Annotated in this window: 93 protein-coding genes, 1 tRNA gene and 1 pseudogene; 42 read left to right on the top strand and 53 right to left on the bottom strand. The window is 61.5% G+C overall.

Annotated elements, in window-relative coordinates:
• The 3 genes from Q363_RS12530 to Q363_RS12520 all read right to left on the bottom strand — a co-directional run.
• Nucleotides 1-217: hypothetical protein (locus Q363_RS12530; RefSeq protein WP_035350522.1), on the bottom strand; the 217-nt coding region annotated here is incomplete at its 3' end.
• A gap of 735 nt (nucleotides 218-952) precedes the next feature.
• Entirely contained in the window at nucleotides 953-1,369 is a 417-nt protein-coding gene (locus Q363_RS12525) for a hypothetical protein (protein WP_035350521.1), read from the bottom strand.
• A 214-nt stretch (nucleotides 1,370-1,583) separates the two neighbouring features.
• Entirely contained in the window at nucleotides 1,584-2,717 is a 1,134-nt protein-coding gene (locus tag Q363_RS12520) for a hypothetical protein (protein WP_157466782.1), read from the bottom strand.
• 142 nt (nucleotides 2,718-2,859) lie between these two features.
• Between Q363_RS12520 and gpmI the strand changes: the two genes are divergently transcribed.
• Nucleotides 2,860-4,473 (top strand): 2,3-bisphosphoglycerate-independent phosphoglycerate mutase, encoded by a 1,614-nt coding sequence (gene gpmI, locus Q363_RS12515; protein WP_035350515.1) that lies wholly within the window; start codon nucleotides 2,860-2,862, stop codon nucleotides 4,471-4,473.
• 315 nt (nucleotides 4,474-4,788) lie between these two features.
• On the opposite strand, the gene Q363_RS12510 is transcribed toward gpmI, so the two are convergent.
• Genes Q363_RS12510 through Q363_RS12490 form a run of 5 tightly spaced genes read right to left on the bottom strand, consistent with a single transcriptional unit; the run spans nucleotide 4,789 to nucleotide 9,205 of the window.
• Nucleotides 4,789-5,796: a metallophosphoesterase gene (locus Q363_RS12510; protein WP_035350514.1), complete on the bottom strand. Its 1,008-nt coding sequence runs from the start codon at nucleotides 5,794-5,796 to the stop codon at nucleotides 4,789-4,791.
• Between the two features lie 44 nt (nucleotides 5,797-5,840).
• Nucleotides 5,841-6,440: a recombination mediator RecR gene (gene recR / locus Q363_RS12505; protein WP_035350513.1), complete on the bottom strand. Its 600-nt coding sequence runs from the start codon at nucleotides 6,438-6,440 to the stop codon at nucleotides 5,841-5,843.
• Nucleotides 6,440-6,763, bottom strand: a complete 324-nt coding sequence (locus Q363_RS12500; protein ID WP_035350512.1) for a YbaB/EbfC family nucleoid-associated protein — start codon at nucleotides 6,761-6,763, stop codon at nucleotides 6,440-6,442. The genes recR and Q363_RS12500 overlap by 1 nt, the downstream gene beginning before the upstream one ends.
• 17 nt (nucleotides 6,764-6,780) lie before the next feature.
• Nucleotides 6,781-8,745 carry a DNA polymerase III subunit gamma/tau gene (dnaX, locus tag Q363_RS12495; protein WP_035350510.1) on the bottom strand — a complete coding sequence of 655 codons (1,965 nt, stop codon included), beginning with the start codon at nucleotides 8,743-8,745 and terminating at the stop codon, nucleotides 6,781-6,783.
• 55 nt (nucleotides 8,746-8,800) lie between these two features.
• On the bottom strand, nucleotides 8,801-9,205 hold the full coding sequence (locus tag Q363_RS12490; RefSeq protein ID WP_245632184.1) for an SET domain-containing protein: 405 nt from the start codon (nucleotides 9,203-9,205) through the stop codon (nucleotides 8,801-8,803).
• A 234-nt stretch (nucleotides 9,206-9,439) separates the two neighbouring features.
• Between Q363_RS12490 and Q363_RS12485 the strand changes: the two genes are divergently transcribed.
• Nucleotides 9,440-10,312 carry a tetratricopeptide repeat protein gene (locus Q363_RS12485; RefSeq protein ID WP_035350506.1) on the top strand — a complete coding sequence of 291 codons (873 nt, stop codon included), beginning with the start codon at nucleotides 9,440-9,442 and terminating at the stop codon, nucleotides 10,310-10,312.
• 27 nt (nucleotides 10,313-10,339) lie between these two features.
• Here the strand turns inward: Q363_RS12485 and flgL are convergent, their stop codons facing one another.
• The 3 genes from flgL to Q363_RS46175 are packed head-to-tail and all read right to left on the bottom strand — an operon-like array spanning nucleotide 10,340 to nucleotide 11,798.
• Nucleotides 10,340-11,242 carry a flagellar hook-associated protein FlgL gene (gene flgL / locus Q363_RS12480; RefSeq protein WP_035350505.1) on the bottom strand — a complete coding sequence of 301 codons (903 nt, stop codon included), beginning with the start codon at nucleotides 11,240-11,242 and terminating at the stop codon, nucleotides 10,340-10,342.
• 32 nt (nucleotides 11,243-11,274) lie between these two features.
• Nucleotides 11,275-11,655, bottom strand: a complete 381-nt coding sequence (locus Q363_RS12475; RefSeq protein WP_035350503.1) for a flagellar basal body rod C-terminal domain-containing protein — start codon at nucleotides 11,653-11,655, stop codon at nucleotides 11,275-11,277.
• 20 nt (nucleotides 11,656-11,675) lie between these two features.
• Nucleotides 11,676-11,798: a hypothetical protein gene (locus tag Q363_RS46175; protein ID WP_425387663.1), complete on the bottom strand. Its 123-nt coding sequence runs from the start codon at nucleotides 11,796-11,798 to the stop codon at nucleotides 11,676-11,678.
• Between the two features lie 162 nt (nucleotides 11,799-11,960).
• Between Q363_RS46175 and Q363_RS12470 the strand changes: the two genes are divergently transcribed.
• Nucleotides 11,961-12,356, top strand: a complete 396-nt coding sequence (locus Q363_RS12470) for a response regulator (protein WP_035350501.1) — start codon at nucleotides 11,961-11,963, stop codon at nucleotides 12,354-12,356.
• Nucleotides 12,357-12,426: 70 nt separating this feature from the next.
• Entirely contained in the window at nucleotides 12,427-12,831 is a 405-nt protein-coding gene (locus Q363_RS12465; RefSeq protein WP_035350500.1) for a chemotaxis protein CheX, read from the top strand.
• A gap of 42 nt (nucleotides 12,832-12,873) precedes the next feature.
• Here Q363_RS12465 and Q363_RS12460 read toward each other — a convergent pair whose 3' ends face one another.
• The 4 genes from Q363_RS12460 to Q363_RS12445 all read right to left on the bottom strand — a co-directional run bounded on the left by Q363_RS12460 (nucleotide 12,874) and on the right by Q363_RS12445 (nucleotide 16,505).
• Entirely contained in the window at nucleotides 12,874-13,821 is a 948-nt protein-coding gene (locus tag Q363_RS12460; RefSeq protein WP_035350498.1) for a hypothetical protein, read from the bottom strand.
• Between the two features lie 148 nt (nucleotides 13,822-13,969).
• Complete coding sequence (gene ftcD, locus Q363_RS12455; protein ID WP_035350497.1) at nucleotides 13,970-14,890, bottom strand: glutamate formimidoyltransferase; 921 nt, start codon at nucleotides 14,888-14,890, stop codon at nucleotides 13,970-13,972.
• A gap of 51 nt (nucleotides 14,891-14,941) precedes the next feature.
• A complete protein-coding gene (locus Q363_RS12450) occupies nucleotides 14,942-15,667 on the bottom strand; it encodes an acyloxyacyl hydrolase (RefSeq protein ID WP_245632183.1) in 726 nt (241 codons plus the stop codon).
• 97 nt (nucleotides 15,668-15,764) lie between these two features.
• The gene (locus Q363_RS12445) at nucleotides 15,765-16,505 is read right to left on the bottom strand and encodes a YebC/PmpR family DNA-binding transcriptional regulator (protein WP_035350496.1); all 741 of its coding nucleotides are present in this window, start codon (nucleotides 16,503-16,505) and stop codon (nucleotides 15,765-15,767) included.
• Between the two features lie 332 nt (nucleotides 16,506-16,837).
• On the opposite strand from Q363_RS12445, the gene Q363_RS12440 reads away from it, so the two are divergent.
• On the top strand, nucleotides 16,838-17,788 hold the full coding sequence (locus Q363_RS12440; protein WP_051978697.1) for a gluzincin family metallopeptidase: 951 nt from the start codon (nucleotides 16,838-16,840) through the stop codon (nucleotides 17,786-17,788).
• A 160-nt stretch (nucleotides 17,789-17,948) separates the two neighbouring features.
• Here the strand turns inward: Q363_RS12440 and Q363_RS38045 are convergent, their stop codons facing one another.
• From Q363_RS38045 to Q363_RS12420, 4 genes are all read right to left on the bottom strand, one after another.
• The gene (locus tag Q363_RS38045; protein ID WP_169746968.1) at nucleotides 17,949-18,845 is read right to left on the bottom strand and encodes a sigma-70 family RNA polymerase sigma factor; all 897 of its coding nucleotides are present in this window, start codon (nucleotides 18,843-18,845) and stop codon (nucleotides 17,949-17,951) included.
• Nucleotides 18,846-19,048: 203 nt separating this feature from the next.
• Nucleotides 19,049-20,359 carry a diaminopimelate decarboxylase gene (lysA, locus tag Q363_RS12430; protein ID WP_035350494.1) on the bottom strand — a complete coding sequence of 437 codons (1,311 nt, stop codon included), beginning with the start codon at nucleotides 20,357-20,359 and terminating at the stop codon, nucleotides 19,049-19,051.
• Nucleotides 20,360-20,511: 152 nt separating this feature from the next.
• Nucleotides 20,512-20,820: a PspC domain-containing protein gene (locus Q363_RS38040; RefSeq protein ID WP_084080284.1), complete on the bottom strand. Its 309-nt coding sequence runs from the start codon at nucleotides 20,818-20,820 to the stop codon at nucleotides 20,512-20,514.
• Nucleotides 20,821-20,930: 110 nt separating this feature from the next.
• A complete protein-coding gene (locus Q363_RS12420) occupies nucleotides 20,931-22,172 on the bottom strand; it encodes a tetratricopeptide repeat protein (RefSeq protein ID WP_245632182.1) in 1,242 nt (413 codons plus the stop codon).
• A 124-nt stretch (nucleotides 22,173-22,296) separates the two neighbouring features.
• Between Q363_RS12420 and Q363_RS12415 the strand changes: the two genes are divergently transcribed.
• Nucleotides 22,297-22,728 carry a hypothetical protein gene (locus Q363_RS12415; protein ID WP_035350493.1) on the top strand — a complete coding sequence of 144 codons (432 nt, stop codon included), beginning with the start codon at nucleotides 22,297-22,299 and terminating at the stop codon, nucleotides 22,726-22,728.
• On the opposite strand, the gene Q363_RS12410 is transcribed toward Q363_RS12415, so the two are convergent.
• Nucleotides 22,725-23,252 carry a DinB family protein gene (locus Q363_RS12410; RefSeq protein WP_035350489.1) on the bottom strand — a complete coding sequence of 176 codons (528 nt, stop codon included), beginning with the start codon at nucleotides 23,250-23,252 and terminating at the stop codon, nucleotides 22,725-22,727. The two genes, Q363_RS12415 and Q363_RS12410, sit on opposite strands and share 4 nt — an antisense overlap.
• Between Q363_RS12410 and Q363_RS12405 the strand changes: the two genes are divergently transcribed.
• The 4 genes from Q363_RS12405 to Q363_RS12390 all read left to right on the top strand — a co-directional run bounded on the left by Q363_RS12405 (nucleotide 23,232) and on the right by Q363_RS12390 (nucleotide 27,350).
• Nucleotides 23,232-23,531 carry a hypothetical protein gene (locus tag Q363_RS12405; protein WP_245632181.1) on the top strand — a complete coding sequence of 100 codons (300 nt, stop codon included), beginning with the start codon at nucleotides 23,232-23,234 and terminating at the stop codon, nucleotides 23,529-23,531. The genes Q363_RS12410 and Q363_RS12405 overlap by 21 nt on opposite strands.
• A 191-nt stretch (nucleotides 23,532-23,722) precedes the next feature.
• Nucleotides 23,723-23,989, top strand: coding sequence for a 30S ribosomal protein S15 (gene rpsO, locus Q363_RS12400; RefSeq protein ID WP_026393045.1), 267 nt, complete (start codon nucleotides 23,723-23,725; stop codon nucleotides 23,987-23,989).
• Nucleotides 23,990-24,327: 338 nt separating this feature from the next.
• The gene (gene pnp, locus Q363_RS12395; protein ID WP_035350487.1) at nucleotides 24,328-26,754 is read left to right on the top strand and encodes a polyribonucleotide nucleotidyltransferase; all 2,427 of its coding nucleotides are present in this window, start codon (nucleotides 24,328-24,330) and stop codon (nucleotides 26,752-26,754) included.
• Between the two features lie 185 nt (nucleotides 26,755-26,939).
• Complete coding sequence (locus Q363_RS12390; RefSeq protein WP_035350486.1) at nucleotides 26,940-27,350, top strand: hypothetical protein; 411 nt, start codon at nucleotides 26,940-26,942, stop codon at nucleotides 27,348-27,350.
• On the opposite strand, the gene Q363_RS12385 is transcribed toward Q363_RS12390, so the two are convergent.
• From Q363_RS12385 to Q363_RS12375, 3 genes are all read right to left on the bottom strand, one after another.
• Complete coding sequence (locus tag Q363_RS12385; RefSeq protein WP_035350485.1) at nucleotides 27,347-28,306, bottom strand: carbohydrate kinase family protein; 960 nt, start codon at nucleotides 28,304-28,306, stop codon at nucleotides 27,347-27,349. The genes Q363_RS12390 and Q363_RS12385 overlap by 4 nt on opposite strands.
• A gap of 83 nt (nucleotides 28,307-28,389) precedes the next feature.
• Nucleotides 28,390-29,154 carry a dienelactone hydrolase family protein gene (locus Q363_RS12380; protein WP_035350484.1) on the bottom strand — a complete coding sequence of 255 codons (765 nt, stop codon included), beginning with the start codon at nucleotides 29,152-29,154 and terminating at the stop codon, nucleotides 28,390-28,392.
• 175 nt (nucleotides 29,155-29,329) lie between these two features.
• Nucleotides 29,330-29,968, bottom strand: a complete 639-nt coding sequence (locus tag Q363_RS12375; RefSeq protein ID WP_035350483.1) for a YdcF family protein — start codon at nucleotides 29,966-29,968, stop codon at nucleotides 29,330-29,332.
• A gap of 85 nt (nucleotides 29,969-30,053) precedes the next feature.
• Here Q363_RS12375 and Q363_RS12370 point away from each other — a divergent pair, with 85 nt between their 5' ends.
• A complete protein-coding gene (locus Q363_RS12370; protein ID WP_035350481.1) occupies nucleotides 30,054-30,641 on the top strand; it encodes a hypothetical protein in 588 nt (195 codons plus the stop codon).
• A 7-nt stretch (nucleotides 30,642-30,648) separates the two neighbouring features.
• Here Q363_RS12370 and Q363_RS12365 read toward each other — a convergent pair whose 3' ends face one another.
• Genes Q363_RS12365 through uvrB form a run of 3 tightly spaced genes read right to left on the bottom strand, consistent with a single transcriptional unit; the run spans nucleotide 30,649 to nucleotide 33,841 of the window.
• Nucleotides 30,649-31,038 (bottom strand): DUF302 domain-containing protein, encoded by a 390-nt coding sequence (locus Q363_RS12365; protein ID WP_035350479.1) that lies wholly within the window; start codon nucleotides 31,036-31,038, stop codon nucleotides 30,649-30,651.
• 14 nt (nucleotides 31,039-31,052) lie between these two features.
• A complete protein-coding gene (locus Q363_RS12360; protein ID WP_035350477.1) occupies nucleotides 31,053-31,850 on the bottom strand; it encodes an ABC transporter substrate-binding protein in 798 nt (265 codons plus the stop codon).
• A gap of 2 nt (nucleotides 31,851-31,852) precedes the next feature.
• Nucleotides 31,853-33,841, bottom strand: a complete 1,989-nt coding sequence (uvrB, locus tag Q363_RS12355) for an excinuclease ABC subunit UvrB (RefSeq protein WP_035350476.1) — start codon at nucleotides 33,839-33,841, stop codon at nucleotides 31,853-31,855.
• A 39-nt stretch (nucleotides 33,842-33,880) separates the two neighbouring features.
• Here uvrB and Q363_RS12350 point away from each other — a divergent pair, with 39 nt between their 5' ends.
• A complete protein-coding gene (locus tag Q363_RS12350) occupies nucleotides 33,881-34,471 on the top strand; it encodes a histidine phosphatase family protein (RefSeq protein WP_035350474.1) in 591 nt (196 codons plus the stop codon).
• Between the two features lie 35 nt (nucleotides 34,472-34,506).
• Complete coding sequence (gene crcB, locus Q363_RS12345; protein ID WP_035350471.1) at nucleotides 34,507-34,932, top strand: fluoride efflux transporter CrcB; 426 nt, start codon at nucleotides 34,507-34,509, stop codon at nucleotides 34,930-34,932.
• Here crcB and Q363_RS12340 read toward each other — a convergent pair.
• On the bottom strand, nucleotides 34,929-36,194 hold the full coding sequence (locus tag Q363_RS12340) for an FAD-dependent oxidoreductase (protein ID WP_245632180.1): 1,266 nt from the start codon (nucleotides 36,192-36,194) through the stop codon (nucleotides 34,929-34,931). The two genes, crcB and Q363_RS12340, sit on opposite strands and share 4 nt — an antisense overlap.
• A 63-nt stretch (nucleotides 36,195-36,257) precedes the next feature.
• Here Q363_RS12340 and Q363_RS12335 point away from each other — a divergent pair, with 63 nt between their 5' ends.
• Together Q363_RS12335 and Q363_RS12330 are read left to right on the top strand one after the other, a co-directional pair.
• Entirely contained in the window at nucleotides 36,258-37,904 is a 1,647-nt protein-coding gene (locus Q363_RS12335) for a M20/M25/M40 family metallo-hydrolase (RefSeq protein WP_035350469.1), read from the top strand.
• Between the two features lie 106 nt (nucleotides 37,905-38,010).
• Nucleotides 38,011-38,739, top strand: coding sequence for an HAD hydrolase-like protein (locus Q363_RS12330; RefSeq protein WP_035350467.1), 729 nt, complete (start codon nucleotides 38,011-38,013; stop codon nucleotides 38,737-38,739).
• Nucleotides 38,740-39,097: 358 nt separating this feature from the next.
• Here the strand turns inward: Q363_RS12330 and Q363_RS12325 are convergent, their stop codons facing one another.
• The 5 genes from Q363_RS12325 to Q363_RS12305 all read right to left on the bottom strand — a co-directional run bounded on the left by Q363_RS12325 (nucleotide 39,098) and on the right by Q363_RS12305 (nucleotide 44,579).
• Nucleotides 39,098-39,958: a DUF4097 family beta strand repeat-containing protein gene (locus Q363_RS12325; RefSeq protein ID WP_035350466.1), complete on the bottom strand. Its 861-nt coding sequence runs from the start codon at nucleotides 39,956-39,958 to the stop codon at nucleotides 39,098-39,100.
• Between the two features lie 229 nt (nucleotides 39,959-40,187).
• Nucleotides 40,188-41,402 (bottom strand): efflux RND transporter periplasmic adaptor subunit, encoded by a 1,215-nt coding sequence (locus Q363_RS12320; RefSeq protein WP_051978696.1) that lies wholly within the window; start codon nucleotides 41,400-41,402, stop codon nucleotides 40,188-40,190.
• 301 nt (nucleotides 41,403-41,703) lie between these two features.
• On the bottom strand, nucleotides 41,704-42,309 hold the full coding sequence (gene lexA, locus Q363_RS12315; protein ID WP_035350464.1) for a transcriptional repressor LexA: 606 nt from the start codon (nucleotides 42,307-42,309) through the stop codon (nucleotides 41,704-41,706).
• 137 nt (nucleotides 42,310-42,446) lie between these two features.
• Nucleotides 42,447-44,117: a chaperonin GroEL gene (gene groL / locus Q363_RS12310; protein WP_035350463.1), complete on the bottom strand. Its 1,671-nt coding sequence runs from the start codon at nucleotides 44,115-44,117 to the stop codon at nucleotides 42,447-42,449.
• A 168-nt stretch (nucleotides 44,118-44,285) separates the two neighbouring features.
• The gene (locus tag Q363_RS12305; RefSeq protein ID WP_035350462.1) at nucleotides 44,286-44,579 is read right to left on the bottom strand and encodes a co-chaperone GroES; all 294 of its coding nucleotides are present in this window, start codon (nucleotides 44,577-44,579) and stop codon (nucleotides 44,286-44,288) included.
• A gap of 339 nt (nucleotides 44,580-44,918) precedes the next feature.
• Between Q363_RS12305 and Q363_RS12300 the strand changes: the two genes are divergently transcribed.
• Together Q363_RS12300 and Q363_RS12295 are read left to right on the top strand one after the other, a co-directional pair.
• Nucleotides 44,919-45,473 carry an Ig-like domain-containing protein gene (locus tag Q363_RS12300; RefSeq protein ID WP_035350461.1) on the top strand — a complete coding sequence of 185 codons (555 nt, stop codon included), beginning with the start codon at nucleotides 44,919-44,921 and terminating at the stop codon, nucleotides 45,471-45,473.
• A gap of 7 nt (nucleotides 45,474-45,480) precedes the next feature.
• Nucleotides 45,481-46,224: an SDR family NAD(P)-dependent oxidoreductase gene (locus Q363_RS12295; RefSeq protein ID WP_035350460.1), complete on the top strand. Its 744-nt coding sequence runs from the start codon at nucleotides 45,481-45,483 to the stop codon at nucleotides 46,222-46,224.
• 1 nt (nucleotide 46,225) lies between these two features.
• Here the strand turns inward: Q363_RS12295 and Q363_RS12290 are convergent, their stop codons facing one another.
• On the bottom strand, nucleotides 46,226-46,666 hold the full coding sequence (locus Q363_RS12290) for a DUF6249 domain-containing protein (RefSeq protein WP_035350458.1): 441 nt from the start codon (nucleotides 46,664-46,666) through the stop codon (nucleotides 46,226-46,228).
• A 103-nt stretch (nucleotides 46,667-46,769) separates the two neighbouring features.
• On the opposite strand from Q363_RS12290, the gene Q363_RS12285 reads away from it, so the two are divergent.
• Nucleotides 46,770-47,321 (top strand): RNA polymerase sigma factor, encoded by a 552-nt coding sequence (locus Q363_RS12285; protein ID WP_035350542.1) that lies wholly within the window; start codon nucleotides 46,770-46,772, stop codon nucleotides 47,319-47,321.
• Nucleotides 47,303-47,668: a hypothetical protein gene (locus Q363_RS12280; RefSeq protein WP_035350457.1), complete on the top strand. Its 366-nt coding sequence runs from the start codon at nucleotides 47,303-47,305 to the stop codon at nucleotides 47,666-47,668. Before Q363_RS12285 ends, Q363_RS12280 begins: the two co-directional genes overlap by 19 nt.
• Here the strand turns inward: Q363_RS12280 and pdxT are convergent.
• Together pdxT and Q363_RS12270 are read right to left on the bottom strand one after the other, a co-directional pair.
• Nucleotides 47,665-48,279, bottom strand: coding sequence for a pyridoxal 5'-phosphate synthase glutaminase subunit PdxT (gene pdxT / locus Q363_RS12275; protein ID WP_035350456.1), 615 nt, complete (start codon nucleotides 48,277-48,279; stop codon nucleotides 47,665-47,667). The genes Q363_RS12280 and pdxT overlap by 4 nt on opposite strands.
• Before the next feature lie 380 nt (nucleotides 48,280-48,659).
• Nucleotides 48,660-49,391 carry an SDR family NAD(P)-dependent oxidoreductase gene (locus tag Q363_RS12270; RefSeq protein ID WP_035350455.1) on the bottom strand — a complete coding sequence of 244 codons (732 nt, stop codon included), beginning with the start codon at nucleotides 49,389-49,391 and terminating at the stop codon, nucleotides 48,660-48,662.
• A 206-nt stretch (nucleotides 49,392-49,597) separates the two neighbouring features.
• Here Q363_RS12270 and Q363_RS12265 point away from each other — a divergent pair, with 206 nt between their 5' ends.
• From Q363_RS12265 to Q363_RS12255, 4 genes are all read left to right on the top strand, one after another.
• Nucleotides 49,598-50,677, top strand: a complete 1,080-nt coding sequence (locus Q363_RS12265; protein WP_035350454.1) for a twin-arginine translocation signal domain-containing protein — start codon at nucleotides 49,598-49,600, stop codon at nucleotides 50,675-50,677.
• Nucleotides 50,678-50,915: 238 nt separating this feature from the next.
• Nucleotides 50,916-51,263 carry a transposase gene (locus tag Q363_RS12260; RefSeq protein WP_051978695.1) on the top strand — a complete coding sequence of 116 codons (348 nt, stop codon included), beginning with the start codon at nucleotides 50,916-50,918 and terminating at the stop codon, nucleotides 51,261-51,263.
• A complete protein-coding gene (locus Q363_RS44015; RefSeq protein ID WP_245632185.1) occupies nucleotides 51,212-51,385 on the top strand; it encodes a hypothetical protein in 174 nt (57 codons plus the stop codon). Before Q363_RS12260 ends, Q363_RS44015 begins: the two co-directional genes overlap by 52 nt.
• A gap of 308 nt (nucleotides 51,386-51,693) precedes the next feature.
• The gene (locus tag Q363_RS12255) at nucleotides 51,694-53,277 is read left to right on the top strand and encodes a sensor histidine kinase (protein ID WP_051978694.1); all 1,584 of its coding nucleotides are present in this window, start codon (nucleotides 51,694-51,696) and stop codon (nucleotides 53,275-53,277) included.
• 17 nt (nucleotides 53,278-53,294) lie between these two features.
• On the opposite strand, the gene pdxS is transcribed toward Q363_RS12255, so the two are convergent.
• Entirely contained in the window at nucleotides 53,295-54,248 is a 954-nt protein-coding gene (pdxS, locus tag Q363_RS12250) for a pyridoxal 5'-phosphate synthase lyase subunit PdxS (RefSeq protein ID WP_035350453.1), read from the bottom strand.
• Nucleotides 54,249-54,479: 231 nt separating this feature from the next.
• On the opposite strand from pdxS, the gene Q363_RS12245 reads away from it, so the two are divergent.
• Entirely contained in the window at nucleotides 54,480-55,202 is a 723-nt protein-coding gene (locus Q363_RS12245; protein WP_084080282.1) for a glycosyltransferase, read from the top strand.
• On the opposite strand, the gene Q363_RS12240 is transcribed toward Q363_RS12245, so the two are convergent.
• Nucleotides 55,199-55,705, bottom strand: coding sequence for a PaaI family thioesterase (locus Q363_RS12240; RefSeq protein WP_035350452.1), 507 nt, complete (start codon nucleotides 55,703-55,705; stop codon nucleotides 55,199-55,201). The two genes, Q363_RS12245 and Q363_RS12240, sit on opposite strands and share 4 nt — an antisense overlap.
• A 55-nt stretch (nucleotides 55,706-55,760) precedes the next feature.
• Nucleotides 55,761-58,238 carry a RecQ family ATP-dependent DNA helicase gene (locus Q363_RS12235; protein WP_035350450.1) on the bottom strand — a complete coding sequence of 826 codons (2,478 nt, stop codon included), beginning with the start codon at nucleotides 58,236-58,238 and terminating at the stop codon, nucleotides 55,761-55,763.
• Between the two features lie 222 nt (nucleotides 58,239-58,460).
• Between Q363_RS12235 and Q363_RS12230 the strand changes: the two genes are divergently transcribed.
• Nucleotides 58,461-58,910 carry a rhodanese-like domain-containing protein gene (locus Q363_RS12230; RefSeq protein WP_035350449.1) on the top strand — a complete coding sequence of 150 codons (450 nt, stop codon included), beginning with the start codon at nucleotides 58,461-58,463 and terminating at the stop codon, nucleotides 58,908-58,910.
• A 138-nt stretch (nucleotides 58,911-59,048) separates the two neighbouring features.
• Here the strand turns inward: Q363_RS12230 and Q363_RS12225 are convergent, their stop codons facing one another.
• From Q363_RS12225 to Q363_RS12215, 3 genes are read right to left on the bottom strand one after another with little or no spacing between them, the layout of a single operon-like run.
• On the bottom strand, nucleotides 59,049-61,277 hold the full coding sequence (locus Q363_RS12225) for a xanthine dehydrogenase family protein molybdopterin-binding subunit (RefSeq protein ID WP_035350448.1): 2,229 nt from the start codon (nucleotides 61,275-61,277) through the stop codon (nucleotides 59,049-59,051).
• Nucleotides 61,274-62,290, bottom strand: a complete 1,017-nt coding sequence (locus tag Q363_RS12220; protein WP_035350446.1) for an FAD binding domain-containing protein — start codon at nucleotides 62,288-62,290, stop codon at nucleotides 61,274-61,276. Before Q363_RS12220 ends, Q363_RS12225 begins: the two co-directional genes overlap by 4 nt.
• A complete protein-coding gene (locus tag Q363_RS12215; protein WP_084080280.1) occupies nucleotides 62,287-63,051 on the bottom strand; it encodes a 2Fe-2S iron-sulfur cluster-binding protein in 765 nt (254 codons plus the stop codon). Before Q363_RS12215 ends, Q363_RS12220 begins: the two co-directional genes overlap by 4 nt.
• Before the next feature lie 243 nt (nucleotides 63,052-63,294).
• On the opposite strand from Q363_RS12215, the gene Q363_RS12210 reads away from it, so the two are divergent.
• From Q363_RS12210 to ribB, 3 genes are all read left to right on the top strand, one after another.
• The gene (locus tag Q363_RS12210) at nucleotides 63,295-64,854 is read left to right on the top strand and encodes a S10 family peptidase (protein ID WP_245632179.1); all 1,560 of its coding nucleotides are present in this window, start codon (nucleotides 63,295-63,297) and stop codon (nucleotides 64,852-64,854) included.
• Between the two features lie 177 nt (nucleotides 64,855-65,031).
• On the top strand, nucleotides 65,032-65,259 hold the full coding sequence (locus Q363_RS12205) for a hypothetical protein (protein WP_020713518.1): 228 nt from the start codon (nucleotides 65,032-65,034) through the stop codon (nucleotides 65,257-65,259).
• A 123-nt stretch (nucleotides 65,260-65,382) separates the two neighbouring features.
• Nucleotides 65,383-66,528 carry a 3,4-dihydroxy-2-butanone-4-phosphate synthase gene (gene ribB, locus Q363_RS12200; protein ID WP_035350443.1) on the top strand — a complete coding sequence of 382 codons (1,146 nt, stop codon included), beginning with the start codon at nucleotides 65,383-65,385 and terminating at the stop codon, nucleotides 66,526-66,528.
• Between the two features lie 6 nt (nucleotides 66,529-66,534).
• Here ribB and Q363_RS12195 read toward each other — a convergent pair whose 3' ends face one another.
• Nucleotides 66,535-66,846, bottom strand: coding sequence for a hypothetical protein (locus tag Q363_RS12195; protein ID WP_035350442.1), 312 nt, complete (start codon nucleotides 66,844-66,846; stop codon nucleotides 66,535-66,537).
• A 2-nt stretch (nucleotides 66,847-66,848) separates the two neighbouring features.
• On the opposite strand from Q363_RS12195, the gene Q363_RS45430 reads away from it, so the two are divergent.
• Nucleotides 66,849-66,977: a hypothetical protein gene (locus Q363_RS45430; RefSeq protein ID WP_281175987.1), complete on the top strand. Its 129-nt coding sequence runs from the start codon at nucleotides 66,849-66,851 to the stop codon at nucleotides 66,975-66,977.
• A gap of 3 nt (nucleotides 66,978-66,980) precedes the next feature.
• Entirely contained in the window at nucleotides 66,981-67,253 is a 273-nt protein-coding gene (locus Q363_RS44010; RefSeq protein ID WP_035350441.1) for a hypothetical protein, read from the top strand.
• Here Q363_RS44010 and Q363_RS44005 read toward each other — a convergent pair.
• Nucleotides 67,151-68,398, bottom strand: a pseudogene (locus tag Q363_RS44005) (choice-of-anchor D domain-containing protein); the annotation flags it as partial. The gene Q363_RS44010 and the pseudogene Q363_RS44005 overlap by 103 nt on opposite strands.
• A gap of 45 nt (nucleotides 68,399-68,443) precedes the next feature.
• Between Q363_RS44005 and Q363_RS45425 the strand changes: the two are divergent.
• Nucleotides 68,444-68,575, top strand: a complete 132-nt coding sequence (locus tag Q363_RS45425; RefSeq protein WP_281175986.1) for a hypothetical protein — start codon at nucleotides 68,444-68,446, stop codon at nucleotides 68,573-68,575.
• A 115-nt stretch (nucleotides 68,576-68,690) separates the two neighbouring features.
• Here the strand turns inward: Q363_RS45425 and Q363_RS40425 are convergent, their stop codons facing one another.
• Together Q363_RS40425 and Q363_RS12165 are read right to left on the bottom strand one after the other, a co-directional pair.
• Nucleotides 68,691-69,185 carry a hypothetical protein gene (locus Q363_RS40425; RefSeq protein ID WP_157466778.1) on the bottom strand — a complete coding sequence of 165 codons (495 nt, stop codon included), beginning with the start codon at nucleotides 69,183-69,185 and terminating at the stop codon, nucleotides 68,691-68,693.
• A gap of 126 nt (nucleotides 69,186-69,311) precedes the next feature.
• Nucleotides 69,312-69,956, bottom strand: coding sequence for an HAD family hydrolase (locus Q363_RS12165; RefSeq protein WP_035350436.1), 645 nt, complete (start codon nucleotides 69,954-69,956; stop codon nucleotides 69,312-69,314).
• Between the two features lie 53 nt (nucleotides 69,957-70,009).
• On the opposite strand from Q363_RS12165, the gene Q363_RS12160 reads away from it, so the two are divergent.
• Nucleotides 70,010-71,149, top strand: a complete 1,140-nt coding sequence (locus tag Q363_RS12160; protein WP_035350435.1) for a pyridoxal phosphate-dependent aminotransferase — start codon at nucleotides 70,010-70,012, stop codon at nucleotides 71,147-71,149.
• Nucleotides 71,150-71,220: 71 nt separating this feature from the next.
• On the opposite strand, the gene Q363_RS12155 is transcribed toward Q363_RS12160, so the two are convergent.
• The 3 genes from Q363_RS12155 to Q363_RS12145 all read right to left on the bottom strand — a co-directional run bounded on the left by Q363_RS12155 (nucleotide 71,221) and on the right by Q363_RS12145 (nucleotide 72,386).
• Nucleotides 71,221-71,844 (bottom strand): MBL fold metallo-hydrolase, encoded by a 624-nt coding sequence (locus Q363_RS12155; RefSeq protein ID WP_035350434.1) that lies wholly within the window; start codon nucleotides 71,842-71,844, stop codon nucleotides 71,221-71,223.
• A gap of 118 nt (nucleotides 71,845-71,962) precedes the next feature.
• Nucleotides 71,963-72,265 carry a preprotein translocase subunit SecG gene (gene secG / locus Q363_RS12150; RefSeq protein WP_035350433.1) on the bottom strand — a complete coding sequence of 101 codons (303 nt, stop codon included), beginning with the start codon at nucleotides 72,263-72,265 and terminating at the stop codon, nucleotides 71,963-71,965.
• A gap of 36 nt (nucleotides 72,266-72,301) precedes the next feature.
• A tRNA-Leu gene (locus Q363_RS12145) sits at nucleotides 72,302-72,386 on the bottom strand.
• 171 nt (nucleotides 72,387-72,557) lie between these two features.
• Between Q363_RS12145 and Q363_RS12140 the strand changes: the two genes are divergently transcribed.
• Nucleotides 72,558-73,661, top strand: a complete 1,104-nt coding sequence (locus tag Q363_RS12140; RefSeq protein WP_211256171.1) for an isoaspartyl peptidase/L-asparaginase family protein — start codon at nucleotides 72,558-72,560, stop codon at nucleotides 73,659-73,661.
• 54 nt (nucleotides 73,662-73,715) lie between these two features.
• Nucleotides 73,716-75,479 (top strand): L,D-transpeptidase family protein, encoded by a 1,764-nt coding sequence (locus Q363_RS12135; RefSeq protein ID WP_084080278.1) that lies wholly within the window; start codon nucleotides 73,716-73,718, stop codon nucleotides 75,477-75,479.
• Nucleotides 75,480-75,496: 17 nt separating this feature from the next.
• Here the strand turns inward: Q363_RS12135 and Q363_RS12130 are convergent, their stop codons facing one another.
• A complete protein-coding gene (locus Q363_RS12130) occupies nucleotides 75,497-76,219 on the bottom strand; it encodes an HAD family hydrolase (protein WP_051978699.1) in 723 nt (240 codons plus the stop codon).
• A gap of 141 nt (nucleotides 76,220-76,360) precedes the next feature.
• On the opposite strand from Q363_RS12130, the gene Q363_RS36035 reads away from it, so the two are divergent.
• The 5 genes from Q363_RS36035 to Q363_RS36030 all read left to right on the top strand — a co-directional run bounded on the left by Q363_RS36035 (nucleotide 76,361) and on the right by Q363_RS36030 (nucleotide 85,137).
• The gene (locus Q363_RS36035; RefSeq protein WP_051978692.1) at nucleotides 76,361-79,510 is read left to right on the top strand and encodes a serine/threonine-protein kinase; all 3,150 of its coding nucleotides are present in this window, start codon (nucleotides 76,361-76,363) and stop codon (nucleotides 79,508-79,510) included.
• Between the two features lie 131 nt (nucleotides 79,511-79,641).
• Nucleotides 79,642-80,076 (top strand): hypothetical protein, encoded by a 435-nt coding sequence (locus Q363_RS40420; RefSeq protein WP_157466776.1) that lies wholly within the window; start codon nucleotides 79,642-79,644, stop codon nucleotides 80,074-80,076.
• Complete coding sequence (locus Q363_RS12115; protein ID WP_051978691.1) at nucleotides 80,073-81,662, top strand: ATP-binding protein; 1,590 nt, start codon at nucleotides 80,073-80,075, stop codon at nucleotides 81,660-81,662. The genes Q363_RS40420 and Q363_RS12115 overlap by 4 nt, the downstream gene beginning before the upstream one ends.
• Nucleotides 81,663-81,670: 8 nt before the next feature.
• Entirely contained in the window at nucleotides 81,671-83,062 is a 1,392-nt protein-coding gene (locus Q363_RS12110; protein ID WP_051978690.1) for an extracellular solute-binding protein, read from the top strand.
• A 110-nt stretch (nucleotides 83,063-83,172) separates the two neighbouring features.
• Nucleotides 83,173-85,137 carry a sensor histidine kinase gene (locus Q363_RS36030; RefSeq protein WP_051978689.1) on the top strand — a complete coding sequence of 655 codons (1,965 nt, stop codon included), beginning with the start codon at nucleotides 83,173-83,175 and terminating at the stop codon, nucleotides 85,135-85,137.
• Between the two features lie 60 nt (nucleotides 85,138-85,197).
• Here Q363_RS36030 and Q363_RS40415 read toward each other — a convergent pair whose 3' ends face one another.
• The 3 genes from Q363_RS40415 to Q363_RS12090 all read right to left on the bottom strand — a co-directional run bounded on the left by Q363_RS40415 (nucleotide 85,198) and on the right by Q363_RS12090 (nucleotide 87,093).
• A complete protein-coding gene (locus Q363_RS40415) occupies nucleotides 85,198-85,365 on the bottom strand; it encodes a hypothetical protein (RefSeq protein ID WP_157466774.1) in 168 nt (55 codons plus the stop codon).
• Nucleotides 85,362-86,756, bottom strand: a complete 1,395-nt coding sequence (locus Q363_RS12100; protein ID WP_169746967.1) for an FAD-binding oxidoreductase — start codon at nucleotides 86,754-86,756, stop codon at nucleotides 85,362-85,364. The genes Q363_RS40415 and Q363_RS12100 overlap by 4 nt, the downstream gene beginning before the upstream one ends.
• A gap of 169 nt (nucleotides 86,757-86,925) precedes the next feature.
• Nucleotides 86,926-87,093 carry a hypothetical protein gene (locus tag Q363_RS12090; protein ID WP_211256170.1) on the bottom strand — a complete coding sequence of 56 codons (168 nt, stop codon included), beginning with the start codon at nucleotides 87,091-87,093 and terminating at the stop codon, nucleotides 86,926-86,928.
• Nucleotides 87,094-87,472: 379 nt separating this feature from the next.
• Here Q363_RS12090 and Q363_RS12085 point away from each other — a divergent pair, with 379 nt between their 5' ends.
• Complete coding sequence (locus tag Q363_RS12085) at nucleotides 87,473-87,835, top strand: hypothetical protein (protein WP_035350424.1); 363 nt, start codon at nucleotides 87,473-87,475, stop codon at nucleotides 87,833-87,835.
• An 88-nt stretch (nucleotides 87,836-87,923) separates the two neighbouring features.
• Here the strand turns inward: Q363_RS12085 and Q363_RS12080 are convergent, their stop codons facing one another.
• Complete coding sequence (locus tag Q363_RS12080) at nucleotides 87,924-88,142, bottom strand: SOS response-associated peptidase family protein (protein ID WP_035350422.1); 219 nt, start codon at nucleotides 88,140-88,142, stop codon at nucleotides 87,924-87,926.
• 71 nt (nucleotides 88,143-88,213) lie between these two features.
• Here Q363_RS12080 and Q363_RS12075 point away from each other — a divergent pair, with 71 nt between their 5' ends.
• Together Q363_RS12075 and Q363_RS40410 are read left to right on the top strand one after the other, a co-directional pair.
• On the top strand, nucleotides 88,214-88,444 hold the full coding sequence (locus Q363_RS12075; RefSeq protein WP_035350420.1) for a hypothetical protein: 231 nt from the start codon (nucleotides 88,214-88,216) through the stop codon (nucleotides 88,442-88,444).
• 95 nt (nucleotides 88,445-88,539) lie between these two features.
• On the top strand, nucleotides 88,540-89,463 hold a 924-nt coding region (locus tag Q363_RS40410), incomplete at its 3' end, for an HNH endonuclease signature motif containing protein (protein ID WP_157466770.1).

The raw sequence follows: 89,463 nt of genomic DNA, 5'->3' as shown, positions 1-89,463 counted from the left end.
CCGGGAGCTTGAGCGTGATCGGCACCGTAGCCTCGGAAACTTCGACCGGCCGGTTCAGCTGTGTCGCTTCCTCCAGGTACCGGTAGGCTTGACGCTCTGACAGGTCGAACTCTCGCGATAAGCGCTGCATTGCCTCGGGCAACGGAACATGGGCCAGCAGCATGGCGTAAGCGGCGTTCAGCTGCCGAGCCTTGTCCGCTTTGGTCGATCGGGCCATTTGTCATAAACGTATTACCTATTACGACGCAGGTCAATTACTGGATGAATACCCCGCCAGCCCGTCACGACCCTCTCGAATTCGAAATTACCTTTTGTGTAAGGGGAGTGGCCATTCCAAACCTTGCGAACGACGGTAGTCCCCTCATATTCGATCCAGGTAGTTGAGCCAGTAAGTGGATGTACCAGACGCCTCAGATGAGTCTTCCAAGTACCAATCTCGAAGTCGAAATCGTGTTGCCCATCCCGTTCGGTGTGTTGAAGGCTGTTTGTCGATGCGTCCGAATTCTGCTGTGCGGGTCCATGAAGGGGCTGCAAGATGACACCCAAGCCACACACCAGGAAATAAGTTCGAATGTGTTTGATCTTCATCGTTACCTCTCTCCATTCATCTCTCGATCTTGTTGAGGCGGACGCCTTCTCCGCTCCGGACTACGCCCAGTCGGTGCGATCTCGCATCATGCAAGAAACCTAACCCAACGAGTGGTTTGTAACGATAGCAACTTTGGACACGCAATTCCTATTTCGCCGGAACATACGGATCCGGGCTGCCAGCTTTGATTGGTGGAGGACTCTTTCAGGTTTTGCTCATCGTCACCAAGTCCAATCTCTGCCTTCCGAACCTCATCTTCGGAGGGTAGTTTGGACATTTCAACTTTGCGCAAACCGGACACTTCAACTTTGCGCTTACAATTTCACTGTACATAAGGCACACGCACAGATTATAAGTGGTTGATTATCTATTACTTATGTCGGTTGTCATAAATGTTCGGGCAGCGGCAGCACGTTGTCTGGTCTCGGCGAGATCGCTGCGTATCTCGCCCCTGTCCAGAGAATCAATCGCGAACGTTATCGTCTCGCCGGAGCAGGTGACATACAAGCCGATGGAGGTAGGAGGTCTCAGCGAGCCCCGGGTCAGCAGGTCGGCCAGGCCGCCCACAAGCGAGCAGGCTGACTCCTGCTTCATGAGCCCACGAAGCTTGTAGGAATGACGCAGCTCACGCAGCTTTACCAGAAAGGCTGAAGAGTAGGCCCCGGTGCGTTCCCGGTGCTTGATGCCATTCGCATCGCAAAAGCTGCGCAGGGCAGACCGGTAATACTCCTGGTAGAGATCGTGGACACGATCGTACGGGAATGTGTAGGCAGTAAGCACTCAAACATACATGGCAGGCGCCAAAATAAGAACGCATAAATTCTGCTGCAGATAAGCTTAGGAGATTGCGATATTTGTGAAACTCTTTGGTAACTAGGTCGAGGGAGGACAAGGGTCCATGGCAGGACTCCTTCCCGGGCCACCACAAGCCATAAATCTTCGCTGTTCGGTATCCGTCAGGACTCCTGCCCGGGCCACACGGGCGTCGTTCCCTTCATGCCACTGTTAGCCGATCCGCGCTTAGCATTCTCTGCTGGGCGGCTGGCAACTGGGCCACAATATGCTGCCCCAGAGCGGCAGGTTGCAGATGCCGATTGAAGTAGTCAGCCGTGTTGCGGCCGATTCGTTCCGGCTGATCGGGATCGGAGAGCCATCTCAGAACGTTGTCAGAGATAGTGCCGCGTTTACGACCTCCGGTCTGCATATGAAGATTCAGATAGTGCTCGTCTTCAATCAGTGGAATCGGCCACCGGGTCTGAGGACCATAATCAATGACCGGGCAGCCGCCCATCGCGAAAATGTCGATCATCCGCCACGGCAAGCATTCGTGCATGCCCAGCCGAACGATGTTCAATCGTGAGGCAGCAGCTCTACGCCACAGCTCGTGCTTCGCCATGGGCTCTGTCGTCCAGTGTATGCCCTGTTCGTCGAGGCGTTTGCCCAGCGCGGCAACGTCACCCGCAACCAGATAGGCGCAAAGAAACTTGCTGCAGGGAACCCGGGAGAGACTTTCGATCAGTGAAAGGTTGTGTTCCAAGCCATCGACTTCATTGCTCCCTCCCCAGATGCGAAAGAAGGCGAACAGGTCCGTGGTCTTAGGCGTCCGCTGTAGCTCCTTGAAGAACGAAAGCTCCCGACTCACCAGGGGGTTCATGTTCGGCAGCGGCAGCACGTTGTCTGGATACCAGAGACTCGGCCAATAGTTCGACTTGAAATAGAGATCGCAGGTCTCGGCGAGATCGCCGCATATCTCGCCCCTGTCCAGAGAATCAATCGCGAACGTTATCGTCTCGCCTGAGGAGGTGACAAACTCATACAAGCCGATGGAGGTAGGAGGTCTCACCGAGCCCCGGGTCAGCAGGCCGGCCAGGCCATCCAGAAGCGAGCAGGCTGACTCGTGCTTCATGAGCCCACGAAGCTTGTAGGAATGACGCAGCTCACGCAGCTTTACCAGAAGGGCCGAAGCGTAGGCCCCGGTGCGTTCCCGGTACTTGATGCCATTCGCATCGCAAAAGCTGCGCAGGGCAGACCGATAATACTCCTGGTAGAGATCGTGGACACGATCGTACGGGAATGTGTAGGCAGTAAGCATCAAACGTGCATGGCAGCAGACAAAATAAGAACGCATAAATTCTGCTACAGATAAGCTTAGGGAGGTCCGGATATTTGTGAAACTCTTTGGTAACCAGGTCGATCCGTCAGGTTCCAGTACACGAGGAAGCCGCTCGTGAAGACCCGTCAACAAACTCTTGTTATCCTTGCTCTCAGTAATGGCAAACAATCCGATTGTTCTGACTATCCTCGACGGCTGGGGCTACCGCCCCGAGACTCACGGCAACGCCATCGCGCTGGCACGCAAGCCCAACTACGACAAGCTTCTCGCCGGCTATCCGAATACGCTCATTCGCGCAAGCGACCACTTCGTGGGGCTGCCTGACGGTCAGATGGGCAACTCTGAGGTTGGACACCTCAACCTCGGCGCCGGGCGCATCGTTCGCATGGACATCACGCGCATCGACGAGGCCATTGACGACGCCTCCTTCTACTCCGACCCCGTCCTGACTCGGGCCGTCGAGCTCGCCGCACAGGAGAACCGTGCTCTTCATCTCTTTGGCCTGGTCTCGGACGGCGGCGTGCACTCGCATCAGCGACACCTCTACGCTCTGCTCAGGCTTGCCGCGCAGCACCGGCTCACGCGCGTCTTAATCCACGCCTTTATGGACGGGCGCGACACGATGCCGACAAGCGGTCTCGGGTATCTGGAGGCGCTGGAGCAGAAGATACGCGAGTACGGCGTCGGACAGATCGCCTCCATCTCCGGCCGCTACTACGCGATGGATCGCGATCTGCGCTGGGAGAAGGAGCGCCAGGCCTTCGACGCCATGGTCACGGGCCACCCGCAGGGAGGAACGGCAGAGGACCCGCTCGCCCGCATGCGCGAACACTACAACAACGGCATCACCGACGAGTTCATTCCCCCGTTCAGCGTTGTGGATCAGCACGGCGCGTCCATCGGACTAATCCGAGACAACGACGTCTGCATCTGCTTCAACTTCCGCGCCGACCGCGTCCGCCAGATCACGCGCGTACTGGCGCGCAACTTCGATCTTCCCGGCGGCCTCACTGCGGAAAACGCCCTCGATCTGCCCAAGGCAGCTGAGCTTGAGCAGGAGATCCCGCGCTCATGGGCACCGCAGAACATCCACTACGTCTGCATGACGCAGTATGACAAAAACTTCCGTTTGCCTGTCGTCATTCCGCCGGAGTCGATGGACAACCTACTGGCCAACGTGATGGCCGACGCCAATCTCCGCAACCTCCGCGTGGCAGAGACGGAGAAGTATGCGCACGTCACTTACTTCTTCAACGGAGGCGTAGAGAAGCCGTTTCCCGGCGAAGATCGCGTGCTGATTCCGTCGCAGAAGGTCGCGACCTACGATCTCGCGCCTGAGATGTCCGCCGCTGGAATCGCAGATGCGGTCGTCAAGGCAGTGAACGACACGGCCTTCGACGTCATCATCGTCAACTTCGCGAACGCCGACATGGTGGGACACTCGGGCAAACTGGAGCCGACGATAAGCGCGGTCGAAACGGTGGATCGAGAACTCGGCCGCATCTACCAGGCCGTCAAGCAGCGCAGCGGAGCTCTCCTCGTCACCGCGGACCACGGCAACGCTGAGCTGCTGATCGACCCCGTAACGGGAGGCCCGCACACGGCTCACACGACGAATCCCGTTCCGTTCATCCTGGTTACGAACGAGAAAGACACCAGCCACCACGCCATCCTGAAGCAGGGAGGAAGCCTTCGCGACATCTCCCCGACAATCCTCAAGCTGCTTGGTCTGAAGAAGCCAGTCGAGATGACAGGCGAAAACCTCGTCTAAAGCCCGGTCCAGCCTCTGTCAAGCCCCGTCTACCTCCCACGATTCAGCTAAATAACACAAGCGAAGCCTTTTACAGAGCAAAAATTGACTCCGTAAATGCGCCGATTGATTTCACCCAACTCGTTACAATAGATACAGAGATAGAAAAAGCCCCAGGCCAGCCGCCCGGGGCTTTTTACATTCCCACTAAACCTTTTATTTTCAATAATTCTATGGTTAAGCCATCTGTTTTCAATATCTTGCGCGGGCGAAATTTGCATAAGCTATTGAAAGTAAATAATTTATGGCAAATACCCCCGGGGGGAGGGGTGGTTGCTAGCTCAGCATCTGGACCTCACCCGACGGTGTCTTGGTGAATCCATGGATTACGTGGCCGGACGTATCGAGATGAAGGAGCGTCAGCTTGTCGGGCGCGATCTGCAGGTGGCTGAAGCCATACACCTTCGCCGCGTACGGTCCGCGCTGCGCCTCTTCAATCTTGAGCGTGTAGAGGTCCGCTCCGCCACCGCCTGAGAGCACGAACGACGTCGGATGGCCGTCGAACTCAAGGTGCTGCATGTCGTGATCGTGACCGGCGAGATACAGATGAGCCTTGTGCTCGCGCAGCAGCGGCTCCCACTCTGCGATCAGGGTTGCGTGATCGCCGTGCGGACCGTTCGAGTAGATGGGGTGATGCGCCATCACGATCAAGTACGGCGTCTGCCGGAGCTTCTCAAGCTCGGCCTTCAGCCAGCGCAGCTGCTCTGCCTGCTCCTCCGGCGTCAGGGTAAAGTTCTCGCGCTTTGCCCTGTCGCTCATCGGGTGGAACACGTTGCTGTCGAGCGCGAGCACCGTTACCAACGGCGTCGCGGCCGGGAACTCGAAGCGGTACCAGCGCGAGGGGAGAGTCCACCGCGTGCCGCCCTTCTTCGCGTAGGCGAGCTCGGCGTCCACCTTGCTCTCCGGCATTCGCTGATAATCATGATTGCCCAGAACGGCATAAGCGGGGCAGTCGAATACGCCGACGGGATACATCTCCTCAAACTGCTTCGTCCAGCGCGGGGACGCGACGCCGCCGGGCAGCGGGCCGTACCAGTTGTCGCCGAGCATCAGCAGCGCGTCAGTCTTCAGACTGTGTTCGTGGACGTATCGCTGCATCGCTGCTGCAACTGCCTTCTGGGCCGTGAAGTTCTCATATCCCCAGTCGCCGACCATCAGCCAGTGTGAGGCACCGGGATGCGGTGAGGGCAGCTTTGCCAGAGACGGCAGGGAACCAAGCGCTGTGAGCGCGCTGAAGGCAAAGCTTTGACGAAGAAATCTGCGGCGACTAAGAAACTCATTCATAAAGGCTCTTATAACATCATGAGATTAATCGAGTCTGAACGCTGCTAGAGTTCTCGTCTGCCTTCGAGTGCGCGCGACATCGTGACTTCATCCGCGTACTCGATGTCGCTTCCGGCAGGAACGCCAGTCGCGATGCGCGTTACTCTAACGCGCGCGTCGGCGCGGCGAATCTCTTCGGCGAGATAGCGGGCCGTGGCCTCGCCCTCTGTCGTCGGCGAGGTTGCGAGAATTACCTCATCGATCTCGGAAAGCCGCGTCATGAGGTTTGCGATGCGAAGCTGCTCTGGGCCGACTCCGCCGATGGGCGAGAGCGTGCCGTGTAACACGTGATAGACGCCGGCAAAGCTTCGCGTCTTCTCAATCGTCGCGATGTTCGTCGGCTCCTCAATGACGCAGACCAGTCGCTGATCCCGCACCGCGTTGGTGCAGTAGCTGCATGGATCGACATCGGTGATGTTGTTGCACACCGAACAGAGGCGCAGCCGCTCCTTCAACTCACGAATCGCCCCTGCGAGGTTCTCTGCATCTTCCGGTGACGAGCGCAGGACGTGAAACGCCAGTCGCTGCGCGCTCTTCGTCCCGATGCCCGGTAGCTTGCGGAGCTCGTCGATCAACCGGGTCATCGGCTCGGCAAACCGTGCCACTAGCTCATCCCCGGCAGCTTCAGGCCGCCCATCATGTCGGAGACACTGGCCTTCATCGCCTCGTCGGCGCGGCGGCCGGCTTCGTTGATGGCCGCTGTAATCAGATCTTCCAGGAGCTCCAGGTCGCTGCCCGCGCTTCCGATCGCCGTCGGCTCGATCTTCAGCCGCAGGACCTCCTTCTTACCGTTCATCCGCACGGAAACGACGCCGCCGCCGCTTGAAGCTTCGACGACCGTCTCCGCAAGCTTGCGCTCCATCTGCTCCTGCATCTGGCGCGCCTGCCCCATCATCTCTTTCATCTTTGCCAGGTCAGAGAAATCCATAACCTAAATCCTCGCCGCTAGTCGTTATCGCGCAGGTCGATCACGTTGCGAATCTCAGCATTGAAGAGCCGCTGCGCCTGCTGTACAACCGGATGCTCCATCGCCCTGGCCTGAGCGCTTCCGCTCCGCGCAGGCTTTGGCTTCTTCGCCGCTGAGGAGTTTGCAGTCCCCGGCAGCAGCACAAGCTTGAGCGAACCTGCGCCGGAGTTTCGCAGGGCCGCGCGGACGATCTTGTCCGCCTCCGGGTTGACGACTACGGAGAGCATCGTCTTCGACAGCTCGGTTTGGACACGGATCTCGCCGCCCTCGATCGTCCACTCGGCATCGGCCAACGCGTCGGCCGCAGAACTCTGGCTCTTCGCATTCATCAGAGCGTCGGTCGCCGCCCGCTGCAAGTCCTCGGCAGACGGAGCTGAGGTCATCACGGCCGCTGGGGCCGGCGCGGCCTCGGGTTCGACTGCTGCAACCGGTACAGCTCCCAGGCCCAGTAGATCAGCGGCTACTTCGACAGGAGTGATCTCCGCCACGGGCTCGTCCTCAATCACCGATACCGCAGAGGCGATCTGGTGCCGCGGCTCTGAAGCGGCCTTTAGCGGAGCCGCAGTCGGCGCGACGTTGGGCGTGGGTTCGGTCAGGTTCTTACGGCTACGGTCCGTCTGAAAGGGAGAGAAGACTGGCTTCTCCGGAGCGGCGGGAGCTGGCGATGCAGTCCGCATGGGAGACAATGCCGGGGATGCGCTTACGCTCGCCGCAGCACGCGGCCGGGGCTCAGTTATGCCAGAGCCTGCGGGTACCGGGAACCTGCTCAGCACCTCTTCGACCGGCAGCAGACGCCGCAGATGCACGAGCTTCAACAGGCCGAGCTCGAAGTGGAAACGCTGTTCCTGTCGATAGCCAAGCTCGTCGAAGGTGCGCAGCATGACCTGCAGGAAGCGCGCCAGCTCTTCTTCTGAGAACAGCGCCGCCGACCGAGCCGCACGCCGCTGCTCGTCCGCAGAGATCTGCAGTAGCTCCGAGGCCGCACCATCCAGGCCCGAGCCGTCGGCTCCAACGCCCGAGATCTTCGCCATCAGGCAGTTGCGCAGGTAGCGCACGCACTGCCGTGCGAGCTGCGCGGGACTGTTGCCCGCGTCCAGCAGTTCGTTGGCGACCGTGATCACGTCGGCGCTGCGGTTGGCGTCCACGGCCTCGAGGATTCGCTCGAAGACCGCGTTCGGAACCGTGCCCATCAACTCGCGGATCTGCGCGGCGTCGAGCCGTGGCCGCCCGTCTTCAAGCGGAGCACTGGCGATGGCCTGATCCATGATCGAGAGCGCATCGCGCATCGATCCGTCGCCCGCTTCAGCGAGCAGGGCTAGTGCCGGTTCGTCGGCTTCGACGTTTTCCGCCGCGGCGATTCCACGAATCTGTCCCAGGATGTCAACGAGCTTGACGGCATGAAAACTGTAGTGCTGGCAGCGCGAGCGCACGGTCTGGGGGATGTCTTCGGGCTGCGTCGTCGCCATCATGAAGACAATGTGGTCCGGCGGCTCCTCAAGCGTCTTCAGCAGGGCATTGAAGGCGGCATCGGTGATCTGGTGGGCCTCGTCGAGGATGTAGATCTTGTACCTGTCGCGCGCAGGACGGTAACGGGCTGCGTCCCGCAGCTCGCGAATCTCGTCGATACCGCGGTTGGTAGCCGCGTCGATCTCGATGACGTCGACGGAGTTGCCCGCGCGAATCTCGGTGCAGGACTCGCATGCCTCGCAGGGCTCAGCGGTGGGGCGCGCCGCTGAGCCGATCGCGTTGCGGCAGTTGAGCGCCATCGCCAAGATGCGCGCGATGGTCGTCTTGCCGATGCCCCTGTGTCCGCTGAAGATGTACCCGTGCGCAATGCGCCCCTGAGTGAGGGCGTTCATCAGCGTTACGGTCACGTGGTCCTGTCCCACAACGTCTGCGAAACGCTGAGGGCGGTACTTTCTCGCTAAAACCTGATATGCCATAAGCCCGAGGCGGCAGGAGGCCGCATCCCGCTATTGTAGCGTCTCGTGGAGAGTCTCAGGACTTCGCTCCGCGAGCCTTGCTGCGTGCCCTTCTGGCGCGACGCTTTACTTCGTCCTCACTGAACATGGTTCCGCGGCACTTGACGGCGCCGCAATGGCAGTCGGCGGTGTCGTCATCGGAGTCGTGGAGGTTGTACTCATAGGTCAGCTCTTCTCCTGGAGCGATGTCACGCGTCGCCACGACCCATATGCGGCGGTCGAGGTTCTCGGTCTCACAGTTCGGGTCGCAGCAGTGGTTGATGAACATCGCCGTCCCGAAGCCGTCGATCACCTCGCCACGGTTTCCGGTGCTGAAGAGATAAGTGATGAAACGGTCCTTATAGCGCTCGTCGGCCTCATCTTTTGAAAAACGCGGCCCGTCGTACTCGACGATTGGGGTACCTTTTCGGATCCGCCTCATGGTGTAACAGCCGGCGGCGTGTATGGACGACGAACGAATTACGAGCCCAGGAAGCATCGGGGAAGATCATCCAGAATGAGTGGATTTGCGTTCCGGATGGGCAAGAAGAAAGGGAAGCGTCCCACTATTCCAGCGCCAACGGTCGCAAGCTGACTATAACAAACGGCGGCTCGATGGAGTCAAATTACCGTGCTCCGGGCAATCGACGACGGACCCGAGTAGTCTAAACAAAGCATGGTGAGCCGTTTCTCCAGCCTCGCTCTTCTCGCGGTCACGGTTCTGGCAGCGTCCGGAGGCATGACGGCTATGGCGCAAAAGCCGGCCTCGCCTCCGTGCCCTGCGACGGCGCCGACGCAGGGAGATACCGGGACTCCGAAGAGTCAACCCCGCGGAGCATCTTCTGCGAGCCCCTGTACCCCAGCGACGCCAAAGGAGCCCGCCGCGGCCGATCGATTTCCATTTCCCGGTGAGTCGGCGGCACCTGCGCCGACGAATGCGCCATCGGCGGTCCCCGACGCTCCGGCAGCTGGCAAGCGTCCCTCCACGGCCGACCAGTTCCCGTTTCCCGGCTCAGGTCCGCCAGCAACTCCTGACGCTCCGGCTGCAGGCAAGCGTCCCTCCACAGCCGACAAGTTTCCGTTTCCTGGCGCAGGTCCGCCTATGCCCGGTGCAGAGTCGAGCAGTAGCAGCAGTTCGGACCCAAGCAACTCCAGTAGCGGTTCGAGCAGCGACGATCCGAACGACACTGCACCGCCCGCGTCGGGCTCGCCAGACGACAAGGGAGATGACCCGAAAGCCGCCGCTCGCAGGAAGCTTCCCAAGGTCGAAAAGCTCCAGAGTGATGAAGATCGCGCGGCGGAAGATCTCGATATAGCGAAGTTCTACGAACAGGCGGGTGACCTGAACGCAGCCTACCTGCGGGCTCGCGACGCGGTGAAGGTTCAGCCGTCTGACCCGGAAGCGCACTTCGTTCTGGGCCATCTCGCACAGAAGCTCAACAAACGGGACGAGGCCATCGCGGAGTACAACAGCTACCTCCAGTTGGAGCCGGACGGTGAGAAGATCAAGCAGGCGCGCAAGGCACTCGCCCAGCTTCAGGGCCCGTAATCTCCGTCAGCGTAGATCGTCGAAGATCTACTTCAGATAGTCGAAGAGATTTACCTTCTGGAGCGCCGTGACCACACTGAGCAGCGCCTGGTACTGGACCTGCGTGGACTTCAGCTGTGTCGCGACGGTCGCGGGGTCAGCGGCAACCAGCGTGCTCTGCTGCGCCTTCAGCTGAGCCTCCTGTGTCTGCGCGTAGTTGCTCGTGGATTGGATCGTGCTTAGCGAGCTGTTCAAGACGCTTCGCTGCGTCGAGACCTGTCCCAGAGCGCTGGTCAGAGCGGCGTTGTCAGCGGCGAGGTTCGCCGCTGGAACACCGCTGGTGAAGTCCGCGATCAGCTGGTTGAGCGCTCCGAGAGCACCAGAGGTGCCGGAACCAAAGATCGAAGAGCCCGGCAGGTTGACCTGGATCTGCTGGCCGCCCGGAGTCTCGATGGACTGCACGACTGCGTCGCCGGAGTAGGTTACGGTCGCGGGTGTTGTCGTCGTATCGAGTGAGAAGGGCTTGATGATGGAGCCTTGGCTACCGGCGAAGAGATACCGCCCCTGATAGCTTGTGTTAGCCAGCGCCAATACCTGGTCGCGAACTCCCGTGAGCTGCTGTGTGATCGCCTGAAGGTTCGAGGCGTTTTGAGTTCCGTTGGCGCCTTGAACCGCAAGTGAGATCGCAGAGGTAAGCTGCGAGACCACCTCTCCCAGCGTTGAGCCGGTAACCTGCAGCATTGACGACTGGCTTGCAGCCGTCTGGATGTAGGTGTCGACGCGGGCGATCTGGCTTCTGAGCTGTACGCTCTGCGCCGCGGCTCCGGGATCGTCCGAGAGCGCTCCGACGCGGAGGCCGCTCGAGAGTTGCGATGCAAGGTCGTTCGTGGCCTGCGTCGCGCTGTTTAACGCCTGCGAGAGGCTGCTGACGTAATGCGGATCTGCCCTCAAGTGCTTGCTCCTTTGGCTGGCTATCGCGTCGGTTAGGAGACCGACGTGGTGACGCCCAGGTTGAGCGCGCTGGCCATCATCTGGTCGACGATCGAAAAGATCTTCGCTGCAGCCTCGTATGCGCGTTGATAGTTCGTAAGGTTTGCCGCCTCCTCATCGAGAGAGACTGCGGAGAGCGCGTTGCGCTGCGTCGTTAGCTGCGAGAGCATCGCCTGCTGCGCCGTGTTGTCGATCGTCGCCGCAGACGTTGCGCTTCCGATCTGGCCCAGCAGCGTGGCAAAGGAGCCAGATGCGGTCTGCCCCGCGACGATCGTTCCCGTTGCAAGCTGAGCGAGCAGCAGGGCATTGCCAGTGCCCGTTGCACCCTCGCCAGTTGCGGCTGCGGCGATCGCCTGCGGGTCGGTAGTGGCCATCTGGATCAGGCCGGCAGCACCTACGGTAGTCGTGGGAAGCTGAAACAGAGGTGCCCGGGATTTCCGTTCCCGTCCACTCCCTGCGAGTTGACCTGATTAACCTGAGTTCCGATAGCGTAAGCGAGACCGTCGAGCGAGCTCAGGAAGGCAGGGATCTGCTGGTCCCGCGCCTCGAGAGTCCCTCCTCAGGGGCCAGAATGGTGACATCGTCGGTTAGAAGAAGCTAAGGGAAGATTTCAAGCCTCAAGAGTGGAGCGTTTGCGCCGATAGAGCCCTCAAGAACAGCAGTGAACTGTGGAGGGTAGGTGCGAGCGCTAATTCTAATTATTGACGATTCAGCGGTGATGCGGAAGGTAATCGAGAGGGCGCTGCGTCAGTCCGGTCTTGAGCTCTCCGAGGTGGTCCAGGCTTCGAATGGAGAAGAAGCGCTTGAAGTCCTTCGCGCTGACGCAGGGAGCGCCTCAAAGATCGGCCTGATCATCAGCGACATCAACATGCCTGTGATGGATGGGCTGCAGTTCCTGGAGGCACGCCGCGATCAGAAGCTGGCCGTGGGAGTTCCAGTGGTGATGATCACGACGGAGGGCAGCGAGCCGTTTGTGCTTCGTGCGATCGCGGCAGGGGCGCAGGGATACATCTGCAAGCCGTTCACGGCAGACCAAGTGAAGGCGCGGGTGGTTCCCCTGCTCGAGGCGGCGTAGCGATGGCCGAAGAGGTTGCGAGCGAGGAGTTGGTCGACTGCTCGACTCGGCGGTATCGGAGGTCTTCGAGATGATGCTGGTTCGAAGCTGCGAGCCGATGGAGGAGGCCGGCGCGATTGCAGAGCCGATTACCGCTACCATACGGTTCTCAGGAGCGGTCGAGGGGGAATGTCTGTTGTATGCCAGCCGTCCGGTCGCCCAGATTACGGCCGAGGCGCTGTTAGGAACCGTCTCGGAGCCTGACGATCTAATGGTGGAGGATGCGATCGGCGAGCTATGCAACATGGTCGCCGGGGGATGGAAGAGCAAGCTCGGAAGCGAGCAGGCCTCCTGTCTCGGCGTCACGACCGGCAGACTCGAGGAGGATTTCGGAAGAAGCTTTCGCCGATTCTATTGCTTTCAAGGGAATGTGTTTGGAGTTCGGTTGTCTTTTTGGAGCGGGCTTGGCCCAGACGGGCAAAGAGGGTGTCCATAACGGACACCCTCTTTGTGAATCAAGTCCTCTGGAGTTCTTGGCCTATCGGACAACCGACTGGAAGAGAGGGGAAGTGAGCAGGCTGGCAAACTGGCTGTCCGACGAGGAGTAGGAGACCGTCAGCGTGCCGGAGTTGGAGTCGATCGTCGTTTGGTCGAGCGCCGTCTTCTCGAGCGGATTGCCCTGCGTTTTCTTCATCAGTGTGACTCCCTTGAGCAGGGTGGCGCAGGTGGCAGCCGTCATGGTGTCGCCCATCACGACGGCCATGTCGAACTTGACTCCGTTCTGGAAGTCCATGGTGTAGCGAGAGCTCTTCATGCGGTTGCGAACGGTGTCGTAGTCTGCCAGTTGTGCCGCATCGCCGAGCACCGAACGCATCATGGTCTGGGTGCCCTTCTGGTCGAGAAGGCTCCACACTGCGCGCTGTTCCACAGCGAGCATCTCGTTGGTCATGTCTCCATTGGAGAGGAAGTTGGGAGCAAGGCCGTCACGGGCATCGAGAGCAACTTTCACCGCCTCACGGTCGCCGAAGACCATCGTGGTCTGGTTGAGGAAGGCCACGCTCATGCCGTTCTGCCCCATGGGGTAGATGCTGTTGTTGCGCAGCGTGACGGGCTTGGTCTTGGTCTTGACGAAATTGGCCATGATCTCGCGGGTGTGGAACTGGCCCTGTGCGATGCCGACGATGCGGTTGCCGGGACCGTTGCCATCACGAAAGGCGGCGAAGGTAAGAACGTCGGCGTCCTGGTCGACCTTGAGGCCGGAGGTCTTGAGCGCGGTCTCGAGTCGCTTGAGCTCCGGAGGAAGAACGCGGTCCTTTAATTCCATTGCAGCGCTGGAGTTCTGCATGGCGCGGTAGTCGACGACAATGATCTGTTGAACGTCACGCGGGATGGCCGCTTTCGCGTCGCTCGACAACTGGGCCGCGGAACAGAGAGCGGTGGAAAGCGCGAGGGTGGCGATGGGAAGGAACGGCTTGAGAATCTGCACTGGCTAACTCCTTGAGAACTCGGACGGATTGGAGCTGGGGTCTGGACCGTCAGGCGGGGCCGGACCGCTCCTATTCTTTCTTGATTGACGTATGCGAGGCAAGTCTCGCATCTGCCACTTTGGACGTAGAAAACACCGGAACGTTGGGTCAGGCGGCGAGCCAGTCGAGCGGTCTCTCCAGGCGGCGCTCGATCACCTTGAGCTCGGGGTCGAAGTTGGGGATGCGGGCGATCCATTCCGCGCCGGGCTCGTAGGCGGCCTGGGGGATGAGGCCGATGAGTTCGCTGTCGTCGAGCTCGGCGCCGTGGCGGCGGGCGAGGTCGACGAGGCGGGCGTAGACCTTCGGCATCGGGGTGGTCAGGTGGTCGGTGATGTTCATGCTCACCTGGGCTCGTCCGTTGGCGAGAACACCGAGCGCCTTGACTCCGTGCAGACCGCCGCTCGATGCGCGGATGTCGCGGGCGATGGCGCGGGCGGCGGTGACGTCGGGCTGACGCAGGTGAACGTTATAGGCGATGAGGAAGCTGCGCGCGCCGACGGCAGAGGCTCCGGCGGTCTCGTGCAGCTCCGGGCCGCCGATATCGGGGCGGCGAGCGGTGTCCCTGCGGACGGCATCGCGGAGGCCTTCGAACTGGCCTTTGCGGACGTCCTCGAGCTGGACACGGTCGGGGCGGGCGGCCGCGGCTCCGTAGAAGTAGACCGGGATTCCGTAGCGGCGCCAGACGGCGAGACCAGCCTGGCGGGCGAGAAGGGCGCAGTCAGCGAGCGACGCTCCGCTGACGGGGATGAAGGGAATGACGTCGGCGGCGCCGATGCGCGGGTGAACGCCGTTCTGTTTGGTCAGGTCGATGAGCTCAGCTGCCTTGCCTGCGCCGCGGATGGCGGATTCGACGACGGCCTCCGCAGGCCCGGCGATGGTGACGACGGAGCGGTTGTGCGCGGTGTCGAGCGACCAGTCGAGCAGGCTGACGCCGGGGACCTGCATCGCCTGAACGATGCGGCTGACCTTGGAGGGGTCTGTGCCTTCAGAGAAGTTGGGGACGCACTCGATGATCGTTTCGGGGTTCATGATTCTTGACCTAAGGCTACGATGCCAGGGTTGCAGGACTGCGAACGTAAGTTACTTCCACCAGGTGTAGCCGACCGAGAATTGTACGCTTGCGTTGACACCGGGGTTTTTGTCGCCGAGCGAGGCCGAGGAGACGTGGATAGCGCTGGCCCCGAAGTCGAGCGAGCGGCGCGGGCTGAGGAAGTAGTGCATCCCGACGCCGAACTGTGGGGTGAAGTTCCAGACGCTGGTCTCGGAGTTGGGACCGTCGTTGAAGACGTTGTAGGGCGAGCCCCCGAAGGGAGGGTATTTGTGGTTGGTCCAGATGAGGCCGCCGCCGCCCTGAGCCCAGGGGACGATCTTGCTGTGGCGGGTGCCGGTGAAGTTCCAGCGGAGCAGGATGGGCGTGATGGAGACGCCGGTGAAGGTTCCGCCGACGGTGTAGGGATCGGAGCAGATTCCGGGAGCGGTGCACTTGCGGCGCTCGAACTTCGGCGTGTAGGACTGCCAGAAGGGGAAGAGCTCGATGGCGTATTCGAAGTTGCCGTGAAGGATTCCTGGGCCGACGTTGGGGGTGAGGACCTTGCCAGCGCGTCCGCCGAGCATGAAGAACTTGTAGTCGCTGCGGTCGTCGGTAACACCGAAACCGCCTTGGGCGAGGACGCCGAGCTCGAGCGGGCGGCTGGCGTCGTTCAAGGGCGTCGGTGCTGCGGGTTTGGCCTGCGCGTGAGCGGAGGCGACGGAGACGAGCAGGGTGAGAGCCAGGGTTTGGGCGAATCGCCGGATTGTCTTGTGCACTCTTTCGGGCTTTCTTTGTTGCAGGTTGTTACAGGTTTGCAGTAGAAAGGCCGCCGAACGAATCGGCGGCCCCTTGGAAGATGGTTGACCGCTCGGATTAGCTGGCCACGGGAGCCTCGTCCATATCGAAGTTCGAGTAGACGTTTTGGGTGTCGTCGAGGTCTTCGAGGGTCTCGAGGAGGCGAATCATGGCGCTGGCCTGCGAGCCTTCGAGCTTGGTGTAGGTCGAGGCGATCTTGGTGACCTCGGCCGTCTCGGTGGCGATGTTGGCGGTCTTGAGGGCGTTGGTGACGGCCTCGAAGTCCTTGGGGTCGGTGAGGATCTCCCAGGACTCGCCCTGGTCGGAGAGGTCTTCGGCTCCGGCGTCGAGGACGATCTCGGTGAGCTTGTCTTCGGAGGCTGCGGATTTGGCTACGGTGATGACGCCCTTGGTGGTGAACATCCAGGCGACGGCGCCTTCGGCGCCGAGGTTGCCGCCGTTCTTCGAGAAGGCGTGTCGGATCTCGCTTACGGCGCGATTCTTGTTGTCGGTGAGGACGTCGACGATGATGGCGACGCCGCCGGGGCCGTAGCCCTCGTAGGTGATCTCTTCGTAGCTGACGCCCTCGAGTTCGCCGGTTCCGCGCTGGATGGCGCGCTTGATGTTCTCGGACGGCATGTTCTCGGCCTTGGCGGCGGCGATGGCTCCGCGGAGACGGGGGTTGCCGTCGGGGTCGCCTCCACCGAGCTTGGCGGCGATAGTGATTTCCTTGATCAGGCGGGTGAAGATCTTGCCGCGCTTGGCGTCGAGGGCGCCCTTCTTGTGCTTAATTGTCGCCCATTTTGAGTGGCCGGACATTTACAACCTCTACGGGTGATTTCTTGAACTGCAACCTTGTGATTTTAGCACGTCCGGAGGGTACCCCCTGCCCCCGTACCTTTTTGTGCAAAGTCTTCGAAGGAAATAAGTTAGGCTGGTACTTCGACGTCAGGCCGTACCGGCAGCTACTCCTTTTCCCCCTATTTCCATTATAGCGGGCGGGAGTAATTAATCGGCAACGTAGAAGCCTTTGTTTATCAATAAGATATGCGAAAGTAGGGCTTGACAGCATTTTCAGTGGGCAGCCGGAGCGAGGTTTCCTGTATCGGTTGGCTACGTGTACGAGTCGAACTTATGAGGCGGACCTGCGAATGGCAGACAAGCGGCTTTGGGTGGTGGTGGGGAGTGCGGTGGTCTTGTTGGTCGTGGTGGCTCACGCGTTGCAGTTCCGGAGGGACGTGAAGGTTGAGTCGACACGGAACGTTTCGGTGGGTGGAGCAACGATCCAGGTGGACTTTGCGGAGGGGCCGCTCGATCTGGGGACGGAGGCGGTGGCTGGGAGAGTGAAGGATGCGGCCAGCGCGGTGGCTGTGTACTACGGCAGGTTTCCGGTTTCGAGGGCGCGGATGCTGATTCTTCCGGTTAGGGATCGGCATGGGTTGTTTCGTGGGACGACCTGGGGAGGGGTTGGAGGTTTTCCGGGGTTTACGCGGATCAGCGTTGGGCAGCAAACGACGGCGAAGGAGCTGGCCGAGGACTGGATGATGACGCATGAGCTGACGCACATGGCGTTTCCAAATCTTCCCGACGAAAACCACTGGATGGAGGAAGGGCTGGCGACGTACGTGGAGCCGATTGCGCGGGTCGAGGCGGGGCAGCTTGATGCGAAGACGATCTGGCGGGAGATGATGGACGGGATGCCTAAGGGCGAGCCGGAGGCAGGGGACCAGGGGCTCGACCGAACGCATACGTGGGGGCGGACGTACTGGGGTGGAGCGCTGTTCTGCCTAGTGGCGGATGTGGAGATTCGGAAGGAGACGAAGAACCGGAAGGGACTGCAGGATGCTCTGCGGGCGATTGCGGCGGCGGGAGGGACGATCGATCAGGACTGGCCGATTGAGCGGGCGCTGGAGGTGGGGGATCGTGCGACGGGGACGCATGTGCTGCGGGAGATGTATGCGAGGTGGAGTGTTGAGCCGGTGAATGTGGATCTGGCGGCTTTGTGGAGAGAGCTTGGGGTGCGGCGGGTGGGGGATTTAGTGGAGTTTGAGGGGAAGGCTCCGCTGGCGGGGGTGCGGGAGGGGATTACGGCGCGGCGATAGTGGAGGACTTCTATTGGCATCCTGCGAATCCACATCTCAGAAGCGAGATGTGGGGCACCCGACACCCGGCGTGATGGGTAGAGAAGCGGGTTTCTCCAATGCTCAGCGGACGGGTCGTCCGCTGCTTCGGTCGAAATGACACTTTGTGCTTCTCACCTTTTTAACGAGCATCAAGCAGCGTACGGAGCTTGGCGCGTGCTCTTCCCAAACGTGACATAACGGTTCCAACAGGACAGTCCAAAACACCCGCAATCTCGTGATAAGAGAGACCTTCATATTCTCGCAGCAGGATGATCTCGCGAAGCTGTACTGGTAGCTCTTGAATCGCCGCTCGCACCCGCTCGCTCTCCAACTTGTTCACATAAAGATCATGTGAATTTTTGGATGGCTCTACGATGCTGTCGGCAACACCATCCGCAAACAATTGAGGACCATTTCGCAGCTTTCTCAATTGATTGAGCCGGATATTTCTCAAGATGGTGAAGAGCCAGTTCTTTATATTGCTGTCTTGTCGCAACTTCCCCATAGCCGGCATGGCGCGAACGTAGGTTTCCTGCACTAAGTCCTCTGCATCAGCAGGATTGCGGGTCAAGACCAGAGCGTAACTGTATAAACCGTTGAGAAATTCGAGGCCGGGCGCGTCTGGTCGGCCAACTCGGCCGTGATTCAAGGACATTTGTTCACCCACTGTTGAAGCCTTGGCTTTGATAAATCGTTGGTAGAACGCATCGCGGCTGTTCAACATCAACGCCACTTGGCCAGAGTATGAAAGTGAACCGATGGGAGGGATCGTTCCGAGCGGGCCGTTTTGCGTGCCGGTGATGGTGTAGGCGAAGACGATGGTGTCCTCGTCCTGAACGATGGTCTCGGGGGTGACGGCCATGTCGGGGAAGGGGGTGCGCATTCCTGAGAAGAACATGCGATAGCCGGCGGAGCCGGGGACCTGTCCGTCGGCGGGGTCGTGGTCGACGCTGTTGGGCGCGACGGCCTGATCGAGGTCGAAGTTGACGGCTTCGGCGAACTTGCCGAGCGTGGCCTGTGCGGATTCTTTGCGCATGTGCGGCCTTCTCGAGTGCTTGAGAGTCGAGAGTCGCATGCGGCGCTTTGAGCAACAACCTTCGTTCAAGGTAATTAGGGCTACCTCGAAGGAGGGAGTTTTGGTCGCCAGACGGGCAGAGATACAGGGGTCTCTCCACTACGCAATGGACGGACAAGCCGTCCATTGCTTCGGTCGAGATGACGTTCTATGTATGAGAGGCCTTAGTTAAGGCGCTCGGGGGCGAGGAGGTCGCGCATCGTCTCGCGGCGGCGGGCGAGGGTGACTTTTTCGCCTTCGACGAGGACCTCGGCGGGGCGGGGGCGGGAGTTGTAGTTGGAGGAGAGGCTGAGGCCATAGGCTCCGGCGTCGAGGAGGGCTACGAGGTCGCCGGGCTTTACGCTGGCGATGGCGCGGTCGCGGGCGAAGAAGTCCCCGGACTCGCAGACGGGGCCGACGATGTCGGCGGTGATGGTGGATTTGGAGGATGGCTGGCGGACGGGGACGATCTCGTGGTGCGCGTGGTAGAGCGCGGGGCGGATGAGATCGTTCATGGCGGCATCGGTGATGATGAACGTTTTGGTGCCGTTCTTTTTGACGACGAGGACGCGGGTGAGGAGGGCGCCGGCCTGGGCGACGAGGAAGCGGCCGGGCTCGAGGAGAAGGTGGGCGGTCTCGTTGGCGAGGCCCTTGGCGAGGGCGGCGGCGTAGCGGTCGACCTGGTGAGGGGCATCGAAGGGAGCGTCGGAGTAGTCGATGCCGAGGCCGCCGCCGGCGTCGATGGTGCGGATGTCGCGGCCGTCGCGGCGGAGTTCAGCGACGAGGGAGGTGACGCGCTCGAGGGCGGCGGCGAAGGGATCGACCTTGCGGATCTGGGAGCCGATGTGGACGGAGACGCCGTAGGGCTCGAGCCACCTGGAGCGGGCGGCGCGGCGATAGATGGCGCGAGCCTGGGTGATGGCGATGCCGAACTTGTGCTCGGAGAGGCCGGTGGAGATGTAGGGGTGGGTCTCGGCGAAGACGTCGGGGTTGACGCGGAGGGCGAAGCGGGCGCGGGTTTTGAGGGCCTGGGCGCGGGCGGCGAGTAGGTCGAGCTCCTGCTCGGACTCGACGTTGAACTGGAGGATGTTGGATTTCAGAGCGGTGTCGATCTCCCATGCCTGCTTGCCTACGCCGGAGAAGACGACCTTTTTGAGGGCGGGTTTGTGGGCGCGGCGGACGCGCTCGAGCTCTCCGCCGGAGACGATGTCGAAGCCTGCTCCCTGGCGGCCGAGGAGGCGGAGGATGGCGAGGGACGAGTTGGCTTTGACGGCGTAGCAGACGGAGTGCGGGCGCGCGTCGAACGCTTGCTGGAAGAGCTGGAAGCGCTGGGAGATTTGCGAGGCAGAGTAGATGTAGAGCGGTGTGCCGTACTGGTCGGCGAGAGTGGTGAGCGGGACTTGGTCGCAGTGGAGGGTGCGGTTCTTGTAGGTGAAGGGGCGGGCTGCGGGAGTATTCCTTGCTGCGGTCTTCTTTGCGACTGTCTTCGTCTTCAAAATGCGGTGCTCACTTTGGAGTTGATGGCGCTGCGAACGAAAATGCAGGTCCCTTCGGCTACGCTCAGGGCAGGCTCTTCGACTCCGCTGCGCTTCGCTCAGGATGACATAGTTTTGGGTGGAGCGAGATTTGCGCCGGTACTATGGCTTGGCTAGACGGGATTTGTGGGCAGGGCGTAGGGCTCTTCGGGGATGATGATCCAGGCGATGAGGTAGGCGAGGGCTCCTGCTCCGCTGAGGCAGACGATGGCGGTGATGATGCGGACGACGGTGACGTCCCATCCGTATTGCTGCGCGAACGCGGCACAGACGCCGGCGATCATGCGGTTGTTGCGCGGGCGCATGAGGCGCGAGGTGGCGAAGGGCGGCTGAGGTGGCTGGGCGGTGGCGACCGGTGTGCCGCAGGCAGGGCAGAAGCGGGAGGTGGGTTCGAGCTGCTTTCCACAACGAGTACAGAACATGGGAGGTTCTCCGGGTGACTCAATGGGGAACGGTTCTATTTTGTCACAGCTTTGGTGCAGCTCCCCCGTGGAGGATACGGAGGGACGAGAGGGAAAGTTCGGACGCAATGTCAGGCGCCGGTGTAGGGAGTCTTGATGTATTTGCGGGCGAGGTCGGCCTGGGACTGGTCGCCTCCGGGGGCGGCGGCGCGCTGGTATTGCTCGACGGCCTTGTCGCGCTGGTGGAGCAGGTCGAACATCTGTCCGGCGGCGAGTTGGGCGCGGCGGCGGACCCAGTCGCTGCACTTGGGCTGGGAGGCGGCGTTGAGGTAGTTCTGAGCGGCATCGGCGATCATGTTCTGTCCGCGCTGGGTCTCGGCGAGGCCGAAGTAGGCCATCTGCAGGCGGGGATCGACGAAGTAGCCGGGTTTGGCGGCATCGGCGAGGACGTGCTTGTAGATGGCGATGGCGGTGGGACCGTCGCCCTTGTCTTTGGAGAGGTTGGCCTCCTCGAGACGGAAGAGGTAGTCGTGGGGATACTCCTGGGCGAGGCCGTGCATGACGGAGAGGGCCTCGTCGTAACGGGCGTCGTGGCGGAGGAAGAGGGAGAGCGAGGTGCGGCACTCGACGGGGTTGACGGTGCCCTCGGCGGCACACTGGCGGAGCAGGTCGAGTCCTTTTTCCTTATTACCGGTGACGCCGGTGATGCCGATCATGATGCGAAGGAAGCGCGGCAGGGAGGCGACGGCGAACTGCTGGATGCCGATGGCCATCTTGGCGTCGGCGTAGTTAGGATCGAGGCGAAGGGCTTCTTCGCTGTCCTGCCGGGAGGAGAGTCCCTGACGTGCTGCAGAGTAATAGCTGTGGAAGGCGAGAGTGATAAAGGCGGCGTGCATGCCGCGGGCATAGCCGCGTGCGAAGTAGGTGTTCGGATTGTGGGGGTTGGATTTGATCTGCTGGTCGCACATGGCGATGATCGAGTCGGTGAGCTTGTCGATGCGGTCGCGGGTGGCTTCGGAGACGGTGATGTCACGCTTGGCAAAGATGAAGGAGTCGTGCGCGTAGTAGGTGGTGTCGAGCAGGTCCTGATGGTAGAGCTCGCGAAAGATGAGCGTCATCAGGACATAGTTGGCCGCCATGGGGTTCTGCGGATTGGCACGCTGGATGGCCTCGAAGCGGGAGAGAGCGCCGTCATAGTCGAGGTTGTAGAAGAGGGTATGGGCCTCGCGGACCTCGGGGGTGAGGTTGATGGGATCGGTGTGCAGGTTGGGGGTGTTGGCGAGGGCCGGAGTTGCGAAGGCGGTAAAGACGAGAAGCAGAACAATGAGAGGGGTGTATGCCGGGCGGCGATTTGCGGTGGGGCTTGTATGCATTATGAATGTCTTCGTCTTCCGTCCTGACTGCTCACCATGTTAGACGCTGGTCATGGGAGAACAAAATATTGGGGTGGAATGTAATGCGGCTGAGGTATCTTGTGCTTGGAAATTGAAGGGTTCCATGACACGTTTTGAGTTGCTTCAACTGCTGGTGGGCCAGGCGCGGGCCAATGGGTTTCCGTTCCGGAAGTGGTATATGGCGCGGATCGGCTTGCCGTGGACGGGTGCGAAGGCGGCGCTTGAGACTCTGGCGAGCGAGCGGCGGTACTATGCGCTGCTGTTCTCGCATGAGTTCGCGTCGAGCTTCTGGAAGCCGGGCGAGACGATGACCTTCCAGATTCAGAAGCAGACGTTTACGCGGCGGATGGCGGACGGGAGCATCGGTACGGTGACGCGGAAGGGTTACACGCGGCGCAGCGCTCGCGAGGATGCATGGCGGTATCATCTGCGCGAGCTTGCAGTGGCGGAGGAGCCGCTGCGATACATGCGGCGGTACCTGCGTGTAGAGGAAGACCTGAACGAGGAAGAGAGAGAGTTGCCGGCCGACGACTAGAGGCCGTGGGTGCGGCGGATGGCTGCGATCTGGCGGACGTGGTGGTTTCCGTGGGAGAGGTGGAAGCGGCGCCACTGTGAGGCGGAGAGCGGTCCGAGGATGAAGTGAGAGAGGCAGCGCGTGGAGCCGAAGGCCTGCTCGGCCTGATCGAAGATATGGTCGAGGCGGGTGAGGGCGGCGTGCGTGATGGCGATGAGTTCGCTACCTGAGAGTGGAACTGCGGAGGCGGCGGGGGCGACCTCGGGTGGGGATTTGCGGCGGCCGGGCATGAGTCCCAGGGTGACGACGATGAATTGCGCGGTGCGCTGCGCGGAAGTGGGACGCGAGAGAGTCGGCGTGCCTTTGGCGAGCCGGGTCTCGAAGGAGGCTCCGGTGGAGGCGTAGGTCAGGAGGAGGTGCTCGATGATCTGCTGGATGGTCCAGCAGGAGGGATCGGGGGTGAGGCGGAGTTGGGTTTGTGAGGCGTCGAGGCCATGGAGTGCGGAGGAGAGTCTTGTTGCGAGATGGTGGAGGGTTGGGTCCATGGCCGGGGGCGCGCTGTGCGCTGCGTTCAAAAGGGTACACTGAAGGAGATGGTGGAAGGGATACGGTTTCTGTGGGGCGCGACGAAGGGGTACCGGCTGCGGCCGTGGCTGAGTCCTTATCTTCGGTGGCGGCTGGAGACGTACTCGGGGAAGAAGGCGGAGACTGTGGGGCCGAAGGACTTCTGGTCGCTGGTTTGGGGCGAGCGGCAGCAGGCGGTGCGGTTTCTGCGATGGGTGGGGGAGATACGCGGGTATGCGGGCAGGCGGGGCGAGGGCTGAGGGCAGTCCTGAGAAATTCGTGGGGGCACGGGCGAAATGCGGGGGTTCTTCCCCTTCGACTCGCTTCGCTCGCTCAGGGTCAGAATGACGATTCATTTGCGCTGGCCCAGATTGCCGGTAATTGGCTGCGATGCTATTCTTTTATGGACACTAACGAGAGTGGACTAGAGAATCAGGAGTAAACCAAAGCTGTGCTAGCACCTGCTAAGAAGACAGACATCATTGCGAAGTTTCGCACACACGACTCAGATACCGGGAGCCCCGAGGTACAGATCGCGATTTTGAGCGAGCGTATCGGCGAGCTGACGGAGCACTTCAAGACCCACAAGAAGGACCACGGATCGCGTCGCGGGCTGCTGATGCTCGTGAGCAAGCGCCGCCGTCTTCTGGACTACCTGAAGAAGTGCGATGCCGACCGTTACCGCGATGTGATTGGCAAGCTGGGTATCCGCAAGTAACCGCAATCCCGGAGACATCATTCAGACCATGGAAGCACGCTCGGGGGCGTCCGTCCGGCTGCAGATTCCGTGCAGGAGCCGAAGGGCTTCTGCCGCAGGAGCAGGTGACGATGGCACTCGTGGCAGACGTTTCGGTTGCCATGAACGCTGGACGATTCTAGCCGGCCGAGCAGAACCATCCGATGAACGAATTCACGCAGCGCAGCCAGCCGGCGGTCTGTCTTTAGGACAGATTGCGGTGGGCTGCGCTTTTTCGCGCCCGCGAGTGCACCAGGGGCGGATGACGCGAGAGACCAGATTCCAACGATAGATAACGACGAGAGAAGAGAGAGACTGATATGAAGCAGGAAGTGAGAGTAGAGCTTGCCGGCGGCAAGTACATCAGCTTTGAGACGGGGCGCATGGCCAAGCAGGCCTCAGGCGCGGCGCTGACCACGAGCGGCGATAACGTTGTTCTGGCGACGGCTGTGGCGGCGCCGGATCCGAAGGAAGGGATCGACTTCTTCCCGCTGACGGTGGAGTATCGCGAGTTTACTTATGCCGGTGGACGCATCCCGGGCGGCTTCATCAAGCGCGAGGGACGGCCGAGCGAGAAGGAGGTTCTGACGAGCCGCCAGATCGACCGTCCAATCCGTCCGCTGTTCCCGGAGGCCTTCCGCAACGAGACTCAGGTGGTTGCGTTCGTGTACTCGGCCGACAAGGAGAACGATCCGGACGTTCTGGGCATCAACGGCGCGAGCTGCGCGCTGGCGCTGAGTGACATTCCGTTCCACGGCCCGGTGGGCGCGGTACGCATCGGCATCGTCGATGACCAGTTCATCGTGAACCCGACGTACGAGGAGCGCGAGAAGAGCACGCTGAACATCATGGTCGTCGGAATGAAGGACGGCATCGTGATGATCGAGTCCGGCGCGAAGGAGATTGCGGAAGAACGCGTGGTGGATGCGATCGAGTTCGCGCACGGCGAGATCAAGAAAATCTGCACGGCGATCGAGGACCTGGTGCGGCGCGCGGGCAAGCCGAAGCGGCTGGTATCGGCGGTCGAGATGGACAAGGAGTATCTGGCTGCGCTGAAGGCGAAGATCGGCGCGAAGCTGGCCGATGCGCTGGACACGAAGAAGCATCCGAAGTTCGAGAGCTATGCGCTGGTCAAGGCGATCAAGGACGAACTGAAAGCGGAGCTTCCGGCGGATGATTCCGAGGCGGCGAAGAAGCTGAGCAAGTACTACGAGATTCTGCGCGAGAACATCTTTCGTGAGCAGGTTCTGAACGACCGGATTCGTCCGGATCACCGCGCGTTCGACGAGATTCGCGGGATCTCGATTGAGGTGGGCGTGCTTCCGCGCGTGCACGGTTCGGCGCTGTTTACCCGTGGCGAGACGCAGGCGCTGGTCTCGGCGACGCTGGGCACGACGGACGACTCGCAGCGGATCGAGACGTACGAGGGCGAGCAGAAGCGCCGGTTCATGCTGCACTACAACTTCCCGCCGTTCTCGGTGGGCGAGGTGGGCAGGATGTCGGGCGTTGGACGGCGCGAGATCGGTCACGGCGCGCTGGCGTCGCGTGCGATCGAGGCAGTGCTGCCGGGCGAGGATGAGTCGCCGTACACGCTGCGCGTGGTGTCGGACATCCTGGAGTCGAACGGATCGTCGTCAATGGCGACGGTGTGCGGAGCTTCGCTTTCGCTGATGCAGGCGGGCATCTCGCTGAAGGGCTCGGTTGCCGGCGTGGCGATGGGCCTGGTGAAGGAGGGCGACAAGTACGCCATCCTGACTGACATCGCGGGCGCCGAGGACCATTACGGTGATATGGACTTCAAGGTGGCCGGAACACGCAAGGGAATCACGGCGCTGCAGATGGACATCAAGATCATGGGCATCACGGCGCAGATCATGCGCGAGGCGCTGGAGCAGGCGCGCCGTGGACGTCTGTTCCTGCTGGACAAGATGGATGCTGTGGTCGGGGCGCCGAGCGAGGAGAAGTCGAAGTTCGCCCCGCGCATTCACACGCTGCAGATTCCGACGGACAAGATTCGCGACCTGATCGGACCGGGAGGCAAGGTGATTCGCGGAATCATCGACGCGACCGGCGTGAAGATCGACGTGGACGATACGGGCCGCGTGAATGTGGCTTCGAGCGATGCGGATGGACTGCAGCGCGCGATCCAGATGATCAGCGACCTGACGGCTGTGCCTGAGGTGGGCAAGACGTACCTGGGCAAGGTTGTGCGGCTGGCGGAGTTCGGCGCATTCGTCGAGATCTTCCCCGGCACCGATGGCTTGCTGCACGTCTCGGAGATCGCGGAGCATCGCGTGAAGGAAGTGAAGGACGAGCTGCGTGAGGGCGATCAGATCCTGGTGAAGGTGCTGGCGATCGAGGGCAACCGCATCAAGCTGTCGCGCAAGGCTGTGCTGCGCGAGCAGCGCGCGAAGCTTGGCCTGCCGGAGGTCGCTCCTCCGCAGGACAGTGACGGACGCGGACGCGTTGCTCCTGCTCCCGTTGCTGAGGCTGAGGGCTTGGAGGACGAGGAGGACTTCGAGGACGGCGACGAGGAGGGAGTCGAGGAGGGAGTCGAAGAGGGAGCCGAGGAGCCGAACTTCAACCGCGCAGATGCAGTGCCGCAGGTCGCTCCTCGTCAGGGCGGCGGGCAGGGTGCTCCGGGCGGACAGCGCAGGCCGGGTGGACGCCGTCGTCGCGGCGGACGTCGCGGTGGTCCAGGCGGCGGGTCGGGCGGCGGATCGCATCAGGGCGGCGGAAATCGCTAGTCTCTCAACAGAACAAATCAGGGAGCCACGCTTTGCGCGTGGCTCTTCTGTTTGGCGGAGCGGAGCGATGAGTGGGCGGGCAGGATGGCGGGGATACTGGCGGCGGAGCAAGAGGTGGACGACGAGGTTCTGACGCTGAGCTAAGGGCTGTTTCTCACAGGGTGGCGGGCGGTACACTGCAGGGGATGGCTGCGTCGATGTACATCGTCGTTGAGGGTGAGGACCCGGGCTTCGACACGTTCGTGAACGGGCGCGCACTGGCGCGGAACGAGGACGCGTTGGAGCGGCTGGCGCTGCGACTTGGGGTACGGCCGCTGATCGAGTTCTTCTCGGCGGACGAGAACTCGATGTCGCTGCTGATCGAAGAGGGCGCGGGGAATCGCGAGCTGATGAACCGGCTTCCTCCGCCGCAGTGGTATGCGGCTGCGGATGGGCTGGCGACGGTGGAGGCCCTGGTGGCTGCGTTGGAGCATGAGCCGCAGCAGCTTGGCTCAGAGGGCGAACAGGTGCTGGCCGAGCTGTTGGAGTATCGCAGGGTGCTGCGCAAGACCGGAGACCGGGGAATGCGGTGGCATCTGGCGGTGAGCTGGCGTTAGCTGCGCACGGGAACCGGCACAGAGACGAAGTGCTCGGCCTGATAGCGTGAGCCGGTCTTCATGAGATCTTCGATAGCGCCAGTACTCTGGATTCCTCCGCGGGCGCCTACGGCGGTGCAGTTGAGCGCGGCGGCGGCGCAGGCGAAGTCGAGCTGGCGTTCGAGCGGCCAGCCCTGGAGGAGACCGTAGATGAAGCCGGCGTGGAAGATGTCGCCGGCGCCTGTGGTGTCGGCGACACGAACGCGATAGGCGGAGGCGTAGTGGAAGCGCTCGCCGTCCCAGGCGAGGACGCCGTCGTGGCCGAGTGTGGCGGCGGTGAGGACGTTGTTGTAACCGCTGTGCATGCGGCGGAGTGCGGTCTCGAGGTCGGGCTCGCCGGTGAGGCGCGTGGGGAAGTCCCGGCTGACGATGAGATAGTCGATCTTTTCGAGAAGCTGTTCGACCTGGGGGTAGAGCTCGTCGAGATCGGCGATTACGGGGATTCCGGCCTCGCGGGCCCAGGTGGCGGCGCGGATGGCCGCGGCAGTGTCCCATCCGTCGACGTGAAGGGCGCGGGCGTTGACGATCCACTCGTGAGCGAGCTCTTCGGGATGAAGCGAGAGGGCGTCGTCGTGACGGTGGAGCACGGTGCGTTCGCCCTCGTTGTCGACGAGGATGAAGGACTGCTGGCTGGCGCAGTGCGGGACCGTGAGCAGATGCGCTTCGACGCCGAGGCGGGCGAACTCGTTGCGGTGGAGGTTGGCGGCGCTGTCGTCGCCGATTTTTCCGACGTAGCGGGTGTTGAGGCCCCACTGCTGGCAGGCCACGACGGTGCTTGCGACCTGTCCGCCGGGGAGAATCTTCGCGACGCCGAACTCGACTTTGGAGCCGGCGGAGGGAAAGTGGGGGAGGGGGATTACCGTGTCTGTGGCATTCAACCCGACGCCGACCAGGTCAACCTTCGACGTTTTCGTCATCTTTTCACTGTAAATGAAAATGACGGTGTCTGCCTCGGTTGCGGGGCGGGAGAGTGCTTGCTCGCGCTGCTTTCAGCCGGTTCTTACGATGCCGAGGGGAGGTCGCCCTCGCCCAGCTTGCGATGGAAGAGATCAAGAACGACGCGGTAGAGCAGAAGTGCGAGTTCGGGGTCGTAGCGCGGACCTTCGTCGCGCATGAAGGCGTGAGCTCCGTTGACCTCGTGCCAGCTGAGGCGCGTGCCGAGTTCGTTGAGGCGGGCGAGAACCTTCAGGCGGCCTTCGAGCGGGATATGCGGATCCTGCCGGCCCCAAATCATGACGAGTTCGCCGCAGATGTCGGCGGCGCGTTCGAGAGAGTCGTCTGCCATGCCCTTGCCGAGGCTGTGCTTGTGCAGGTCGGTGGCGTAGAAGCAGGCGGTGGCGAGGACCTCGGGGCTCATGGCGGCACGGAAGGCGAGGTGGCCGCCGATGCAGATTCCCATGGCGCCGATACGGCCTGTGCAGTCAGAGCGCGAACGGAGATGATCAATGATGGCGCGGGTGTCGGCGTCGAAGGACTCGACGGACTTGGTGGTCTTGAGGGCGTTGCCGCGGTCGGATCCGGCCTGATCGTAAGAGAGTACGGTGCCGGCGGGCTCGAACTCGTGGTAGATCTCCGGGGCGGCAACGACGTAGCCGTGTCCGGCGAGCATTGCCATCATGCGCCGGATGGGACCGGTGATCTGAAAGATCTCCGAGTAGAAGAGGATGGCGGGATAGCGGCCGGGCGCGGCGGGTCGCGCGATGTGCGTGCGCATGGGACCGCTGGGAGTGTCGAGCGTGACGTATTCGTCGGCGAAGATGATCAAGAGAGCTTCTCCTGGGATGACGCTGGAGGAAGGGTACCATTCGTGGCATGGCTCGGCGGGTGAGCCTTTCGCTGATTCTGCTGTGCTCGACTGGATCGCGGTGGCGAGCTATCGCTTGATGAGCAGCCGTTCCTGCGACTGAAGCGCAGGTTTGAGGTGCGCTACGCAGAGGCGGTCAGCTAGTTGCGGGAAGAAAGCGCGACGACGGGAAGCCCTGCACGCGGAGCTGAAGGCAGCGCCAGGCTTCGACGGAGTACAGGACGACCTTGTGATAGATGGTGTACTCCGGCGGCCAGAGCGAGGGGTGGGTATGCCAGTCGATGGAGAGCGCAGGCTGGTGCAGGTCGTGAGTGTTGAGGATGAGCGAGGTGCGGCCGAGGTGGTAGGGCGAGCTGACGACCTCGGCCGAGGACCAGCCGTGCTGATGCATGATCTGCGAAGAGTAATAGATGTTCTGGATGGTGTTCTGCGCCTGGCCCTCTTCGAAGATGTCTGCCGGGGGGACTCCTTGCGAGGCGGCGAGCTGCCCCATCGTGTGGGCCTCGACGAAGTGATTGTGTGCGGGGCCGCCGGTCATGATGATGTGTGGGGCGACGCCGGCCTTGTACTCGCGCACGCCTTCGAGGGCTCGTTCGCGCTGCTCGGGCGAGGGGGTGCCATCGAGCCGCGATGGCGTGCCGAGGACAATGATGGTGTCGAAGTGCGTGGCTGCAGTGTTGTGGGTGGGAAGAGTGATGTAGTTGCCGTAGACGATGAGGGCAAGGGTGAAGGCGATGAGGACCAGGGCAAAAAGCGTTCGTTGAAGGAGCTTCACGCAGATGAGGGTATCAGGCGGCTGAAAATTATTGTTCCGTTGCAGCGGTTCGAGCCTGAGACTATGCGGGAGAGGGAAAGTCCGAATGACGAAGAAGTTGCCGGCGGTAGCAATGTTCGTGTTTGCGACGATGGTGGAGGCAAAGTCGCCGAAGCTGAATCTGCATCTGGTTCACAATAACCCGCTGGAGATGCGGAAAGAGATGCAGATTGAGCGGCTGGCGGAGAAGTACGACCTGACGAAGTACACGCTGACAACGGAGATCGCGATTGAACAGGGCGGCATGGCGCATTCAAAGCCGGTGCTGACGCTGAATGGGCGGTTTATGGATGACGATGACCTGGCCCTGTCGCAGTATGTGCATGAGCAGGGACATTGGGTGCTGGGAAAGCATCAGCAACAGGTGCGAGCGTTGTTTGACGATCTGAAGAGGGCGTTTCCGGGGCTTCCGACGACCTATCCGCAGGGAGGGTTTGGAGAACAAGACACATACCTGCATCTGCCGGACTTGATGTTGGAGTGGCAGGCGATGGAGGACCTGGTCGGGGAAAAGCGGGCGCTGGCAGTGATGAAGTTCAAAGAAGGAGACCACTACACGGAGTTGTACAAGACGGTGATAGAGAATCGGGAGGAGATGGAGCAGATCCTGAAGCGGTATGGGATCGGGTGGTGATGCGACCTCACGCGATGGCTTGTTGCAGGAGCGCGGAGATGCTGGCGATGGGCGTGAGGGTTTCGGCAGACAGATTGAAGCGGTTTTGAAGATATTCGGGGGAGTTGTAACTTAGCCAGACCTTGCCTTCGTTGTCCTGCCATGCGAGAGCCTTGAGTGGAAGTTCGATCGCGGAGAGCGGGTTGGCAAGCATGATTGGGGTTCCACCCTTCGGATTGCCGAAGATGAGAAGTTGTGTGGGTGGCATGTGCAGGCCGGCCTTCTCGGCTTCGCCGCTGTGGTCGACCCGCGCGAAGACAGCAACGTTCTTCGAACGGAGAATGGCTTCGAGGCGGTCGAGGGTCTCGGAGACGGTGTAAGGGCTGGGGTGGGTGATGATGCCATTGGCGGTTGGCATTTTGGCTCCTGTGGTCACACTGTAGTACCGAGGGTGACGAGGCGGGATGGTTCGGGGAAGTGCTGAGGGTGAATGGCGCTCGCGAGGTGCGCGAGGCCCTGTGTCAGCGATGGAATGGCAGGCGTGTTCAGGTACTCGTCAGGAATGCAGTAGACGCGGCGGTTGCGAACGGCGGTGAGATGTTGCCAGCCGCGCTGCACAACGACACGGTCGAGCGGAACACGGTCTCCAGCCCCGCACCACGCGAAGAGAAGAATATCAGGGTCGAATGCAGCGATGGTCTCTGGAGTCGTTTGGATGCCGGGTGTTCCGACGAAGGTGCCGCCGCAGGCGCCTATCAGTTCCGCGATCCACGGTTGAGAGTGGATGAGAGGCTTGCCCCACTCCTCGCAGTAGACGGTTTGCCTGGGAAGATTGTTGGTGGCGGATTCGAAGTCTGCAACGGCGTGCTCAAAGGCTTCGATCATTCCCTGCGCCTCGGCAGAGCGATCCACCTGGCGGGCGATGAGGCGGGTGTCCTGAAGGACATCGGAGAGGGTGTGCGGTGCGAGAGCGAGGACGGGGAATCCAGTCTTGAGGATGGCGGCAAGAGATTCGAGCCGGTAGGGGACTGAGGCGATGACGAGATCAGGTGCGACGGCGGTGATTTCGTCGGTGGTCGTTGTCCAAGAGTCCGCGATGATCGGCAGCTTGCGTGCCGCCAACTCGGGCAATGCTTCGACGCAATACTTTGTGTGGGCGCAGAGCGTGTCGAGGCGACCGAGCGCATTGAGCGTCAGCGTGACTGAGGGTTGAAGGCTGGCGATTCGCATCACTAACTGAAGAGAAACTCCTTGGTGCGGAGTTCCTTGACGGTGTCGCGCAGCTTGGCGGCCCTTTCAAACTCGAATTTCTTTGCGGCCTCGCGCATGTCGGACTCGAGTCTCGAGATGTAGGCGTCGAGCTCCTCCTGGTTGGCGAAGTCGGGCATGTCGCCGGTCTCCTCGGTGAGGTCGGCGTAGTCGGCTTTGAGGATTCCGGCGAGGGCCATCTCGGTGGGTCGGATGATGGACTGCGGCGTGATGCCGTTCTCTTCGTTGAAGACCTCCTGAATCTCGCGGCGGCGGTTGGTCTCGTCGATGGCGCGCTGCATGGACTCGGTCATCTTGTCGGCGTAGAGGATGGCGCGGCCTTCGAGGTGACGGGCGGCGCGCCCGATAGTCTGGATCAAAGATCCCTGCGAGCGCAGGAAGCCTTCCTTGTCGGCGTCGAGGATTGCGACGAGCGAGACCTCGGGGAGGTCGAGGCCCTCGCGCAGGAGGTTGATGCCGATGAGGACGTCGTACTCGCCCTTGCGCAGGTCGCGGAGGAGCTTGATGCGTTCGAGGGTCTCGATCTCGGAGTGCATGTAGCGGCAGCGCACGCCGACCTCGGTGTAGTAGCCGGCGAGGTCCTCGGCCATGCGCTTGGTGAGCGTGGTGACGAGGACGCGCTGGTTCTTCTGGGCGCGCTCGCGAATCTCGGCGAGCAGATCGTCGATCTGGCCTTTGACGGGGCGAATCTCGACGTTGGGGTCGGTGAGGCCGGTGGGACGGATGATCTGTTCTACAACCACACCTGCGGATTTAGTGAGCTCGTAGGGGCCGGGTGTTGCGGAGACGTAGATGATCTGGCCGGTGCGCGACTCGAATTCCTCGAAGCGGAGCGGGCGGTTGTCGAGCGCGGAGGGCAGGCGGAAGCCGTAGTCGATGAGGTTCTGCTTGCGCGAACGGTCGCCGTGCCACATGCCGTGGAGCTGTGGGACGGTTACGTGCGACTCGTCGATGAAGATGAGGTAGTCGCGCGGGAAGTAGTCGAGCAGAGTGGGCGGCGGCTCACCGGGCAGGCGGCCGGAGAAGTGGCGGGAGTAGTTCTCGATGCCGTGGCAGTAGCCGACGGACTTGATCATCTCGAGGTCGAAGCGCGTGCGCTGGTGGATGCGCTGCGACTCGACGAGGCGGCCTTCTTTTTCGAGCTGTGCCTCCCAGTCGGTGAGCTCGGAGACGATGGAGTCGATGGCGGCAGACTTGCGCTCGGGCTGCACGACGTAGTGGGACTTGGGGTAGATGGGAAGGCGGGAGTACTTCTGCCTGACGGAGCCGAAGAGGGGATCGATCTGGGAGAGGGAGTCGATCTCATCGCCGAAGAGCTCGATGCGGTAGGCGTTCTCATCGTAGGTGGGATAAACCTCGATGACGTCGCCGCGCACGCGGAAGGTTCCGCGGCGGAAGTCGACGTCGTTGCGGTCGTAGAGGATCTCGACAAGACGGCGGGTGATGTCTTCGCGCTTGATGCGCTGGCCCTTTTCGAGCATCAGCAGCATGCCGTAGTAGGCCTCGGGCGAACCGAGGCCGTAGATGCAGGAGACGGAGGAGACGATGATGGCGTCGCGGCGCTCAAAGAGCGAGCGGGTGGCGGAGAGGCGCAGCTTGTCGAGCTCCTCGTTGATGGTGGCCTCTTTTTCGATGTAGAGGTCGCCGGAGGGAATGTAGGCCTCGGGCTGGTAGTAGTCGTAGTAGGAGACGAAGTACTCGACGGCGTTGTGGGGGAAGAACTGCTTGAACTCGTGGTAGAGCTGGGCGGCGAGGGTCTTGTTGTGCGCGAGGATGAGCGCGGGCCGGTTGACCTCGGAGATGATCTTCGCCATGGTGAAGGTCTTGCCGGAGCCGGTGACGCCGAGCAGGACCTGGTCCTTCTCGCCGGCGTTGAGGCCGGAGGCGAGCTCGCCGATGGCGCGGGGCTGGTCTCCCTGCGGTTTGTAGGTGGAGGTGAGTTGGAAGTCCATCACCCCATAAGATAGTGGAAGAGGCACGGAGGATGCTGAATGAGTGAAGGAACGCAGTTGTGGCTGATTCGCCACGGAGAGACGGAGTGGAGTCTGAGCGGGCAGCATACGAGCAGGACGGATATCCCGCTGACCGAGCATGGACGGAGACGGGCTGAGGAGCTGCGGGATTATTTGAAGGGAACGAAGTTTGAAGCGGTGTTTGTGAGCCCGATGCAGCGGGCTCGGGAGACCTGCGCGATTGCAGGCTTCGGGGATCATGCGGTGGTGGACGACAACCTGAAGGAGTGGGACTACGGCGTGTATGAGGGCAAGACCACGGCGCAGATACGCGCGGAGGTCCCGGGCTGGAGTGTGTGGAAGGATCCGATCATTGATGGCGAGACCGCAGAGCATGTTGGGGAACGCGCGGACGCGGTGATTGCGCGGGCTTTGAAGGCGGCGCCTTCGGGCGGTAAAGTGGCTCTCTTTGCGCACGCGCATATTCTGCGGATTCTGGGAGCGCGGTGGGTTGAGCTTGAGGCGCGGAAGGGAAGCATCTTCGCGTTGGGAACGGGGAGCGTGAGCGTTGTTGGGTGGGAGCGCGAGACGAGGGTGATTCTGGGCTGGAATCGTGGTTTTGAGGACTAGGCAGAGCGGGTCCGGTAGAGGGAACGGGAGGTGAGATGGGAGTCTATCTGTGGATAGCCCTTGGGAGCGCAATCGGAGGGGTGGCGCGTTACGCATTGACGAAGTATCTGCTGCCCACGAGCATGCATTTTCCGGCGAGCACCGTGCTGATCAATGTGCTGGGTTCGTTCGTGATCGGCTTCTTCGGAACACTGACGGTTGCAGGAGGCCGGTTTGCCGTTCCCGAGAACATTCGCATGTTTGTAATGGTGGGGATCTGCGGTGGATTTACGACGTTCTCGTCGTTCAGCCTGCAGAACTTCGACATGATGCGCTCGGGGATGTGGGGCAAGGCGCTTCTGAATATCGGCCTTTCGGTCGTGCTCTGTCTGTTGGCCGTGGGTATGGGGCATGCGATTGCGGACCGCGCCGTCCACACGCCGGTGATCGCGCAGACGGAGGAAGAGGAGTATACGGGTTAGGCTGGTCGGGTTTTGATGTGCTCCGGCTGCAGGCCCATGCCGATAAAGCGCGCGGTGAGGTACTTGAAGCCGGGGATGCTGGTGAGGATTCGCAGCGACAAGGGAAGCTTGACCGGGGCCGGGTTATTGAGGACACGGTTGAGAACTCCATGCGCGAAGACCTGGAAGCGTTGCGTATTGTGTACGGCTCGTTCGCGATACTGCTGCACATGTTGGAGATGATGAGGCGTAAGGGAGTTTGACTGCAGGGCTTCGGTGAGAAGGTTCGCGGTCGCGACGGCATCCTGCAGCGCGATGTTGATGCCGATGCCTCCTACGGGTGACATGGCGTGGGCGGCGTCGCCGATGCAGAGCAGGCCCGGAGAGGACCACTGGCTGAGCCGATTGACCTGCACGGTGAGCAGCTTGACCTTGTCCCAGGAGTCGATCTCGGCGACGCGATTGGCGAGGAAGGGTACGACCTGCGCGATGCTCTGCTGGAAGGATTCGAGTCCCTGCTGCTGCATCTTCTCGAAACCGTTCTTCGGAATAAGAAAGGCGATCTGAAAGTAGTCCAGCCGGTTGATCAGCACAAGGAAGTGGCCGTAGTTGACGTAGCCTAGACCGTTTTCGGGATCATCGGGACTTCGGCTGAGACGAAACCATAGCACGTCGATCGGCACTCCTTCTTCGATGAGGGGGAGGTGAGCGGCCTCGCGGGAGGTGGGATGGCGTCCGTCGCAGCCAACGGTGAGGGTCGCGGGGATCTCCACGGCGCCGTTGGGTGTGTTGGCAATCACTCCGGTGGTGGCTCCGTTATGGTGCATCAGTCCGGTTGCCTCCCAGCCCATGCGGAGCTTGAAGGAGGGGAATTGGTATGCCTCCGAGGCGAGGAAGTTGAGGAAGTCCCACTGCGGCATCAGGGCGACGAACTTTGCATGGGTGGGAAGGTGAGACAGGTCTGCCATGGTTACGATCTGATCGCCTACGCAGATGGAGGCTCGCCGGAGCTCGGAGTGACGTATGGCGAGCAACTTGTCGAGGAGGCCGAGTTCGTACATGAGCTCGAGCGTCGAGGGGTGGATGGTGTCGCCGCGAAAGTCGCGGAAGAAGTCGTTGTGCTTCTCAAGGACGGCTACTTCGATGCCGGAGCGGGCGAGGAGGAAGCCGAGCATGATGCCAGCTGGGCCTCCGCCGATGATGCAGCAGGTGGTCTTTGCGATGGTGGCGTTGGGCGGCATCATGAGTGCGATGAGGGTAGCAAGGTGCTTTTGCAGGGTCAAAGGCTGAAAACGCTGGCGGGCGTGCTAGATTCTAGCCATCCCATTCTGATTCAGGAGATGCGTATGCGGTGGTTTCGCTCGATGTGCGTTGTTGCGGTAAGTGTGACGAGTTGCGTGTCGCTGGCCGCGGGCTCGAGCGACGAGGAGCGGGGGAAGGCGTGGTGGGCACATGTGCAGTACCTGGCGGACGACTCGATGCGTGGTCGTCTTACGGGGAGCGAGGAGTATCTGAAGGCTGCGGCGTATGTGGTCGATAAGTTCAAGTCGTATGGGATGGAGCCGGCTGGGTTGAACGGCGGGTTTTATCAGGCGGTGAAGTTCGATGTGCAGCGCGTGCTGGCGGATAAGTCGTCGATGAGTCTGGTGGCCGACGGCAAGGTAGAGCCGCTGGCGCTCGGCACGGATGCGATACTTGGCACGCGGGCAGCGCAGGCTGGTAAGGTCGATGCGCCGCTGGTGTTTATTGGGTATGGTTTGCATCTGCCAGAGGCGAAGTATGACGACTTCGACTCGGCGGAGGTGCCGTGGGCCTCGCTAAAGGGCAAGGTTGTGGTGTACATCAACGGCGGTCCGACGGATCTGCCGGGGCCGCTGAAGTCGTATGCGCGGACGGCGCCATTTGTGAAGGCGCTGCGCGATGCTGGAGCGGCGGGCGCGATCTCGATTCCTACGCCGAAGTCGATGGACTTCGGCTGGGCGCGCGTCGCGAGCGGGGCTTCGCAGCCGGGGATGCGGCTGGCGGCAACGCCTGACGCTGCGTCGGTGGCGGCGAAGCATCCGGCGCTGGCGGACGAGCGCGGTGCGATGTTTTCGGCGACCTTCAATCCGGCGGAGGCGGAGAAGCTGTTTGCCGGGACGGGCCACACGTTCGCCGAGATGCTGGCGCTGGCGGATGCGCACAAGCCGCTGCCGCGGTTTGCGCTGAACAAGGGTGTGCGGGCGACTGTTGTGGGCGAGCACTCGACGGTCGAGTCGCCGAATATCGTGGCGAAGCTGGAGGGCTCGGACCCGAAGCTGAAGAACGAGTACGTGGTGGTCTCGGCGCATCTGGATCACCTTGGGGTCGGCGTTCCGATTCACGGCAAGACGATCTATAACGGCGCGATGGACGATGCTTCGGGCGTTGCGAGCGTGCTCGAGACGGCGAAGGCGTTCAGCGAGTCGAAGGTGCGGCCGAAGCGGTCGATTCTGTTTGTGATCTTCACGGCCGAGGAGAAGGGCTTGCTCGGGTCGCGTTATTTTGCGGGGCATCCGACGGTGCCGGAGGGCTCGATTAAGGCGGTGCTGAATCTAGATATGTTCATGCCGATCTTTCCGCTGAAGAAGCTGCATGTGCAGGGTCTGGAGCAGTCGACGCTTAAGATCGATGCGAAGAAGGTGGGCGAGGAGCACCACATCGTCGTCGCGGGTGATCCGGAGCCGGATCGTAATTCGTTCATCAGGACAGATCAGTACAGCTTTGTGCAGGCCGGGGTTCCGGCGCTGGCGTTCAAGTTCGGCTGGGAGGCCGGGTCGCCGGAGCACAAGGCGTGGCGCGGGTGGCTGGCGGAGCGGTATCACTCGACGGCGGACGACCTGTCGCAGCCGGTAAATCTGGTGGCGGCGGCGCAGTTCAACAGCTATTACTACGACTTGGCGCGGACGGTGGCGGATGACCCGGCGACGCAGCACTATCTCGATACGAGCTTCTTCAAGCGCTTCGAGAAGTGATTCCCACGCGGGCTGCGGTGGTTGAGAAGCAGGTTTCTCCGCTGCGGCCCTGCGGGGCCTTCGGTCGGAATGACACTCCATCGAGGGGAGCGGGTAAGCTGGAGGTATGTCTTTTGCTCCCCGTCTGATTGTCTTCGACCTTGATGGAACGCTGATCGATTCTCGGATCGATCTTTGCAACTCGGTTAATGCGATGCTTGCGCACTTCGGGAAGCCGCAGCTTCCGGAGGCGGTGATTGCTGGTTACATCGGCGATGGGGCGTCGATGCTGGTGCGGCGGGCGCTGGGCGATCCGGAGGGCGACTTCCACGATGAGGAGTTTGTCGCGGAGGCGCTGGGGTTCTTTCTGGAGTACTACAAGGTTCATAAGCTGGACTACACGTATGTGTATCCGGGGGTGATGGAGGCGCTGGCGGCGATTCGCGCGGCGCGGCCGGAGGTGCTGATGGCGGTGCTGACAAACAAGCCGGTGAATCCTTCGCGGGCGATCTGCGATCACTTCGGGCTGTCGCCGTACTTCTTTCAGAACTACGGCGGGAACAGCTTCCATACGAAGAAGCCGGACCCTCATGGGCTGCTGGCGCTGATCGCGGAGGCTTCGGCGATCACGGAGACGGCGGTGGCTCCTGGGGAGACCCTGATGGTGGGGGACTCGGGTAACGATGTGCTGACGGCGCGGGCTGCGGGAGCGCGGTCGCTGGGGTGCATGTTCGGACTGGCTCCGCATTCGCTGGAGGCGGTGCAGCCGGACTTTCTGGTGGACTCTGCCAGCGAGTGGGTCGGGATTGCGGGAGTGGACTCCCCCCGTACCTTATTGCGCAAAGTCTTCGATTGATTGGGGTTAGGTTGGTACTTCGGGTTTTTCGATTACTTAAAAAGCGAAGGCCTCGGTTCTTTGCCGGGGCTTTTTGTTTCTAGTTCTATTTTAGCGAACGGCGGGTAATTAATCGGCAACGTGTATTTCGTTTAGTTTGATGGGGTTAGGGGATATCGGGGCTTGACATTTTTTTTGGGTCGCCGGAGTTATGGCGCTACAGGAAAATTCAGGTCCTTCGACTCCGCGCTTCGCGCTGCGCTCAGGATGGCACATATCTGTGGAGGAGCTTTTATGTCCGGGCTAAAGCCCGGACCTACCTCAGGGACACAAGACCGGACCCCAGGTACAGCGATCCGGTCTTTGTGCGATCGTCCTATTAGCGGATAGAGATGTCGCCTGAGCCGGTGTTGGCGCGGATGGTGGGGCCGCCTCCGTTGACGGTTCCGGAGATGTGGTGCCGATTGAGGGAGCCCTGCATGGAGATGGGCTGGGAGACGTTGACCGAGCCGGAGCCGGTGTCGGCGATGAGGTTGAACTTGGCTCCGCTGCCGAGGTCCATGTGGATGGAGCCGGAGCCCGTGGAGAGCTTCCAGTCCGTGGAGGGGTTGCCTTGGACCTCGATGTCGCCGGAGCCGGTGGAGGCTTTGAGGGCGCCGTTGACGCCGTGGAGGCGAACGGAGCCGGAGCCGGTCTCGGCACGGACGTCGCCTGGGCCGGACTCGTGGAGTTCGACGTCGCCGGAGCCGGAGCCGAGAGTGGCTGCGCCCTGGATGCCGGTGGCACGGACGGAGCCGGAGCCGGTCTGGGCCTTGAGGGTGGCGCCGACGCCGTCGATGGTCATATCGCCGGAGCCGGTGGCGGCGGCGATGATGGAGGCGCGGGGAAGGGTGACGTCGTAGTCGATGGAGATGTTGCGGTAGAGGTCGTTGTCGCCGTGTGTTTTGCCGATGGTGATGTCGTTGCCGCTTTGCACGATGGGCGGGTTGTTGGCGATCTGCTGGACGCGGGAGTCGACGTCACTGCCGCCGCTCATCCAGCTACTGTTGGCGTGGATGTGGCCAGTGATGTGGACCTGGTTGTCGGAGCCGGGCTTGAGGCGGATGTAGCCGGAGCCGGTGGCGACTGAGACGTTGGGCGAGCCGGAGACGTTGAGGGTGCGGTCGAAGGTCTTGTCGGCGGCAAAGGCCGTGGTGGTGATGGCGAGACTGGCTGTGGCCAGAAGGATTCTTGCGTTCATGAAAGTGGCCTCCGTTTACGTTGGGGATTACGTCGGGATGGCGGAGTTTGTTCCCGATTTTGTGACGAACCTTGACGGGACGCGGTCGTGGTAGAGAAGCAGGTCCCTCCACTCCGCGCTGCGCGCTCCGGTCGGGATGACAAACTTTTAATGGGGGCCTGAATGTCCGGGCTAAAGCCCGGACCTACCCGTCCGTGACAGATCTGACTGGCTGCTGATGCGATTCAGCCTACTGCTGGAGGATGACGGTGTCGCCGGCGTTGAGTCCGGAGAGGACTTCGGTGCGGGTTCCGTTGGAGATTCCGGCCTTGATGGAGACCTTGCGGCGACCCTTCTTCTGGCTGGAGTCGGGGACCTCGACGGAGGCGTTGCGGTCCTTGTCGTAGATGACGGATTGCTCGGGTACGGTGAAGACGCCTTTGTGCTCCTCGAGGAGGATCTCGGCGTTGGCGGTCATGTTGGCCTTGAGCTCGCCGCCGGGGTTGTCGATGGAGACGCGAACCTCAAAGGTGGTGACGTTGTCCTTCTCGACGCCAAGGGGGGCGATCTTAGTGACCTTGCCGAGGAAGGTCTTGTCCTTGAAGGATTCGACCTTGATACGGGCTGGCTGGCCCATGTAGACCTTGCCGATATCGGACTCGTCGACCTTGCCCTGGACGTACACCTGTGTGGTGTCGCCGATGGTCATGACGAGGGTGGCGGTGGAGCCCATGACGAGGATGGAGGAGACGGCGTCGCCTAGCTCGACGTCGCGGGAGAGGATGACGCCGTCCATGGGGGAAGTGATGGTGGTGTAGGAGAGCTGCTCCTCAAGCTGCTTGAGGGAGGCCTCGGACTGCTGGACCTGGGCCTGCGCCTGGTGGAGCTTGGAGGTGTCGACGGCGATCTGGGCGACGGCCTTGTCGCGGGTGTTGGCGGCGGCGAGGTACTTCTGCTGGGCGTCGTCGAGGGCCTGCTGGGAGACGACTCCGTCTTTGGACATGGAGAGGGCGCGCTCGTAGGTGTTCTTGAACATGGGCAGGTCGGGCGCCTCGGCGTTGACCTTGTCGTACTGGATGGCGGCCTGGGCGGCGCGGGCGTTGGACTCGGCGGCGGCGAGCTGAGCCTTCTGCGCGTTGACCTGGGCGAGAATCTCGATCTGGTCGAGCTGGGCGAGGACCTGACCCTGCTTCACCTGCTGGTTGATGTCGACGTAGAGCTTGGTGACGATACCGGAGGCCTTGGATTTGGCCTCGACCTTGGTGATGGGCTGAACCTTGCCGGTGGCGACGACGGAGCGGGCGATGTCGCCCTTTTCGACCTTGGCAAGCTGGGAGGGCTCAAGCTTGGCGCTGTTGCCGCGGGCGGCGGCCGCGATGCCGAGGATGGCGGCGATGACGAGGGCGATGACGGTGCCCCAGATCCAGAGTCTGCGCTTCTTGTTTCGCTGTGTGGCCAAGGTCATAGCTCCTGCAGAGTGCTGCTGCGGTTCGGAAAGAAATAGGTCCATGTCCCGGATGTGGTTACGCAGCGAGAGGCGCAACGGTTCCCTGGACCGGCGAAAAGTTTCAGAGTGAATCGTACTTTAGACGAGGAGTGAGGGGTATGGGAGAGAAGGGACAGCAGGACAGCCAATGATCGCAAAGGAACTGGGCTTTAGCCTCTGGTTCGAAAGATAAAGATATTGTAGCTGGCAACCGCCGCGGCAGATGATGGCGGAAAAGTGTCATGAGAGTGTTTTCGCTGGTTCGGTGTGCGGGGGAGGCTCAGGCGTACTTGCGGAGGACTCCGAGGACCTTGCCCTGGATGGTGACGCTGGCTGCGGGGGCGAAGATGGGGGCCATCTCGGTGTTGGAGGGCTGTAGGCGGATCATGTTGCCCTCGCGGTAGAAGCGCTTGAGGGTGGCGTCGGAGCCGTCGACGAGGGCGACGATGATCTCTCCCTCACGGGCGGTGCGGGTGCGCTCGACCAGGACGTAGTCGCCGGAGACGATGTGCTCGTCGCGCATGGAGTCGCCGCGGACCTCAAGGGCGAAGACCTCGCGGTTGCCGATGATGTCGCCGAGGGAGATGCTCTCGGCGGTCTCGATGGCCTCAACGGGCTTGCCGGCGGCGATGCGGCCGAGCAGAGGGAGGCGGTCGGAGCCGCGGCGGGAGCCGCGGGCGGGTAGGACGTCGATGGAGCGGCTGCGGTTGTGCGCGCGCTGCAGCAGCCCCTTGTTCTGCAGATTGGTGATGTGCTTGTGCACGGTGGCGAGCGAGCTGAGGCCCAGGCCGCTGGCGATCTCCTCATACGAAGGGGAGTATCCGTTCTTCTGGGTGAAGCCGGAGAGAAAGTCGAGGACCTCTTTTTGCCGTCGCGTAATAGCCATGCGGAGATTGTAGCGAATAAAAGGCGAATTGCAATAGCTTTCTTGATGCGTGGCCTGTGGTCCGCGAATCCGTTTCGTCGCGAAAACGACGAAGGCCCCCGGAAGTCTCCGGAGGCCTTCGTTTAGAGGCTGACGGTTTAGTACATGCCGTCCATGCCGCCGTGGTTGTGGCCGCCGCCGGCGGGGGCTTCCTTCTTCTCCGGGATCTCGGAGATCATGGCCTCGGTGGTGAGCATGAGGCCAGCGATGGAGGCGGCGTTCTGGAGTGCGGTGCGCGTGACCTTGGTCGGGTCGATGACGCCGGCCTTGACCAGGTCCTCGTAGACGCCGGTTGCGGCGTTGTAGCCGAAGTTCTGATCCTTCGACTCAAGGATCTTGCCGATGACAACCGCACCCTCTGCGCCGGTATTCAGGACGATCATGCGCAGCGGCTCCTCGAGCGCGCGACGGATGATGGCGGCGCCGATCTTCTCATCGCCATCGAGCGACTTGAGGATGTCGTCGACGGCCGATGCGGTGCGAACCAGCGCGACTCCGCCGCCGGGGACGATGCCTTCCTCGACTGCAGCGCGGGTTGCGTGCATCGCGTCCTCGACACGAGCCTTCTTCTCCTTCATCTCGGTCTCGGTGGCTGCACCGACCTTGATGACGGCGACGCCGCCGACCAGCTTGGCGAGGCGCTCCTGCAGCTTCTCGCGGTCGTAGTCGGAGGTGGTCTTGTCGATCTGAGCGCGAATCTCCTTCACGCGGCCCTCGATGTCACCAGCCTTGCCGCCGCCGTCAACGAGGGTGGTGTTGTCCTTGTCGATGGTGACGCGCTTGGCGGTGCCGAGGTCCTCGATCTTGACGCCCTCGAGCTTGATGCCGAGGTCTTCGGTGATCGCCTTGCCACCGGTGAGGATGGCGATGTCCTGAAGCATGGCCTTGCGGCGGTCTCCGAAGCCGGGAGCCTTGACGGCAGCGACGTTCAGGGTTCCGCGCAGCTTGTTGACGACGAGCGTGGCGAGCGCCTCACCGTCGACGTCCTCGGCGATGATGATGAGGGGCTTGGCGGTGCGGGCGATCTGCTCAAGCAGGGGGAGCAGGTCCTTCATCGAGGAGATCTTCTTCTCGTAGATGAGGATGTAAGGGTTCTCGAGAGCGGCTTCCATGCGCTCGGCGTCGGTGACGAAGTAGGGCGAGAGGTAGCCGCGATCGAACTGCATGCCCTCGACGACCTCAAGCTGAGTCTCCATGGTGCGGGACTCTTCGACGGTGATGACGCCGTCCTTGCCGACCTTCTTCATGGCCTCGGCGATGATGGTTCCGATCTGCTCGTCGGAGTTGGCGGAGATGGTTCCGACCTGGGCAATCATGTCGCCGGAGACCGGCTTCGAAAGCTTGCTGAGAGCGCCGCCCACGGCTGCGCCGTTCTCGTCGCGCTTGCCGACGATGGCCTCAACGGCCTTGTCGATGCCGCGCTTGAGAGCCATCGGGTTCGCGCCGGCGGCAACGGTCTTGACGCCCTCGCGGTAGATGGCCTGCGCCAAAACGGTCGCGGTGGTGGTGCCGTCGCCGGCGACGTCGGAGGTCTTTGAAGCAACTTCGCGGACCATCTGTGCGCCCATGTTCTCGAGGCTGTTGCCGAGTTCGATCTCCTTGGCGACGGTGACGCCGTCCTTGGTGATGGTGGGGGAGCCGAACTTCTTCTCGATGACGACATTGCGGCCCTTCGGACCGAGCGTCACCTTCACCGCATCGGCGAGCGTGTTGACGCCACGCAGGATCGCCTGACGCGAATCTTCTCCATGCAGAATCTGTTTTGCCATTTTTCTTCTCCTCGCACCGCATTGGGCGGCTGCGTTGAATATTGACCTCAGGGGCTAAAGCCCCGTCGGTGAATCGGCTGATTCACACGGCTAAAACCGTGTGCTTAACGCTGAAGGTTGCGGAGGGGTTAGAACGCGGCGGTGCCGCTCTTCGCCGTCCGCGAAGGACTACTTGACGATGCCGAGGACTTCTTCTTCGCGCATGATCAGTAGCTCTTCGCCGTCGAGCTTGATCTCGGTTCCGGAGTACTTGCCGAAGAGGATCTGGTCGCCTGCCTTGACGTCGAGCGGGAAAACCTTGCCTTCGTCGTTCGACTTGCCCTTGCCGACGGAGATGACTTGCCCCTGCTGTGGCTTCTCCTTGGCGGAGTCGGGAATGATGATGCCGCCACGAATGCTCTCGCCCTCTTCCACGCGACGGACCAGGATGCGATCGTGCAGCGGTGTAAATGTCTTTGCCATTGCTTAGCTCTCCTTGTTACTTTGTTTTGCCGAACGGAAGCACCGCCCGGGTTGAAACGCGCATCGGGCTCCCAGGGCAAAGTCTCGTCCTGCGGCACGATGCAAACTATTGGAAACGCTACCCGCTGCCTCCCACGGGGAGCCTGTCTGAGCCAGACTCTTCTTGCGGGGCCTTACAGCCGGTTAGCACTCTAGGCTTCCGATTGCTAACGATAGGGGAGGGGGCGGGCGGATGTCAACTCGTTCAAGATGAAATATGAGTGAAACCCACGCAACCCGACGCTCGAGGGGAGATGGGGGAGCAAATGCTGCGCTCAACGTCGTAGAATGAATGCCACTATGTTGTCTCGCCGCTTCTCATACTGGTCCCGTATCGCCCTTATCTGTGTCACCGCACTGGTAGCCGCCTCAAGCCTGCTCGCGCAGGACTCGCCGATGAAGCGGGGAAGGAAATACAAGCCACCTCCGGAGACCTCGAAGATCACCGTGCAGGTGACCAAGAAGGCGAACGGCAAGCCGATTATGAACGCGGCCGTGATCTTCAATCCGTTCAAAGACGGCAAGGACATCGGAAACCTCGAGGTGAAGACGGGCCCTGATGGGAAGGCTACGATCGATATCATCCCGACGGGATCGCTGGTGCGGGTGCAGGTGATCGCCAACGGCTTTGCAACGTACGCCGAGGACTTCCAGGTGGACGAGCCCACACGCGAGATTGCGATTGCGATGCTGCGGCCGCAGGAGCAGGCGTCCTCGTATACAGACAACACAGGCAAGGAATCCAGCCGCAAGGCGGGGGTCCAGGAACCCGCAAGGCCGAAGTCAACGAATTCGACTACGCCGAACGCTGCTCCGCCGTCACAGGGGACGACCTCTACTGCTCCTAAGCAGTAGCGACCTCATGATGAATCCTCTCTCGGCGAAGCCGCTTGCGGGTAAGACTGCGCTCGTCACCGGCGCGGCCAAACGCATTGGCCGCGCGATCGCACTGATGCTTGCGGAGCACGGCGCCGACGTCGCCATCACGTATCTCGGCTCACAGGTCGAGGCGGAGCAGACGGTTCGCGATCTGGCCGCGTTTGATGTGGATGCGCTGGCGGTTCGGTGCGATCTTGGCGACCCGGAGAGCATTGATGCGACGGTGGCTGAGGTCGTCGAACAGTTTGGCAGGCTTGATCTGGTGGTGAACAACGCCGGGGTGTTTGAGTCGGTAGTGCTCGAGGAGATTACGGTTGCGCAGTGGGACCGGATGTTTGCCACGAACACGCGTGCGCCGTTTCTGGTGGCGCGGGCTGCGGTTCCACATCTGCGGGCGGTGCAGGGGAGGATCGTAAACATCGGGTCGCTGGGCGGGACGCATCCGTGGGCGACGCACGGCCACTACTGCACGTCGAAGGCGGCGCTGCATATGCTGTCGGAGACGATGGCGAAGGCGTGGGCTCCGGAGATCAGCGTGAACTGCGTGGCGCCGGGCATGATCGTTCAGGGTGAGATCGAAGAGGCCTACGAGCACTTCGCGCGCAAAACCCCGATGCAGCGGAACGGGACCGCGGAGGACGTGGCTGCGGCGGTGGTGTTCTTTGCGACAGCGCCGGAGTTTATTACGGGGCAGCTTCTGACGGTGGATGGCGGGCTGGGGCTTTAGGTCAGCGCGTCGGGTCGATCTCCATGCCGAAGCGCGATAGCTCGCGCTTCTGCAGGTTGTAGTCGACGAAGAACCCGATGCCGATGGCCAGAGGGATGAGGCCGACGGCGGCTCCGGCGAGGACGTTGCGCTCGTGCAGGATCACACAGAGCGTGATGAAGAAGAGCATGAGACCAATTCCCGAGGAGACGAGAACGATGCCGGCTCGGCGGGCGTTGTTGAGACTGCGCAGCGGATCTTTGGGCGGGCGCTCTTCTTCATGGGCTTTGCCGAGAACCTTTTCGATGTCGTCGACGGACATTCCGCGGGCGAGCATGGCCATGCGCTGATCGGCGCGGATGCGCTTGGTGTGGGCATCGGACCAGATACCGGCGATGATGGCGACGATGGCGACGACGAACGCTCCCAGGGGAACGATGAGCGGGCTGTGAAAGATTTCCATGTGCTGGACCTCCCTTTTCTGCCAGCGTTAGACAATACGGTTGCGGTTAAGTTTCACTCGTTGTGCTGAAACTTTGGCGATGCGCGGAGGTCTAACGCTTCCTGTGAGTGCCGATCTCAGCTTCGAGCAGGTGGTGCGGGAGAATCAGGCGATGGTCTTTCGCACGCTTTATCGGCTGACGGGGAGCAGGGAGCATCTCGACGATCTGGCTCAGGAGGTCTTTCTGCGGTTGTATCGGGCGCTGCCGAACTTTCGCGGTGAATCGCTAGTGACGACGTATCTCTATCGGATTGCGGTGAACGTCGCTCAGAACGAGTGGAAGCGGCGGAAGAGGGCGGATCGGCCGCTGGTCTCGATGTCGGACGAGACGAGTGCGTGGGAGGAGCGGCTGGAGCATCCGGAGCGCAATGCGGAGCAGCAGATGGAGGAGCGCGAGTTCCGGCTGCGGGTGGAGGAGCAGTTGCAGGAGTTGAGCAGCGTGGAGCGAACGGTGCTCGTTCTTTACCACCAGGAGGAGCGGAGCTATGAGCAGATTGCGGCGGCGCTGAATATGCCGATCGGAACGATTCGGACGCATCTGCATCGCGGAAGGAAGAAGCTGCGGGAGAGATTGCAGGCCAGCGAAGGGAGAGCTGTATGCGCGGTGAAGAGATGAGTCCGGAGGAGATGGCGGCGCTGGCTCGCGAGGAGGAGCGGGCGTTTGAGGATCGGATTGTTGCGGCGCTGGAGCGGGCGCCGGATTTGTCGAGCTCGATTCCTGCGGATTTTGCGGAGCGCGTTGCAGCGAAGCTTCCGGCGCGGCGTCTGGTGGCGGTGAGGACGACTCACTATGGGCGGAAGGTGATGTGGTGGTCGCTGGCGGTGCTGTTGGTGATGCTGGTGTTGGTTGCGGTGCGAGGGGCGGAGCGCTCGACGATTGGGGCTGCGGTGGAATGGACGCTGTATGGTCAGTTTCTTGCGATTGCGATCTGGCTGGCGGTGCGGAGGTGGAGGGCGAGCTAGCTCTTTCGCTTGTGTTCGCGGACCAGGTCGAGGAAGAGCTGGTGGACGCGGAGGTCGTGGCCTAGCTCGGGGTGGAAGGTGGCGGCGAGGAGGTGATCCTGGCGGACGAGGACGGGGTCGGAGTCGCGGGTGGCGAGGGTTTCGACGGCGGGGCCGGTGCGGGTGATGCGGGGGGCGCGGATGAAGATCATCTCGAGCGGGCCGCCGGGGAGTTTGGAGTCGGCGTTGAGGATGGTGGAGTCGATCTGGCGGCCGTAGGAGTTGCGCTCGACGGTGACGTCGAGGGCACCGAGGGATCTCTGGACGGGGTTGGTGACGTCGGTGGCGAGGAGGATGACACCAGCGCAGGTTCCGAAGGTCGGGGTCTTGTGGACGAAGTCCTTGAGGAGGTCGAAGAAGCCGCGCTGCTCGAGGAACTTGAGCATGGTGGTGGACTCGCCGCCGGGCATGACGAGGCCGTCGATGCCTTCGAGATCGGTGGGGAGGCGGACGAGGCGGGTGTGGGCTCCGAGCTTGCAGAGGGTGAGGTCGTGGGCCTGGTAGGCTCCCTGGAGGGCGAGGACTCCGATGGTGAGTTGTGGCTGTTCGTCCGGTGCGGCGCCTGTGGTCATATGTCCCCCTCCCGTACCTTTTTGTGCAAAGTCTTCCAAAGATTGCACTTAGTCTGGTACTTCGCCAGTCACGTGGCGCAGCTTTGGGGCTATTGGGGTGCGGTCTCTGGTGTCTCTATTTCCAGTATAGAGAATGGAGGGGAATTAATCGGCACTGCACAAGTATTTTGGGGTCATTGACTTAGGGGAGATTGGGGCTTGACAAGAGATTTTTCGGGGTAAAACAGCGATGGTGGCTGCTTCTTGTTGATAGGAGACGGTTTGCTGTGGCTGAAGCTGAGCCCTTGATTACGAGGTTCGAGCTTCGCTCGAATGAACCCACGTCTCAGAATCGAGACGTGGGGCACCCGGCTTTGATGAGTTACGAGTCAGAGGTGAGGTTAGATCTGGGCGGTGCCGCCGTCGACGAAGAGTTCGATGCCGTTGACGAAGCCGGAGTCGCTGGAGGCGAGGAAGAGGGCGGCGGTGGCGATCTCCTCGGGCTGGCCAATGGTGCCGCGGGGAACCATGCGAATGAACTGTTCCTTGGCTTCCTTGGGGATGTGGTCCCAGACGCCGGTCTCGATGGGGCCGGGGCTGAGGACGTTGACGCGGATCCTGCGGTCCTTGAGGTCGACGAGCCAGGTTCGCGCGAAGGAGCGGACGGCAGCCTTGCTGGCGTTGTAAACGCAGAAGGCGGGGAAGCCCTTGATGCCGGCTATGGAGCCGTTGAGGATGATGGACGACTCGTCGGGCATGAGGGGCAGGGCCTTCTGGACCGTGAAGAGGGTTCCGCGGACGTTGGTGTTGAAGGTGGTGTCGAATTGCTCCTCGGTGACGGCTCCGATGGGAGCGGCGTCGCCGTATCCGGCGCTGGCGAAGAGGATGTCGATGCGGCCCTTCTCTTTTTTGACCTGATCGAAGAGGCGGTCGAGGTCGGCCAGATTGGAGGCGTCGCCCTGGACGCCGGTCACGTTGCGGCCGATGGACTTGACGGCCTCATCGAGCTTCTGCTGGTTGCGTCCGGTGATGAAGACGTAGGCTCCCTCTTCGACGAAGAGCTTTCCGGTTGCGAGGGCCATTCCGCTGGTTGCCGCGGTGATGACCGCTACTTTTCCGTCGAGTTTTCCCATGATGTTTCCTTTTCGGCCGAATCGTATGAGACTTTGACCAAAGATGGATTTTATTTTTTCAATAAAAAGACGCAGAGCAGGCAACTCAAACTGCGAGACAGAAAAAGGACCAGAGTTTGATGACCCAGTGACAAGCTCCCTTACACGCGAAGGGTAGTGTCTTTCCAGCGAGCCGTGCCTGGGTCGCTGGAAAGGTAACCAGACGCATGAAGAAGCAGAGCAGTCCTACGTTGAGTTCACTCAATCGCCGCTCTTTTATGAAAGGTGGATTGGTGACTGGTGGTGCCGTTGCAATGGGTGCCGGGATGTTGAGCAATAGCAAAGCGGCTTTAGGGGAGGGGTTCGATCGCAATCTGGATCGTGGAGATGCGGCCATTCTTCGATTCCTGGCTGCAGCCGAGTTGGTCGAGGCCGATCTGTGGGGCCAGTATGCCGAGTTGGGCGGTGTCGCAAACGGTACGCCCAATGCTTACCAGAATGCCTTCATGAATCTGGATGGCGATGGACCACAATACATCACGAGCAATACTTTGGATGAGGTCAGTCACGCCGATTTTTTGAACGCGTACCTTGCTTCCAAGGGAGAGTCGCCGGTTAATCTGGATGCGTTTCGAACGCTGCAAGGCAGCAAGGCGACGGGCGCGCAGAACATTGGGCGTCTGACAAACCTGATGCATCTGACTGTGGATACGAGTTGGTACACGCGGTATCGCAGCACGACCAACCCGGACCTTGGTGCGACGTTTCCTCAGGCACTGAACATAACGAATCGATCGGCGATTCCAGTGACAGATGCCGACTTCGACAATCCGACGCACATTCAGGCGATTGCAGATATCGCGGCGTTTCACTTCGGCTCGATCGAGCAGGGTGGCACGAGCTTGTACGCGGCGTTGAGCCAGAAGGTGACAGGTGCCCAGGCGCTCGAAATTACGCTGGGCATTGGCGGAAGTGAGATAGCGCACTTTCTGGAGTGGGTGGATTTTGCGGGCAACGCTGTGCAGGGGCCACCGATTACGGATCAGGGTTTGACGTTCCCTGACTTCAACGATCCGCCAAATCCGCAGCTGCAGACGAACCTGATCTTCCCGATCCCCTGCGAGTTTATCAACGCCAATCTGCCGAAGTGCGCTGTGATTCGTCCGCTGACGGATCAATTTGCGGGTGCTCAGGCAGCCGTGCAGAGCCTGACTGCCAGCGGGTTGTTTAGTGGTCAGTCGAAGGATTTTTTTGCGACTCTGGGGCAGCTTGCTGAGCAGGCCGATGCCGCGCGGCGCTTGCCTTAGCGTGACATTAGCCCTCCGTGACCTGAGGGGCTCTGAGCTACCGGAAGAAGATTTTCCAGCGGCTCAGAGCCCCGTTTTCCTGATGCTAGTTTCGGGTACGTGGACTGGGTGGCCCACATCTGATCGAAGCGCCAGGAGTCGGGTGCCCCATATCTGGCGGGTCTTATCGCCAGATGTGGGCCAATCGCGCGGAGGTGCGATCCGCTTCTTCGGCTTTGTTGCGAGATAGAATCCATCCATGCCATTGGGTCTCAGGCGTTTTCAACTTGAGGGCGACGACCAATGTATCACCTTCAGTTGTTATCGCCGGCAAGCTTACCTCGCGACGTCAGATGCGAAAGACATCTTCCTAGACTCTCTTGAACTCATACGCCGCCACTACCTCTTTGAGGTGCTGGGCTATGTTGTGATGCCCGAGCACGTTCATCTTCTCGTCAGCGAGCCGCCCGATGAGGAGATTCCTCGCTCGAAGGCTCTCCAGGCCCTCAAGATTTCTGTCTCAAGACGCCTTGATGCAAGGCCGTTCTGGCAGAGGTGTATTACGACTTCAATGTCTTTACCCATGACAAGCGGGTGGAGAAGCTGAAGTACATGCACCGCGACCCGGTCGCGCGAGGGTTGGTCGAGCAGCCTGAGGAGTGGAGGTGGTCCAGTTACCGGCACTACCTTCTCGATGAACCTGGCCCGGTGCAGATAACAAGACTTTGACGGAAGATGGATCGCGCTGCGCGCGATGGCCCACATCTGGCGATAAGGCCGCCAGATATGGGGCACCCGATTGTGGCACTTCGGTCAGATGTGGGCCACCCAGTCCCATCAGAACCCTTTAGATATTAGTTGTGAAAGGGTGCCAGACTTCACGTAACAACCTTAGGTGGCCAGCAAGGAAATTCGGCGTAGATATTGGTGCCGCACGTCAGCCCGGGGCTGTGGTCAAGTATCGAGTCAAAATCGGCGGTGAATACTACATATAGATGTGATGGAAAACGGATTTCTAGGTGTTGTACGGTTGGATCATGGGAGCCGGCGGGAACAATTCGGCCGATGATGAGAGCCTGAGGCTTCGACGAATTGTCGATTCGACTCCTGCGCTTATCCACACAGCCCGACCGGATGGCTACCTCGATTTCTTGAATCAGACGTGGATCGACTTTTTCGGACAACCGATCGAGAAGCTGTTGGGATGGGAATGGACTTCCTTTATTCATCCAGAAGATGTCGAAGCTTTCGTACAGAAGTGGCGGGAGTCGATCGCCACGGGAGAGTGCTTTGAGGGAGTAGCGCGAGTGCGGCGGGCTGATGGGGAATATCGCTGGATGGTGCACCACAAACTCGCGATGCGTGACGAACATCGAGAAATTATCAAGTGGTATGGATCGAGTGTCGATGTCGATAAGCGAAAGCGCGCCGCTATAACGAAGGTAAAGCGGGCAGAGGAGAGAATCCAGCAAAGCGAGAGGGAGCTTCGGACCATCGTTGAGACGATACCCGCCATCGTGGGGACCGCTTTGCCTGACGGATCGGTCGATTTCATCAGCCAAAGTTGGGCGGATTACACCGGGCTTTCCAGAGAACAGGGGCTGTGCTCGGGCTGGAAGCAGGGCTCGGGCTGGGCGAGTGCAGTACATCCCGACGACCGTGATCGCTCGACGGCCAGTCTTCAGGCCGCATTGACCACCGGAACTTCCTCGGATCAGGAGATACGCCTTAGACGCGCAGATGGAACCTACCGATGGTTCTTGAGTCGCAATTTCCCTCTGCGCGACGACGAGGGAAATATCATTAAGTGGTACGGGGTTCTCTTCGATATCGACGACCGGAAACGGGCTGAGGACCATCTTCGCGATACCCGCATCAAGCTGAGCAGGGCGTCAAGGATAGCCACCGTAGCTGAGCTCTCAGCCTCGATCGCTCACGAGCTCAACCAGCCGCTTATGGCCGTGTTTTTAAATGCTCAGGCTGCAAAGCGCTGGCTGGCAGCGAATCCGCCAAATCTGGTGCAAACAAACACCTCGATTGATCGAATATTGAGAGATGCTCGTGCAGCCGATGAGGCTATGCAACACATTCGAGCGCTCTTCAAACAGGAGTCCTTTGATAAGACGGAAGCAAGTATCCCTGAAATCATGGCTGAGGCCGTTCGCCTCGTTCAGGAGGATCCAAACAAGCGTGAAATCCCAATTGACAGAGACTTTGATGAGAATCTCCCCAACGTCTCTGTAGATCCGATACAGATCCAACAGGTATTCATCAATTTAATCTCGAACGCTATCGAAGCAATGGAGGATAGCAGACTCACTTCGCTTGCTAAGGTTCGGGCAGCCGTAACAGATCAGAACGAGGTGCTGATACAAGTGATCGACAACGGGCCGGGAGTCGATGATCCGGAAAGGATTTTCGAACCTTTCTTGACTACGAAGGAAAAGGGTATGGGGATCGGTTTGGCAGTATCGCGCTCAATCGTCGAGGCCCATGGTGGCCGCATATGGGCTGAGAATAACCCGGGTGGCGGCGCAACGTTCTGCGTAGTTTTACCTTTATCCTTCTTGAGTCCCGATCGATTGGACTTTCAACGTTTGCTTGAACCGAACACGCCCTAACTCGACTTTTGCGGATGCTACCAGCCGCGGGTCTGGAGGAGTTCGGACTCTTCGAGGGCGGCGGCGGCGAGCCCTTTCATGGTCCCGATGACCTGCTCGGAGGCATCGGCGACGATCTTGGGGTCGTTGAAGTGGGTGGTGGCGGTGACGATGGCCTTGGCGCGGGAGACGGCTTCTTCGCGTTCCTTGGGGTTGTTTTCGACGTCGAGAGGAGTGGCGCGCTCCTTCATGAAGATTCCGGAGCCGACGAAGACGGCCTCGGCGCCGAGCTGCATCATGAGGGCGGCGTCGGCGGGGGTGGCGATTCCGCCGGCGGAGAAGTTGGGGACGGGGAGCTTGCCGGCCTGGGCGACCATGCGGATGATCTCGTAGGGTGCCTGGTGGACCTTGGCGGCGTTGTAGAGCTCGGCGTCGTCGAGGACGGTGAGGGCGCGCATCTCGCGGACGATCTGGCGCATGTGCTGGACGGCGTGGACGACGTCGCCGGTTCCGGCCTCGCCCTTGGTGCGGATCATGGCTGCGCCTTCGGCGATGCGGCGGCAGGCTTCGCCGAGGTTGCGGGCTCCGCAGACGAAGGGCGTGGTGAAGGCGTGCTTGTCGATGTGGAAGGTCTCGTCGGCGGGGGTGAGGACCTCGGACTCGTCGATGAAGTCGACGCCGAGCTCCTGGAGGATCTGGGCCTCGGCGAAGTGGCCGATGCGGGCCTTGGCCATGACGGGGATGGAGACGGCTCCGATGATCTGCTTGATGAGCTTTGGATTGGCCATGCGGGCGACGCCGCCTTCGGCGCGGATCATGGCGGGGACACGCTCGAGGGCCATGACGGAGGTGGCGCCGGCCTCTTCGGCGATGCGCGCCTGCTCGACGTTCATGACGTCCATGATGACTCCACCTTTGAGCATCTCGGCCAGGCCGGTCTTGAGGCGGAGGGAGGTGGATCCGAGATTGCCGTTTGAGGTGTGGTCAGACATGAGAGTTCTCCTTGCGAGCCGCGGTACGTAGTTAGATTGCGAGGGCGTTTGCCGCGAAAGGTTAAAGTTTAGCAGCTTTGTTAGCGGGAGATGAAGAGCTGAGTTTTTGTTAATCAGCTGGGAGCGCCCAGAGTTATTTGCAGAAAATTCAAATTCAATTGAAGCGCGCAGCGGGGGGTCGGGCGGAGGATTTGCGTAAGTGGCGGTGTGCGCACATCGCCTGGAGGGGTGATGGGCGCTGAGCTGACGATTGTGATTCCGGCGAAGAATGAGTCGGAGATGCTGCCGAGGCTGCTGGGCTCGCTGGCCAGGCAGGACTTCGAGGGGATGTCGGAGACACGGGTGATCGTGGCGGACGCTGGCTCGACGGACGGGACGGTGGAGGTGGCGCTGAGCTTCCAAGACCGATTGCGCGTGGAGGTGATCGAGGGCGGGCTGCCTTCGGTGGGGCGGAATGCGGGCGCGCGGCTGGCGACGACTCCTTATGTGCTGTTTCTGGACGCGGACGTGGAGTTGCCGGAGCCGACGCTGCTGCGGCGGGCGCTGTGGAGGATGCGGAGGAGACGACTGCACCTGGTGACGACGAATATCGCGTGCCGGGAGGGGAGCTTCTTCGACGATGCGCTTTATATGGGGAACAACTTCATGCAGCGGGTGGGGTCGGTGCTGAAGCCGTTTGCGACGGGGATGTTCATGCTGTTTGATCGCGAGGCGTTCTGGGCGCTGGGTGGGTTCAACGAGCGCGCGCTGTTTGCGGAAGACTATCTGCTGTCAAAGGGTGTGGCGCGGACGCGGTTCCGGATTGTGCGGGGGAAGGTGCTGACGACGAACCGCAGATTTCAAAAGCTGGGGCATGGGCGCATGGTCTGGATGTTCTTCAAGACGATGCTGCATAGCTGGAACGATAAGTACTTTCTGCGGGACCAGGGGTACTGGGAGGAGTCGGAGGTTTAGTCTTCGGGGCCGGTGAAGCCTGCGGCGGCGAGCATAGCTTTGTCGATGATGATGAAGAGGCCTTTGGCGCGGGCGAGGACCTGGCCTTCGGGGGATTGGATTTCGGCCTGGTGGAAGAGCTTGCGGCCCTCGCGGCTGAGGTGGCGGCTGGTGAGGGTGAGGGGCTGGTAGAGCGGGACGGGGCGGAGGTAGTCGACCTCCATGTGGCGGGTCATGGCGAGGACGTTGAGGGGGCGGTTGAGCTTGCTCATGGCCTCGTCTAGCAGCGTGGCGACGATGCCGCCGTGGATGTGGCCGGGCGGGCCTTCGTGGAGGCGATCGAGTTGGAAGTGGCAGGTCGCGATGGGGTTGGCGGGATCGCTGGTGTCGGTTGTGAAGATGAGGTGGAGGCCCTGGGGGTTGGCGGGACCGCAGCCGAAGCAGTGGCTGGCGCGCTCGTCGATGGTGGGGGTGGTTCCGTTCATGGAGGCGGGAGTGTGGCGGGTTGTGTCGGGCGTGGCCATTGATTGCGACGGTAGCACACGGCGAGGGCACAAGTGAATAGTGATTCAGTCGGTGCTACTCGGTGCAGATCTCGAGGATGCTGGGGCCGAACTTTTCGGCTTTTTCCAGGGAGACGCCGTCGATCATCTTGAGTTCGGTGAGGGTGCGGGGGCGCTCGATGGCGATGCTGCGGAGGGTGGAGGTTCCGAGGACGAAGAATTGAGGGAGGCCGAGACGCTCGGCTTCGGTGGCTCGCCAAGCGCGGAGGCGAGTGTCCAGGAGTTGTTGGTCGGGGGTTAGTGTGGGTGCAGCGGGCTGTGGGCTCTGTGCGGTAGCTGGTTTGATGTGGTGTTCGGAGATTTCGTCTACTTGTTGAGTTCCGTGGCCGGTTCGGCGAAATACAGGGGTCACTCCACTGCGTGCTTCGCGCTTCGGTCGAGATGATGGCTTCGATGGGGAGGCGTGATTCGAGAAATCGGTGATCTCTTCGCCTCGGCAGATGGCGATGACCGCGGCGCCGTAGCGGTCGGATTTTTCGGGGCCTATTCCGGAGATGCGTTGCAGTTCGGCGAGGGTGGTGGGGTGGGCTTGAACGATGTTGTTGAGGACGGCGTCGCTGAAGACGATGAAGGCTGGTTTGCCGGTTTTTGCGGCTTCGGCTTTGCGCCATGTGCGGAGGCGTTGTTCTAGGGCTTGTTGTTCGGACGTCAGTGGTAGAGAAGCGGGTCTCTCTGCTGCGGCCCTACGGGCCTCCGGTCGAGATGACACTTCGGAGGAGCTGCGGCTGCAACGAGAGTTGTTGGCTTGCTTGCTGCGGGTCTTCGTCGCGCCTGATGTTTGGTCTTCGTTGGGTAGGAGGACTGTGAGGTCTTCGCTTTCGTCGCGGTTGCGGCCTTCGTGGGTGAGGGCGGCTCGTTTGAAGTTGATGACGTTGCCCTCGGAGTTGGTGAAGGTGTCGGTGGTGAGGGTGAGGAGTCCGGCGCGGGTTAGGGCGTTGAGGTAGGTGTCGAAGGTCTTGCGGTCGATGCCGAGGGCAAGGTCGGTGTGGAGCTTGCCGGTGGCGCGTGGGGACGCACCGTCAAGGGTGCGAAGGATGGCGCGGAGGTGGCGGTCCTCTTGTTGCGTGGGCTGGCGGAAGGTCTGGGCGGTGGCCCGCTCGGGGGAGCAGAAGTCGCAGTGGCCGCAGGGACGGAGGCCGTCGGCGGTGTCGCCGAAGTGCTGGATGAGAGCGGTCATGCGGCACTGCGGGGTCTCGGCGAAGCGGGCCATCTGGTCGATCTGGGAGCGGCGGAAGGCTAGCTGGCGGTCGTAGCCGGACTGCCAGGATTGGTTCTCGGTGGCGCGGAGATTACCGGCGATGTCGAAGGCGGCGGCGCCCTGGGCTACGAGCTTTTCGGCGGTGCGGTCGAAGGTCTCGACGTCCATGCGGAGATGTTCGCGGAGGATCTCGGGTTCTTGAAAATCTTGCGTGAGGACGCGGGCGAGGCGGGCTAGCTCGGTGGGGGCGGGGTAGTCGCGTTCGAGGAAGAAGTCGTGCATCTTGCGGTCGGCGAAGGAGTGGAGGAGCACGGTGCGCGAGGGGAGGCCGTCGCGTCCGGCGCGGCCGATCTCCTGGTAGTAGGCCTCGACAGAGCCGGGGAGCGCGATGTGGATGACGGTGCGGACGTTGGCCTTGTCGATGCCCATGCCGAAGGCGATGGTGGCGACGACGACCTCGAGCGATCCGGAGAGGAAGTGGCGCTGGACGCGCTCGCGTGTGGCGGGGTCGAGGCCGGCGTGATAGGCGGCGGCTCCGCGACCGAGTTGCGAGGCGAGCTCTTCGGCTGCTTTGCGCGAGGGGGCGTAGACGATGGCGGGGCGGGACTCGGCGGACTTGAGGAGGTCGATCGCGAACTGGTTGCGGCGCGGCTTCGACATCTCGACGACCTCGATGGCGAGGTTGTGGCGGCGGAAGCCGTGGATAAAGAGCGCGGGTGAGTCGAGGCGGAGTTGGGTGGCGATGTCTTTTTGGACAGTGGGGGTTGCGGTGGCGGTGAGGGCGATGACGGGCGCGGGGCGCAGGGATGGAAGGTGATCGCCGAGGGTGCGATAGTCGGGGCGAAAGTCGTGGCCCCATTGCGAGATGCAGTGCGCCTCGTCGATGGCGATTAGCGCGGGCTTGCGCTTGGCGAGCATCTGGGGGAAGCCGGGGACGCGCATGCGCTCGGGGGCGATGAAGAGGAATTGCAGTGTTCCGTCGAGGTAGTCGCGGCAGGCTTGGCGGGCCTCGTCGCGCGAGAGGCCGGAATGGATGCGGGCGACGCGGAGGCCGATGGCGGAGAGCTTGGCGGCCTGGTCGTCCATGAGGGCGATGAGCGGGGAGATGACGAGCGCGGTGCCGCCGCGGGCGATGGCGGGAAGCTGATAGCAGAGGGATTTTCCGGCTCCGGTGGGCATGACGAGCAGGACGTCGCGGCCGTCGGTGGCGGCGCGGCAGACGGCCTCCTGATTGGCGCGGAAGGCGGGGAAGCCGAAGGTCCTGTGGAGGAGATCGGAGAGGGAAGATGATTCCATAGGCCTTGGGTGATCTTCGCATATTGTTTGCCTGGAATAGAGTTTGATGGGATGGCGCGGAACAAGCTGAGGTACGTTGCGCGTGCGTGGAAGGGATTGTGCGAGGGATGCTGGCGGTTGGCCGCCGGTGTAGGCTAGGATGCCGGATATGACGTTACATTCTGGCGAATCATTCTGCCTTGTGGAGAATCTGAATAGGCGTGAGTCGATGAGGAGCTCGATATGCTACTGATTTCGATATGGGCGGTCGTTGCGCTTGGCGTCCTCCTGTTTGTGGCGTGGAGGGTTTGGGTCGTGAAGAAGCGGCGCGAGCTGTTCCAGCACTGCATCGAGCCGGATGAACTGCATGAGCTGCTGGAGCCGGAGCCGAAGGTGATGGTCTTCGATGTACGTCAGCCGCTGGATGTTCTGGCTTACTCGGAGATAATTCCGGGGGCGAAGAGGATCGCGCCGAAAGAGGTGCTGAAGAATCCGGCGGTGATTCCGAAGGAGCAGGATGTGGTGATCTACTGCACGTGCCCGGGCGAGAAGACGAGCTGGGAGATTCTGCGGCGGGCGAAGAATCTTCAGTACACGCGGATCAAGCTGCTGCATGGCGGGCTGGCGGCCTGGAAGGCGAAGGGGTACGCCGTGGAGCGGTATATGGACTCGTTCCGGCTGGATACGGTTTGAAGAGTCTTTTCCTATCGGGACAGCGTCGTCGGCACCGGCGAACTACTGAGCTGCGCTCAGAATGACGTCCCAATAAAGTATTCGCGATAAAGTATTCGCGCCGCCATGAATTTCCTGGCGGCGCTAAATTTTGGCGGCTTAGGCCATGAGCTTGTCGATGGTGATGGGGAAGTCGCGGACGCGTTTGCCGGTTGCGTTGTAGACGGCGTTGGCGACGGCGGCGGCGGCTCCGGTGATGCCGATCTCGCCGATGCCGCGGGCGCCGAGCGGGGAGAAGCGGTAGTCGGGGATGTTGAGGCAGGCGACGTCGATCTCGCCTACGTCGGCGTTGACGGGGACGTGGTACTCGGCGATGTTGCGGTTGACGGTGAGGCCGTGGGTGGGATCGATGTGCGCCTCTTCGTGGAGGGCGAAGCCAATTCCCCAGGCGATGCCGCCCTGGAGTTGATTGATGCCGGTCTTCCTGTTCATCAGGGTTCCGATGTCGTAGGTTCCGACGACGCGGCGGACCTGCACCGTGCGGGTGTCGGCGTCGACGGCGACCTCGGCGAAGACGGCTCCCCAGGAGTGGGAGCTGAAGGTGCTGCGGTCCTTGGCGGGCTCGGCGGTGGCGGTGGCTTCGATGGGAGTGCCGCTGCGGGAGAGGAGTGCGGCGAAGGGCTCGGATTTCGTGGGGAAGGATTTGGTAAAGAGGACGCCGTCGCGGGTCGAGACGGATTCGGTGTTGGCGAGGTGCAGCGGCGAAGCGGAGTCGTTGCAGGCGAGGTTGATGAGCTTCTGCTTGACGTCGAGCGCGGCCTGGTAGACGGCGGGGCAGACGGAGGCGGCGGTTTGCGAGCCACCGGAGCCTCCGGAGCGAGGCAGGGTGGAGTCGCCGAGTTCAACGTCGACGAGTGATGGATCGACGCCGAGGGCCATGGCGGCCGCCTGCGCCATGATGGTGTAGGTTCCTGTGCCGAGGTCCTGGGTTCCGCAACCGACGTAGACGCGGCCGCTGGGAAGGATCCGGACGATGGCGGTGGAGTTGGAGCGATTCGCCCCGTAGGTGGCGGTGGCCATGCCGAAGCCGATGAGCTTATTGCCTTCGCGGACCTGTCCGGGAGTGGGCTTGCGGCGAGCCCAGTTGAAGCGCTCGGCGGCGTCGGCATAGCACTCGCGGAGGTGCTTGCTGGACCAGGGGAGCTTCTTGCCGGGATCTTCTTCGGCGTAGTTGGCGAGGCGTAGCTGGATGGGGTCCATGTTGAGCTTCTCGGCCAGTTCGTCGAGCGCGACCTCGAAGGCGAGGGTTCCGGTGGCCTCGCCGGGGGCGCGCTGGAAGGTTCCCATGCCGAGGTTCATCTCGACGAGGCGGTGATTGGTGGAGAGGGTCTCACTCGCGTAGAGCATGTTGGTCTGGTTGGCGGAGCCCTCGACGAAGTCGGCGAACATGGAGGCGTAGAGGGTGACGTCGTGCTGGGTGGCGAGGAGCTTGCCGGTGGCATCTGCGCCCAGCTTGATGTGCTGGCGCGTGTTGGGGCGGGAGCCGACGGGGCCGAACATCTGCTCGCGGGTGATGGCGATCTTGACGGGGCGCTGGACGACTTTGGCGGCCATGGCGGCGAGCAGGACGTGCGACCAGACGGAGCCCTTGCAGCCAAACCCGCCACCGACGAAGGGACATTCGACGTGGACGTCGTTGGGCTGGAGGCCGAAGGCGTGGGCTAGGTTCTGGCGCTCGCCGGTGATGCCCTGGGTGGAGTCGTAGACGCTGAGCTTTCCGTTCTCCCACGAGGCAATAGTGGCGTGCGGCTCCATGGGGTTGTGGTTCTGGATGGGAGTGGTGTAGATCTGGTCGACGGTGACGGCGGCCTTGGCGAAGGCGGCGTCGACGTCGCCGCGGCGGTTGGCTCCGGGAGGCAGGGGACTGGTTCCGGGCTCCCAGGCTACGCCGTTGCGCTTGGGCGGGCGCGACTCGGAGATGAGGGCGTCGAAGTCAAGGCGCGCGGGAGTGGGGTTGTAGTTGACGCGCAACAGCGTGGCTGCGTGGATGGCTTCGGGTAGCGAGCGCGCGACGACGACGGCGATGGGCTGGCCGTTGTAGAGGACGCGGTTGTCCTGAAGGACGTTGACGTTGTTATTGGGCGTGACCTTGGGAGCGCTAAAAGGCGTCATGACGGCGAGGACGCCGGATGCGTGCCTGGCTGCGGCGTCGTCGATGGAGGCGACGGTGCCGGAGGGGATGGTGCTCTGGACGATGTAGCCGTGGACGACGTCCTTGACGGGAAACTCGGCGGCGTACTTGGCGGCGCCTGTGACCTTGAGGCGGCCGTCATAGCGGTGGTCGAGCTGCTTGGCGTTCTGCTTGGTCTCTTCGTCGAGGTTGATCATGCCTGTACTCCTTGTGCGGCGAGGGTGAGGGCGCGCACGATGCTCGTCTTTGCGAGCTCGACTTTGAAGGCGTTGTACTGGTAGGTCTTCGCGCCGGCGACGGCGAGGTCGGCGGCCTTGTGGAAGGTCTCGACGGTCGCGGGTGCGCCGACGAGGGCCTTCTCGGCTTCGGCGGAGCGCCAGGGCTTGGGTGCGACGCCTCCGAGGGCGAGGCCTGCGGACTGGATGGTGGAGCCATCGAGCTCGAGGCCGGCGGCTACGGAGACGAGTGCGAAGGCGTAGCTTTGGCGGTCGCGGACCTTGAGGTAGCAGGAGTGCTTCGCGAATCGGGAGGGGGGAAGCTCGACGGAAGTGATTAGTTCGTCGGGCTTGAGGGCGGTCTCGATGTGCGGCGTGGTGCCGGGGAGAAGGTGGAAGTCGCGCAGCGCAATGGAGCGCTTGCCCTTGGGGCCCTGGACATGGACGGTGGCGTTGAGGGCGGCGAGGGCGACGTTCATGTCTGAGGGATTTGTGGCAATGCAATTGGCGGTATCCGAATCGCCGTCGGCGCTTGTCCCGAGGATGGCGTGGATGCGGTTGAAGCCTTTGAGGGCGGAGCAGCCGGAGCCGGGGTTGCGCTTGTTGCACTCGGTGTAGGCGGTGTCGTTGAAGTAGTAGCAGCGGGTTCGCTGGAGAAGATTGCCTCCGGTAGTGGCCATGTTGCGGAGCTGCGCGGAGGCTCCGGAGAGGATGGCTTGAGAGAGCAATGGATAGTTCGTGCGGATGGTCTGGTGATTGGCGAGGTCGCTGTTGCGGACTCCAGCTCCGACAGTGGTGGTGCCGTCCGAGGCGGAGGTGATCTGGGTGAAGCTGAGGTGGTTGATGTCGACGAGCGTAGTGGGGTGCTCGACGTCATACTTCATCAGGTCGATGAGGTTGGTTCCTCCGCCGAGGAACTTGGCTCCGCGGGTGGCGGCGACGACGTGGATTGCCTCTTCGGGGGCGGTGGCTCGCTGGTAGTGAAAGGGGTTCATGAGCGTGCTCCCTGGGCCGCGGCGCGAACCGCGGCGATGATGTTGGGGTAGGCGGCGCAGCGGCAGATGTTGCCGCTCATGCGCTCGCGGATCTCGTTGTCGCTGAGCTGCGGGCTGGTGGTCTGACCGGTCTGGAAGGAGACCTGGCTCAGGTCGCCGCGGCGGCACTCCTCGAGGAGGGCGACGGCGGAGCAGATCTGGCCGGGGGTGCAGTAGCCGCACTGGAAGCCGTCGTGCTCGAGGAAGGCGGCCTGGACGGGGTGGAGTTCGTCGCCGTGGGCGAGGCCTTCAATGGTGGTGATCTCTGAGCCCTGGGCGACGGCGGCGAGGGTGAGACAGGAGTTAACGCGGCGGCCGTCGACGAGCACGGTGCAGGCTCCGCACTGGCCGTGGTCGCAGCCCTTCTTGGTGCCGGTGAGCGAGAGATACTCGCGCAGGGCGTCGAGCAGGGTGGTGCGGGTGTCGACGGTGAGGGCGTGCTGCTTGCCGTTGATCTTGAGGGCGAGCGAGATGGTTTGGGGCGCGGTGGCGGCGGCGACGCGGGCCTTTTCGGCGGCGGCGACGCGGGGCAGGCCAGAGGCGACGCCGGCCGAGAGGATGCCGGCGGTCTTTACGAAGGTCCGGCGGGAGAACTCGAGGTCGGAGAGGGTGTCGGGGGAGGGGGCGTCGGGCGGGGCTTCGCAGGGGGCGTGGCTCTGATGCAGATTGTCCTGCTGCTGAAGCTCTTTGGTACCGGAGGTTTCGGAGAGGAGAGTACTCATGGGCGTCCTCGAAGGGGTTCGGTCAGGCAGATCTCGGTCAGACAGATCATAGCTCCGCAGCTAAGTGGTTGACCACTAAGATTTTTGTAGATAGGGTTCGCGTTTCGCATGGTGAAAAACTGCCGATCCGCGGATAGAAGTCCGTGATGACAAAGACGAAGCTGACAGTATGATAGTTGCAGCGACGGCGTGGCGGCCTGACTGGTCCCATCAGCTCAGAAAACAAAATCCCAGGAGTATGACTTGAACGTTTGGACGAGATTGCGCCCAGCGGCGGCGATAGTTTTGGCGATGGCAGTGACGGCGGGGGCACAGACTCCTGAGGGGCAGGCCAAGGGGCCGGAGGAGAAGGAGCAGGCGAAGGCAGACGCCGGGATTCCGGTTCCGCCGGAGTCCTCTTCGGTGACGAAGCACGACCTGACGCTGGGCGGGCAGGTGATTCACTACACGGCGACGGCGGGCAACCTGCTGATTCGGGACGAGCAGGATAAGCCGAATGCCAGCATCTTCTACGTGGCGTATACCCAGGATGGAGCGGATGCGAAGTCGCGGCCGGTGACCTTCTTTTACAACGGCGGGCCGGGAGCGGCGACGATCTGGCTGCACATGGGGTCGTTCGGGCCAGTGCGCGTGATCACGCAGAGTCCGGAGGCCTCGGTTCCGGCGCCGTTCAACCTGGTGACGAACGAGTACAGCCTTCTGGACAAGAGCGACCTGGTGTTTATCGACGCTCCGCTGTGCGGCTTTTCGCGAGCGGTGGGCAAGGGAACGGTGAAGGACTTCGCCGGAACCGATCAGGACATTGCGGCGTTCCGGAAGTTTATTGAGCGCTACATTACGGCGAACCAGAGGTGGAACTCTCCAAAATTTCTGTTTGGGGAGTCGTATGGGACGACGCGGTCGGCGGGGTTGGTGTCCGCGCTGCAGGGCGATGGCGTCTCGTTCAACGGCGTGGTGCTGCTGTCGTCGATATTGAACTACAACGTTCGGAATCCGGGCTATGACACGGAGGCTGTGGGATATCTGCCCTCGTTCGCTGCGATTGGGTACTACTACAAGAAGGTAAAGGCGACGGGTACGATGGCCGAGTGGGTCGAGCAGGCGCGAGAGTTTGCGCGCGGACCGTACGCGCAGGCATTGCAGCAAGGCGACCGGCTGCCGCAGGCGCAGTTCGATGCGATTGCGGCACAGGTCGCGGCGCTGACGGGCCTGAAGGTGGAGTACGTGAAGGAGGCGAAGCTGCGGGTGTCGGCCTCGCGGTTCCGCAAGGAGTTGCTGCGGGATGACGACCGTACGCTGGGGCGCTACGACGCACGGTTTATGGGCTGGGACTTCGATGCCGCGGGAGAGTCGCCGGGGTCGGATCCGTCGGACACGGGGATTGCTGGTACTTACGTGGGGGCGTTTCACGATTACATTCAGCGTGAGCTGAAGTATATGAGTCAGGAGCCGTACTACACGTCGGGGCCGGGCGTGAATCAGACCTGGGACTTCAAGCACAAGTCGGCGGGGAGCGGCGGGCGAGGGGAGCAGTCGAATCCCGACACGGCGGTGGACCTGGCGGATACGATCCGGAAAAACCCGAGGCTGCGAGTGTTTTCAGCCAATGGATACTTCGACCTGGCGACTCCGTTCTTTGCCACGGAGTACGACCTGAACCACATGAGCCTTCCGGAGAAGCTGGTGGGTAATGTGGAGTATGGTTACTATCCGGCGGGTCACATGGTCTATCTGAACGTGGAAGCGCTGAAACAGATGAAGAGGGATATGGCGAGGTTCTACGCGTCGGCACTGCACAACTGAGGCAGGTGAAGGGGTTGCGGAGGGGCCGTCTTTTCGGACGGTTTCGGCGCGTCTTCGCCTGTCAAAAGGACTTGAATTTAAAGGTCTAAATGGCTTAGAATGTTACGCGTGGTCCTTCTCTCCCAAGGTCCTGTAAAGCGCTCCAAGTAATACAAAACGAAGAGGTACTAACAGCATATGGCAAAGCGTCGTGGAAACCCGAATTGGGGTAAGCCGGAGCCGATCGGCCCGGTCGTCCCAACGGTAACATCGTTTGAGCAGGTCGTGAAGGAGTTTAAGTTGACGCCGGACCAGTACATCCGGTCGACCAGGCTCCGCGAGTGGGCTCGCCGGAACAAGAACTCGAAGTATATCCCGGAGGCGCTGCTGGAGGCCTGGGGATTCGAGATCGAGTCGACCCTGTAGTGCAAAGGCCTCACAGAGTATAGAACGCCGCCCGAGGGCGGCGTTCTCATTTTTGCATCGGACGTATGATTAAGGCAGTCGAAAGCAAGGAACGGGCCAGCACGGCGTTCCCGGAGGTAAGGCATGTTTGTTGATGTCGGCGAGGCAGTGGCAGAGATACGCGCAGGCCGGATGGTGGTGGTGGTGGATGACGAGGACCGTGAGAACGAGGGTGACCTGACGCTGGCGGCCGAGTTCGTAACGCCGGAGGCGATCAACTTCATGGCGAAGTACGGACGCGGGCTGATCTGCCTGACCCTGACGGAGGAGCGCGCCGACTACCTGCGGCTGGGACCCATGACGCAGGAGAATACGTCGCGGTTCGGGACGGCGTTTACGGAGAGCATCGAGGCGCGGGAGGGCGTGACGACGGGCATCTCGGCAGCGGACCGGGCGCATACCATCCGGGTGGCGATCGACCCGGAGTCGACGGCACACGACCTGGCGCGGCCGGGGCATGTGTTTCCGTTGCGGGCGCGCAAGGGTGGAGTGCTGGTGCGTGCGGGACAGACGGAGGCATCGGTGGACCTGGCTCGGATGGCGGGGCTGGTTCCGGCGGGTGTGATCTGCGAGATCATGAACGACGACGGAACGATGGCGCGGGTTCCGGACCTAGTGAAGTTCTGCGAGGAGCATGGGCTGAAGATGATGACGGTGGCGGACCTGATCCGATACCGGCTGCAGAACGAGCGTTACATCCATCGCGTGGCGGAGTCGCTGATGCCGACCGAGCACGGGGAGTTTCGCGTGATCGCGTACGAGAGCGAGGTGGATGGCGGCGAGTCGCACGTGGCGCTGGTGTATGGCGACGTAACGGGCGAGGAGCCGGTGACGGTGCGCGTCCATACGCACTGCCTTGCGGGCGATATCTTCGGCACGACGCTGTGCGACTGCAGGGCGGTGGTGGAGAACTCCCTGAAGATGATTGCAGAGGCGGGGCGAGGTGCACTGGTGTACCTGCACAACGGAAGCGCGGGGTTCGGGATCGACCGGAGCGTGACACCGCATCGGGTGGCATTCCATCGAGAACATCGATCGCGGGAGCGGTGCGAGGAGAGGACGCAGAGGACGCTGCGGCAGGTGGGGTTGGGGGGACAGATTCTGTCGGACCTGGGGATTCACAAGATACGGCTGCTGTCCAATACGCCGACGCACGTGCCTGCGCTGCAGGGGTTCGGGATCGAGATCGTGGAGCAGGTTCCGGTGTCGATCGCAGCAGCGGCGCGATAGCTGGCTCTACTGCCGGGCCGTGATGGTGAGGTTGAGCGTGACGGTCTGGCTGAGCTGCACTCCAGTGCTGCTGGAGGCGGTGACCTGGTACTGGAAGGTTCCGGGCGGTGTGTAGCGGAGGTTGGGATCGGCATTGTTGATGACGACGTTCCCCCCTGAGCCGCAGCCGGAGGCGGAGAGCGTCATCGCGGTAAAGAGCGCGACGGCGAGGGTAGATCGCGTCCGACGGAAGAAGAATAGTCCCAGTGGGAGAAGGCAGAACGCGAGGGTCGCGCGGCTGCCAGGGTGGTCTTGCGCCGTTGTGGAGACGGACGTCAACGGTGTTGATGGTGGCGACGGAGGACTGCGCGGAGCTGTTCTGCAGAGTGACGCTTGAGGGCAGAAGCGAGCAACTGGCGTACTGGCCTGGGTTGACGGGGGTGCAGTTGAGGGTGACGGTTCCGGTGTAGCCGTTGAGCGCGGTGATTGAGAAGTTGTTGTTGGCGGGACGGCCGCTGACGACGGTGACTGACGATGCGGTACCGCCATCGACGGTGAGCGAGATGGCAGCCGAGGGAACGGCGGTGCCGCTGAGCGGAACAGCGAGGGGGGAGCTGGGGTCCGAGCTGGCGATGGTGAGGCTGCCTGTGCGGGAGCCGGTGGCCGTGGGGGTAAAGGTGACGGTGATGGCGCAGATTGCTCCTGGGGCGAGCGAGGTGGTGGCGCAGGGTTTGGTGACGGCGTAGTCGCCGGTGATGGAGAGGGCGAGCTGGTTGACCGGAGCGGTGCCGGTGTTGGTGAGCGAAAGGGTCAGGCTGGTGGAGGCGCCGAGGGTTGTGTTTGGAAATGCGAGGGCGGCGGAAGTGATCTGGAGGTGCGACTGTGCCCCAGTGCCGGTGAGGTTTGCGACCAGGGGAAGGCTGGTGAGCGAGGTTGCGATGCTGACGGAGCCGATGCGGGCTCCGGGCTGCGTGGGTTTGAAGGTGACCTGCAAGGTGCAGATTGCGGAGGGAGCCAGTTGGGATCCGGTGGCGGGACAGTCGCCGGTGACGGTGTAGTCGCCTGTGGCGGTGATGCTGGAGAAGGTGGCGGCGGTGGGGCTGCTGTTGGTGACCTTGATGGGGAGCGTGCCTGAGCTGCCGACGAGGACCTGTCCGAAGTCGAGGGAGACGGGCGAGAGGACGAGGGTGGGCGGTGTGGCGGTACCGAAGAGGCTGATGAAGTCGAGCGCGCTGGAGGAGTCGGAAGTGATCTCAAGGGCGCTGATGACGTTGCTGATGGTCTGGGACGAGGAGGCCTGCGGGGTGAAGGCGAGGGCGACGGGGCAGCTCGCTCCGGGGACGAGGATGGGGCAGGAGCCGGCGACGGTGAAGTCGGGGGTGGTGGTGAGGCCGGTGACGTGGATCGTGGCGGTGCCGGTGTTGGCGAAGGTGACGGTCTGCGGTGCGGAGGCGTTGCCGCCGGAGGTTGCGGCGAAGGTGAGCGAGCTCTGCAAGACGGTGTAGGAGACGAGCGGAGCTGAGTTCGAAGGGACGGCGACGGCGATGGGGGTTACGGTTCCGGTGAGGTCGATGAAGTCGGGGCTGGAGGCGGCGTCGCTCTCAAGGACGAGGGAGCCGGCGTCGGTGTTGAAGGGAGCGGGCGAGGATCCGGTGGCGGCCTGGTTGATGGGGGAATAGACAAGGGTAACTGTGCAGATTGCGCTGGGGGCGAGCGTGGCGCCACAGGTAGTGTTGGCGAGGAAGGGCCACTCGCTGGTGACGCGGCGGATGGTGGTGGGCTGGCTGCCGGCGTTGGTGATCGTGAGGGTGCGGATCGCGGTCTGGCCGGAGGCGACCTGGGCGAAGTCGAGGAGGCGGCCGGGGAGGAGGTGATCGCCGGTGACGGTGATACTGCCGGTGCCTGAGCCGAAGCCTTCGAGGTAGCCGAGCCGTTGATGGTGGCGCTGCCGTCGGTGGTATCGGCTTGGGCGAACACGGTTCCGGTGATGTCGCCATTGGTGAGTGGGAGGAAGGCGACGGAGAAGGTGCAGCCTGCTCCGGGGGCGAGCGCGGCGCAGGGCGGTTGAGTGAGGACGAACTGGCGCGGCAGCGCGAGCGAGAGGGCGAGGGACTTTGTGGTGAGGTTGTTGATGAGGAACCTGCCGCGTGAGGCCGAGGGTGGAGGTCGGGGTGGGGCCGTAGTTAGCCTGCGCGGGGAGGATCTGGAGGCCGGTGTCTTCGGCGGCGTAGGCGCCGGTGAGCGGGAGGGTGTAGGTGGTCTGCGGGCTGCCGGGGGAGGAGCTGGTGACGGGGATCGAGAGCGTGCCGGCGGCGGTGGCGGTGCTGGGGAGGAAGGTGACTGTGATGGTGCAGCTTCCCGGCGTTGCCGGAGAGATCGAGCGCCATGGCGAGGCCGCTGTCGCCTGCGGCGCCGATCTGTGCCTGGGCGAGGACCTGGTTGGCGGAGGGGGTCGGTCTTGAGGATGCGAACGCCGTCCCTCTGGTCGTAGAGAAGGAAGAGATTGCCGGAGGAATCGACCTTGACGGAGTAGAAGATGCCCTTGCCGCCGCTGGCGCGAAGAGTCCGGCGAAGGCGAGCTGTTGAGTGTTCTGCGCGGAAGCGAAGGTGGCTGCGGCGAGAAGGCCGCAGAGGCAGACGATGGGGAATAGGAGCCCGGTGAGTCGCTTTATGGTCATGTGGCTGCGGTTACGGCGCTGCTTGCAGCCTGCCCTCAATATCCATGGATACAGGTGAGTTTAGGGGATCGAATCCGGGACTCCGTTACGAAGGTCACGGAGGAGTTCTGTTTTGGGAAAATAACGTTACGGGCTGGTGGGGCTAGAGAGGAGAAGGTGGTCGAGGCCGCGGGTCTCCATCTCCTTCTCGAACCCGGCGTGGTCGCGGTACTGGATGGCCTGCATGCCTGCTTCGCGGGCGGCTTCGATGTTTTCGACCTTGTCGTCGATGAAGAGAATCTGTGCCGGTGGGGTAGCGAGGGCTTCGGCCGCCGCGTAGTAGATAGCGAGCTCAGGCTTAGCGAGGTTGAGCGCATAGGACCAAGTGCAGTGATCGAAGGCCGAGAGCCAGTCGAATTTGCGGAGGAGGCCTTCGGTCATGGCATCGCCGATGTTGGAGAGGATGCCAGTGCGGATGCCGGCGCGCTGGAGACGCTGGGCCCAGTCGAGCATGGGCGGATTGAGTTGCGTCCAGAGATCGACGTCGGCGTCGATCAGGCGGGCGACCTGCTCGCCGGTGAAGCAGCTGCCGGCACTGGCTGCGACCTCGTGCCAGTAGGCGACGCCGGTCAGCTCGCCGCGATCGTAGGCGTGGCGGAAGCGCCAGTATCCGTGATGAAGGGCCTCCTCGTCGAAGCCGGTGATCTGGCGCATGCGCTGCCAGGCGGCGGGGTCAGGAGGAGCGGAGAGCACCATGCCGTAGTCGAAGAGGATTGCTTGAATGGGATTCATGGATTGATGCCTATTCTAGGTGAGGTTCGCGAGTAAGCCATTACCATAAAAGTGTGAGTCAACGGTTTTCGTCGAGAACGGGGTGGGATCTGGGAGAGAGCCGGTTCGCGGAGGCGATCCGGAGAGCTAGGGCCGAGGGACGCAGGCTGATCGATCTGACGGTCTCGAACCCGACGGTCTGCGGGTTCCACTACGATGCGGAGGCGATTCTGGCGCCGCTGAGCGATCCCAGGGCGCTGGTATATGATCCGGACCCGCGGGGAATGTGGTCGGCTCGGGAGGCCGTGGCGGGCTACTACGCGGATCATGGGGCCGAGGTCGATCCGGATGCGGTGATCCTGACCACCAGCACGAGCGAGGGGTACGGTTATCTGTTTCGGTTGCTGTGCGATGCGGGCGATGAAGTTCTAGTGGCGCAGCCAAGCTATCCGCTCTTCGACTTTCTGGCTGACCTGGAGGACGTGCGGCTGCGGCCTTATCCGCTGTTTTATGACTATGGGTGGTGGATTGACTTTGCCGAGATGGAGAAGCGCATCGGGCCGCGCACGCGGGCGGTCGTGCTGGTGCATCCGAACAATCCGACTGGCCATGGGACGCGGGCGGAGGAGCGGAGGAGGCTGGAGGAGGTCTGCGCAAGGCATGGGCTGGCGCTGATCGTGGATGAGGTCTTCCTGGACTACCCGCTGAACGGGGGGGCGCTCGAGAGCTTTACCCGGGGGCCTCATGGCGTCCTGACCTTTGTGCTGAGCGGGCTAAGCAAGATCGCAGGGCTGCCACAGATGAAGGTGGGGTGGATTGCGGGATTCGGACCGGAGTGCCGGGCGGCTTTGGCCCGGCTGGAGGTGATCGCCGATACTTTTCTCACGATGAACGCGCCGGCGCAGTATGGATTGCCGGGATGGCTTGAGGGGAGGGCCGGGGTTCAGAAACAGATACTTGAGAGAGCTTCAGGAAATACCAGAAAAATAGCTGATTGTGGGGTTGAAATGCTTCGTACGGAGGCGGGCTGGAGCGCGGTGATCCGGTTGCCGAGGGTGGGGATTGGGGCTGAGGAGCTGTTGGGGGAGAATGTGGTGGCGCACCCGGGGAGCTTCTATGGAATGGCGGAGCCGGAATGGATCGTCGTCAGCCTGATCGTTCCGGAGGCCGAGTTTTCCACAGGGATATCCACAATCGCCAGAGCTTCACGTTAGCCCGTTATTCTTTTGGTTCAGGTCAGGTGTTGGTTGAGATATATCAGCATATTGTGTTCATTTATTGATGCTTATAGGAATGGATTGCTCTGACGCTCTTCTCCAATCGTTGTGTTTGGACCATGACCTGGGACTACGGTGACCTCGTCGGGGAGCGGGAGAAGCCGGTCGTGGATCGAGCGGATGAGTTGGTTCGTGTCGCCGCCGGGAAGGTCGGTTCGACCGACGGAGCCGGCGAAGAGGGTGTCGCCTGCCAGCAGAAGCGAGTGTTCGGGAAGGTAGAGGCAGACGCTGCCCTGGGTGTGGCCGGGGGTGTGGAGGACGGTTCCGCTGAGGCCGGAGATGGCGAGGGTCTGGTTGTCGGTGAGGGGGGCGTCGGGAGGCGCGACCTCGGGGGTGGGGACGCGCAGCCAGGAGGCCTGGACGTCCATCATCTTTACCAGCGGGAGGTCGTTCTGGTTGTAGAAGATGGGGGCTCCGGTGAGGCGTTTTAGGCGCTGGGCTCCGGCGATGTGGTCGATGTGGGCGTGGGTGATGACGATGTACTTCACGGTGAGGCCATTGCGCTCTAGGATAGCCTGGATGGCGGGGATGTCGTCGCCGGGGTCGATAACCATGGCCTCGCGCGAGGTCTCGTCGCCGAGGACGGAACAGTTGCACTGGAGCAGGCCGACGGGGAGGATCTCGTGGATCATGAATTAAAGCCTATAAGGATGACCGGGATATGCGCGTACTTGACGGATAAAAATCAAACCGGAATTAAAGGACAAACGCAGGCCGAAGCCCGCGTTTGTTGGATGTGGAATCGGCAGCTTACTTCTTCGGCGTGCTCTGCTGTTGCTGCTGGGTGGTGGTGTGGCGGGAGAGGACGGAGCTGTCGGCTGAGGCACGAGACATCAGGATAGTGAGGCCGACGGAGGTGAGCATGAAGACGATGGCCGAGTAGGTGGTGAGCCGGGTGAGCAAGTTGGCCGCGCCGCGGGGGCCGAAGGCGGTCTGTGAGCCCTGGCCACCGAAGGCCGCGGCGAGATCGGCCGACTTGCCCTGCTGGAGCAGGACGACGCCGATCAGAAAGAACGCAACCAGGACATGCAGGATAACGAGAACGATGACCATCGGGGAAAGAGTGCCTTCCGGAAAGATGTTTTGGATTGGTGCGGAGGAGGGGACTTGAACCCCTATGCCTTGCGGCGCAAGCACCTCAAGCTTGTGCGTCTGCCAATTTCGCCACCTCCGCATTGGCTCTGCACTGCAGGTCCAGAAAGAGCGGTGAGCAATCCGAAAGTTAGTATAGCATCCCGCTGCGGATTGTGTGGGTTGCCGTTGGTGATGCGCTGATGAGGCGGTACACTGCTGGTCTCATCCTAAAAATGTCTGTCTGAGCTTTCGGAAAGAAAGGGATTGGTCGATGCGTGCAGGTCTTCGTATAGGTGTGGTAGCGGTGCTGATTGGGCTGGGCGGTTCGGTGGTAACAGGGCCTGGGGTGATGGCGGCGTCGGATCCGGCCCAGACTACAACGGCTTCGGGACATAAGTGGGCGGTGGTGCTGCACGGCGGCGCGGGGGTGATTGAACGGAAGTCGATGAGCGCGGAGACGGATGCGGCGTACAGGGCGGCTCTGAAACAGTCGATCCAGGCGGCGGCGGATGTGCTGGAGAAGGGCGGCTCGTCGATGGACGCGGTGGAGGCGGCGATCAAGCTGATGGAGGACAACCCGCTGTTCAACGCGGGCAAGGGCGCGGTGTTTACCGCGGACGGAAAGAATGAGCTGGACTCGGCGGTGATGGACGGGGTGACGATGAAGGCCGGAGCTGTGGCGGGAGTGACGCGGACACGACATCCGATCTCGCTGGCGCGGGCGGTGATGGAGAAGTCGCCGCATGTGATGCTGATCGACACGGGTGCGGACCAGTTCGCGGCAAGCGTTGGGCTGGAGCAGGTGGACCCGAGCTACTTCTTCACGGAGCGGAGATGGCAGAGCCTGATCCGGCAGTTGAAGAAAGAGGGCGCTCCGCTGCCGCAGAGGCCGGCGGGTGCTCCGCCTGCGCCTGCGGGCGGGATGGCCGAGATCGAGCCGACGGATGCGCATAAGTACGGCACGGTGGGGGTGGTGGCGCTCGATAGGAATGGCAACATCGCTGCGGGGACCTCGACTGGGGGGACGCAGGCGAAGCGGTGGGGCAGGGTAGGAGACTCGCCGATCATCGGGGCGGGGACGTACGCCTCGAACGAGTCTTGCGCGGTCTCGGCTACGGGGGCGGGAGAGTACTTTATCCGGCTGACGGTGGCGCGGACGATCTGCTCGCTGGTTCAATACAAGGGAATGAAGTTGCAGGCCGCGGTGGATGAGGTGGTGCAGAAGGACCTGAAGGCGATTCACGGCGACGGCGGCGTGATTGCCATTGCGCCGGACGGCGAGCTGGCTTGGAGCTTCAATACGCCGGGGATGTATCGCGCGAAGGTGGTTGAAGGGGGAGCGGTTCAGGTCGGGATCTATGGGGATGAGAAATAGCCGTTGAGAAGATTACTTTGCAGACAGTTTTTCGATTCCGTGTTTAATGGGTCCATGCCTTTTCTTTCTGACCGGAATCCATCGTTGTGGCCACTGCGTCGTCTGAGTATTTCCGTACTGATGGTGTCGATTGCGGCCACGGGCTGCAAATCGCAGACGCCGAGCCAGGCTCCGAAGGCAGCCCCTCCACCGTCGGCTGCTCGAGGAGCGGTCTCGGCAACGGCTGCGGTGCAGAGCGCGCCGCCGGCTCCGGCGCAGGTGTCGCCGGCGTTTGCGGCGCGTGTGAAAGAGATCGCGGCTGCGGGCCAGATTGCGGGGATGGAGCGGCCGAACTTCTCCGACTACACGAAGCACTTTGTGGCGGTCTACGAGGCATCGGGCTACGCTCCGCTGTGGCTGCGAGCGGATGGATTGAGCAAACAGGGGGCCGGGGTGATTCAGGCGGTGGAGGTCAGCGCACAGAAGGGCCTATCGACGGTTGACTACGACGCGTCCAGGTGGCCGCAGAGAGTGGATGCCCTGAAGACAGCCGATGATGTGCAGAAGGCCGACTTCGATGCGGAACTGACGGTTGCGGCGATGCGTTATATCTCGGACCTGCACATCGGCCGGGTGAATCCGAGGAAGTTCAACTTCGGCATCGACGTGGTGACGAAGAAGTACGACCTGCCGGGTTTCCTGGTCACGACTGTGGTGAATGCGGCCGATGTTCATGCGGTGCTCGAAGGGGTGGAGCCGGCTTACAACGGATACCGCCGAACGGCGGCTGCACTGAATCACTACCAACAGCTGGCGGCGCAGGGCGATGGCGCTCCAGTGCCTGCGGTGACGAAGAGCGTTGGCGTCGGTGACAACTATCCGGGAGTCGCCCAGCTTGTAGCGAGGCTGCGCCAGCTTGGCGACATGCCTGCGGGCAGCGATCCGCAGGGGTATGACGACGCAGTTGCGGAGGGAGTGAAGCATTTTCAGGAGCGGCACGGAATGACCGCCGATGGGAAGCTGGGCGCCGCCACGGTTCGTGAGCTGAACGTTCCGCTGGCGACACGGGTTCAGCAGCTGTCGGACGCGCTCGAACGATGGCGGTGGATGCCGCTCGAGTTTCCTCAGCCTCCGGTTGTGGTGAACATTCCGGAGTTTCGGCTGCGCGCGTTTGAGAGCGGACAGAAGATCGGCGTAGTGATGAACGTCGTGGTGGGCAAGGCTGCACCGACGCAGACGCCGGTGTTCACGGACAATATCCGCTACATTGTGTTTCGTCCTTACTGGAATGTTCCTCCGAGCATCATTCGATCGTCGGTGATTCCGGGGATCAATCGCGGAGGGAGTGGCTATCTGGAGAAGGAGCAGTTTGAGGTGACGGGCGGCTGCTCCGGTGCCGACATGGTCGCGGGACTTCGCAGCGGCAAGTGCTCGGTGCGGCAGAAGCCGGGGCCGAAGAACTCGCTGGGGCTGATCAAGTTTATCTTTCCCAACTCGAACAATGTGTATCTGCACAGTACGCCGGCGACGCAGCTGTTCTCGCAGTCGCGGCGTGACTTCAGCCACGGTTGCATACGGCTGGAACATCCGGCTGAGCTTGCGGCGTTTCTGCTGCGCAATCAGGACAATGGAAGGTGGACAGAGGCAGCTGCCCAGCAGGCGATGGACTCTGGACCGGACAACAGGACGGTCAACCTGAATACGACGGTCCCGGTGCTGATCCTGTACGTTACGGCCGTGGTGGATGAGGACGGCTCGGTTCACTTCTTCGACGACATCTACGGTCACGATCGGAAGCTGGAGGCTGTACTGGCGAAGGGACCGCCGTATCCCTGGTGATCGGCCTGGGGCAGAGATCAGAAGTGATGGAGGAGATCGGCGAAGGCGAGAAGCTCGAGCAGGTGCTGGCCTGAGGGAGCGGGTTTCACGGTCTCGTGCTCGAGAATCCATGTGAAGCTGTGCGGAATAAAGACGGCGTGAAGTCCAGCGCTGAGGGCGGGATTGATGTCCGAGCGGGGGCTGTTGCCGATCATCCACGTGTGTGCGGCGTCGCAGCGGTGGTGCGCTGAGAGGGACAGGTAGGCTTCGTTGTGCTTCTCTGGGAGCACCTCGACGGCGGTAAAGTGCGGCGCGAGGCCGGAGCGCTGAAGCTTTCCGGTCTGCTCGGCGGGATCACCCTTGGTGACGAGGATGAGGCGATGGCGTGTGGTGAGTTCCGCCAGGGTTTCGGCGACGCGGGGAAGCAACTCGATCTCGTGGTGGGCGATGGAGTCGGCAAAGCTATGGATGCGCTGGTGCTGCTCGTCGGTGACGGGCGCGCCGACGAGCTGCTCGAAGCAGTTGACGAGGGAGCGGCGGAAGCTCCTGAGGCCGTATCCGTGGGCCGAGATCGTTGCATGCTCGCAACGGTTGAGGTGTTCGCGGACCTCGGCGGGGGTGTGGATCTGGTGATCGAGATAGGAGATGAAGGAGGCGATGGCGCGCTCGAAGTAGATGTTGTTCTCCCATAGCGTGTCGTCGGCATCGATGAGCAGGGTCTGGCCATGGGTACGGCGAATTGGCTGAAAAGTGGAGGGCACAGGTCGATTATAGAAGCCTGTTGTCAATTGAGTAACACGACTAAGGTTGCATGTAACCGCATGGTGGGTGGCCGGTATGATGAGCGCATAAAGCCTGTATCTACAGGCGATGCAGCGATAAGAACGGAATAGTCCAGAGGCATGACTCCAGAAGCTGGCCAGATGGTCGGGCCGTACGAGATCCTGGGCAGACTGGGCGGCGGCGGCATGGGCCTGGTCTTTCGGGCCTGGGACGAGCGCCTGCACCGCGAAGTGGCGATCAAGCTGGTGCGCGACGGCTATCAGGTGCCGGGAACGCGGGAGCGGTTTCTGCAGGAGGCGCGCGCGGCCTCGGGACTGAACCATCCGAATATCTGCACGATCTTTGATACCGGCGAACAAGACGGCGATCCTTATTTGGTGATGGAGCTGCTGGAAGGCGAGACGCTGAAAGAGAGGATCTCGCGCGGCGCGCTGTCGGCCGAGGAGATCCTGCTGCGTTCGCGCGAGGTGGCCGAAGCGTTGTCGGCGGCCCACGCCAAAGGCATCGTGCACCGGGATATCAAACCGGCGAATATCTTTCTGGTAAAGAAGCAAAACGGCACGAGCCAAGCTAAGGTGCTGGACTTCGGGCTGGCCAAGGTCAGGAAAACGAAGGTAGGGCAAGGAGCAAGCGTCGACGCGATCGAGCGAGCGGAACGCGTGCACACACTGCAAGCAGCCGATGAGCCGAGCGGCCTGACGTTGGCAGGCGCAACCGTGGGGACAGTAGCCTATATGTCGCCGGAGCAGGCGCGAGGTCACGTGCTGGACCTGCGCTCAGACTTGTTTTCTCTTGGCGTCGTGATGTACGAGATGGCTACGCGGCGGATTCCGTTTCGCGGGACCACAAGCACGAAGGTCTTCGTTCAATTGCTGGAGAACGACCCCGAGCCGGTGCGGAACTGGAATGATTCGATTCCACGCGAACTGGAGCGGGCGATCCTGAAGCTGCTGGCGAAGGACCGACGCGAACGGTTCCAGAGCGCGCGGGAGCTGAACGAGGAGCTGGACAAAATCTCAGGAAAGCTGAACCGAAGCGTCTGGCTGAAGAGAAGCGCGCCGGCTCCGGTGCCGCTGGTCCGATCGCTGGAGCCGGTTGCTGCACGGCAGAAGCGCCCGGTGAAGAGAGACAGCACTCCGGACGCCACACAGATCAGGAACGAATCTGGGTCTGGTGCGGGCGACGTGATCATCCGTCCGCTGCGAATTCCTGAGGATGTGAGGCCGGTTGAGAGCGCAGGAAAAACGGTGAGTCAGGGAAGCGTGCTCACGGCCAGCGATCCGTCTGGCGGCCGGAAGCCGGGCTCAAGCGGCGGGCGGGGAACGCCTGCTCTGGCTCGGAGCCGGTCTGGGGTGACGCAGTTTGAGTTCGGGCTCGACGATCTTCCTCCCGTCGAAGAGAGGCACGCCGAGATTGCTTCCGAACCGCAGGCTCCGCCCAGACGTTCGGTGATGCGCCTCATGATTGCCTCCGTGCTAGTTACGGCGATCGGCATGGGGGCCTATGCGCTAGTCCGCAGCGGGCGCCTAAGTTCAGCCGCACTTGCTCCCAATGATGTTCTGCTGTTGACGGTGGTGCAGGACAAGACCGGCGAGGCTCTGGGAGGCGCCGTGCTGGAGGGCCTGGAGATCGCGCTGCGGCAGTCTCCCACCCTGAACGTGCGAGGAGATGACACCTATCGGGCGGGGCTGCATCAGCTGGAAGGGAACAGTATCGCTTCGGCCCGCGTGGTTGCGCAGCGCGTGGGGGCGAAGGCGTATCTCTTTGGTGAGATCAGCGGCCATGCGCCGTACACGATCAGCGTAGACGTGCTCGATGCGGTGTCGAACGACAAGCTGACCAGCCTGACGCAGCAGGCGTCGACACGACAGGAGATTCCCGCGGCGATCGACAGCCTGGTGCGTTCGCTTCGGTCGGAGCTTGGAGAAGGCGCGCGCTCGATCGCAGAGACCAGCGTGCCGTTGAGCCGTGAGGGCACGGACGACATGAGTGCTCTGGAATCGTACTCGACCGCAGAGGCGGCGATGCAGGCGGGCCGCGCAAACGATGCCATTAAGGCCTACATGCGGGCGGTTGGACGCGACGAGCGGTTTATCCAGGCGCAGATGCGGCTGGCGTGGCTGTATCAGACGCAGAACGCAGAGGTGGCCGCCATTGCGGCCGCAGAGCATGCACAGGCGGCTTCAAAGGGCGCGGACGAGAAGGTACGGCTGCGGGCGCAGTTTTGCTACGAGATGATTGCGGTCGGAGATTACGGCCGGGCCGCCACGACGATCCGCCACTATACCGAGCGCTTTCCGCGGGATGTCGATGGAATGGTGGGGTTGTCGCGCGTGTTGCTCGCGCAGGGACATCTTGTGGAGGCGCTGCTCGCCGCGCAGCAGGCCTACGAAGTTGATCCGTATCGCGCTGATGCCTATGCGGAGGCGGAGAAGGCGATGATTGGCCTGGATCGCTTCGACTCTGCGCTGCAGCTTGAGACGCAGGCGAAGCAGCTTGGCATAGCGGCGAGCGGGCTACGGCTCGCGGCGGGCTATCTGGCGGGACGGGAGGATGTGGTTGCCGAGGAGACACGCTCGTTCCACAATCGCCTGCAAACCAATCGAGCCGAACCACCTGCTGCGATCGCCAGCTACGGGCTGTATCTGGACAACAGTGGGCGCATGGATGAAGCGGCGTGGAACAACGCGGTTGCTACGACTAAGGCCGTTCCCGAGCTTGCGTCAGCGCGCGCCTATCTCTTCGCGCAGAGGGCTCTCGATCGTGCGCTGTTGGAGGATTGTTCCAAGGCGCTCACCCTGGTGCGAGCGAGCGACGCACTGTCCGGCGGCAACGCGTCGAGGTTCCGTTCCGGCATGGCAGCAGCGCTATGCGGCGAGCGAGCCAATACGGAGCGGGCGATTACCTCGCTGGAGCAGCTGCGCTCCGGAGGCACGGCGGTGACGCGCTACGGTCCTCTGGGGCTGCGCGCGGCTCTGGCCATCTCGGAGAAAGACCCCGGCAAAGCCCTCGATCTGCTGTCGGAGATTCAGCCGCAGGATGAGCTTTCGCTGGTGCCGTATCTGCGTGCGCTGGCTTATGGCGCGCAGGGCGACCAGGAGCAGGCAATGATCAATCTACGCGCGGTCATGGAGCATCGGGGAACGGTATTTCTTGCCGGCAGCAACCTCTATCCCGTGGCCCGGTCGAGGCTGCTGCGCGCCACGGCTAGTAGTTCAGGCGGCCTGGGCAATTCGAAACGCAGGCCGAAGGAAGGGACGCGAACCTGAGCTCAGCCCAGCAGGTCCGGGAGTAAGATGATGTTAGCTACATGGAGAGGGCACACAGAGGGGCGGTGATCGCGCTAGCGATTCTGTTGGCGTGCTGCTCGTGTGCTTCCGCGTTAGATCAATCTCTCGGCTTGGCCTATTTCAAGGACGGTAAGGTCCGCGCATTGTATGCGGCCGTTGATGGCCTGGGCGAGGGCCGTGTCAGCGTACTTCGATTCGGTTCTGGTGGAACGCTGTGGGCCGCGACCGAAGGCGGACTGAGCCGGATCAGCAACGGCAAGGTATCGACACTTGCGAGCAAGAACGGACTGCCCTGCGATGCGGTCCATTGGTCCATGGAAGACGACGATCACGCCGTCTGTTTGTACATGCTCTGCGGTCTGGTGCGCATTGCCCGGTCGGAGTTGGACACCTGGGTCGCAGATCCCAAGCATACGATCCAGGCGACAGCTTTCGACAATACCGACGTGGTCCCGTCGGTTGCATTCCTCAGCGCTTTCAGCCCGCGTGCCAGCAAATCCCCGGATGGGAAGATCTGGTTCGTATCTGGGGACGGGTCAGCGTGATCGATCCTCGTCACCTTCCGTTTAACGAGCTTCCGCCTCAGGTGCACATCGAGCAAGTCGTTGCTGATGGCAAAACGTACGATGTATCGAACGGCTTGCACCTGCCTGCACGCGTTCACGATCTGACCTTCGACTACACAACTCTGAGCCTCGCCGTACCGGAGAAGGCGCGCTTCCGAGTCAGACTTGAACCGCAGGACAAGGACTGGAGAGAGTTGGGCTACAGTCGCCGAGCGCACTACACGAACCTGCCACCGAGTAACTACCGCCTCAGCGTGATCGCCTCCAACAACAGCGGTGTGTGGAACGAGCAAGGCGCGGTTCTGGACTTCGCGATCGCCCCGGCCTTTTACCAAACGAACTGGTTCCGCACGCTGTGCGTTGCCGCTTTCGTGGCACTGTTTTGGGCGTTGCATCGATTGCTCGTTCAGCGATTGCGGCGTCAGGAAAGGAAGCTTCGGGATGTGATTGAAACCATGCCGTCATTTGCCTGGACCGCTCTGCCCGATGGCTCTGTGGACTTCGTCAATCGCAACTGGCAGGAATACACCGGTTTGTCGACCGAGAAGTCAGTCGGCTCGGGTTGGGAAGCCGCCGTTCACCCCGAAGATTTAGAGAGTCATAGGGAGAAGCGGCGCGGCGCGATGGCGGCTGGCCGCGAGCGCTTCGAGAATGAGGTGCGCTTCCGCAGTGCAGCGGATGGGGAATATCGGTGGTTCCTGGTCCGCGCCGTACCGCTGCGGGATGCGAAGGGCACAATCATCCGGTGGTACGGCAACTCAACCGACATCGAAGATCGCAAACGAGCCGAACAGCTACAGGCGGACCTTGCTCACCTTAGCCGCGTGACGACGATGGGCGAACTGACCGTCTCCCTGGCGCACGAAATTAAACAGCCGATCGCTGCGGCGGTTGCGAATGCGCACGCCTGCTTGCAATCGCTTAAGCGCGAACAGCCGGATTTGGAACTGGCGTGCGAGGCAGCAGATGGTATGGTCAAGGCGGGAATGCGCGCCAGTGACATCATCGATCGCTTACGGTCCTTGTACAGCAAGTCTGCTCCACAACGTGAGTTGGTCGACGTGAACGAGATTGTCCGCGAAATGGTCGTGTTGCTGCTGGGCGAGGCCAACCGGTATGCGGTTTCGATGCGCACCGAACTCGCCGTCAATCTTCCCAAGATCACGGCAGACGGCGTGCAACTGCAGCAGGTGCTCATGAACCTCATGCTCAACGGCATCGAGGCGATGAAGGAGACCGGCGGAGTAGTTACGGTCAAGTCGCAACTGGGTCGGGACGGCCGACTGCTGATCTCAGTCGGCGACACAGGGGTAGGGTTGCCCGCCGAAAAGATGGATCAGATCTTCAATGCTTTTTTTACGACCAAACCGCAGGGCTCCGGCATGGGCCTGGCGATCAGCCGTTCCATCGTCGAGTCACATGGCGGCCGTGTGTGGGCCACGGCGAACGACGGGCGGGGCGCTACCTTTCATTTAGCTTTACTGACTGGAGCCGAGGAAGTAAAGGTCGCCACTACCAGCCCTGCTTCGGTGTCTTATGGAACGCCGGATGGTGATAGAGATTGAGGAATCCCATGATCCTGCGAATCCGAAGCTCGGGGGCGGGAGGAATTGGCGGTCTTCACTTTGCGCGCGTGAACTCGTGCAAGGTATTTGGCCCCGCCTTCATCGTATTGCTGTGTTTGCTCCTTGAAGGTTGTACCCGGCAACGCGTTCATGAACCGATTACGTTGATTTATCTGGACCAGCGGTCGATGACCCCGCCGTACCAAAAGGAATATGAGCGGGAGTTACAGCAATTCACTCAGGAGACAGGAATCCGAGTTAAGTTTCTTCCCTCTCCGGAGTCGGCTCAGGAGCAACTGGCTTTATGGCAGGAGCTACTCGCGACAGGCGTTTCGGGTCCGGATGTGTACGGTATCGATGTGATCTGGCCGGGAATTCTGGGCGACGATTTCATAGATTTGAAGCCATATTTCGGCAATGAAATCCCCGAGTACTTTCCAGCCATCATCAAGAGCTACACGGTGGATAACAAATTGGTGGCGATCCCGCATGGTCCTGATGCTGGGCTTCTGTTTTACCGTACCGACCTGTTGCGCGAGTATGGATATGGCGCGCCGCCAAGCACATGGGATGAACTGGAGACAATGGCAGCCCGGATTCAGGCGGGCGAACGAGCCAAGGGCAAGAGGCAGTTCTGGGGATTTGTATGGCAAGGAGTAGCCACCGAAGCTTTGACCTGCAATGCGCTGGAATGGCAGGCCTCCGAAGGCGGCGGCCGCATCATCGAAGATGACAAGACGATCAGCGTGAATAATCCGCAGGCGATCCGTGCGTGGCAAAGAGCGGCACATTGGGTGGGGACCATTTCGCCGCCCAGCGAAATCAGCTATAACGAATTCGACGCGATGAACGTCTGGTCCGCGGGCGACGCGGCGTTCATGCGCAACTGGCCTGGACATTATCTGCTTAGCCAAGCGGCCAAGTCGCCAATTCGAAACAAGTTCGACGTAACCTTGCTGCCCGGGGGGAAGGGAGGCCGCCTGGGTACTCTGGGAGGAATCGGCCTTGGTGTATCACGCTTCTCAACCCATCCGCGTGAGGCCAGAGAGTTGGTCCGGTTTCTCACCCGTCGCGACATGGAACTCACGAGGGTTCTGCTGCTTTCGGATCCACCCGATCGAGAGGAACTGTACCAGTTGCCTGAAGTCCAGAAACAGTATCCCCATTTTGCCCTGCTAAGTCAGGGGTTCAAAACTGGCGTGGTATCCCGGCCGTCAAACGTCGCCGGCAAGAAATATGCGGAGGTGAGCGATGCATACATCCGGGCGGTTCACTCCGTCCTGACCGGCGAAAAAGGGGCACCGGAGGCGGCCACAGCCCTGGAGAAGGAGTTAGTCAACATTACCGGTTATAAAAAAGGCGCGCCTTCAAGTGGATCGGCTGGATCGGCACGCCCGTGAAGAGGTGCTCCAGATCAGTCACCTGGAGCCCGAACGTCTTCAACTTAAGCTCGTGCGCGAGCGCTGTTTGGCGTAAATTCATGGCCAAGCGATAGCTGGCGGGAACAACGATGCGGAGTCAGATTGCAACACAATGTGGCGTCTGGGTAAAAGGCGTTGGAGAAAAGACTCTTCATGCCCATCTGCTCAACATCGGTCCGCGTCTGATCCTGTGTTTCGCAATCATCCTCCTCGCGATGTTTGTTGGCAATGCTATGGTTCTTTGGCAATTCCACGAGGTCCGTGCGCAGGCAGAGCGGTTGAATGGAATCGACCAAAAGCTAGTCGCCGTATTACGCCTCCATACGAGCCTGATGGCGTTTTATGACAGGATGGAAGAACTTGCGCATTCCGAAGACGCCGCACGATTGGCGGCTGAAGCCGGACCTCTGCGTACCGCAGTCCTGGAGGAAGCGCAACGCGCAAGGAGCGCCCTCAGTCTTCTGCCTTCCGAGTTCCAGCTGGATCCGACGATCCTGCCTACCCTGCAAGTCCTTCAGGGGACCCTTCCATCGCAACTGGAGAAGATCACCAGCCTAGCCACATCGGGCGACTGGCTGGCTGTGCGCCTGCGCCTGGCAAACCAAATTCGACCGCTGAAATCCCTCACCTCGGCGCTCGTCGAGAAAGTCGACTACGAGGTCGGCGAGGAGCAGGCGCAAACAGTCGAGAAGATCAAGCGCGTAGAACGGCGAGTCTTCCTGATTGTGCCGATGACCGCTGTCGTCACATTGCTGATCGCGGCTACCCTGGGTCTGACCATCACGCGCAGCATCACACAACCACTTGAGCGATTGGTGAAAGGGTCAGAGGCGTTAGCGCGGGGCGAGTTTCAACATCAAGTGTCTGTCAGCGGAGAAGATGAACTCGCTCACCTGAGCCGAGTATTTAACGATACCACCGTCCGACTGCGAGACCTCTACGCGAACCTGCAGAAAAGCGAAGATCGGCTCCGTCTTGTAATCGATACCATTCCTGCTATGGTGTGGAGCGCTCGGCCGGACGGCTCCCTCGATTTCGTTAATCAACGCTGGGTGGAATACACGGGTCTCTCGTCAGAGGACGTCCTCGGCTGGAATTGGAGAGAAGTCGTTCATCCTGACGACATTGAACGCTTCGTCCGAGAATGGCGAACTACCCTGGCCTCGGGCGAACCGATGAGGACGGAAGTACGAGTGCGTGCGGCTGACGGTGAGTATCGCTGGTGGTTGGTCCGCAATGTGCCTCTGCGTGACGAAGATGGAAATATCGTCAAATGGTATGGATCAAGTACAGACATCGAAGATCGCAAGCGCGCTGAACAGCTACAGGCAGACCTTGCTCACATCAATCGCGTGAGCACGATGGGCGAACTCACCGCCTCGCTGGCGCACGAAATTAAACAGCCGATCGCTGCCACCGTCGCGAATGCGAACGCCTGCTTGCTATGGCTTGAGTACGACCGACCCGATCTTAACGAGATACGCGATGCAGCAAAGAGTATCGTGGCAGAAGGAACACGCGCGAGCGAGATCATCGAGAATTTACGGTCGTTGTACAAGAACTCTCCACCAAAACGTGAGTTGGTCGACGTAAACGAGATTGTCCACGAAATGGTCGTGTTGCTGCGGGGCGAGGCCAACCGGTACGCGGTTTCGATGCGCACCGATCTCGCCGTCAATCTTCCCAAGATCACGGCAGACGGCGTGCAACTGCAGCAGGTGCTCATGAACCTCATGCTCAACGGCATCGAAGCGATGAAGGAGACAGGCGGAGTCCTTACGGTCAAGTCGCAACTGGGTCGGGACGGTCGCCTGCTGATCTCAGTCAGCGACACCGGCGTCGGACTTCCGGACGGAAAGACGGACCTGATCTTCAATGCTTTTTTTACGACCAAACCGCAGGGTTCCGGCATGGGCCTGGCGATCAGCCGTTCCATCATCGAGTTGCATGGCGGCCGTCTATGGGCCACGGCGAACGACGGACGGGGCGCAACGTTCCAGTTCACTTTGCCGGCCGGAATAGAGGTCGTGAATGTGACCACCACAGGGACGTGATTCGGTAAAACACCAAAGTCGCTGTGGTACATCAGGAACTTTGGATTTTCCTGATGCCCATCATTTACTATTCAGCAGCTCGGCGGAGTTGTTCTTGACGTTGCCCACGTCCTTGGAGACCTTGAAGGCTCCCATCTCGGCGGCGGGGAGCGGGCGCAGCAGGTCGATCGGGTCACTGTCCCGACAGTGATAACGCGGTTCACAGAATAACGACCGCTCCTCATTCATGCCTGCCTCGGCTCAACATTCGAGTTTCGGCGGAAGAAATTGGTAGGGTCGTATTTGTTCTTGAGGGCGACTAAGCGCGAGTAGTTGCTGCCGAAGACTGCCTCAGCCGTGCCTTTGCCGGTATAGCTCTGGTAATTGGCATAAATCCGTTCCCCGGACGCGGGCCGTAGCAGCTTCCGGGCTTCGTCGGCCCAAAGCATGCAACGCCGCGCCTCGGCCGAATCTTTCCAATCCAAGCCGATACGAATGTGAATCCCTCCTGATTGGCGAAGCGGGAACGCCGTTGAGTCTGACGCTACTCGGCAAACCTCGCCGTGCATGTAATGGGCAATTCCAATGTTGGTTTCAGGAGGTGCCTCAGAAAAGCGATCGAGGACCATGTCCATCACCTCGTCTGACAACTCACTCCGGTAAACGGTCGCGACGCACCTGAAGCTCGTATCAGGTCCTCCCGTCGGCACTCCGCCTGCGAGCTGAGCGAATTCCCCACGGCTAACGGTGTCCTTCGCAGGAGTAGCCACTGTTCGGAATGCCCGGAGCAATCGCGCCGCTTCGGCCCCCTCACCGGCGTGACAAAGCCTGACGAACACGCCCCGCTCCCCTGTCGTCAGGTTGAGTGCGGCTTGAAACGAATCTGGCGCTTCGGCCATGAGGCTGCGGAACAATCGTAGGACCGGTCGCGCCTCTCGAATCGGGTAGAAAATGTTGCCGAGAGTGACGGGACCAATGGAGTAGAGGCGACACTCAAAGCTTGTTGTGACACCAAAATTGGCGCCAGCGCCCCGGAGGGCCCACAACAAGTCTGGGTTACTCTCCGCATCAACAGACAGAATTCGGCCGTCTGCTGTAACCATACGAGCGGAAAGCAAATTGTCGCAGGACGCTCCATGAAGTCCGGAAAGCCAACCCAGGCCGCCACCGAGCGTTAGCCCGGCAGCTCCAACACCCGGGCATTCCCCGAGTACCGGAGCAAGCCCATAGCGTCCCGCCAGCCGCATGACTTCACCACTCGACAGTCCCGCATCGACGCGACCAGTGTGTTTGTTGGGGTCGATAGTCACGCGGTTCAGCCCGGCCAGGTCGATGACGAGGCCGCTGGAGGTGCCCCAGCCCATATGACTATAGCCCCCGCCTCGCACTGCGACTTCCAGTCCATGTCTGCGGGCGAATTCGACCGCATATCGGACGTCATCGGTATTGGCACACCGTGCAACCAGGGCGGGTCCTCTCTCTGTGTCGGGATTCCAATAATAGACGCGACGCGCTGCCTCATAACCAGGGTCCGCGGGGAGAATGAGACCGCCCTTCAGTTGTGCGCGTAGCTTTTTGAGAGCGTCCGAATCGATTTGGCTTCTGTCGTGGACTTCTAGCTGAGCGTGGGCAGTTTTCAACCCCAGCGTTGCGGTTGTGGCGAGCGTACCCTTTATGAACTGGCGACGGCTCTGACGGTGTGAAGATTCATGGGTAGGAAGCCCTCCTCGGTCTATTCGCAGGCTCAATTCGACTTGGTATTTGGGGAGGGCAGAAGTCTAGCAGAGATGTAGCAAATAGAATCCTTAATCACTTGCTGTTCAGCAGCTCGGCGGAGTTGTTCTTGACGTTACCCACGTCCTTCGAGACCTCGAAGGTCTCCATCTCGTCGGCGGGGAACGGACATAGAAGGTCGATCGGCTTCAAATCGTCCGTTTGTATCTCGAGCTTGGGTCGCTGCTCTGAGCGTTCGGTCACTGTGTCCTCCATATACGTCCTGCACGTCGGGGAGCACAGCCGGGGTGCGGCTGCGGTCGACGCCATGATTTCGAGCACCTCATCTTACTTCTTGATCATGTGGCGCGTGCGAGGCCGATTACAACCGCACTGCTCGTCGCCGCCGCCTCCTGCTTCGGTATCAGTTCGTTGCGTTCTGCGTTCGTCAGCTTCTCCATGTATCCTCCCTGCCAGTCCCTCTACCGCCGCGGCGTTCGTGCATCTTCGGCCCATTGGATATGCTCTCTGAATCGCAGTTGCACCTGTGGTCGGCCCCTGCGAAGGTGCGCCTTGCATTTGCGGAAGGCCCGTGGGACCATCGTGGTGCACTCCCCCTGGACGTACTGCGAGGAGAGAGCAAGTGAGCGAAGAAATTTGCAAGTGCGGTCATCGCAAATCGCAGCATGAAGCCATCGTGTGCAGTTGGTGGAAATGCAATTGCAAGCATTTTGAACCCCTCACGCCAGAGAAGCCGAAGCAAGAGCGGAAGCCATTCGAGGAGTTTCCTTATGCGGGTGCCATCATCAGTGCCGATGTTGCTGCCCAGGAAGTCGAACAATTGCGATCCAAGCTCCGCGCCGCCCAGGAGGAGATCGGGAGGCTCAAACAGCTTCAAGATGAAAATTACATGCTGGCAACTCGGCTTGGCGCTGAAAACGACCTGATGAGGGAGGCGCTGGCCGAGATAAAGAGACTCGTCGAAGCAATACTCGCACGTCCTTAGAAGAGTTGATCTGGTCCTCCCACCAGGTTCGCACTGAGGCCGGTCGCAGACTTCGCCACGGGCAGTTGAACGCCGTGTTAGCCGCACTTTACTTGCTGTTCAGCAGCTCCGGCGAATTGTTTTTTACGTTGCCTACGTCTCTGCAAACCTCGAAAGCCACCATCTCGTCGGCGGGGAACGGGCGCAGCAGGTCGATCGGCGGCTGGTCGGTGGGTTCGCGATCGAGCCAGCGGTTGAAATCGCCGGGGTGAAGGATGACGGGCATGCGGTCGTGGACCGGCGCCATCAGCTCGTTCGCCTCGATCATAGCTGCTGCATTTGCATCCATCACCCTCACCGACAACGAGAAGCAGATGCTTCGGAACCACTTTCAGGCGCATGCGCGGGCCGCGATTTTCGTCGAAATTGGCGGCGCCAACGGCAACTCAACCCTACGGCAAGCTGGGTCGCAAGATCGGCGAGGCCCTGAAGCTCAAGTACGTCTTCAAAACCTATGTCTGGGGTGGAGCGGTGACGTTCTCGGCTTTGGCGTTGACGGTGAGAGGCGTGTTCATTCTCGCGCGCGCGTTACCTGTCCAAAAGTCCAAAGAGCAGGTTTGTCTTGCCTGATGATTAGCGTATGTATAAGGTGGCCAAGGGCGTTTAGTAGGAGTGCCATTAGAGCATGGGATTGCAATCGAACGGGCAGTCTTTGTTGCCCCCCGATGGGACGGTTATGTCTTCGCCCTGCCATTCCTGAAATAGAACTTGCAGCGAAATATCTGGATGAAGCCATCTCCGCGCATATTTCTGGCGATACAAGGCGGGCCGCAGCTCTGATCAGGCAGGCCAGTATTCCCGCCATTCGAGATTGGGTCGAATCCCTTTGGGGAAAGGCCAGCCCTTACGTGCAATACAGAGTGGTAACAGGTGCACCGCCGACCCTCAAACAAGAAGAGCGCATAGTGCTGAGAATGCCCACTTCAGCCGAAAAGCAACTTCTACACGTACGAGATGGGTACAATTGCCGTTTCTGCGGAATCCCAGTATTCCGAGCGGCGATCCGCAATCGACTGCGAAAGCTGTATTTCGATGCGCTACCGTGGCCAACCCAGAGCAACAAGGAACAACATCCGGCATTTCAGGCTATGTGGGCGCAGTGCGATCATGTAATACCTCATGCGAGAGGCGGAACTAACGACTTCGAGAACATTATCGTTACTTGTGCGCCATGCAACTTCGCTCGCATGAACTACACGCTGGAAGAGGTGGGATTGGCTGACCCTAGGATGCGAGAGCCTATCCCAACTCCATGGGATGGGCTGGAGCGTCTTCTCAAACAGAAAGACTCGGCTTCCGCTCTGCCGCCTCGGATCATCGAGAAGAGCCTGGTCAGCGATCAGGTGATCCTCGATGCGATCATCAGCAAATACTCGAATCACTGTCCGCTGTATCGTCAGAGCGTGATCTTGCTGCGCGATGCAGGCATCGACATCAGCCGCGCAACCATCGATGGCTGGGTGATGCGCGTCGGGGATTTACTGATGCCTCTGGTCGCGGTCATGGGCCGCGAGTTAGTCAGGGGTAACTACATCCAGGCCGATGAGACGCCGGTGGATGTGCAGACACGCGATGGCCGGTCGAGGAAC

It is taken from the genome of Edaphobacter aggregans DSM 19364, assembly GCF_000745965.1.
In the GTDB taxonomy this organism is placed as follows: domain Bacteria; phylum Acidobacteriota; class Terriglobia; order Terriglobales; family Acidobacteriaceae; genus Edaphobacter; species Edaphobacter aggregans.
The sequence above is the reverse complement of the archived record's forward strand: the minus strand, read 5'-3'. Positions and strand labels throughout refer to the sequence as shown.

What these genes read in the sequence shown, in the direction of transcription:
- Q363_RS12520 (WP_157466782.1), bottom strand. Translation starts at nt 2,717, where the DNA reads ATGCGTTCTTATTTTGTCTGCTGCCATGCACGTTTGATGCTTACTGCC.
- gpmI (WP_035350515.1), top strand. Translation starts at nt 2,860, where the DNA reads ATGGCAAACAATCCGATTGTTCTGACTATCCTCGACGGCTGGGGCTAC.
- Q363_RS12510 (WP_035350514.1), bottom strand. Translation starts at nt 5,796, where the DNA reads ATGAATGAGTTTCTTAGTCGCCGCAGATTTCTTCGTCAAAGCTTTGCC.
- Q363_RS12500 (WP_035350512.1), bottom strand. Translation starts at nt 6,763, where the DNA reads ATGGATTTCTCTGACCTGGCAAAGATGAAAGAGATGATGGGGCAGGCG.
- dnaX (WP_035350510.1), bottom strand. Translation starts at nt 8,745, where the DNA reads ATGGCATATCAGGTTTTAGCGAGAAAGTACCGCCCTCAGCGTTTCGCA.
- Q363_RS12490 (WP_245632184.1), bottom strand. Translation starts at nt 9,205, where the DNA reads ATGAGGCGGATCCGAAAAGGTACCCCAATCGTCGAGTACGACGGGCCG.
- Q363_RS12485 (WP_035350506.1), top strand. Translation starts at nt 9,440, where the DNA reads ATGGTGAGCCGTTTCTCCAGCCTCGCTCTTCTCGCGGTCACGGTTCTG.
- Q363_RS12475 (WP_035350503.1), bottom strand. Translation starts at nt 11,655, where the DNA reads ATGGCCACTACCGACCCGCAGGCGATCGCCGCAGCCGCAACTGGCGAG.
- Q363_RS12465 (WP_035350500.1), top strand. Translation starts at nt 12,427, where the DNA reads ATGATGCTGGTTCGAAGCTGCGAGCCGATGGAGGAGGCCGGCGCGATT.
- ftcD (WP_035350497.1), bottom strand. Translation starts at nt 14,890, where the DNA reads ATGAACCCCGAAACGATCATCGAGTGCGTCCCCAACTTCTCTGAAGGC.
- Q363_RS12445 (WP_035350496.1), bottom strand. Translation starts at nt 16,505, where the DNA reads ATGTCCGGCCACTCAAAATGGGCGACAATTAAGCACAAGAAGGGCGCC.
- Q363_RS12440 (WP_051978697.1), top strand. Translation starts at nt 16,838, where the DNA reads ATGGCAGACAAGCGGCTTTGGGTGGTGGTGGGGAGTGCGGTGGTCTTG.
- Q363_RS38045 (WP_169746968.1), bottom strand. Translation starts at nt 18,845, where the DNA reads ATGCGCAAAGAATCCGCACAGGCCACGCTCGGCAAGTTCGCCGAAGCC.
- Q363_RS38040 (WP_084080284.1), bottom strand. Translation starts at nt 20,820, where the DNA reads ATGTTCTGTACTCGTTGTGGAAAGCAGCTCGAACCCACCTCCCGCTTC.
- Q363_RS12420 (WP_245632182.1), bottom strand. Translation starts at nt 22,172, where the DNA reads ATGCATACAAGCCCCACCGCAAATCGCCGCCCGGCATACACCCCTCTC.
- Q363_RS12415 (WP_035350493.1), top strand. Translation starts at nt 22,297, where the DNA reads ATGACACGTTTTGAGTTGCTTCAACTGCTGGTGGGCCAGGCGCGGGCC.
- Q363_RS12405 (WP_245632181.1), top strand. Translation starts at nt 23,232, where the DNA reads ATGGTGGAGGGTTGGGTCCATGGCCGGGGGCGCGCTGTGCGCTGCGTT.
- Q363_RS12410 (WP_035350489.1), bottom strand. Translation starts at nt 23,252, where the DNA reads ATGGACCCAACCCTCCACCATCTCGCAACAAGACTCTCCTCCGCACTC.
- pnp (WP_035350487.1), top strand. Translation starts at nt 24,328, where the DNA reads ATGAAGCAGGAAGTGAGAGTAGAGCTTGCCGGCGGCAAGTACATCAGC.
- Q363_RS12390 (WP_035350486.1), top strand. Translation starts at nt 26,940, where the DNA reads ATGGCTGCGTCGATGTACATCGTCGTTGAGGGTGAGGACCCGGGCTTC.
- Q363_RS12385 (WP_035350485.1), bottom strand. Translation starts at nt 28,306, where the DNA reads ATGACGAAAACGTCGAAGGTTGACCTGGTCGGCGTCGGGTTGAATGCC.
- Q363_RS12370 (WP_035350481.1), top strand. Translation starts at nt 30,054, where the DNA reads ATGACGAAGAAGTTGCCGGCGGTAGCAATGTTCGTGTTTGCGACGATG.
- Q363_RS12365 (WP_035350479.1), bottom strand. Translation starts at nt 31,038, where the DNA reads ATGCCAACCGCCAATGGCATCATCACCCACCCCAGCCCTTACACCGTC.
- Q363_RS12360 (WP_035350477.1), bottom strand. Translation starts at nt 31,850, where the DNA reads ATGCGAATCGCCAGCCTTCAACCCTCAGTCACGCTGACGCTCAATGCG.
- uvrB (WP_035350476.1), bottom strand. Translation starts at nt 33,841, where the DNA reads ATGGACTTCCAACTCACCTCCACCTACAAACCGCAGGGAGACCAGCCC.
- Q363_RS12350 (WP_035350474.1), top strand. Translation starts at nt 33,881, where the DNA reads ATGAGTGAAGGAACGCAGTTGTGGCTGATTCGCCACGGAGAGACGGAG.
- crcB (WP_035350471.1), top strand. Translation starts at nt 34,507, where the DNA reads ATGGGAGTCTATCTGTGGATAGCCCTTGGGAGCGCAATCGGAGGGGTG.
- Q363_RS12335 (WP_035350469.1), top strand. Translation starts at nt 36,258, where the DNA reads ATGCGGTGGTTTCGCTCGATGTGCGTTGTTGCGGTAAGTGTGACGAGT.
- Q363_RS12330 (WP_035350467.1), top strand. Translation starts at nt 38,011, where the DNA reads ATGTCTTTTGCTCCCCGTCTGATTGTCTTCGACCTTGATGGAACGCTG.
- Q363_RS12325 (WP_035350466.1), bottom strand. Translation starts at nt 39,958, where the DNA reads ATGAACGCAAGAATCCTTCTGGCCACAGCCAGTCTCGCCATCACCACC.
- Q363_RS12320 (WP_051978696.1), bottom strand. Translation starts at nt 41,402, where the DNA reads ATGACCTTGGCCACACAGCGAAACAAGAAGCGCAGACTCTGGATCTGG.
- lexA (WP_035350464.1), bottom strand. Translation starts at nt 42,309, where the DNA reads ATGGCTATTACGCGACGGCAAAAAGAGGTCCTCGACTTTCTCTCCGGC.
- groL (WP_035350463.1), bottom strand. Translation starts at nt 44,117, where the DNA reads ATGGCAAAACAGATTCTGCATGGAGAAGATTCGCGTCAGGCGATCCTG.
- Q363_RS12305 (WP_035350462.1), bottom strand. Translation starts at nt 44,579, where the DNA reads ATGGCAAAGACATTTACACCGCTGCACGATCGCATCCTGGTCCGTCGC.
- Q363_RS12300 (WP_035350461.1), top strand. Translation starts at nt 44,919, where the DNA reads ATGTTGTCTCGCCGCTTCTCATACTGGTCCCGTATCGCCCTTATCTGT.
- Q363_RS12295 (WP_035350460.1), top strand. Translation starts at nt 45,481, where the DNA reads ATGATGAATCCTCTCTCGGCGAAGCCGCTTGCGGGTAAGACTGCGCTC.
- Q363_RS12290 (WP_035350458.1), bottom strand. Translation starts at nt 46,666, where the DNA reads ATGGAAATCTTTCACAGCCCGCTCATCGTTCCCCTGGGAGCGTTCGTC.
- Q363_RS12280 (WP_035350457.1), top strand. Translation starts at nt 47,303, where the DNA reads ATGCGCGGTGAAGAGATGAGTCCGGAGGAGATGGCGGCGCTGGCTCGC.
- pdxT (WP_035350456.1), bottom strand. Translation starts at nt 48,279, where the DNA reads ATGACCACAGGCGCCGCACCGGACGAACAGCCACAACTCACCATCGGA.
- Q363_RS12270 (WP_035350455.1), bottom strand. Translation starts at nt 49,391, where the DNA reads ATGGGAAAACTCGACGGAAAAGTAGCGGTCATCACCGCGGCAACCAGC.
- Q363_RS12265 (WP_035350454.1), top strand. Translation starts at nt 49,598, where the DNA reads ATGAAGAAGCAGAGCAGTCCTACGTTGAGTTCACTCAATCGCCGCTCT.
- Q363_RS12260 (WP_051978695.1), top strand. Translation starts at nt 50,916, where the DNA reads ATGCCATTGGGTCTCAGGCGTTTTCAACTTGAGGGCGACGACCAATGT.
- Q363_RS12255 (WP_051978694.1), top strand. Translation starts at nt 51,694, where the DNA reads ATGGGAGCCGGCGGGAACAATTCGGCCGATGATGAGAGCCTGAGGCTT.
- pdxS (WP_035350453.1), bottom strand. Translation starts at nt 54,248, where the DNA reads ATGTCTGACCACACCTCAAACGGCAATCTCGGATCCACCTCCCTCCGC.
- Q363_RS12245 (WP_084080282.1), top strand. Translation starts at nt 54,480, where the DNA reads ATGGGCGCTGAGCTGACGATTGTGATTCCGGCGAAGAATGAGTCGGAG.
- Q363_RS12240 (WP_035350452.1), bottom strand. Translation starts at nt 55,705, where the DNA reads ATGGCCACGCCCGACACAACCCGCCACACTCCCGCCTCCATGAACGGA.
- Q363_RS12235 (WP_035350450.1), bottom strand. Translation starts at nt 58,238, where the DNA reads ATGGAATCATCTTCCCTCTCCGATCTCCTCCACAGGACCTTCGGCTTC.
- Q363_RS12230 (WP_035350449.1), top strand. Translation starts at nt 58,461, where the DNA reads ATGCTACTGATTTCGATATGGGCGGTCGTTGCGCTTGGCGTCCTCCTG.
- Q363_RS12225 (WP_035350448.1), bottom strand. Translation starts at nt 61,277, where the DNA reads ATGATCAACCTCGACGAAGAGACCAAGCAGAACGCCAAGCAGCTCGAC.
- Q363_RS12220 (WP_035350446.1), bottom strand. Translation starts at nt 62,290, where the DNA reads ATGAACCCCTTTCACTACCAGCGAGCCACCGCCCCCGAAGAGGCAATC.
- Q363_RS12215 (WP_084080280.1), bottom strand. Translation starts at nt 63,051, where the DNA reads ATGAGTACTCTCCTCTCCGAAACCTCCGGTACCAAAGAGCTTCAGCAG.
- Q363_RS12205 (WP_020713518.1), top strand. Translation starts at nt 65,032, where the DNA reads ATGGCAAAGCGTCGTGGAAACCCGAATTGGGGTAAGCCGGAGCCGATC.
- ribB (WP_035350443.1), top strand. Translation starts at nt 65,383, where the DNA reads ATGTTTGTTGATGTCGGCGAGGCAGTGGCAGAGATACGCGCAGGCCGG.
- Q363_RS45425 (WP_281175986.1), top strand. Translation starts at nt 68,444, where the DNA reads ATGGTGGCGCTGCCGTCGGTGGTATCGGCTTGGGCGAACACGGTTCCG.
- Q363_RS40425 (WP_157466778.1), bottom strand. Translation starts at nt 69,185, where the DNA reads ATGACCATAAAGCGACTCACCGGGCTCCTATTCCCCATCGTCTGCCTC.
- Q363_RS12165 (WP_035350436.1), bottom strand. Translation starts at nt 69,956, where the DNA reads ATGAATCCCATTCAAGCAATCCTCTTCGACTACGGCATGGTGCTCTCC.
- Q363_RS12155 (WP_035350434.1), bottom strand. Translation starts at nt 71,844, where the DNA reads ATGATCCACGAGATCCTCCCCGTCGGCCTGCTCCAGTGCAACTGTTCC.
- secG (WP_035350433.1), bottom strand. Translation starts at nt 72,265, where the DNA reads ATGGTCATCGTTCTCGTTATCCTGCATGTCCTGGTTGCGTTCTTTCTG.
- Q363_RS12140 (WP_211256171.1), top strand. Translation starts at nt 72,558, where the DNA reads ATGCGTGCAGGTCTTCGTATAGGTGTGGTAGCGGTGCTGATTGGGCTG.
- Q363_RS12135 (WP_084080278.1), top strand. Translation starts at nt 73,716, where the DNA reads ATGCCTTTTCTTTCTGACCGGAATCCATCGTTGTGGCCACTGCGTCGT.
- Q363_RS36035 (WP_051978692.1), top strand. Translation starts at nt 76,361, where the DNA reads ATGACTCCAGAAGCTGGCCAGATGGTCGGGCCGTACGAGATCCTGGGC.
- Q363_RS12110 (WP_051978690.1), top strand. Translation starts at nt 81,671, where the DNA reads ATGATCCTGCGAATCCGAAGCTCGGGGGCGGGAGGAATTGGCGGTCTT.
- Q363_RS36030 (WP_051978689.1), top strand. Translation starts at nt 83,173, where the DNA reads ATGCGGAGTCAGATTGCAACACAATGTGGCGTCTGGGTAAAAGGCGTT.
- Q363_RS40415 (WP_157466774.1), bottom strand. Translation starts at nt 85,365, where the DNA reads ATGAATGAGGAGCGGTCGTTATTCTGTGAACCGCGTTATCACTGTCGG.
- Q363_RS12080 (WP_035350422.1), bottom strand. Translation starts at nt 88,142, where the DNA reads ATGATCGAGGCGAACGAGCTGATGGCGCCGGTCCACGACCGCATGCCC.
- Q363_RS12075 (WP_035350420.1), top strand. Translation starts at nt 88,214, where the DNA reads ATGCGCGGGCCGCGATTTTCGTCGAAATTGGCGGCGCCAACGGCAACT.